At 46.3% G+C, this 115,343-nt stretch carries 113 protein-coding genes, 2 tRNA genes and 1 pseudogene (1 of these 116 running past the window's edge); 35 read left to right on the forward strand and 81 right to left on the reverse strand.

The window, feature by feature from the left end:
* Window positions 1–163 precede the first annotated feature (163 nt).
* Window positions 164–763: a peptidylprolyl isomerase gene (locus ICN34_RS09410; RefSeq protein WP_216122245.1), complete on the reverse strand. Its 600-nt coding sequence runs from the start codon at window positions 761–763 to the stop codon at window positions 164–166.
* A 54-nt stretch (window positions 764–817) separates the two neighbouring features.
* Between ICN34_RS09410 and ICN34_RS09415 the strand changes: the two genes are divergently transcribed.
* Together ICN34_RS09415 and ICN34_RS09420 are read left to right on the forward strand one after the other, a co-directional pair.
* Window positions 818–2,050: a cupin domain-containing protein gene (locus ICN34_RS09415; RefSeq protein WP_216122247.1), complete on the forward strand. Its 1,233-nt coding sequence runs from the start codon at window positions 818–820 to the stop codon at window positions 2,048–2,050.
* Between the two features lie 110 nt (window positions 2,051–2,160).
* Window positions 2,161–2,331, forward strand: a complete 171-nt coding sequence (locus ICN34_RS09420) for a hypothetical protein (RefSeq protein WP_216122249.1) — start codon at window positions 2,161–2,163, stop codon at window positions 2,329–2,331.
* Between the two features lie 61 nt (window positions 2,332–2,392).
* Here ICN34_RS09420 and bamC read toward each other — a convergent pair whose 3' ends face one another.
* From bamC to ICN34_RS09465, 9 genes are all read right to left on the reverse strand, one after another.
* A complete protein-coding gene (bamC, locus tag ICN34_RS09425; RefSeq protein ID WP_216122411.1) occupies window positions 2,393–3,538 on the reverse strand; it encodes an outer membrane protein assembly factor BamC in 1,146 nt (381 codons plus the stop codon).
* Window positions 3,538–4,410, reverse strand: coding sequence for a 4-hydroxy-tetrahydrodipicolinate synthase (gene dapA, locus ICN34_RS09430; protein WP_215363856.1), 873 nt, complete (start codon window positions 4,408–4,410; stop codon window positions 3,538–3,540). Before dapA ends, bamC begins: the two co-directional genes overlap by 1 nt.
* A gap of 77 nt (window positions 4,411–4,487) precedes the next feature.
* Entirely contained in the window at window positions 4,488–5,051 is a 564-nt protein-coding gene (locus ICN34_RS09435; RefSeq protein WP_216862567.1) for a bifunctional 2-polyprenyl-6-hydroxyphenol methylase/3-demethylubiquinol 3-O-methyltransferase UbiG, read from the reverse strand.
* A 9-nt stretch (window positions 5,052–5,060) separates the two neighbouring features.
* Window positions 5,061–6,263 carry a tryptophan--tRNA ligase gene (locus ICN34_RS09440; RefSeq protein WP_072582293.1) on the reverse strand — a complete coding sequence of 401 codons (1,203 nt, stop codon included), beginning with the start codon at window positions 6,261–6,263 and terminating at the stop codon, window positions 5,061–5,063.
* Between the two features lie 53 nt (window positions 6,264–6,316).
* Entirely contained in the window at window positions 6,317–7,168 is an 852-nt protein-coding gene (locus ICN34_RS09445; protein WP_072582292.1) for a 3',5'-nucleoside bisphosphate phosphatase, read from the reverse strand.
* 9 nt (window positions 7,169–7,177) lie between these two features.
* Window positions 7,178–8,281 (reverse strand): cell division protein ZapE, encoded by a 1,104-nt coding sequence (gene zapE / locus ICN34_RS09450; RefSeq protein ID WP_216122252.1) that lies wholly within the window; start codon window positions 8,279–8,281, stop codon window positions 7,178–7,180.
* Window positions 8,282–9,718: a dihydrolipoyl dehydrogenase gene (lpdA, locus tag ICN34_RS09455; RefSeq protein WP_216122253.1), complete on the reverse strand. Its 1,437-nt coding sequence runs from the start codon at window positions 9,716–9,718 to the stop codon at window positions 8,282–8,284.
* Window positions 9,719–9,730: 12 nt separating this feature from the next.
* On the reverse strand, window positions 9,731–10,927 hold the full coding sequence (gene odhB, locus ICN34_RS09460) for a 2-oxoglutarate dehydrogenase complex dihydrolipoyllysine-residue succinyltransferase (RefSeq protein ID WP_216122255.1): 1,197 nt from the start codon (window positions 10,925–10,927) through the stop codon (window positions 9,731–9,733).
* A gap of 48 nt (window positions 10,928–10,975) precedes the next feature.
* The gene (locus tag ICN34_RS09465) at window positions 10,976–13,831 is read right to left on the reverse strand and encodes a 2-oxoglutarate dehydrogenase E1 component (RefSeq protein WP_216122257.1); all 2,856 of its coding nucleotides are present in this window, start codon (window positions 13,829–13,831) and stop codon (window positions 10,976–10,978) included.
* A 299-nt stretch (window positions 13,832–14,130) separates the two neighbouring features.
* On the opposite strand from ICN34_RS09465, the gene ICN34_RS09470 reads away from it, so the two are divergent.
* Window positions 14,131–14,829 (forward strand): excisionase family DNA-binding protein, encoded by a 699-nt coding sequence (locus ICN34_RS09470; protein WP_072582287.1) that lies wholly within the window; start codon window positions 14,131–14,133, stop codon window positions 14,827–14,829.
* Window positions 14,830–14,912: 83 nt separating this feature from the next.
* On the opposite strand, the gene ICN34_RS09475 is transcribed toward ICN34_RS09470, so the two are convergent.
* From ICN34_RS09475 to ICN34_RS09550, 16 genes are all read right to left on the reverse strand, one after another.
* Window positions 14,913–15,197 carry an H-NS family nucleoid-associated regulatory protein gene (locus ICN34_RS09475; RefSeq protein ID WP_072582286.1) on the reverse strand — a complete coding sequence of 95 codons (285 nt, stop codon included), beginning with the start codon at window positions 15,195–15,197 and terminating at the stop codon, window positions 14,913–14,915.
* 183 nt (window positions 15,198–15,380) lie between these two features.
* Window positions 15,381–15,794, reverse strand: a complete 414-nt coding sequence (locus ICN34_RS09480) for a PaaI family thioesterase (RefSeq protein ID WP_215360061.1) — start codon at window positions 15,792–15,794, stop codon at window positions 15,381–15,383.
* Window positions 15,795–15,830: 36 nt separating this feature from the next.
* Window positions 15,831–15,907, reverse strand: a tRNA-Pro gene (locus tag ICN34_RS09485).
* 24 nt (window positions 15,908–15,931) lie between these two features.
* A complete protein-coding gene (locus tag ICN34_RS09490; protein WP_072582284.1) occupies window positions 15,932–16,282 on the reverse strand; it encodes a MerR family transcriptional regulator in 351 nt (116 codons plus the stop codon).
* Complete coding sequence (locus tag ICN34_RS09495) at window positions 16,260–16,583, reverse strand: integration host factor subunit alpha (RefSeq protein ID WP_216122258.1); 324 nt, start codon at window positions 16,581–16,583, stop codon at window positions 16,260–16,262. Before ICN34_RS09495 ends, ICN34_RS09490 begins: the two co-directional genes overlap by 23 nt.
* A 53-nt stretch (window positions 16,584–16,636) precedes the next feature.
* Entirely contained in the window at window positions 16,637–19,093 is a 2,457-nt protein-coding gene (pheT, locus tag ICN34_RS09500; protein ID WP_216122261.1) for a phenylalanine--tRNA ligase subunit beta, read from the reverse strand.
* A gap of 33 nt (window positions 19,094–19,126) precedes the next feature.
* Window positions 19,127–20,173 (reverse strand): phenylalanine--tRNA ligase subunit alpha, encoded by a 1,047-nt coding sequence (gene pheS / locus ICN34_RS09505; protein WP_215321975.1) that lies wholly within the window; start codon window positions 20,171–20,173, stop codon window positions 19,127–19,129.
* A 25-nt stretch (window positions 20,174–20,198) separates the two neighbouring features.
* Window positions 20,199–20,564: a 50S ribosomal protein L20 gene (gene rplT / locus ICN34_RS09510; RefSeq protein ID WP_011902675.1), complete on the reverse strand. Its 366-nt coding sequence runs from the start codon at window positions 20,562–20,564 to the stop codon at window positions 20,199–20,201.
* 25 nt (window positions 20,565–20,589) lie between these two features.
* Window positions 20,590–20,787, reverse strand: coding sequence for a 50S ribosomal protein L35 (rpmI, locus tag ICN34_RS09515; protein ID WP_046330084.1), 198 nt, complete (start codon window positions 20,785–20,787; stop codon window positions 20,590–20,592).
* 140 nt (window positions 20,788–20,927) lie between these two features.
* Window positions 20,928–21,452, reverse strand: coding sequence for a translation initiation factor IF-3 (infC, locus tag ICN34_RS09520; protein WP_174249837.1), 525 nt, complete (start codon window positions 21,450–21,452; stop codon window positions 20,928–20,930).
* 42 nt (window positions 21,453–21,494) lie between these two features.
* Complete coding sequence (gene thrS, locus ICN34_RS09525) at window positions 21,495–23,417, reverse strand: threonine--tRNA ligase (protein WP_216122263.1); 1,923 nt, start codon at window positions 23,415–23,417, stop codon at window positions 21,495–21,497.
* 124 nt (window positions 23,418–23,541) lie between these two features.
* A tRNA-Val gene (locus ICN34_RS09530) sits at window positions 23,542–23,618 on the reverse strand.
* Between the two features lie 18 nt (window positions 23,619–23,636).
* Window positions 23,637–25,670, reverse strand: coding sequence for a bifunctional (p)ppGpp synthetase/guanosine-3',5'-bis(diphosphate) 3'-pyrophosphohydrolase (locus ICN34_RS09535; RefSeq protein WP_216122265.1), 2,034 nt, complete (start codon window positions 25,668–25,670; stop codon window positions 23,637–23,639).
* Between the two features lie 27 nt (window positions 25,671–25,697).
* Window positions 25,698–27,572: an alpha/beta fold hydrolase gene (locus ICN34_RS11610; RefSeq protein WP_216122267.1), complete on the reverse strand. Its 1,875-nt coding sequence runs from the start codon at window positions 27,570–27,572 to the stop codon at window positions 25,698–25,700.
* 35 nt (window positions 27,573–27,607) lie between these two features.
* Window positions 27,608–28,258, reverse strand: a complete 651-nt coding sequence (locus ICN34_RS09545; RefSeq protein ID WP_216122269.1) for a CoA transferase subunit B — start codon at window positions 28,256–28,258, stop codon at window positions 27,608–27,610.
* Between the two features lie 42 nt (window positions 28,259–28,300).
* Complete coding sequence (locus ICN34_RS09550; RefSeq protein ID WP_216122271.1) at window positions 28,301–29,002, reverse strand: CoA transferase subunit A; 702 nt, start codon at window positions 29,000–29,002, stop codon at window positions 28,301–28,303.
* Window positions 29,003–29,159: 157 nt separating this feature from the next.
* On the opposite strand from ICN34_RS09550, the gene ICN34_RS09555 reads away from it, so the two are divergent.
* The 4 genes from ICN34_RS09555 (at window position 29,160) to ICN34_RS09570 (ending at window position 32,735) form a co-directional block, all read left to right on the forward strand.
* Window positions 29,160–30,830: an electron transfer flavoprotein-ubiquinone oxidoreductase gene (locus ICN34_RS09555; protein WP_216122273.1), complete on the forward strand. Its 1,671-nt coding sequence runs from the start codon at window positions 29,160–29,162 to the stop codon at window positions 30,828–30,830.
* Window positions 30,831–30,913: 83 nt separating this feature from the next.
* Window positions 30,914–31,300, forward strand: coding sequence for a lactoylglutathione lyase (gene gloA, locus ICN34_RS09560; RefSeq protein ID WP_216122275.1), 387 nt, complete (start codon window positions 30,914–30,916; stop codon window positions 31,298–31,300).
* A gap of 2 nt (window positions 31,301–31,302) precedes the next feature.
* Window positions 31,303–32,475 (forward strand): GNAT family N-acetyltransferase, encoded by a 1,173-nt coding sequence (locus tag ICN34_RS09565; RefSeq protein WP_216122277.1) that lies wholly within the window; start codon window positions 31,303–31,305, stop codon window positions 32,473–32,475.
* Window positions 32,472–32,735 (forward strand): DUF1289 domain-containing protein, encoded by a 264-nt coding sequence (locus tag ICN34_RS09570; RefSeq protein WP_216122279.1) that lies wholly within the window; start codon window positions 32,472–32,474, stop codon window positions 32,733–32,735. The genes ICN34_RS09565 and ICN34_RS09570 overlap by 4 nt, the downstream gene beginning before the upstream one ends.
* A gap of 40 nt (window positions 32,736–32,775) precedes the next feature.
* Here the strand turns inward: ICN34_RS09570 and ICN34_RS09575 are convergent, their stop codons facing one another.
* Together ICN34_RS09575 and ICN34_RS09580 are read right to left on the reverse strand one after the other, a co-directional pair.
* Window positions 32,776–34,383 carry an ABC-F family ATPase gene (locus ICN34_RS09575; RefSeq protein WP_216122281.1) on the reverse strand — a complete coding sequence of 536 codons (1,608 nt, stop codon included), beginning with the start codon at window positions 34,381–34,383 and terminating at the stop codon, window positions 32,776–32,778.
* Between the two features lie 114 nt (window positions 34,384–34,497).
* On the reverse strand, window positions 34,498–35,208 hold the full coding sequence (locus ICN34_RS09580) for a queuosine precursor transporter (protein WP_216122283.1): 711 nt from the start codon (window positions 35,206–35,208) through the stop codon (window positions 34,498–34,500).
* A 103-nt stretch (window positions 35,209–35,311) separates the two neighbouring features.
* Between ICN34_RS09580 and ICN34_RS09585 the strand changes: the two genes are divergently transcribed.
* Window positions 35,312–36,496: an acyl-CoA dehydrogenase gene (locus ICN34_RS09585; protein WP_216122285.1), complete on the forward strand. Its 1,185-nt coding sequence runs from the start codon at window positions 35,312–35,314 to the stop codon at window positions 36,494–36,496.
* Window positions 36,497–36,512: 16 nt separating this feature from the next.
* Here the strand turns inward: ICN34_RS09585 and mnmH are convergent, their stop codons facing one another.
* From mnmH to ICN34_RS09670, 17 genes are all read right to left on the reverse strand, one after another.
* Window positions 36,513–37,586, reverse strand: a complete 1,074-nt coding sequence (gene mnmH, locus ICN34_RS09590) for a tRNA 2-selenouridine(34) synthase MnmH (RefSeq protein WP_216122287.1) — start codon at window positions 37,584–37,586, stop codon at window positions 36,513–36,515.
* 6 nt (window positions 37,587–37,592) lie between these two features.
* A complete protein-coding gene (locus tag ICN34_RS09595; protein WP_216122290.1) occupies window positions 37,593–38,012 on the reverse strand; it encodes a thioesterase family protein in 420 nt (139 codons plus the stop codon).
* 23 nt (window positions 38,013–38,035) lie between these two features.
* A complete protein-coding gene (locus ICN34_RS09600) occupies window positions 38,036–38,380 on the reverse strand; it encodes a TIGR01244 family sulfur transferase (RefSeq protein WP_216122291.1) in 345 nt (114 codons plus the stop codon).
* 51 nt (window positions 38,381–38,431) lie between these two features.
* Window positions 38,432–38,878: a YeeE/YedE family protein gene (locus tag ICN34_RS09605; RefSeq protein WP_216122293.1), complete on the reverse strand. Its 447-nt coding sequence runs from the start codon at window positions 38,876–38,878 to the stop codon at window positions 38,432–38,434.
* 1 nt (window position 38,879) lies between these two features.
* On the reverse strand, window positions 38,880–39,317 hold the full coding sequence (locus ICN34_RS09610) for a YeeE/YedE family protein (protein WP_216122295.1): 438 nt from the start codon (window positions 39,315–39,317) through the stop codon (window positions 38,880–38,882).
* 18 nt (window positions 39,318–39,335) lie between these two features.
* Entirely contained in the window at window positions 39,336–40,457 is a 1,122-nt protein-coding gene (locus ICN34_RS09615) for a YeeE/YedE family protein (RefSeq protein WP_216122298.1), read from the reverse strand.
* A 20-nt stretch (window positions 40,458–40,477) separates the two neighbouring features.
* On the reverse strand, window positions 40,478–40,792 hold the full coding sequence (locus ICN34_RS09620; RefSeq protein WP_255538634.1) for a hypothetical protein: 315 nt from the start codon (window positions 40,790–40,792) through the stop codon (window positions 40,478–40,480).
* A 58-nt stretch (window positions 40,793–40,850) separates the two neighbouring features.
* Entirely contained in the window at window positions 40,851–41,774 is a 924-nt protein-coding gene (locus ICN34_RS09625; RefSeq protein ID WP_255538635.1) for an MBL fold metallo-hydrolase, read from the reverse strand.
* Between the two features lie 48 nt (window positions 41,775–41,822).
* The gene (locus tag ICN34_RS09630) at window positions 41,823–42,260 is read right to left on the reverse strand and encodes a DsrE family protein (protein WP_216122302.1); all 438 of its coding nucleotides are present in this window, start codon (window positions 42,258–42,260) and stop codon (window positions 41,823–41,825) included.
* A gap of 21 nt (window positions 42,261–42,281) precedes the next feature.
* Window positions 42,282–44,012, reverse strand: a complete 1,731-nt coding sequence (soxB, locus tag ICN34_RS09635; RefSeq protein ID WP_255538636.1) for a thiosulfohydrolase SoxB — start codon at window positions 44,010–44,012, stop codon at window positions 42,282–42,284.
* A 47-nt stretch (window positions 44,013–44,059) separates the two neighbouring features.
* Window positions 44,060–44,704 carry a sulfur oxidation c-type cytochrome SoxX gene (gene soxX / locus ICN34_RS09640; RefSeq protein WP_255538637.1) on the reverse strand — a complete coding sequence of 215 codons (645 nt, stop codon included), beginning with the start codon at window positions 44,702–44,704 and terminating at the stop codon, window positions 44,060–44,062.
* A 4-nt stretch (window positions 44,705–44,708) separates the two neighbouring features.
* The gene (gene soxA, locus ICN34_RS09645) at window positions 44,709–45,521 is read right to left on the reverse strand and encodes a sulfur oxidation c-type cytochrome SoxA (RefSeq protein ID WP_215294590.1); all 813 of its coding nucleotides are present in this window, start codon (window positions 45,519–45,521) and stop codon (window positions 44,709–44,711) included.
* Window positions 45,522–45,545: 24 nt separating this feature from the next.
* Entirely contained in the window at window positions 45,546–45,854 is a 309-nt protein-coding gene (gene soxZ, locus ICN34_RS09650; RefSeq protein ID WP_215294589.1) for a thiosulfate oxidation carrier complex protein SoxZ, read from the reverse strand.
* Between the two features lie 44 nt (window positions 45,855–45,898).
* Window positions 45,899–46,351: a thiosulfate oxidation carrier protein SoxY gene (gene soxY / locus ICN34_RS09655; protein WP_215294588.1), complete on the reverse strand. Its 453-nt coding sequence runs from the start codon at window positions 46,349–46,351 to the stop codon at window positions 45,899–45,901.
* Between the two features lie 80 nt (window positions 46,352–46,431).
* Entirely contained in the window at window positions 46,432–47,514 is a 1,083-nt protein-coding gene (locus tag ICN34_RS09660; protein ID WP_216122303.1) for a c-type cytochrome, read from the reverse strand.
* Window positions 47,498–48,856, reverse strand: coding sequence for a sulfite dehydrogenase (soxC, locus tag ICN34_RS09665; RefSeq protein WP_216122306.1), 1,359 nt, complete (start codon window positions 48,854–48,856; stop codon window positions 47,498–47,500). Before soxC ends, ICN34_RS09660 begins: the two co-directional genes overlap by 17 nt.
* Before the next feature lie 50 nt (window positions 48,857–48,906).
* Window positions 48,907–49,767 carry an MBL fold metallo-hydrolase gene (locus ICN34_RS09670; protein WP_216122308.1) on the reverse strand — a complete coding sequence of 287 codons (861 nt, stop codon included), beginning with the start codon at window positions 49,765–49,767 and terminating at the stop codon, window positions 48,907–48,909.
* A 146-nt stretch (window positions 49,768–49,913) separates the two neighbouring features.
* Here ICN34_RS09670 and ICN34_RS09675 point away from each other — a divergent pair, with 146 nt between their 5' ends.
* Genes ICN34_RS09675 through ICN34_RS09685 form a run of 3 tightly spaced genes read left to right on the forward strand, consistent with a single transcriptional unit; the run spans window position 49,914 to window position 52,290 of the window.
* Window positions 49,914–51,155: an FAD/NAD(P)-binding oxidoreductase gene (locus ICN34_RS09675; RefSeq protein ID WP_215370978.1), complete on the forward strand. Its 1,242-nt coding sequence runs from the start codon at window positions 49,914–49,916 to the stop codon at window positions 51,153–51,155.
* A gap of 3 nt (window positions 51,156–51,158) precedes the next feature.
* Window positions 51,159–51,968 carry a sulfite exporter TauE/SafE family protein gene (locus ICN34_RS09680; protein WP_216122310.1) on the forward strand — a complete coding sequence of 270 codons (810 nt, stop codon included), beginning with the start codon at window positions 51,159–51,161 and terminating at the stop codon, window positions 51,966–51,968.
* 13 nt (window positions 51,969–51,981) lie between these two features.
* On the forward strand, window positions 51,982–52,290 hold the full coding sequence (locus tag ICN34_RS09685; RefSeq protein WP_216122312.1) for a high-potential iron-sulfur protein: 309 nt from the start codon (window positions 51,982–51,984) through the stop codon (window positions 52,288–52,290).
* Between the two features lie 72 nt (window positions 52,291–52,362).
* Here ICN34_RS09685 and ICN34_RS09690 read toward each other — a convergent pair.
* Both ICN34_RS09690 and ICN34_RS09695 read right to left on the reverse strand, forming a co-directional pair.
* A pseudogene (locus ICN34_RS09690) lies at window positions 52,363–53,723 on the reverse strand (IS3 family transposase).
* A 76-nt stretch (window positions 53,724–53,799) separates the two neighbouring features.
* The gene (locus ICN34_RS09695; protein ID WP_255538638.1) at window positions 53,800–54,546 is read right to left on the reverse strand and encodes a Crp/Fnr family transcriptional regulator; all 747 of its coding nucleotides are present in this window, start codon (window positions 54,544–54,546) and stop codon (window positions 53,800–53,802) included.
* 86 nt (window positions 54,547–54,632) lie between these two features.
* Between ICN34_RS09695 and modB the strand changes: the two genes are divergently transcribed.
* Both modB and ICN34_RS09705 read left to right on the forward strand, forming a co-directional pair.
* Window positions 54,633–55,289: a molybdate ABC transporter permease subunit gene (modB, locus tag ICN34_RS09700; RefSeq protein WP_370624007.1), complete on the forward strand. Its 657-nt coding sequence runs from the start codon at window positions 54,633–54,635 to the stop codon at window positions 55,287–55,289.
* A complete protein-coding gene (locus ICN34_RS09705) occupies window positions 55,289–56,395 on the forward strand; it encodes an ABC transporter ATP-binding protein (protein ID WP_216122314.1) in 1,107 nt (368 codons plus the stop codon). Before modB ends, ICN34_RS09705 begins: the two co-directional genes overlap by 1 nt.
* A 17-nt stretch (window positions 56,396–56,412) precedes the next feature.
* Here the strand turns inward: ICN34_RS09705 and ICN34_RS09710 are convergent, their stop codons facing one another.
* The 24 genes from ICN34_RS09710 to ICN34_RS09825 form a co-directional block, all read right to left on the reverse strand.
* Window positions 56,413–57,030 (reverse strand): bifunctional 2-polyprenyl-6-hydroxyphenol methylase/3-demethylubiquinol 3-O-methyltransferase UbiG, encoded by a 618-nt coding sequence (locus ICN34_RS09710; RefSeq protein ID WP_216122316.1) that lies wholly within the window; start codon window positions 57,028–57,030, stop codon window positions 56,413–56,415.
* Window positions 57,031–57,052: 22 nt separating this feature from the next.
* Window positions 57,053–58,261 (reverse strand): O-succinylhomoserine sulfhydrylase, encoded by a 1,209-nt coding sequence (locus ICN34_RS09715; RefSeq protein WP_216122319.1) that lies wholly within the window; start codon window positions 58,259–58,261, stop codon window positions 57,053–57,055.
* Between the two features lie 60 nt (window positions 58,262–58,321).
* Window positions 58,322–59,860 carry an amidophosphoribosyltransferase gene (gene purF / locus ICN34_RS09720; RefSeq protein ID WP_216122321.1) on the reverse strand — a complete coding sequence of 513 codons (1,539 nt, stop codon included), beginning with the start codon at window positions 59,858–59,860 and terminating at the stop codon, window positions 58,322–58,324.
* A gap of 4 nt (window positions 59,861–59,864) precedes the next feature.
* The gene (locus ICN34_RS09725) at window positions 59,865–60,431 is read right to left on the reverse strand and encodes a CvpA family protein (protein WP_216122322.1); all 567 of its coding nucleotides are present in this window, start codon (window positions 60,429–60,431) and stop codon (window positions 59,865–59,867) included.
* A complete protein-coding gene (locus tag ICN34_RS09730; RefSeq protein WP_216122324.1) occupies window positions 60,431–61,240 on the reverse strand; it encodes an SPOR domain-containing protein in 810 nt (269 codons plus the stop codon). Before ICN34_RS09730 ends, ICN34_RS09725 begins: the two co-directional genes overlap by 1 nt.
* A gap of 3 nt (window positions 61,241–61,243) precedes the next feature.
* The gene (gene folC / locus ICN34_RS09735; RefSeq protein WP_216122326.1) at window positions 61,244–62,569 is read right to left on the reverse strand and encodes a bifunctional tetrahydrofolate synthase/dihydrofolate synthase; all 1,326 of its coding nucleotides are present in this window, start codon (window positions 62,567–62,569) and stop codon (window positions 61,244–61,246) included.
* 4 nt (window positions 62,570–62,573) lie between these two features.
* Window positions 62,574–63,461 (reverse strand): acetyl-CoA carboxylase, carboxyltransferase subunit beta, encoded by an 888-nt coding sequence (gene accD / locus ICN34_RS09740; RefSeq protein WP_215359963.1) that lies wholly within the window; start codon window positions 63,459–63,461, stop codon window positions 62,574–62,576.
* Window positions 63,462–63,467: 6 nt separating this feature from the next.
* A complete protein-coding gene (gene trpA / locus ICN34_RS09745; RefSeq protein WP_216122328.1) occupies window positions 63,468–64,265 on the reverse strand; it encodes a tryptophan synthase subunit alpha in 798 nt (265 codons plus the stop codon).
* A 22-nt stretch (window positions 64,266–64,287) separates the two neighbouring features.
* Entirely contained in the window at window positions 64,288–65,481 is a 1,194-nt protein-coding gene (trpB, locus tag ICN34_RS09750; RefSeq protein ID WP_216122330.1) for a tryptophan synthase subunit beta, read from the reverse strand.
* Window positions 65,482–65,511: 30 nt separating this feature from the next.
* Window positions 65,512–66,189, reverse strand: coding sequence for a phosphoribosylanthranilate isomerase (locus ICN34_RS09755; protein ID WP_216122332.1), 678 nt, complete (start codon window positions 66,187–66,189; stop codon window positions 65,512–65,514).
* A gap of 25 nt (window positions 66,190–66,214) precedes the next feature.
* Window positions 66,215–67,066, reverse strand: coding sequence for a tRNA pseudouridine(38-40) synthase TruA (truA, locus tag ICN34_RS09760; RefSeq protein WP_216122334.1), 852 nt, complete (start codon window positions 67,064–67,066; stop codon window positions 66,215–66,217).
* A gap of 3 nt (window positions 67,067–67,069) precedes the next feature.
* Entirely contained in the window at window positions 67,070–68,461 is a 1,392-nt protein-coding gene (locus ICN34_RS09765) for a FimV/HubP family polar landmark protein (protein ID WP_216122337.1), read from the reverse strand.
* 10 nt (window positions 68,462–68,471) lie between these two features.
* On the reverse strand, window positions 68,472–69,629 hold the full coding sequence (asd, locus tag ICN34_RS09770) for an aspartate-semialdehyde dehydrogenase (RefSeq protein ID WP_216122338.1): 1,158 nt from the start codon (window positions 69,627–69,629) through the stop codon (window positions 68,472–68,474).
* Window positions 69,630–69,675: 46 nt separating this feature from the next.
* Window positions 69,676–70,746: a 3-isopropylmalate dehydrogenase gene (leuB, locus tag ICN34_RS09775; protein WP_216122341.1), complete on the reverse strand. Its 1,071-nt coding sequence runs from the start codon at window positions 70,744–70,746 to the stop codon at window positions 69,676–69,678.
* 23 nt (window positions 70,747–70,769) lie between these two features.
* A complete protein-coding gene (gene leuD / locus ICN34_RS09780) occupies window positions 70,770–71,417 on the reverse strand; it encodes a 3-isopropylmalate dehydratase small subunit (protein WP_216122343.1) in 648 nt (215 codons plus the stop codon).
* Window positions 71,418–71,440: 23 nt separating this feature from the next.
* Window positions 71,441–71,647 (reverse strand): hypothetical protein, encoded by a 207-nt coding sequence (locus ICN34_RS09785; protein WP_216122345.1) that lies wholly within the window; start codon window positions 71,645–71,647, stop codon window positions 71,441–71,443.
* Window positions 71,648–71,659: 12 nt separating this feature from the next.
* Window positions 71,660–73,069 carry a 3-isopropylmalate dehydratase large subunit gene (gene leuC, locus ICN34_RS09790; protein WP_216122347.1) on the reverse strand — a complete coding sequence of 470 codons (1,410 nt, stop codon included), beginning with the start codon at window positions 73,067–73,069 and terminating at the stop codon, window positions 71,660–71,662.
* 17 nt (window positions 73,070–73,086) lie between these two features.
* On the reverse strand, window positions 73,087–74,400 hold the full coding sequence (gene gltA / locus ICN34_RS09795) for a citrate synthase (protein WP_216122349.1): 1,314 nt from the start codon (window positions 74,398–74,400) through the stop codon (window positions 73,087–73,089).
* Between the two features lie 82 nt (window positions 74,401–74,482).
* A complete protein-coding gene (locus ICN34_RS09800) occupies window positions 74,483–74,752 on the reverse strand; it encodes a succinate dehydrogenase assembly factor 2 (RefSeq protein ID WP_072582240.1) in 270 nt (89 codons plus the stop codon).
* Entirely contained in the window at window positions 74,749–75,453 is a 705-nt protein-coding gene (locus ICN34_RS09805) for a succinate dehydrogenase iron-sulfur subunit (RefSeq protein ID WP_072582239.1), read from the reverse strand. Before ICN34_RS09805 ends, ICN34_RS09800 begins: the two co-directional genes overlap by 4 nt.
* Before the next feature lie 16 nt (window positions 75,454–75,469).
* The gene (gene sdhA / locus ICN34_RS09810) at window positions 75,470–77,248 is read right to left on the reverse strand and encodes a succinate dehydrogenase flavoprotein subunit (RefSeq protein ID WP_072582238.1); all 1,779 of its coding nucleotides are present in this window, start codon (window positions 77,246–77,248) and stop codon (window positions 75,470–75,472) included.
* 4 nt (window positions 77,249–77,252) lie between these two features.
* Complete coding sequence (gene sdhD / locus ICN34_RS09815) at window positions 77,253–77,618, reverse strand: succinate dehydrogenase, hydrophobic membrane anchor protein (RefSeq protein WP_215363264.1); 366 nt, start codon at window positions 77,616–77,618, stop codon at window positions 77,253–77,255.
* A 24-nt stretch (window positions 77,619–77,642) separates the two neighbouring features.
* Entirely contained in the window at window positions 77,643–78,062 is a 420-nt protein-coding gene (gene sdhC, locus ICN34_RS09820; RefSeq protein ID WP_072582236.1) for a succinate dehydrogenase, cytochrome b556 subunit, read from the reverse strand.
* Window positions 78,063–78,206: 144 nt separating this feature from the next.
* Window positions 78,207–78,944 carry a GntR family transcriptional regulator gene (locus ICN34_RS09825; RefSeq protein WP_216122351.1) on the reverse strand — a complete coding sequence of 246 codons (738 nt, stop codon included), beginning with the start codon at window positions 78,942–78,944 and terminating at the stop codon, window positions 78,207–78,209.
* Window positions 78,945–79,102: 158 nt separating this feature from the next.
* Here ICN34_RS09825 and ICN34_RS09830 point away from each other — a divergent pair, with 158 nt between their 5' ends.
* Window positions 79,103–80,092: a malate dehydrogenase gene (locus ICN34_RS09830; protein WP_072582234.1), complete on the forward strand. Its 990-nt coding sequence runs from the start codon at window positions 79,103–79,105 to the stop codon at window positions 80,090–80,092.
* Between the two features lie 10 nt (window positions 80,093–80,102).
* Window positions 80,103–80,477: a hypothetical protein gene (locus ICN34_RS09835; RefSeq protein WP_072582233.1), complete on the forward strand. Its 375-nt coding sequence runs from the start codon at window positions 80,103–80,105 to the stop codon at window positions 80,475–80,477.
* 111 nt (window positions 80,478–80,588) lie between these two features.
* Here the strand turns inward: ICN34_RS09835 and ICN34_RS09840 are convergent, their stop codons facing one another.
* Both ICN34_RS09840 and yaaA read right to left on the reverse strand, forming a co-directional pair.
* The gene (locus tag ICN34_RS09840; RefSeq protein WP_216122353.1) at window positions 80,589–81,800 is read right to left on the reverse strand and encodes a DUF2863 family protein; all 1,212 of its coding nucleotides are present in this window, start codon (window positions 81,798–81,800) and stop codon (window positions 80,589–80,591) included.
* A complete protein-coding gene (yaaA, locus tag ICN34_RS09845; protein WP_215359936.1) occupies window positions 81,800–82,576 on the reverse strand; it encodes a peroxide stress protein YaaA in 777 nt (258 codons plus the stop codon). The genes ICN34_RS09840 and yaaA overlap by 1 nt, the downstream gene beginning before the upstream one ends.
* Before the next feature lie 84 nt (window positions 82,577–82,660).
* Here yaaA and ICN34_RS09850 point away from each other — a divergent pair, with 84 nt between their 5' ends.
* From ICN34_RS09850 to ICN34_RS09875, 6 genes are read left to right on the forward strand one after another with little or no spacing between them, the layout of a single operon-like run.
* Window positions 82,661–83,857, forward strand: a complete 1,197-nt coding sequence (locus ICN34_RS09850; protein WP_216122355.1) for a pyridoxal phosphate-dependent aminotransferase — start codon at window positions 82,661–82,663, stop codon at window positions 83,855–83,857.
* A gap of 32 nt (window positions 83,858–83,889) precedes the next feature.
* Complete coding sequence (locus ICN34_RS09855; protein ID WP_216122419.1) at window positions 83,890–84,597, forward strand: glutathione binding-like protein; 708 nt, start codon at window positions 83,890–83,892, stop codon at window positions 84,595–84,597.
* Window position 84,598: 1 nt separating this feature from the next.
* Window positions 84,599–85,453 carry a 3-hydroxybutyryl-CoA dehydrogenase gene (locus ICN34_RS09860; RefSeq protein ID WP_216122357.1) on the forward strand — a complete coding sequence of 285 codons (855 nt, stop codon included), beginning with the start codon at window positions 84,599–84,601 and terminating at the stop codon, window positions 85,451–85,453.
* Window positions 85,454–85,489: 36 nt separating this feature from the next.
* On the forward strand, window positions 85,490–85,969 hold the full coding sequence (locus tag ICN34_RS09865) for a DUF3429 domain-containing protein (RefSeq protein WP_251367797.1): 480 nt from the start codon (window positions 85,490–85,492) through the stop codon (window positions 85,967–85,969).
* 4 nt (window positions 85,970–85,973) lie between these two features.
* Window positions 85,974–87,287 carry a replication-associated recombination protein A gene (locus tag ICN34_RS09870; RefSeq protein WP_216122359.1) on the forward strand — a complete coding sequence of 438 codons (1,314 nt, stop codon included), beginning with the start codon at window positions 85,974–85,976 and terminating at the stop codon, window positions 87,285–87,287.
* 6 nt (window positions 87,288–87,293) lie between these two features.
* Window positions 87,294–87,920, forward strand: a complete 627-nt coding sequence (locus tag ICN34_RS09875; RefSeq protein WP_216122361.1) for a 2-hydroxychromene-2-carboxylate isomerase — start codon at window positions 87,294–87,296, stop codon at window positions 87,918–87,920.
* Window positions 87,921–88,306: 386 nt separating this feature from the next.
* Here ICN34_RS09875 and ICN34_RS09880 read toward each other — a convergent pair whose 3' ends face one another.
* Window positions 88,307–88,657, reverse strand: coding sequence for a hypothetical protein (locus ICN34_RS09880; RefSeq protein ID WP_216122364.1), 351 nt, complete (start codon window positions 88,655–88,657; stop codon window positions 88,307–88,309).
* 4 nt (window positions 88,658–88,661) lie between these two features.
* Here ICN34_RS09880 and ICN34_RS09885 point away from each other — a divergent pair, with 4 nt between their 5' ends.
* The 8 genes from ICN34_RS09885 (at window position 88,662) to ICN34_RS09920 (ending at window position 95,722) form a co-directional block, all read left to right on the forward strand.
* Window positions 88,662–89,228, forward strand: coding sequence for a DUF1566 domain-containing protein (locus ICN34_RS09885; protein ID WP_216122366.1), 567 nt, complete (start codon window positions 88,662–88,664; stop codon window positions 89,226–89,228).
* Between the two features lie 30 nt (window positions 89,229–89,258).
* Complete coding sequence (locus ICN34_RS09890) at window positions 89,259–89,834, forward strand: peptidylprolyl isomerase (RefSeq protein WP_216122368.1); 576 nt, start codon at window positions 89,259–89,261, stop codon at window positions 89,832–89,834.
* Between the two features lie 24 nt (window positions 89,835–89,858).
* Window positions 89,859–91,685 carry a bifunctional chorismate-binding protein/class IV aminotransferase gene (locus ICN34_RS09895; protein WP_216122370.1) on the forward strand — a complete coding sequence of 609 codons (1,827 nt, stop codon included), beginning with the start codon at window positions 89,859–89,861 and terminating at the stop codon, window positions 91,683–91,685.
* A gap of 9 nt (window positions 91,686–91,694) precedes the next feature.
* Window positions 91,695–92,255, forward strand: coding sequence for an NUDIX hydrolase (locus tag ICN34_RS09900; protein WP_216122372.1), 561 nt, complete (start codon window positions 91,695–91,697; stop codon window positions 92,253–92,255).
* A gap of 6 nt (window positions 92,256–92,261) precedes the next feature.
* Window positions 92,262–92,999 (forward strand): leucyl/phenylalanyl-tRNA--protein transferase, encoded by a 738-nt coding sequence (gene aat / locus ICN34_RS09905; protein WP_216122374.1) that lies wholly within the window; start codon window positions 92,262–92,264, stop codon window positions 92,997–92,999.
* Window positions 92,996–93,742: an arginyltransferase gene (locus ICN34_RS09910; protein WP_216122376.1), complete on the forward strand. Its 747-nt coding sequence runs from the start codon at window positions 92,996–92,998 to the stop codon at window positions 93,740–93,742. Before aat ends, ICN34_RS09910 begins: the two co-directional genes overlap by 4 nt.
* A gap of 9 nt (window positions 93,743–93,751) precedes the next feature.
* Window positions 93,752–94,786, forward strand: coding sequence for a quinone-dependent dihydroorotate dehydrogenase (locus ICN34_RS09915; protein WP_216122377.1), 1,035 nt, complete (start codon window positions 93,752–93,754; stop codon window positions 94,784–94,786).
* Between the two features lie 102 nt (window positions 94,787–94,888).
* A complete protein-coding gene (locus ICN34_RS09920) occupies window positions 94,889–95,722 on the forward strand; it encodes an IclR family transcriptional regulator (RefSeq protein ID WP_083564200.1) in 834 nt (277 codons plus the stop codon).
* Window positions 95,723–95,730: 8 nt separating this feature from the next.
* Here ICN34_RS09920 and ICN34_RS09925 read toward each other — a convergent pair whose 3' ends face one another.
* Together ICN34_RS09925 and ICN34_RS09930 are read right to left on the reverse strand one after the other, a co-directional pair.
* Window positions 95,731–96,735, reverse strand: a complete 1,005-nt coding sequence (locus ICN34_RS09925; RefSeq protein WP_216122379.1) for a serine hydrolase — start codon at window positions 96,733–96,735, stop codon at window positions 95,731–95,733.
* Between the two features lie 109 nt (window positions 96,736–96,844).
* Window positions 96,845–97,732, reverse strand: a complete 888-nt coding sequence (locus tag ICN34_RS09930) for a DMT family transporter (protein WP_072582545.1) — start codon at window positions 97,730–97,732, stop codon at window positions 96,845–96,847.
* A 198-nt stretch (window positions 97,733–97,930) separates the two neighbouring features.
* Here ICN34_RS09930 and ICN34_RS09935 point away from each other — a divergent pair, with 198 nt between their 5' ends.
* Window positions 97,931–98,485, forward strand: a complete 555-nt coding sequence (locus tag ICN34_RS09935) for a phasin family protein (protein ID WP_072582216.1) — start codon at window positions 97,931–97,933, stop codon at window positions 98,483–98,485.
* A 248-nt stretch (window positions 98,486–98,733) separates the two neighbouring features.
* A complete protein-coding gene (locus ICN34_RS09940; RefSeq protein ID WP_143143854.1) occupies window positions 98,734–98,985 on the forward strand; it encodes a hypothetical protein in 252 nt (83 codons plus the stop codon).
* Window positions 98,986–99,060: 75 nt separating this feature from the next.
* On the opposite strand, the gene lpdA (ICN34_RS09945) is transcribed toward ICN34_RS09940, so the two are convergent.
* From lpdA (ICN34_RS09945) to aceE, 3 genes are read right to left on the reverse strand one after another with little or no spacing between them, the layout of a single operon-like run.
* The gene (gene lpdA / locus ICN34_RS09945) at window positions 99,061–100,842 is read right to left on the reverse strand and encodes a dihydrolipoyl dehydrogenase (RefSeq protein ID WP_216122381.1); all 1,782 of its coding nucleotides are present in this window, start codon (window positions 100,840–100,842) and stop codon (window positions 99,061–99,063) included.
* Between the two features lie 9 nt (window positions 100,843–100,851).
* The gene (gene aceF / locus ICN34_RS09950) at window positions 100,852–102,456 is read right to left on the reverse strand and encodes a dihydrolipoyllysine-residue acetyltransferase (RefSeq protein WP_216122383.1); all 1,605 of its coding nucleotides are present in this window, start codon (window positions 102,454–102,456) and stop codon (window positions 100,852–100,854) included.
* 15 nt (window positions 102,457–102,471) lie between these two features.
* On the reverse strand, window positions 102,472–105,168 hold the full coding sequence (gene aceE / locus ICN34_RS09955; RefSeq protein WP_216122385.1) for a pyruvate dehydrogenase (acetyl-transferring), homodimeric type: 2,697 nt from the start codon (window positions 105,166–105,168) through the stop codon (window positions 102,472–102,474).
* 205 nt (window positions 105,169–105,373) lie between these two features.
* Here aceE and ICN34_RS09960 point away from each other — a divergent pair, with 205 nt between their 5' ends.
* From ICN34_RS09960 to ICN34_RS09975, 4 genes are read left to right on the forward strand one after another with little or no spacing between them, the layout of a single operon-like run.
* On the forward strand, window positions 105,374–107,896 hold the full coding sequence (locus ICN34_RS09960; protein ID WP_216122386.1) for a PAS domain-containing sensor histidine kinase: 2,523 nt from the start codon (window positions 105,374–105,376) through the stop codon (window positions 107,894–107,896).
* A 35-nt stretch (window positions 107,897–107,931) separates the two neighbouring features.
* Window positions 107,932–108,579 (forward strand): response regulator transcription factor, encoded by a 648-nt coding sequence (locus tag ICN34_RS09965; RefSeq protein WP_216122388.1) that lies wholly within the window; start codon window positions 107,932–107,934, stop codon window positions 108,577–108,579.
* A gap of 15 nt (window positions 108,580–108,594) precedes the next feature.
* Window positions 108,595–109,449 carry a bifunctional methylenetetrahydrofolate dehydrogenase/methenyltetrahydrofolate cyclohydrolase FolD gene (gene folD / locus ICN34_RS09970; RefSeq protein ID WP_072582209.1) on the forward strand — a complete coding sequence of 285 codons (855 nt, stop codon included), beginning with the start codon at window positions 108,595–108,597 and terminating at the stop codon, window positions 109,447–109,449.
* A 52-nt stretch (window positions 109,450–109,501) separates the two neighbouring features.
* Window positions 109,502–111,640, forward strand: coding sequence for a M3 family metallopeptidase (locus ICN34_RS09975; protein WP_216122391.1), 2,139 nt, complete (start codon window positions 109,502–109,504; stop codon window positions 111,638–111,640).
* Window positions 111,641–111,710: 70 nt separating this feature from the next.
* On the opposite strand, the gene ICN34_RS09980 is transcribed toward ICN34_RS09975, so the two are convergent.
* Both ICN34_RS09980 and ICN34_RS09985 read right to left on the reverse strand, forming a co-directional pair.
* Window positions 111,711–113,027: a lipase family protein gene (locus ICN34_RS09980; RefSeq protein ID WP_255538639.1), complete on the reverse strand. Its 1,317-nt coding sequence runs from the start codon at window positions 113,025–113,027 to the stop codon at window positions 111,711–111,713.
* 96 nt (window positions 113,028–113,123) lie between these two features.
* Window positions 113,124–115,343 carry the 3' portion of an efflux RND transporter permease subunit gene (locus ICN34_RS09985; protein WP_216122395.1) on the reverse strand. It continues 909 nt past the right edge of the window, so the window shows 2,220 of its 3,129 coding nt (coding positions 910–3,129); the start codon falls outside the window, past its right edge; its stop codon occupies window positions 113,124–113,126.

Here is a 115,343-nt window from a genome sequence, read left to right on the forward strand (position 1 = left end):
GCGGTAAATCCTTCTTTACCTGACAGATAGTGATGAATGACTTCTAGCTTAAAGTCTTTGCTGTATTTGGACATGAGACTGACCCTTTTGAGTTGGATTTGATGTCCAACTTTTGTGGGTCAGTTCACATGCTATTCCTTTTTTATTCGAGTTTGGTTTTGAATTAATGCAGAGTACGTGGGCCAGCGCTATCACCACCTAATGCGCCACCTGGAAATTCTTCATCTTCATCATCGCCCTCATCATTAGGCATCCCAAAAGAAAAACTTTCGCCACCTTCTGGATGACGATTTTCAATTTCATCATCAGTAGCTGCGCGAACATCTTCCACTTGAACCCAAAAACGTAACGCCATGCCTGCTAACGGATGATTACCATCTAACACCACTTGACTGTCTGCAACATCCGTAACGGTATAGATTAAAGGTTCATCATCTTCAGAATCATGCACAGTCGCATCTTCATCCGCATCAGGCACGCCTTCAAACTGCATCCCCACTTCTAAAGGCTCCGGGAAACGGGTACGTGGCTCGATCTTTAACAACTCAGGATCATATTCACCAAAGGCTTCACTAGGCTCTAGCTGAATCGTTGCCTCATAACCAATATCTTGGCCATCAAGCAGAGTCTCGATTTTAGGAAAAGTACCTTCATAACCACCGTGCAGGTATACCATCGGAGCATCGGGCTCCTCGATGACATTATTTTGCGCATCGGTTAACTTATAGCGAAGGGATACGATGGTATTTTTTTCAATCTTCATGTGGAATTTGTCGAACATTCGTTTTTAATCAGTTTCTAAACAGCTTTTTACTTTATGACCTCATTTTACTTGAGCAAACCCTATGAGCCACCTCGGGCTCCCTCAAAGCTCCCTTTAGGCGAGCCCTGGGCCTTATTTGGGGGTATTAGCCCAGACCAGTTCATGGCGCGGTATTGGCATAAAAAGCCCCTTCTCATACGCAGGGCGATTCCGGCATTTGCCCTTTCGGCCAACAAAGGTGGGTCCTTGGATAGCCCTATTCCCACCAAAGAGTTACTCAAATTTGCTCTACAAGATGAGGTAGAGGCACGCTTGGTTAAAGCCAATCCATGGAGCTTTGATAGCGGACCGTTTTCTAAAAGGGCAATTCCATCGATCAACAAGCCCGACTGGACTTTATTGCTTCAAGGAATGGAGGCACATCATCCAGCAGCTGCAAACATTCTGTCCTGGTTCCGCTTTATTCCTGATACGCGCTTAGATGACTTAATGATTAGCATTGCTGGTATTGGAGGCGGTGTTGGCCCCCACTTTGATTCTTACGACGTCTTCCTGATTCAAATGTCTGGTAGAAGGCAGTGGAAAATTTCAGAACAAAAAGATCTGAGCCTCAACCCTAATCTACCGCTAAAAATTCTGCGTAACTTTAAGCCTGAGCGGGAGTGGACGCTAGAGCCTGGCGATATGTTGTATCTACCGCCACATGTTGCTCATGATGGTATTGCGCTAGATGCGGGTTGCCAAACATGGTCTGTTGGATTTCGCTCCCCCAGCTTTAAAGAATTACTGCAAGAAGGTTTGTGGCGCCTAGCAGAATCTTTGGAGAATATTCCCGCCCTAGAGAGCAAGTTTGCAGATCCTAAACAAGGTGCAACCCATAGTGCAGAGCAATTGCCGGAAGAGCTCATCAAACAGCTAGACTCAAAACTCAAAGAGCTGAAACTAGACAAAATTGATGGATTTCTACCCGGGATTACTGCCTATCTATCAGAACCCAAACAACAAGCCCTTTTTGACGCCCCCGATACACCCCTAAAACCGAATGCATTCCTTAGAAAACTTGGGGCTAGCAGACTTCTCCCCCATCCACAAACCCGTATTTTAAGCCTTGGAAAACAGGTGTATTGCAACGGAGAATCCATGACCCAGGGACAAGCTCCAGCTATTCTTTCGGCCTGGCAGACCCTCTCGGCACATAAAGAACTCAGGGTGGGCAGGCTCAAACAGCCTGATCAATCCAGCCTTTATGAGGCTTATTTAGCCGGATGGTTGGTTTTTGAACACTGAATACGGAGATGGATATAATATTTATTGGAAACTACTTAGGGGCATTCCCTCGGTATATCCAAAGAACAATTACCGGTAATTGTTATTAATTTTTTTAAAGGAATTTACAAATGAAGAAGTCACTCGTATTCGCTGCTATGTTAGCAATGGCCTTGGCCGCTTGCGGTAAAAAAGAAGAAGCAAAACCTGCTGAAGCTGCTGCTACTCCAGCTGCACCTGCTGCTGAAGCTCCTGCTGCTGCTCCAGCTCCAGCTGCTCCTGCTGCCGACGCTAAGAAGTAATCTTCTTCATGAAGAAAAAAAGCCGCTGAAAAGCGGCTTTTTTATTTGCCTTCAAAAACCACTACTTTGTTAGTTGCTCTGTTAACAAAGTCAGCAATTGATAACCAGCAGGCGTATTTTCTGGTTTGCCATCCGCGTTCTGTACATAAACATTTGCAGAATTCTCACCAGTATTCTTCACAAGCACCTGATATTTTTTGGCCTTCATACCAGATTCATCTTTACTGCTAAAGAGATTGGAGAAGAAGCCTTTGGTATCGCCCAAATCTTTAGGATTCACGTATCGAACATAGTAAACACCAGTTGAACGATTTCGATCCTCAACCGTGAAGTTAGAGCGATCCAGAGCCAATCCTACATCACGCCAAGAGCGATCAAAGCCAGCGCTGAGCTCGATATAGGCTTGGTTAGTACCCTCTTGAACAAACTTCGCTTTAGGCGTTTTAGGACCAAGAGGCACTGCAACCATTGCTTTAGCCTGCTCTTGCGTCATGCCTAAGCGCTCCATCAAACGAGCCAAAAATACAGCTTCCAATTCTGGGTCGTTAGGGCGAGGAGTCCAAATAGTAGATAAACAAGCGCCTGTAGCGTCGGTTGTACATTTCTCAATCGCGCCGCGCTGAGTAATATAAATTTCTGTCTCGCCTGGCTTAGATACCTCAAGACGAGTTTTGTATTTATCGCGTTCACCAGTGTCATAAATAGAGTCGATTGCACCGCCAATAGTTGAGCGAATCCAATCTTGTGCAATCTTTGCGCGATTTTCTGCCCAGTCGGTTTCCATAATGCCGGTTGATGGCGAATCGATTACCAACAAGAAGCCATTCTCTTGCCAGAAATCTTTTACTTGTGGGTAGAGCTCAGGAGCTGGTTTTTCCACTACCAACCAACGACGTTCACCATCACGCGCTATTCGCATGCCAGGAATACCCGTCATGACGTTGCTACGCATCTGCGTCGATTTCTTAACGGCAGAATTGTATTCAGACATCGTCGCTGTACCGTCCTGAACGATGTAGCGGCGATCCGCCTGCGCCGTGATTAAGTCTGGCGGGTATGACAAATTGGGACCGCGCACTGCACCTGCACTCTTGTAGTCAACGGTATCGCTACTCGTAACTGACTTACAAGCAGTCAATGCAGTAGAAGCAATAACAATTAAAGAGAGAATCGATAAATATCGACGGGATAGTTTGAGCAAATTCATCATAATAGGTTGGCCTGTTTTAACGCTGCCTTCAAAGGCTCGCGCAAGGAATTGCTTAAAGGTGTTAATGGCAAACGAATGCCAGCAGTAATCTTGCCCATCTCATGCAATGCCCACTTCACGGGGATTGGGTTAGCCTCTGTGAACATAGCTTTATGGACTGCAATCAGTTGATATTGAATTTCACGGGTTCTTTTCACATCATCTGACATGGCGGCTACGCAGAGCTCATGCATCAAACGCGGAGCAATATTAGCCGTGACAGAAATATTGCCCTTGCCACCCATCAACATCAACATGGCCGCAGTCAGATCGTCGCCCGAAAATACAGAGAAGTCTTGATGGCCAGCACGCTTGAGATCATTAATCAATAAGGTGCCACGCTCTAGGCTACCTGTTGCTTCTTTAATACCAATAATGCCTGGCACACCCGCTAAACGGACCACCGTGTCGCCAGCCAAATCAGCAACCGTTCTGCCGGGGACGTTATACAAAATCACTGGCAAATCCACCGACTCTGCAATCTTTTTAAAGTGAGCAAACATGCCATCTTGCGTTGGCTTGTTGTAATACGGTACCACCTGCAAGCTGGCATCTGCGCCAACCTGCTTAGCAAATTTAGTTAATTCAATCGCTTCAATCGTAGAGTTACCGCCGGTACCAGCAATCACTGGAATGCGTCCAGCAATCTGCTCCACTGTCACACGAATGAGCTCACAGTGCTCTTCAACAGAAACTGTTGGAGACTCACCGCTAGTGCCAACAATCACAATGCCGTCAGTGCCTTCAGACACATGCCAATCCAACAAGGAACGCAAGCTAGCATAATCCAAGCTGCCATCTTCGAACATGGGAGTCACGATAGCCGGCATACTGCCAGCGATGGGCTTTTTGCTACCTTTGGAATGAGCTGTATTTGTCACCGAATATGCACCGATTTTTAGCTGTCTTAACCCTGAAATTGTAACGGAATGCGCTGTTTTAGCTCACCTTTTACTGCGCATAGGCGCTGAACCATGGCTGGTTTGGGTTGATCTACGTAAATATCCTCATAAGCCACTACCTTAAGACCATGACGAGAGGCAAAAGCGAGCAATTCCCCTGGATTTAGCAGGAAATTGGGGTTGGATGGCTTACCAAATTCCCCATTTCCCAGGGCGAAGGTTTCGTAGATCAAAACACCACCCTTTTGCAGCATTTTGGGTAATTGGTCTAAGTGCGGTCGATAGAGGTAGTTTGTCACTACGATCGCACTGAACTCTGAACCTATCAGAGGCCAATCAGCCTGTTCAAGATTGAGATGCTTTGGGGTGATTAAAGGGTTACCAACAGAACCTATTGCTGTGACATCTTGATCAACCGCCAAGACATCATGACCCATGCTTGCCAATAACTCAGAATGTCGACCTGATCCGCAAGCTAAATCTAGCACCACTCCATCCACTTGAATGAGGGGCGCAAATCTCCTTACCCAAGGAGAGGCATTCAAAATGGCATCATGCGGGTTAGGCAAGATCAAGACTCAATCGTAAGCAAGGCCCATTGCTTCGCGAACCTCGCGCATGGTTTCCTGGGCAACCTTGCGTGCTTTGTCGCAACCATCGGCAATGATGGAACGCAGCAAACTAGGATCATCCAAATACTTCTGCGCACGTTCAAACATCGGTTGTTGCTCAGCCAAAATTGAATCAATTACCGGTTGCTTGCACTCGAGGCACCCAATACCAGCGGATTTACAACCCTTATCAACCCATTGTTTTGTTTCCTCATTGGAGTAAACAGTATGCAGTTGCCATACCGGGCAACGTGCTGGATCTCCGGCGTCGGTTCTTCGGACGCGGGCTGGATCAGTTGGCATCGTACGAATCTTCTTAATAACATCTTCGGGATTTTCACGAATGCTGATGGTATTGCCGTAAGACTTAGACATCTTCTGACCATCGATACCAGGCATACGTGATGCCGTTGTGAGAAGTGCTTGTGGCTCAGGCAGAATAATTTTGCGGGCACCTTCTAAAAAGCCAAAGAGTCTTTCGCGATCAGCCATCGATAAACTCTGCGCTTCTTGCAGCAATGCTTTAGCTTGCTCCAACGCCTCATCATCACCACGCTCTTGAAATGCCACTCGTAATTCCGCATACATCTTGGCGCGTTTGCTGCCTAATTTTTTAACTGCCTCTAAGGCTTTTTCTTCAAAGCCGGGCTCGCGTCCGTATAAATAATTAAAGCGGCGCGCTACTTCACGAGTCATCTCTACGTGTGGCACCTGATCTTCACCAACCGGAACCAACTGTGCGCGATACATCAATATATCGGCCGCCTGTAGCAATGGATAACCCAAGAAACCATAAGTTTGGAGATCCTTTTCCTTGAGTTTCTCAATTTGATCTTTATAGGTGGGTACCCGCTCAAGCCAGCCCAGCGGGGTTCCCATGGAGAGTAATAGAAAAAGTTCGGCGTGCTCAGGTACTTTACTTTGAATGAACAAGGTCGCCTGATTTGGATCAACGCCCGTTGCCAACCAATCAATCACCATCTCCCATACTGACTGCTCAATGACATCCGGAGTCTCGTAGTGCGTAGTTAATGCATGCCAATCTGCCACAAAAAAGAAGCATGGATACTCGGACTGCAAGCGCACCCAGTTCTTTAATACACCATGGTAGTGACCCAAGTGCAAGCTACCGGTTGGTCGCATGCCAGAGAGAACGCGTTCAGCAAACATCTGTATTCTTTTTCTAAGTGGTTAAGTAATGATGGAGTTAATGAATTAATCGTTTAATGAAATGCAGACCATACTGGCGTGAGGTGATCCGGTAAGTGCGGCAAATTGCCTAAATCTATATGACTCTCGCTTGGGTCATGAAAATCGGAGCCACGAGAGGCTAAAAAGCCATATTGCTGCGCAATCTTTGCAAAGGTTTTGTATTGGTCAGGGCTATGGCTACCCGTAATCACCTCAATTGCTAGGCCACCAATATCCTTGAAGTGTTTATAGAGCTCGTCCATTTGCATGGCATTGAGTCTACTGTAGCGGCCAGGATGGGCAATCACCGCTACACCACCTGCTGATTTAATCCAGCTAACAGCGTCATCTAGGGTAGCCCACTGATGAGGTACATATCCTGGTTTACCTTCAATTAAATAATTTTTAAATACGTGCTCGGTATTGCGACATACGCCCTGCTCTACTAAGAAACGCGCAAAGTGTGTTCTTGAAATCAAATCATGATTGCCTGCAAAATGAAGTGCGCCCTCATAAGCGCCAGGTATACCTGCTTTGAGTAACTGTTCTGCCATCAGTTTGGCGCGATTACCTCGGCCATCACGAGTGCAACGAAGTCCTTCGATGATGCCAGCATGCTCAGCATCAATTCCAAGGCCAACAATATGAATCGTCTCACCCATCCAAGTGACAGAAATTTCTACACCAGCAAGGTAATCGATGTTTAATGCGCTTGCTGCTTCTCGAGCACGTTTCTGACCGCCCAACTCATCATGATCGGTCAGGGCCCACAAATGCACTCCATTGGCTTTAGCACGCTCCGCTAATTGTTCGGGCGTCAAAGTGCCATCAGAAATCACTGAATGGCAATGCAAGTCGGCGTTTAGGGGTGAAAAGCTGCTCATAACCCTATTTTAGGTCAAGCTGGTGTCAATTACCCGGCGCGGTGCATCTAGGTAGTCACGAGACTGCATCTCAATCAAACGGGAAACGGTTCGAGAGAATTCAGCCGTAATTTGGCCCTCAGTGTACAAATCTGGGGCTGGGACCTCAGCAGACATGATTAACTTAATCTTGTGGTCATACAAGACGTCGATTAGCCAAATAAAGCGGCGAGCTTCATTTGTCATTCTTGGGGGCATATAGGGCACCCCAGACAAAATCACCGTATGAAACTGGTTCGCAATCTCTAAGTAATCATTTTGTGAGCGTGGACCGCAACACAAAGTTTTGAAGTCGAACCAAACTACACCGTCAGCCATGTGAAGCGGTCGTAACTCACGGTTCTCAATATTGAGAACTGGATTACGCGCTTCTTTTTGATTGCCAATTAAGGTTTGAAACATTTGACCGAGCGTTGCTTGCGTCTCCGCATTGGCCGGAGTGAGATAGGCCTCGACTTGCGCCATTTGAACCCGGCGGTAATCATTGCCTGCATCTACATTCAAAACATCAAGCTTTTCTTCCAACAACTTAATTGCAGGAATCAATCGATCTCGATGTAAGCCATTCGGATAGAGCTGATCTGGACGATAGTTCGATGTCATCACAAACTGCACACGGTCCGCAAAAAGTGCACTAAGCAATCGATAGAGAATCATCGCATCAGCGATGTCGTTGATGTGAAACTCATCAAAACAAATGAGGCGATAACGATTTGAAATGCGTTTTGCTAGCTCATCCAGCGGATCCGACAAACCCGATAGCTCATGTAATTCACGATGGACTTCACGCATGAACTCATGAAAATGAATGCGAATTTTCTTTTCTAATGGTGAGGCCGCATAAAAGCAGTCCATCAAGAAGGATTTACCGCGACCTACCCCACCCCATAGGTAAATACCGCGGGGAAGCGTTGGTTTAAATATTTTTTTCTTGAAAGTATTGCTGCGGATTTCTTTATAAGCAATCCATTGATCTTCACATTCCTGAAGACGCTCTACGGCACGAAGCTGCGCGGGATCACTTTGATACCCGCGCGCCTTTAACTCTTGTTGGTAAAACTCAATGGTTTTCAATTACATATTTAATGCACGTGAGTCTGTCGCCAATGCTGCTTCGCGCATCACTTCAGACAAACTTGGATGTGCATGACAGATACGAGCAATATCTTCTGCTGCTGCTTTGAATTCCATTGCAACCGCTGCTTCAGCAATTAAGTCGGAAGCATTGGCACCAATAATATGTACGCCAAGAATCTCATCAGTCTTAGCATCCGCTAACACTTTGATAAAACCATCAGCACGGCCCATACCCAGTGCACGGCCGTTAGCAGCAAATGGGAACTGACCTGCCTTATAAGCAATACCAGCCTCTTTAAGCGCTTGTTCAGTCTTACCAACCCAGGCAATTTCAGGATCGGTATAGATAACCCAAGGAATGCAGTTGTAATCGATATGAGGCTTTTGACCGGCAATCACTTCGGCAACCAAGACGCCTTCGTCCTCTGCTTTGTGTGCCAACATAGGGCCGCGTACTACGTCACCAACAGCATAGACGCCAGGCGCAGCAGTAGCACAAGTGTGATCATCAATTGGAACGAAGCCGCGCTCATCCACTTTAAGGCCAATCTTGTCTAATCCCAATTTGTCGGTGTTAGGTACACGACCAACGGAAACAATTAAGCGCTCACATTCCAACTTAGCAGCCTTACCAGCGCTATCGGTGTAATTAACCACTACACCCTTCTTGTCGGCTTTAACATCACCAATCTTCACGCCAGTATGAATATCTAAGCCTTGCTTAGCAAAAAGCTTTTGAGCTTCTTTAGCAATACCGATATCACAAGCGCCTAAGAATGAAGGCATAGCTTCGAGCACAGTCACTTCAGCACCGAGACGGCGCCATACGGAGCCCAACTCTAAGCCGATCACACCTGCACCAATAACGCCTAATTTCTTAGGGGCGGAGTCAAACTTGAGCGCACCTTCGTTATCGCAAATCAAGACGTTATCTACAGCGATACTAGGGAGGTGACGCGCTTTAGAGCCGGTAGCAATGATTACATTCTTTGCAGTAACCGTTTCTTTGTCTTTGCCGTCAATCTTTACTTGATAACCATCGGCATTCTTACCTTCGAATGAAGCATGGCCTTTTAACAAAGTGATTTTGTTTTTCCGGAACAGGTACTGAATGCCACCAGTCATTTTCGTAACGATGTCATCCTTACGAGCGATCATCTTTTTAGAGTCGATGCTTACAGCACCCACTTTAATGCCATGATCTGCAGCATGATGGCTGATCTTTTCGAATTCTTCGGAAGATGCCAATAATGCCTTAGACGGAATACAACCCACGTTTAAGCAGGTACCGCCCAAACGTGTCTCACCTTTTGGATCATCATAGGAACTCGATTCAGCACAGGCAACCTTAAAACCCAGTTGCGCTGCACGAATTGCGGCGATGTAGCCACCAGGGCCAGCACCAATTACTACTACGTCAAAAGCTTGGCTCATGATCTTCCCTTCTTACAAATCAAGGAGAAGACGTGAAGGATCTTCTAAAGCATCCTTCATGGCAACTAAACCAAGCACAGCCTCACGACCGTCAATAATGCGGTGGTCGTATGACAAAGCAAGATAGTTGATTGGACGAACAACTACTTGGCCGTTTTCAACAACAGCACGATCTTTAGTTGCATGAATACCCAAAATAGCGGATTGCGGTGGGTTGATAATCGGAGTAGACAACATCGATCCGAATACGCCGCCGTTAGAAATGGAGAAAGTACCGCCAGTCAACTCTTCAATCGACAATTTGCCATCGCGAGCCTTGGCACCGAATTCAGCAATTTTCTTCTCAATGTCAGCCAAATTCATTTGGTCAACGTCACGCAAAATCGGAACCACCAAGCCACGTGGTGAGCTTACTGCAATACCGATATCAAAGTAACCGTGGTAAACGATGTCATTGCCATCAACCGAAGCATTCAAGAGTGGGAATTTCTTCAAAGCATGTGTAGCTGCTTTAACGAAGAAAGACATGAAGCCCAACTTCACGCCATGGACTTTTTCAAATTGATCTTTGTACTTATTACGCATAGCGATTACTGGAGCCATGTTGACTTCATTGAATGTAGTCAAGATGGCGTTGTTAGCTTGGGACTCAAGTAAACGCTCAGCAATACGAGCACGCAAACGGCTCATTGGTACACGCTCTTCTGGGCGATCACCCATTGGAACTGGCGCGCTTGGCAATGCAGCAGATTTAGTACCGACTGCAGAAGCATTCAATGCATCACCCTTGGTAATACGGCCATCACGTCCTGAACCAGCAACTTGACCAGCGTCGACACCCTTCTCTGCAAGAATTTTCGCGGCTGAAGGAGCTGCTGCTGCGCCAGCTTTAGCGGCAGGAGCGGCGGCTGCTTTTGCTGGGGCTGCTGCAGGAGCAGCAGCTGGTGCGGGCGCGGCAGCGGCAACAGCAGTGCTATCAATCTTTGCAATCAATTGCTCAGCAATAACGGTACCACCGTCAGCAACAACGATTTCTGTCAAAACACCAGCGGAAGGCGCTGGAACTTCGAGAACAACTTTGTCTGTTTCGATTTCGATCAAGATCTCGTCTTGACCAACAGCGTCACCAACCTTCTTTTTCCATTGCAACAAAGTTGCTTCAGCAACTGACTCTGAGAGTTGTGGAACTTTAACTTCGAAAATAGCCATGATTAATCCTGTTTATATGTATGTGTGTATATTGAATTATGAAGACGATTATTTCGTGATCACGTAACCTTTGAGTTTGGCAAATGCCGCATTCAGTAGAGACTTCTGCTGTTCTTGGTGGAGATGGGCATAACCACAAGCTGGTGATGCTGATGCAGGACGGCCTGCATATCCCAACTTCATACCATCAGACATATTTTCCAAGATGTTGTGCTGGACAAAGAACCAAGCGCCTTGATTTTGTGGCTCGTCCTGACACCATACAACCTCTTCCAGCTTTGGATACTTCTTCAACTCAGCAGTCAATGCTTTGTGCGGGAATGGATATAACTGCTCTAAGCGAATGATCGCTACATCAGCAATCTTCTTCTCAGCGCGCTGCTTAACCAAGTCGTAATAGACCTTGCCAGAACACATGACTAATCGAGTAACCTGCTTCGCATCAATAGAATCATCACGTTCACCAATGATGGTCTGGAAGCCGCCTTTAGTAAATTCAGATAAAGGGGATGCGGCTTCTTTGTTACGCAACAATGATTTAGGAGTCATCAAGATCAGCGGCTTGCGGAACTGACGAATCATTTGACGACGCAACACGTGGAAGATCTGCGCCGCAGTAGTCGGCTGAATCACTTGCATATTAGTATCTGCACATAACTGCATAAAACGTTCAAGACGTGCAGAAGAATGCTCTGGACCTTGACCTTCGTAACCATGCGGCAACATCATGACCAAACCGTTCGCACGACCCCACTTCACCTCACCAGAGGCGATGAACTGGTCAATCACCACTTGAGCGCCGTTAGCGAAGTCGCCGAACTGGGCCTCCCAAATCGTTAAGGTGTTTGGTTCTGCAGCGGCATAGCCGTATTCAAAACCCAGCACAGCCTCTTCAGAAAGAATCGAGTCAATTACCACAAACGGTGCTTGATCTTTAGTGACATGCTGAAGAGCGACATAAGTACCGGTATCCCATTTCTCACGGTTTTGCTCATGCAACACCGCATGACGGTGGGTAAAGGTTCCACGTCCGCTATCTTCGCCAGATAAACGCACTGGGTAGCCGCTAGCAACTAGGGATGCGAAAGCCATATGCTCGCCCATACCCCAATCCACATTCACCTCACCACGACCCATGGCAGCACGGTCGTTATAGACCTTAGCAACCAATGGATGAGCCTTGAAACCTTCGGGAATAGTAGAAATCTTCTCAGCCAAGCGCTTCCACTCTGTTAATGGAATCGCTGTATCGGCTTCATCGGTCCACTTCTTATTCAAGAACGGAGACCAATCAACTGCAAACTTGCCTTTGAAGTTGCTTAACACTGGATCGGAGGTTTGCTTACCTTCGTCCATTGCGGCGCGGTACTCTTTGACCATGAGGTCACCAGTACCGGCAGGCAATGCGCCTTGAGTTTCTAATTTATCAGCATACAGCTTGCGTGTGCCAGGATGTGCGGCAATGATTTTGTACATCAAGGGCTGTGTCATTGCAGGCGTATCTTGCTCGTTGTGACCTAATTTACGGAAGCAGATGATGTCAACCGCAACGTCCTTATGGAACTTCATGCGGAACTCAACAGCTAACTTAGTCGCCAACACTACAGCTTCAGGATCGTCGCCATTCACGTGCAATACCGGAGCATCCACAATCTTCATGATGTCCGTGCAATACAAGCTTGAACGCAAGTCACGTGGATCTGAGGTCGTGAAACCAATTTGGTTATTAATCACAATGTGCATTGTGCCGCCCGTGGAATAACCGCGAACTTCTGACATTGCTAATGTTTCTTGCATCACGCCCTGACCTGCAATCGCAGCATCACCGTGAACCAACACTGGCATCACTTGCATACCCAACATATCGCCGCGACGCTCCATACGAGCACGTGCAGAACCCTCAACTACTGGGTTAACGATCTCTAAATGGGATGGGTTAAATGCCAATGACAAGTGAACCGGACCGCCAGGAGTAGAAATATCGCTTGAGAAACCTTGGTGATATTTAACGTCACCCGCAGGCAATGTTTCCGGTCCCTTGTGCTCAAACTCAGCAAACAAGTCCTTAGGCATTTTGCCCAAAGTGTTGACCAATACATTGAGACGACCACGGTGAGCCATACCAATCACGATTTCCTGAATACCTTTATTACCTGAGTCACGGACCAACTCATCCATACAGGCAATAAAGCTTTCGCCACCCTCAAGGGAGAAGCGCTTTTGACCAACATATTTAGCTTGGAGGTAACGCTCTAAGCCTTCAGCAGCAGTTACGCGATCCAAGATTTGACGCTTCTCATCCACATTAAATTGTGGGGTTGAGCGAATAGACTCTAATTTTTCTTGCCACCACTTCTTAATCTTCTGGTCGGCAATAAACATAAACTCGACACCGATCGTGCCGCAATATGTCTCGCGCAATGCTTGGAGCAAATCGCGCAAGGACATTTCGTTTCTACCGAAGAATGTATTACTTGTATTGAAGACGATATCCATATCGCCATCAGTAAAGCCATAGAAAGCGGGATCTAACTCAGGAATATCCTGGCGCTCTGTCCGCTTTAATGGATCTAAGTTTGCCCAGCGATTGCCGACGTTACGATACGCGGCAATTAACTGCTGAACAGCAACGCGTTTGCGGCCCATCTCTGAGTCAGCCGAATCAGAAATCGTTCTGATTGGACCTTGCTTAGCGCGCTCAGCAAATGAAGCAACAATAGGTGCATGGGCAATGTCAGTTCGAGATGAACCGTCAACCGCAGGAACCTGTTTCACGTTATCAAAATAATCTCGCCAATGATCAGCTACCGAAGCTGGATCGTGCAAGTAGGATTCGTAGAGTTCCTCTACGTAGGGTGCGTTTCCGCCGAAGAGATAGGAGTTATCTCTTTGATCCTGCATCATGATGCTCACCTTTCATCGGGTTTCCCGAATAAAAACTGTGGTTAAAACCATTCGTTACACGGCTCTACCGTTTAGCGAATTGATCTGTGCGAATACTGGTGCTACAGGTGTAATTTAACACGAATGACCATTGATACATAAAGGGCTTTCCCTGATTTCAAGGAATTTTGGGGTATCTCCCTATAAATGAGAATTAATAAGAACTTTCCTACCCCGCTTTAAAGGTTTACCGACAGATTCAAATGAATTTGATTTTTATTCTCTAAATCTTCAAACAATTAAATGAAATTAAGGGAAATATGAAATTAATTACCCCAGAAACGGAATATCTCAGTACTCGCCAAAGCGCCAAGGTTTTACAGGTTTCCCTAGGCACCGTTCAGAAAATGGTGGAATTAGGCGAACTCATTGCTTGGAAAACTCGTGGCGGCCATAGACGAATATTGGCCAGCTCTTTAGAACAGCAATTACAACGGAGAAAAAGGGCTATGCGTCAAAAGACCACGCAAAACTGCGTAGCCATGGGGATATTTAGAAGGTCTGAGAATGGCCAAGAATTATTAGAGTCCATTGCTGACTGGCAGCTAAAAGTAGACATGGAAATGGCAGTAGACAGCCTAGAGGGTTTAATGAAGGCTGTTTCCATTGCCCCCGATTTGATCTTTTTAGATGCTCTTATTCCACCTGTAGAGCAAGTCCATTTAATCCATTATTTGAGCAAAAACAAGGACACACAGCGTATACCTATTCTAGTAGATGAAGGTTTTATCAAACTGCACCCTGGTGTGGTTGCACTGGCAGACGAGAACTCTGGCGGTAAGCATCCTTTGAGCGAAAGCATCAAACAGGAGCTTGAAAACGGCTTAATTGACCTCAATCCACTCATTATTGGCTACCCCGCAACCAATCCAGAGGCTGAGGCAAACTGGCCTCATGGTAGTCGGCATGAGTTACTAGAACCCCTATTTGTAGAAGCTTTGGCTAGGAAGTGCGCTTAGAGGGCAATTCAGATTAAGAAAGGAGCACAAGAAAAGGCCGCTATCAGCGGCCTTTAGTGATAAAAATTAATAAAAACAAGCACTTAGATCAAATAGCTACTACGATCTCTGCCTTCAATCCACTTTGGCGCCTTACCTCTACCAGTCCAGGTTTCGCCTGTTGAAGGATTACGGTATTTAGGAGCCACTTTACCGCCAGCGCTCTTTACGCCGGCTTTACGGCTAAATAGATCGGATGCAGTTAAGCCATATTGCTCAATAATGACTTTGGCCTTGGCAATGCCATCAGCCTTTTCAAGGGCAATTGCTTCTTTAATCTGTTTATCCAACTGCTCGCGTTGGGCTAAAAGCTCTTTATAAGAAGACATATTCTTTTCACTCTCCGAATAATAGGTTGTTTTATAGGGCTTATATAAGCCATATTAGATGATGATTATATATACATTAATCAATCAGGCAATATATATTATTCGGAATAATTAACTATACTTATTAGGGCTATATCAGCTCAGGTTAATAAAAGACATAATCTTTATAAATATTATATTTAACTAAACTGTTTTTGATTCTCTGAGCATAAATGTACCGCTGGATTTGGCGGTTATCTCCCCCGCTTCATTCAAAACCACGGCTTCGCAGTAGTTAATTGTCTTTCCTGGCTTGAGGATAGTGCCCTCCACTACTATCTTGCCGGTGCTGGGACGCAGGAAGCTGACAGACATATCAATTGTCATAGCCCCCAAGGGAACCTCGGAAATGCTCCTAGCTGCTGCCCCCATTGCAAAATCCAGGAGTGTCATGATGACGCCGCCATGGGCAATACCAAAGCTGTTCTCATACTCAGGCTTAAGGTCAAGACTAATACGGGACTTACCCTCTTTCGCATACTCAGGAACTACGCCCAAATGCGCCAAAAAAGGAATTTTGAGGCCAAAGTATTCAACGGGTTTTGTATCGCTTGTCATGGAGATGGTACTTTGAGATAGTGGGATTAGTTTGAATGGTCGGGGCGAGAGGATTTGAACCTCCGACCACATGCACCCCATGCATGTACGCTACCAGGCTGCGCTACGCCCCGACGAAAGCAAAATTGTAGCAGTAACTATTTAGAGAGAATCTGCAGAACCGCTTGCAATTCTTCACGCAGACGGAGATCGCCACGAGCCTCTTCAAGGCGATTACGAGCACCGCTAATCGTGAAGCCCTCTTCATAGAGGAGAGAGCGAATCTTTCTGATCAAGACCACTTCATGATGCTGGTAGTAGCGACGGTTACCGCGGCGCTTTTGTGGGCTGAGTTGAGCAAACTCCTGCTCCCAATAACGCAGTACGTGTGAGCGCACACCACAAAGATCAGCAACTTCACCAATGGTGAAATAGCGCTTTGCTGGTATCGGGGGAAGTTGAGAGCTCAGCAGCGCTGAGCTTGCATCAAACTCGGTTTTCTCGAGCATGTGACTCCACTACATCTTTAAGCTTTTGACTGGCGTGAAATGTAACTACGCGTCTAGCTGCAATCGGAATCATTTGACCTGTCTTTGGATTTCGGCCAGGACGAGCCGATTTATTGCGCAACTGAAAATTACCAAAACCGGAAATCTTAACTTCTACGCCCGCTTCAAGGGATTTGCCAACACGATCAAAAAAGGCATCGATCATATCTTTTGCTTCGCGCTTATTTAGTCCAACTTGATCAAAAAGGGCTTCGGATAGCTCATTCTTGGTAACGGTGTCGTTAGAAATCAATTCAGTCATTGCTTGTCTCTTTGGTAACTAATTAATTATTTGATTTATGCCTAATATTAAACCTAGCGCAAACGGGCCGCGCACTTTTTCTCTACTGCGCCCAATAAAGTAGCCATTACTGCATCAATTTGGGGATCCTGCAATGTCTCATTAGGGTTTAAGAGGGTTACTCGAAAAGCCAAGCTCTTCTCATCATCTGCCATGCTGCTTGATCCAGCCTTAGGCTTGAATTCATCAAAGAGTTCAATATTGCGCACAAAATTTTGCTTGCTCGCAGCCATAACATCTAACAGGGACTGCGCAGAAACGCTTTGCTTCACAACCAAGGCCAAATCACGTTGCACTGCAGGGAATTTACTCAACTCTTCAGGCACCGGCAAGCCAAGCTCACGAATAGGGTCTAAGTCTAATTCAAATAACACCGGCGCTTGTGGCAACTCATACGCTTGTTGCAAACCAGGATGAAGCTCTCCGATGAATCCTACTTCAATGCGATTCTTGGCTGTAGTCAAGAATATCTTCGCACTGCGGCCCGGATGTAATGCTGGGTGCTGTGCAGCTTCAGTGACAAAATGCAGGGGATCTAAAACACGTTCCAGGTCACCCTTCACATCAAAGAAATCAACCGCACGGGTTGCATTAGCCCATTGCTCTGGAACAAAAGATCCATAAGCTAGGCCACCAATTTTCTGGGGCTGATGAAACCCGGCCACTTTGCCAGCTTCTTCTTGAGCATTCGCGTCACGCTTAAATACACGGCCAGTCTCAAACAGGCGTACACGCCCTGCTCCACGGTTCAAATTCGCCTTGAGGTTATTTAACAAACCACCCCAAAGCGTGCTGCGCATCACACCGTATTGACTAGCAATAGGATTTAGCACTTCAATGATGTCCTTTTCAGTGGCGCCAGTTAAACGCTTTTCACTTTCGAGATCTGTGAAACCAAAATTTACCGCCTCTTGATAACCTTGGAGAGCCAAACGCTGGCGCAATAAATGCACACCGCGTTTTGCTTCTGCTTTAGCACTCATCTTCAATGAGGCTACTGGCGGTTGATCGGGAATGTTTTCAAAGCCGTACATACGTGCGACTTCTTCAATTAAATCTTCTTCGATCTCAATATCGAAACGATAGCTTGGGGGTGTGACGACAAAAGTATCACCCTCTTGCTTAAACTGAAAACCAAGGCGCTGAAATACATCAGCAACCACCTCATTTGTTAGTGGAATACCAATTACTTTTTCTGCTCTAGCCAAACGCATTTTGACTGGATTACGTTCAGGCACATTTAAAACTTGATCATCCACTGGACCAGCTTGGCCACCGCAGACCTCAATAATTAAGGCGCTGAGATACTCTAGACAATTAACCGTATTTTGTGGATCTACACCGCGCTCAAAGCGATGAGCTGCATCGGTACTGAAATTAAAGCGACGCGCACGCCCCTGAATAGCTGATGGCACCCAATAAGCAGCCTCAACATAGATATTCTTGGTGTCATCAGATACGGCGCAATGATTGCCGCCCATAATTCCCGCAAGAGCTACCGGACCATTCTGATCAGCAACCACGCCAGCTTCCTGCATCTTGCCTGCAGAGTCGGGGCCCTGCAAAGTCACGGTCTGACCATTTAATAATTCAAGAGTTTCGCCTGCTTTAGCCCAACGAACAGTGATATCGCCAGTTAACTTATCAATATCAAATACGTGTGTTGGCTGACCCATTTCTAACATCACATAGTTAGAGAGATCTACTAATGCAGAAATACTTCTTTGACCTGCGCGGGATAAACGCTGCACAATCCACTCGGGTGTTTTAGCCTGAGGATTAACGCCACGAATCACACGACCAGCAAAACGTCCACAGAGCTGTTTATCTTCTACAGTAACTTTGCGCTTGTCTTCTATTGATACCGCTGGTGGAGTCCATTTAGGCGCGCAGAGCACAGCGCCAGTGATTGCAGAGACTTCTCTTGCCATACCCATTAATGAGAGGCAATCTGCTTTATTCGGGGTTAACTTAATAACAAAGATTTGATCATCAAGATCCAGATATTCACGAATATCTTTTCCAACTGGCGCATCGGCTGGCAACTCTAAGATGCCTTCGTGATCATCGCCGAGACCAATCTCACGGCCAGAGCACAACATGCCTTGGCTTTCAACACCGCGTAGCTTACCTACTTTGATCATGAATGGCTTGCCGCCGGCTTCAGCAGGAGGCAATTCAGCGCCAACCATAGCGCACGGAATTTTGATCCCGGCACGCGCATTAGGCGCACCACAAACAATTTGTAACTCTTGGCCAGTACCGGCGTCTACTTTACAAACACGTAAACGGTCTGCATCAGGATGTTGCTCAGCAGACAATATCTGCGCAATCACGATCTTAGTAAATGCAGGCGCTACTGAATGTTGCTCTTCAACTTCTAAACCAGCCATTGTCATTGCATGACCAAGCGCATCACTATCAAGCGATGGGTTTACATACTGACGAAGCCAAGATTCAGAAAATTGCATAGCGCGATCTAAGGTTAAGTAGTAATAATATTTTTATGCAGGGAACTGCGCTAAGAAACGCAGATCGTTTTCAAAGAAGAGGCGCAAGTCATCTACGCCGTAACGCAGCATTGTTAAGCGTTCTAGACCAGATCCAAATGCGAAGCCGGTATAGCGCTCTGGGTCGATACCCATATTACGTAAGACGTTTGGATGAACCTGCCCTGCTCCAGAGATCTCTAACCAACGGCCGGCAAGTTTGCCGCTACCGAAGGCCATATCAATCTCAGCCGATGGCTCAGTGAATGGGAAATATGAAGGTCGGAAACGAACCTTAAGCTCGTTTGTTTCAAAGAAGGTTCTTAAGAAATCTGTATATACGCCTTTGAGGTCTGCAAACGAAACACTCTCAGCAATCCACAAGCCTTCAACTTGATGGAACATTGGTGAATGGGTTGCGTCGCTATCAACACGATAGGTTCTGCCTGGCGCAATCACTTTGATTGGCGGCATTACATCTGCATTAGCGTACTTCTTAACATGCTCGCTCGCATAACGAACCTGAATGGGGCTGGTATGCGTACGCAATAGCAAGGGCTTCTCGTTAGAATCCTTGCCATCGATATAAAAGGTATCCTGCATTGAACGTGCAGGATGATTCTCAGGACTATTTAAGGCTGTGAAATTAAACCAATCGGTTTCAATCTCAGGGCCATCTGCAACATCAAAACCAATGGAGCGGAAGATCTCCTCAACACGTTCCCAGGTGCGCATCACGGGATGCAAGCTACCTACTGCTTGGCCACGGCCAGGCAAGGAAACATCGATAGACTCCGCTGCAAGACGTTGCAACAAGACGGCATCAGCTAAAGCTTGGCGACGCTCCTGTAATGCAGCTTCTACTTGGGTTTTGATTTGATTAATTTGGGCACCAGCACTCTTACGTTCATCAGGCGACATTCCACCAAGCGCTTTTAAACGCTCAGTGAGAACACCTGACTTACCGAGATACTTGGCTTTCGCGTCCTCTAGAGCTGCCGCATCGGCAGCCCCGAGGAAATCACGTTTAGCATCCTCGACAATGTGGTCGAGAGAAACCATTGCAGCTTAGTTTAGAAAACTAAGATTAAGCTGCAGCGTTTACTACGGATTTGATCCGAGTAACCAAAGCAGCAAAAGCCGCTTTGTCAGCAATGGCCATATCAGAAAGTACTTTGCGGTCGAGTTCGATCGCAGCTTTCTTCATACCATTCATGAATACGCTATAGGTCATGTCATGTTGACGTACTGCCGCATTGATACGAGCAATCCACAATGCGCGGAATACACGTTTCTTATTGCGACGGTCACGATATGCATATTGACCAGCACGCATAACCGCTTGCTTAGCAATACGGAATACGTTCTTACGACGGCCACGGTAACCTGTAGCGGCATCGGTAATTTTCTTATGACGGGCTCTTGCTGTAACCCCACGTTTGACTCTTGGCATTTATTTCTCCTAATCTAGTCTGAGGTTAAGCGTATGGAAGCATGGAGCGAATTGACTTAACGTCAGCTTTCGCAACTTCGGTAGTACCACGTAGGTGACGCTTATTCTTTGTGGTCTTCTTGGTGAGGATGTGGCGTTTGAAAGCCTGTCCTCGTTTAATCGTTCCGCCTGCGCGAACCGTGAAGCGCTTTTTAGCGCTACTCTTGCTCTTCATCTTGGGCATAAAGCACCCCTTCAATTACTTGTGCAACATAGGTGGTAACCGACGGTTACTCTTCCTGTACCCAGAAGCACTTCAAACTACCGGCATCCTCAGTTATTCACCTCAGATACCTCCCTACATAAGAACCAGGTTTAGCCTGATTACTTAGCCTTACGAATGGGGGCCAATACCATCACCATCTGGCGGCCTTCCATCTTTGGAAACTGTTCGACTTGGCCGTATTCAACGAGATCCAACTTCAAACGTTCCAACATTCTGACTCCGATTTCTTGGTGGGCCATTTCACGACCCCGAAACCGCAGCGTAATCTTTGTCTTATCGCCATCTTCCAAAAAGCGGATTAGATTGCGTAGCTTCACACCGTAGTCACCATCATCAGTACCAGGGCGGAACTTCACTTCCTTCACCTGAATGACTTTTTGCTTCAGCTTAGCTTCATGCATCCGCTTGGCTTCTTGGTATTTGAATTTGCCGAAGTCCATGATGCGGACTACAGGTGGCACAGCCGTCGGAGCAATTTCAACCAAATCGGTCTCTTTCTCTTCCGCCAAAGCCAAGGCTTCACTCAACTTAACTACACCGATGGGCTCTCCATCAATTCCAATCAAACGCACTTCAGGAGCAGTAATTTCCCGGTTAATGCGCTGCAATTTTTCAGTAGCGATCTTCTTAATTCCTTTAAAAAAACAATAAAAACCGTTCTAACCCTAGCTAAGCTCGGGTCCGACTTTCTGGGATATATCCTGCTGGAGTCGGGCAACGAAGGCATCAAGAGGCATTACACCTAAATCCACTCCGCCACGGGCACGAACGGCCACCGTATTGCTTTCAGACTCTTTATCACCTACAACTAGCAAAAATGGAGTCTTCTGTAATGCGTGCTCGCGTATTTTATACGTAATTTTCTCGTTCCGCAAATCGGATTCCACTCTAAACCCTTGTTTTTTCAGCAATTGCTGCACTTGTTGTGCATATGCAGCAGAATTTCCGGAGATATTAAGGACTACAGCCTGGGTTGGAGCCAGCCAAACAGGCATGTTTCCAGCGTGGTTTTCGATCAAAATACCGATAAAACGCTCTAAAGAGCCCACAATTGCCCTATGGAGCATGACTGGGGTCTTGCGTGCATTGTCTTCAGCAACATATTCAGCACCTAAACGGGCCGGCATTGAGAAATCCACCTGAATCGTGCCGCACTGCCAAGTACGACCAATCGAGTCCTTCAGGTGATATTCAATCTTAGGGCCATAAAAAGCGCCCTCGCCTGGCAGTTCTTCCCATTCCTGGCCCGAAGCCTTGAGTGCACCACGCAGAGCCTCCTCTGCTTTATCCCAAATAGCATCATCACCTACACGCTTAGTAGGACGTAAGGCCAGCTTTACTGCCACTTCGGTAAAGCCAAAATCCTGATACACGGCACGAACTGCTTTATCAAATGCCGCTACTTCAGATTGAATTTGATCTTCAGTACAGAAAATATGACCATCGTCTTGAGTAAAGCCGCGCACACGCATCAAACCATGCAATGCACCTGATGGTTCATTACGGTGGCATTGACCAAACTCACCAAAACGTAATGGCAACTCACGATAGCTATGCAAGCCAGAGTTATAAATTTGTACGTGACCAGGACAGTTCATCGGCTTTAATGCATAAGCACGATTCTCCGACTCCGTCGTGAACATATTTTCTTTATAGTTTTCCCAGTGGCCTGATTTTTCCCAAAGGCCGCGATCCAAAATCTGTGGCGCCTTAACTTCTTGATAGCCTTCTTGTTGATACACGCGACGCATGTATTGCTCAACCTCTTGCCAAATGGACCAACCTTTTGGATGCCAGAAAATTAAACCGGGAGCTTCTTCTTGAAAATGAAATAAATCAAGTTGCTTACCGAGACGGCGGTGATCACGCTTCTCAGACTCTTCAAGCATATGTAAGTAAGCATCTTGATCTTCTTTACGTAACCATGCGGTGCCGTAAATACGCTGCAGCATCTCATTCTTGCTATCGCCACGCCAGTAAGCACCCGCCAGCTTCATGAGCTTAAATACCTTGAGCTTGCCGGTAGATGGCACGTGTGGGCCGCGACAAAGGTCAGTGAACTTACCTTCGGCATATAAAGAAACATCCTCACCCTGTGGAATGCTGGCAATCAATTCTGCTTTGTAGTTTTCGCCTTGCTTCTTAAAAAACTCGACAGCGTCATCGCGCGGCATTACGGTACGAGTCACTGGCTCATCTTTTTTAGCGAGCTCAGTCATTTTCTTTTCTAAAGCGACTAAGTCATCTGGAGTAAATGGGCGGTGATAAGAGAAGTCATAGTAAAAACCATTCTCGATTACTGGACCAATAGTGACTTGTGCTTCTGGAAATAATTCTTTTACAGCGTAAGCCAATAAGTGCGCTGTGGAGTGACGCACAATCTCAAGCGCCTCAGGACTTTTATCAGTGATGATGGCTAATTGACTGTCTTTATCAATCACAAAACTGGTATCAACCATCTTGCCATCTACGATGCCACCTAAAGCAGCTTTTGCAAGACCACTACCGATGCTTTGAGCAACATCAGCAACGCGAACTGGTGCCTCAAACTCACGTTTTGATCCATCGGGCAGAGTAACTACAAGCATGATGACCCCATCTTATTTACTGAACTTCATTACTGACATCTTTCCCAAAAAGAAAGCGCGGTAGCTTTGGGGCATCCGCGCCTCTTTGAAGCCATGATTAGCACTTCTTTCGGGTCTTATTCGTTGGTAGGCTCGATTGGACTCGAACCAACGACCCCCACCATGTCAAGGTGGTGCTCTAACCAGCTGAGCTACGAGCCTATACAGCCATAGAGTTTATCACCGGCGGCGCACTTGGGTGACCCCTTTGACCTCTTCTAGGCTGTTTTGCACGACTCGCAGCACTTCAGAATCCTTCACCTCAATCGTTAAAAGGATCTGGGCAAGACCTTTTTTGGCTGATTTTCGCAAATCGATCACATGCACCCCCTGCCTAGTCAGAATTTCAAAGAGCTCCCGCATTAACTCAGGGCGATCTAAGCCAGTCACCACCAAATCAGCTGGAAAGACGCGTTTTTGCTCTTGATTGACCACTGGGTCTGCAGCAGAAGCAGTCCAAGCCGTTTGAATGACCCGCTCAGGCGCTCTCTCCAGCAAACCTCTAAAGGTTTTGCAGGAGCGACGATGAATCGAAATGCCTCTACCTTGTGTCACAAATCCCGCAATCGAGTCCGGTGGAACGGGCCGGCAGCAACGCGCCAACTGCGTCAATAATGAATCCACGCCAACGACCAAAACATCGCCACCTCGCCCTGCTTTATGAGTGCTGTTGCGTAAAACGATTTCAGGTGTTGTGGATGGGGTCTTTAATTCAGGGATTGCTTCAGCTTTACCCTCTACAGCTTTTCCAGATTGCCCAGCCTCTTCATCATCAAGTGCATTAAACCAAGCACGTACTCGTTGGCGCGCTCTTTGTGAGCGCACATAGTGCTTATCAGGGCTAATCCAATCGCGTGATGGGCCCCCGTGTTTGACAGCAATAATCTCGATCGTTTGGCCATTCTTCAATGCAGTCTCGAGCGGAACCATTGCACCATCGACTCGTGCACCTCTGCAGCGATGCCCAAGATTGGTGTGAACCGCATAAGCAAAATCAATTGGCGTTGAGCCCTTCTCCAAAGAAATCACTTTCCCTAAAGGCGTAAGAACATAAATATGGTCGTCAATCTCATGGTGCTTAAGCTGCTCCCAAGCATCCTCTTTCCAAGAGATAAGCTGGCGAGCCCAAGCGATTTGCCTTTCATAAGCAACCTCTGCGCTATGCGTGCCTTGCTGGTGAGTAACACTTGGCTTGTTTGTTTTGGCGGGATTAGGGGGTGTGGCCATACCCGCATAAGCACCCTCTTTGTAGCGCCAATGCGCAGCTAAACCATACTCCGCCTGCTGATGCATTTCTTGTGTACGCACCTGAATCTCAAATGCGGTACCGTCTTCGTTCATCACTACTGTATGCAGTGATTGATAACCGTTAGGCTTCGGGCGCGCGATGTAATCATCAAACTCTCTTGGTACCGGCTGCCAGACGTTGTGCACGATGCCTAATACAGCGTAGCAAGATTTGACATCGGCGACCAATACCCGAAATGCTCTGACATCATAAAGATTGGCAAAGTCTAATGATTTACCTTCCATCTTTTTCCAGATGCTGTAAATATGTTTTGGTCTTCCAAGTACCTCGCCCTCAATCTGAGCAGCCTTTAATTCTTGCTGTAGTTGCAAGACGATTAGGTCGATGAATGATTGGCGCTCAATGCGTTTAGCATCCAGCATCTTGGCAATATCACGATAAGTCTGTGGTGAGAGCGCTCGAAATGCTAAGTCCTCCATCTCCCACTTCATTTGCCAAATACCTAATCGATTAGCCAATGAGGCATCAATACTCAGGATCTCTTGAGCCCAAGCTGCAGGCATCTCGATCTTCTCTTGTGTAATCCAGCGCAATGTCTGCAGACGGGAGGCGAGATAAATCAGAACCACACGCAAATCATCACCAAATGCCAAAAGCATTTTGCGCAACATTTCTTCTTGGCCAGTAACACTTAAGCCACCATCATCACGGACTAACTTTGCTTGGGCTTGTCGTAAGCCGCGATATCCAATGAGCAGTTTCGCGGACTCTTCACCAATGAGTTTGATGAGGGCTTCTTTGCCATGGGTGCGGGCAATATTGCTGGCAGCAGTTAATGTCGCCTCATCCAGATTAAGAGACTGCAATACTTGCAATACCCCACCTGCGTGCAATTCTGCCGGCTCACCATACCAGGCATCTACGAATACTGACTCTTTTAATGAATTGCTAGGGACATTTGCCATTGGCAATAAGGGGTGATTAAGAACTAATTAACTGAAGAATTCTTTTGCTAAAGCAATCTGCTCGGGTTTCACAAACGCGGGTGCATGTCCCACATTGGGAATCTCAATACTGCGCGCATAAGGATTGACTTTACACATCTGGGCAACCGTAGCAGCGGAAAGCAAGTCAGAGTTACCGCCTCGCACGATCAACATCGGAATATGAATTTGCTTAAAGGCATGCCACATCGCCATCTCACCTGCTTTAGCCATGATGGGGTTTACTGATGCAAACGGCACTGAGATATCTGGGTCGTAATGCATGATCCATTTACCATCTTTCTGAACCAACATAGGGCCGTTATAAATCTCCCACTCTTCAGGAGTGTGCTCACCAAAAGTGGCGCAGATTTCATTCAAACGTTGCAGTGCTTCCGTGCGATCCGCAAAAGTAAATGGCTGGCCTACGTATGAGCCCAGGCGTTTAATTGCCTCTGGCTCAATCTTGGGGCCCACATCATTGATAATCATTCTCCGTATGGGTGAGTTTGGCATTGCGGCATACACCATGCCAATCAAGCCGCCCATAGAAGTTCCCAGCCAATCCACTTGCGCAACGCCTAACTTCTTAACCAGCGTAGCAATATCCGCAACGTACTGAGGCACGGCATAGAGCATTGGATTTGCTAAGCGATCAGAATCACCTCTACCCACCACGTCTGGGCAAACCACGTAATAGTCTTTGCTCATCGCCTGTGCAAGCGTCTTAAAGTCACTACCCCGTCTTGTAAGGCCGTGAACACACAGTAATACTTTATTGCCAGGATTTCCCCAAGCGTGATAAGCCATGAGGTGTGTTGAATCACCGCTAGCGCACTCTACATAAAAAGTGTCACCATCATGAAACACATTTGCTGCCTGAGCCTCATTATGAATTTCATGCTTTAGATGATCATGCTCATGATCGTGATCGCCCCCCACCTCTTCAGGTTGCAAGGTCACATGATCAATGCCATGTTTATCTAAAAGCATCGCGTTGATACGGGCCATGATTTGTGGCCATTCTTGCATATTGGCTATTTCAATATGGCCAATCAAAGCTGGAAAGCTAGGGGTCATCTCCCACACATGCAAATCATGAACCGCGAGTACGCCCGGAATATTTTTTAAATCAGTGCCGACTTGTAAGTAGTCAATATGAAGAGGCACACCCTCCATCAGGAAGTGATAAGACTCATGCAGAATCGAGATGGTGGACTTCAGAATGAGCAGTGATACCAGAATAGAGAGAATGGCATCGATAGGCATCCAGCCGGTAAGCTGAATCACGACACCGGCAATTAATGCCGCAACCGAACCCAATAGATCACCCATGACATGGACTAGTGCTGCACGGGTATTGACGCTTTGCTTATCGCGAGACAAAACCCATGCCACAACGATATTCATCAGCAGTCCAATTGCAGCTACAACCGTAACAGTCAAGCCATCTACTTTATGGGGATTAGCAAAACGACTGACCGCCTCAATGACAATCCATAAAACCAAAGCCAGCATCGCAATACTATTGACAAAGGCTGCTAGCGCTTCAGCACGCCCAAAACCAAACGAATGCTTTGGGGATGGTGGGCGACGAGAAATAATCTGCGCAAGTAGCGCTAAACCCAAAGCAGCAGCATCAGTCACCATGTGACCCGCATCTGAAATCAGGGCTAATGAATTAGCGAAATAGGCAGCAGCACCCTCAACCCCTGAAAAACCCAAGGTCAGTACTAAGGCGATTAATAGTAAGTTTTGATTAGAGGCTTGCTTGCTATGGGTATGCCGTGCATCACCCTTCTTATGGGCATGTAGAGAAGGATCTGCCCCAGATTGATTCTGGGGTTTAGATGGCCTCGAATGGAAATGATGGGAGCCCGACATGGTGAACCCATTATTCCATCAATTGATGACGCTGATTAGAAACCTGTTGTATCAACAGGGGCTCCTGTTTTAGCAATAACTTCTTCCTTAGTCACGCCTGGAGCCAACTCAGTTAACTTCAAACCCTTAGGGGTGATTTCAAGAACACATAGATCGGTAATGATCTGGCTAATGACGCCCACACCTGTCAAAGGCAATGTGCACTTCGGCAAAATTTTGAGCTCTTCAGTGCCATCTTTTTTCTTGGCAACGTGCTCCATCAATACAACCACATGCTTAACGCCGGCAACCAAATCCATTGCGCCGCCCATGCCTTTAACCATTTTTCCTGGAATCATCCAGTTAGCTAAGTCACCATGTTCGCTCACTTGCATTGCACCCAGGATCGCGATATTAATTTTTCCACCACGAATCATTCCGAATGAATCGGCGGAAGAAAAAATCGATGAGCCAGGCAATGTCGTAATGGTTTGCTTACCAGCATTGATTAAGTCTGCATCAATTGTTTCTTCTGTTGGAAACGGTCCGATACCCAATAAACCATTTTCAGACTGAAGCCATACTTCCATATCTTTAGGCACATGGTTCGCTACCAAAGTAGGCATACCAATACCCAAGTTCACGTAGTAACCGTCTTTTAATTCTTTAGCAGCACGTGCTGCCATTTCATCTCTAGTCCAAGGCATTTCGATCTTCCTAAGTATTCTGTTCTTTTGCTGTTCTGGGAATTACGCTGTTGCAGTCATAGTGCGCTGTTCAATGCGCTTTTCTGGTGTTTTATGCAGCACCAAACGGTGGACATAAATACCAGGTGTATGAATCTCATCAGGATGGAGTTTGCCGTTCTCAACAATCTCTTCAACTTCTGCAACGGTGATCTTGCCAGCCATAGCCACCACTGGATTGAAGTTTCGCGCCGTGTAGCGATAGACTAAGTTACCGGACTTATCTGCCTTCCAAGCTTTTACTAAAGAGATATCCGAAACGATTGAACGCTCCATGATGTATTTCTCGCCATCGAATTCTTTTTCTTCTTTGCCTTCGGCAACCAAAGTGCCAACACCAGTTTTGGTATAAAAAGCAGGGATACCGCAACCACCGGCACGCAATTTTTCAGCCAACGTTCCTTGCGGTGTAAATTCCAACTCCAATTCGCCTGCTAAATATTGACGTTCGAATTCTTTGTTCTCACCCACATATGAGGCAACCATTTTTTTCACTTGCCGTGAATTGAGCAATAAACCCAAACCAAAGCCGTCAACCCCAGCGTTATTAGCAATTGCGGTGAGATTCTGAACACCCAGGTCCTTAACCGCCTGAATCAAGGCCTCAGGAATACCACACAGACCAAAACCGCCAACGGCTAATTTTTGTCCGTCTTTTAAGATATCCCGCAAGGCATCTACTGCCGATGGGTAAGTTTTATTCATAACTTTTGTCCTAATATTGCTAAAAAGGGTAAAAAAGCAATCATAACGCTTAAGACCCCTGAGCTAGGCGGTCTTGGCACTAAATCGGTTTTTGTCACTTAGAACTAAACTAACAGGGCTTAAATGCGCCATTTTTAAGAAATTTCGGAGAAATTGAATGAATTCTGCAGAGTTGGTAGAGCAATTTGGTCCCAGAGACTCGATGGACTATGACCTTGTCATTGTCGGGGGTGGTCCAGCAGGATTATCGGCCGCTATTAAGGCCAAACAATTAGCCAGCTCCTCAGGAAAAGAAATCAGCGTTTGCGTTCTGGAAAAGGGTTCTGAAATCGGCGCTCACATACTTTCTGGTGCCGTGATGGACCCCAAAGCACTTACTGAATTATTCCCAGACTGGAAAGAATTGGGTGCCCCACTTGATACCCCAGTCACACAAGATCAATTTCTATTCTTAACCAGCGATAACTCATACCAGGTTCCAAACTGGATGTTGCCGCACTGCTTTAAAAATGAGGGCAACTATATCGTCAGCCTTGCTAACGTAACCCGTTGGTTAGGGCAACAAGCCGAGAATCTCGGCGTTGAGATTTTCCCCGGTTTTCCCGCTGCAGAAATTCTCTACAACGAGCAAGGCGCAGTCCATGGTGTCATCACCGGCTCAATGGGTTTAGACAAAGAAGGCAATCCAACGGATCAGTTTCAGCTTGGCATGGAATTACGCGGCAAGTACACCCTCTTTGCTGAAGGTGCGCGCGGTCATCTTGGCAAACAACTGATTGCTAAGTTTGCTTTGGATAAAGATGCAGACCCACAGAGCTATGGCATTGGTATTAAAGAGCTTTGGGAGGTTAAACCCTCCAAGAGTAAGCCTGGACTTGTAGTGCACACCGCCGGCTGGCCTTTAGATAGCGATACCTATGGTGGCTCATTCCTCTATCACTTAGGTGACAATAAGGTTGCTGTTGGATTAGTGGTTGGCTTGTCTTATAAGAATCCCTACCTCTCTCCTTTTGAAGAATTCCAACGCTACAAATTACATCCAAAGATTCGTGAAACTTTTGAAGGCGGTAAACGCATTTCTTATGGCGCACGCGCACTGACTGCTGGTGGTTTAAATAGCCTTCCTAAGACTGTATTTCCTGGTGGTGCGCTCATTGGTTGTGATGCTGGCTTCCTCAATGCATCTCGCATCAAGGGAAGTCATGCAGCAATTAAGACTGGAATGTTTGCTGCTGAAGCAGCAGTTGCTGCTATCAATGAGAATCGCTCTGAGGATGTTTTGTCTGCGTACCCAACTGCATTTCAAAATAGTTGGCTGCATACAGAACTCAATCAAGCGCGCAATTTCAAGCCCTGGATGTCAAAAGGACTTTATGTTGGTACGCTGATGGTTGGATTGGAACAAAAGCTTTTGGGTGGCAACATGCCATGGACAGTGCATTTAAAATATGCAGACCATGAATGTTTGGAGCCTGCAGCACAACACAAGCCGATTGACTACCCTAAGCCAGATGGCAAGCTTACGTTTGACCGCCTCTCTTCAGTATTTATCTCCAATACCAATCATGCTGAAAATCAACCAGTTCATTTAACGCTGAAGAATGAATCTATTCCTGTAGGCGTGAACCTGGAAACCTATGCAGGACCCGAGCAACGCTACTGCCCTGCTGGCGTATATGAGTTTGTAGAAACCGATGGTAAAGCGCGCTTGCAAATCAATTCGCAAAACTGCGTACATTGCAAAACCTGTGATATCAAAGACCCAACGCAAAATATCGTCTGGGTTACACCAGAAGGCGGTGGCGGTCCAAACTATGCATCCATGTAAGTAAATGCAATACAACAAACCCCGGTTTCATGCCGGGGTTTTTCATCTCAACACGATTAAATAAATAGCGTTATATTTAACCCATGATGATCCTGCACACTATGCTTCGCGTCGGCGACCTAAATCGCTCGATTGATTTCTACACCAAAGTTTTGGGCATGAATTTACTGCGCACGACTGAACGTCCTGAACAAAAATATTCACTGGCTTTTGTGGGTTTCGGTAAAGGGAATGGTGATGGCCAGTCGGAGATTGAACTGACTTACAACCATGGCGTTCAATCCTATGACCTAGGCACGGCCTATGGACATATTGCTATTGAGGTTCCGGATGCCTATGCTGCTTGTGCCGCCATCAAGGCGGTCGGTGGCAATGTGACCCGTGAGGCTGGTCCTGTAGCTGGAGGTGACACCATCATTGCATTCGTTACCGATCCCGATGGTTACAAAATAGAGCTCATTCAGCGTTAATCGTGGCAGAGCCCGATTCATTTCAATTAGAGATAGTAGATAGCCTCAGTGATATCCCCCCTGGGGAGTGGAATGCTCTAGTTCCCGCTGATGCAGGGCCCTTTCTTTGCCATGAGTTTCTCAGCGCGCTAGAGGAAACTGGCTGCGTTGGAGCTAATACTGGGTGGCAAGTGTCTCACCTACTCCTAAAGGGTGGCAACCAGCTCATTGGCGCAATGCCCCTATATTTGAAGCAACACTCCTATGGAGAATTTGTCTTCGATTGGTCTTGGGCTCAGGCCTATGAGCAACAAGGTATGCAGTATTTTCCGAAAGCGCTTTGCGCCATTCCGTTTACACCAGTTCAAGGCTCAAGGATTTTGAGTGCGGGCAATGTAGCCGCTGATTTAGTAAAGCAACAATTAATCAAAGGCTTGAAGACTTTAGTTCTGCAAAATAATCTATCTTCAGCACATGTCTTATTTCCCCATGCCTCAGAAGCAAAGGGACTCAAGGACCAAGGCTTCATGTTGCGAGACTCGGTGCAATTTCATTGGCATAACCAGGGCTTTGAGAATTTCGAACAATTTTTAGCAGCCCTCACTATGAAGCGTCGCAAGAATATTCGACGCGAACGAGAACAGGTATCGAGAGAGCTAATTACTTTTAGACATGTCCCGGGAATATACTCAACCAATGCAGATTGGGAATTCTTTTATCGCTGTTACGCAAACACTTACTTAGAGCATGGATCCAGCCCCTATCTTAATGAGACATTCTTGAAATTATGGGCGCATCGCCTGCCTGAAAACTTACACCTCATCATTGCTGAGCGCAATGGCAACCCAATCGCTGCGTCGCTACTAGTTGTTGACCCCACAAGCTCTAAGGCTTATGGAAGGTATTGGGGTGCCATCGAACATATACCCTGCTTGCACTTTGAAACCGCCTACTATCAAGCAATTGAATATTGCATCTCTAATCAGATTCAAACCTTTGAAGGTGGCGCTCAAGGCGAACACAAGATGGCGCGCGGCTTCTTGCCAACAACCATTCAATCTGCCCATTTCATTGCGGATCCTCAGTTTGCCAAAGCTGTGCAACACTTCCTAGATCGTGAACATCAAGGCATAGGGGCTTATGTGGATGAGCTCGCCGAGCACAGTCCTTTGAAATCGTCTAAAGTACAGCCATGAATTCTGAAGATACCAAATCTATTGTGCAAGATGGCTCCCATTCCCTATCCACTGGGGATGCAGACTCTGACTCGCCTTGCATTGGTGTTTGCACCACGCTATACGATGAGATCTGCCAAGGTTGTGGTCGCACTTTAGGTGAGGTGAGCAATTGGGTATTCTTTTCTCAAGAAGAAAAAGATTCAGTATGGCAACGTATTCGCGCAGAAGGTACTGCGACGCGATTCCAGAGACAAGCCAAAGAAAATAAGCCCACTTAAGGGCTTATTTTTTATTACCAGTCTTATAGCCGGGCTTTAATTAACCAGCCAACTCTTGGCTACGTAGGTACTCTTCGTAAGTTCCAGAGTAATCCACCACCGTACCATCCATCTTCACTTCTAAGATGCGGTTGGCTAATGCAGAAACAAACTCGCGGTCATGGGATACGAAAATCAAAGTACCGTCGAATTTCTCAAGAGCGATTTGCAAGCTCTCAATTGATTCCATATCCATGTGGTTGGTTGGCTCATCCATTGCCAGGACGTTGTATTTTTGGAGCATAAGCTTGCCCCAAATCATTCTGCCCTTTTCACCACCAGAAAGGACTTTGACAGACTTGCCAATATCGTCACCAGAGAATAAAAGGCGACCCAATGTGCCACGAATGACTTGGTCATCGTCACCAGTATTGCGCCACCAATTCATCCAGTCCATGAGCAACTCATCTTTAGCAAACATTTCGGTGTTGTCTTGAGGCATTACACCGACGTTAGCATTCTCAGCCCACTTCACATCACCACTATCCGCAGCAATGCCGTCAAAGCGCTTGCTAAGAATGGTTTTTAGTAATGTTGTCTTACCAGCACCGTTTTGACCGATGATCGCGATCTTTTCACCGGCACGAACACCTAATTTGAAGTTCTTGAAGATAACTCGGTCATAAGCTTTAGTAAGTGCGTTGCACTCTACTGCCATATTGTGTAATTTTTTCTCAGCATCAAAACGAATAAATGGGTTCTGACGTGATGAAGGTTTTACTTCAACAATTTCAATCTTCTCCAGCTGCCTCTGACGTGAAGTCGCTTGACGAGCTTTAGAAGCATTTGCAGAGAAGCGAGCCACGAAAGCTGCTAATTCAGCAATTTTTTCTTTGGCTTTCACGTTATTACTGAGCTGCTGTGTTCTTGCCTGAACAGAAGCCAGCATGTAAGAGTCGTAATTACCTGGATAGACTTTTAAAGTGCCATAGTCCATATCGGCCATATGCGTACAGACTTCATTCAGGAAGTGACGATCATGCGAAATGATGACGATGGTGCTCTTAATTTGATTGAGAATGTCTTCAAGCCAATGAATGGAGTGAATATCCAAGTTATTCGTTGGCTCATCGAGCAGTAATACATCTGGATCGGAGAACAATGCTTGCGCTAGCAATACACGCAGCTTCCAACCTGGTGCAACGTTGCTCATCGGACCATTGTGTTGGTCAATAGGAATGCCAATACCTAACAACAACTCACCCGCTTTTGCTTCTGCGGTGTAGCCACCGTATTCGGCGTACTTACCCTCAAGCTCAGCAGCCTTCATGTAATCTTCATCAGTAGCATCTGGATTGGCGTAGATAGCATCGCGCTCAGCTGCAGCCTTCCACATCTCTTCGTGACCCATCATCACGACGTCGAGTACGCGCACATCCTCGTAAGCAAATTGATCTTGACGCAACTTACCTAGACGAATACCAGGATCTAAACTCACATTGCCGCTGGTTGGCTCGAGCTCGCCGCCCAAAATTTTCATGAAGGTAGATTTACCGCAACCGTTAGCGCCAATCAGGCCGTAGCGATTACCGCCACCAAACTTCACGGAAATGTTTTCAAACAGAGGCTTTGCCCCAAACTGCATGGTGATATTAGATGCTGACAGCACGGATGTTTTCTAGCTTTCTGAAATTCAATTCAATAGTCACCCCCGACTTTGGGGGCAAAGACCATTATTTTAACGGCTTAGAGGGCTTTAATGACAGGAAGCTAATCCACCCACCTAGACTTTGACCCTAAATGGGGTGAAATTTGTATGGATATCGTAAAAATCCTCATTTTCCTTACGCTTAAGGAAGTTCACGACCCAATAAGTCATTGGGGTTGCCAGAACCTCCCAGGAGGTCTTGAGCACATATTGAGCAAGCGCCACCTGGATCACTTCATGGGTGGGCCAAATGCCATAGAAAGCCAGCATATAGAAGAATGATGAATCCACCATCTCACCTATCGCCGTGGAACCAATCGTACGCGTCCATAAATAACGCCCTTTAGTCCATATTTTCATCTTAGCCAAAACATAGCTGTTAGCCAGACTACCGCACCAAAATGAAAACATGGACGCTAAGGCAATTCGCCAGGAGTTTCCAAAAACCGTCTCCAAACCTTTTTGATAGTTGGCCATATAGTCGCCAGGCGCAGCTGGCAAAGCAATCACAATTTGAGCCATGATGGCTGCAAATACAAGAGCAGCAAAACCTGCCCAAACCGCCCTACGATCATAGGCATAACCGTAGACCTCAGTGAGAATATCGCCAAAAAAATAGGAGATTGGGAAAAATAGAATTCCACCCCCAAATGGCAAGCTTCCGAAGTACGGCAAATCAATTACAGCCGCTTTGCCGGCGCCAATAAAGTTGGAGCACAGCAAAACAACCACGAAGGCGGTCAGAATGAGGTCGTAATAACGGTGGTGACGTCTAGGAGAGTCCATAAGCATAGAAAAATGGATAATAGAAGTAAGAATATCTGTATTCCTGAAAATTCGCAGGAAACAGGCAAAAATGAAGACAAAATCAAAATAGGATGGCAAGGCAATGAGCAAAAGTAAAGCGAGCTTTAACTGGGCTGACCCCCTTCTTCTCGATACGCAACTTTCCGAAGAGGAGCGCATGGTGCGCGATGCGGCTGCTGAATATGCTCAAGGACGCCTGATGCCACGGATTCATGATGCCTATCGCAATGAAACGACCGATCCTGCCATCTTCCGCGAAATGGGTGAACTTGGTCTTTTAGGAATTACTATTCCCGAGCAATACGGTGGCGCCAATTTGAACTATGTGTCTTACGGTTTAATTGCTCGTGAAATTGAGCGCGTTGATTCTGGCTACCGCTCCATGATGAGTGTGCAGTCATCTTTAGTCATGGTCCCCATCAATGAATTTGGTAGCGAAGCACAAAAACAAAAATACCTGCCTAAATTAGCCAGTGGTGAATGGATTGGATGCTTTGGTTTAACTGAGCCAAACTACGGATCTGATGCAGGCGGCATGATTACCCGCGCCAAGAAAGTACCCGGCGGATTTTCATTAACTGGCGCGAAGATGTGGATCTCTAACTCACCGATTGCCGATGTATTTGTAGTGTGGGCGAAAAATGATGAAGGCATCATCCGTGGCTATATCCTTGAAAAAGGCATGAAGGGCTTAAGTGCGCCAAAGATCAGCGGCAAGATGGGCCTGCGCGCTTCCATTACCGGTGAAATCGTGATGGACGAAGTATTCGTACCAGCAGAAAATGAGTTTCCTGAAATCGAAGGCCTCAAAGGCCCCTTCACTTGCTTAAACTCAGCTCGCTATGGCATTGCCTGGGGTGCGCTAGGTGCTGCAGAATGGTGCTGGTATGCCGCTCGTCAGTACACCATGGATCGCAAACAATTTGGCAAGCCGCTAGCAGCTAATCAGTTGATTCAAAAGAAACTAGCTGATATGCAAACAGAAATTACTCTCGGTCTACAGGGCTGCCTACGTTTGGGCCGTATGAAAGATGAAGGTATTGCAGCTCCAGAAATAACTTCCATCATGAAACGCAATTCTTGCGGCAAGTCATTGGATATTGCGCGCATGGCACGTGATATGCACGGCGGTAACGGTATCTCCGATGAATACGGCGTTGTGCGTCACATGCTGAACTTAGAGGTTGTAAACACCTATGAAGGCACTCACGATATTCACGCTCTGATTCTAGGTCGTGCGCAGACGGGTATTCAAGCTTTTAGTTAACTAACCAGCTTAGCAATTAAGCGCCAAGCTTAGTTACGATGGCCTTTGCTGCTTTGGCAAAGGCCTCATCACTATCATTTTCTAGCTGCACAAAATTCTCAATCTTGTATTGGGGAAAATTACGCACAATCGACGATTGATATGAGGGATCGTAATGTTTTACGAGCAACTCTTCAACTAACTCCGGAAAGTTACCAGCATCAATCGCATCATTCCATTTGGCAATCTGCACTTTTCCATAATGGGCAGTGAGTAAAGATAACTTCTGCTTGAAGTTATCAGTATCAATCAAGAAATGATGGTATTCACGGATCAACCAAGAGACCCTAGTCTGAGCACTCGAGCGCAACTCAATACAAGCGCCATTGCGGATTTTTTCCATGAGGGCATCAGGCACATGCAGGCCGCCAACCTTCTTACTCTCTGATTCTACTAACACTGGCTTATTAGGATCGAGAGAACGTAAGGCATTCCAGAGCGCTGTTTCAAAGCCCTTTTGAGAGGGCTGATCTTCATTGGGTTCATTACCTAAGACTGAACCACGATGCACGGCCAAGCCCTCTAGATCCAAAATCTGTGCACCTAAAGTGCCAATCTCTTGCAGCACTCTTGTCTTGCCGCTACCAGTCATCCCGCAGATAACCTGAAATGAAAATTGGCCTGCGAATTTTTCTAAACTATCAATGACGGTACGACGAAAGCCTTGGTATCCACCCTCGAGCTGCTTAGCTTTCCAACCAATACGATTAAGGATGTGCGTGAATGCCCCGCTACGCTCACCACCACGCCAGCAATATATCAATGGACGCCATTCACGTGGCATTTCCAATAAATGATTTTCTAGATGATTGGCAATGTTACGTGAGACCAAAGCAGCACCAAGCTTCTTGGCAGCAAATGGTGATTCCTGTTTGTATAGCGTGCCAATAGTTACCCGCTCATCATTACTTAACACTGGGTAATTAACGGCTCCAGGAATATGATCCAGGGCAAACTCTGCCGGGGATCTAACATCAATGATTTCATCAAAGCTATCTAGCTCTGATAGAAATTGTTCGGATCTTAAAATATGGGGATTGCTTGGTTGCACGATGAACTAGCGCAACTTTTCTAAGACATGCTCGGGCCATGGGGCTGATTTATTGGTAGTAAGATCAACCCACACCATCGTGGCACCACCTATAGCCGCTTCGACCTCAGGCGTAGTGCTTAGCGCCATACTGGTATAAACATCTAAACTTGTTCTTCCAATAGCGCCAATCGAAGTCTTTAGAATTAGATCGCCTGGAAAAGTGAGTTGTTGATAGAAGTTACAAAAGCCATTAAGCATCAACATCGATTCACGACCGGGGGCGACTTCATACCCCATATCCGTAATCCACTCGCAGCGTGCCTGCTCCATATAGCGAAAGTACACAGTATTGTTTACATGACCATAGGCATCCATATCACCCCAACGAATGGGCATGATCATTTCATGAACCAACTTTCTTTCTTCTGGGATGGCGATGCGCATGCTTTAGTAAATACCCTCTTTACTTAACCAAGCTGCAAAGCAAGTTGATACAAATTAGTAGAGCGAGCACCTGAACGACAAAACGCTAGCACTGGACCTGGCAGTGTTTTTAAGAGACGAGCCATCTCCTGAACCTGGGCCTGAGTAAATGCACCTGAGATCACGGGCAAGTAAACATAATTTAGACCAAGCTTTTCTGCTTCTGCTTCAATACTTGCGCTAGTAGGTTGATCTGGACCGCCCTCACCATCGGGACGATTGTTAATCACACTCTTATAGCCCTGTGCTGCAATTTCAGCTAAGTGACTTGGGTCGATCTGACCCAGTGTGCCAAACTGTGCGTTGTGACAAGAAATAGGAAGACTCATAAAACCCTCTACGTTCAATCGTTGTAATAGAGTGATTCTAAATCAGGCGCATCAGACTTGGTCGGATACCTTTTTGTGGGCCGAGAAGAAACGTTCGCAGATCTCCATGCCAACTAGCATAGCAATAACAAAAACCAGGGCTTTCAGGTGACCGGCGCCAAGAGCAACTAAAGCTGGGCCAGGGCAAAAGCCAGCAATTCCCCAGCCCGCCCCAAAGATCAAACTACCAATAATCAGGGGCTTTGTAATGTCTTTACGGGTAGGTATATGCAAGGCACCGCCAAAAAATGCCGCTGTTCTCTTGCTAACTACATAGAAACCGGCAAGACCAACTAGTACTGCGCCGAACATGACGAAGATTAGAGATGGGTCCCAAAGACCGGTTAAATCTAAGAATCCCAATACCTTTTGTGGATCACTCATGCCCGAGATAATTAAACCCCAACCAAAAAGAACGCCAATAGCGTACTGACTAACGAGGCCGAAATGTTTTTTCATCTTAGAGCCCAATCAAATGGCGGAGCACAAAAACAGTTAAGAAGCCTGCACCCATAAAAGATAACGTGGCAACCAATGAACGTGGCGATAAACGTGACAGACCACAGATGCCGTGACCACTAGTACAACCTGAGCCATATTGCGCTCCAAAACCAACAAGAAGGCCTGCAACCACCACAGCAATCCAGTCAGATTCAATTTCTACAACGGGGACTATCCCGAAAAATAAAGCCGCCATAAATGGAGCTGAAACCAAACCCAAAACTAAAGCCAAACGCCATGCAGTATCAGTTAATTTTGGATGCAATAAACCTGAAATAATTCCACTAATACCCAAGATGCGGCCATGCAATAAAACGTACAAGGCTGCTGCAAGCCCAAGAATCATCCCACCTAGTAAAGAAGGAATAGGCGTAAAGGAGAACCAGTCAATTTGCATGTGTAATGTCCATTCTTATCAAGCGCACGGATTTGGGGCTAGTCGTATTTGCAAATAACGCAATCCTAAATAAGCTCCAAAAATAAATCCTGGCAAAGCCAGAATTGAACCCAGGGCCAGCGTAGATATACCGCTTAAGCCCTGCCCTACTGTACAGCCCAAAGCAGTGACTCCACCAAACCCCATTAATGCTGCACCAATCAAATGATTCGCAGTATCTTCAGCATTACGAAAAGACTCCCAACGGAAAGATTTAGTTAATAGCGCAATTGCAGCTGATCCTAAGACCATACCCACTACCGCAACAATCCCAACAGTTAATACCTTGGAGGTATCGCTGTACATCATCAACCAATCCAAAGAGTAAGCATATGGCGCCACAAAAGAAAGGCTTTCCATACGCGCAGAGTTTGTCACCAAAAATACTTCCTCTAAAGTATTTGGATCTTCAGCCACATGCCCAAGATGGCCTGATATCCACCATATTGCGCAAATTGCCAATCCTACCGCTGTGCCTGCAAACAAATTCTCCGGGGTCCAAAAAGATTTTTTAGCTAATGCTGAAGCAATAAAAGCAAAGCCAATAATTAAACCTAGCGCAAGGTGAAGGTTAGCCCGAGGTATCCCAAGTGGGCCACTCAATAAGCTAGGCAAGTCCTGAGGAGTATTAAAAGCAATAAAAAAAGTATCCAGGGTATTAATGCGAATAACCCCCAAAAATCCGCGCAATGTCATATAGGCGCTTAAGCCAAGAACCATAAAGACAATTAGGGACTTTAGATTGCCGCCCCCAATACGGACAAGGGTCTTACTACCACATCCAGAAGAAAGAACCATACCAAAACCGAACAAAATACTGCCCACCATGGTTGAAAGCCATAAAAACTTATTGCTTGTATAAATGCTTTTAAGGGGATCAATCATTCCAAAGTAAGACATTAAAGCGAAACCAATAATGGCAACTCCAATAGCCAAAAACCATTGCTTGAGACGATCCCAGCTAGACATGATGTAAGCATCAGATACGGCACCCATGTTGCAAAAACCCGTCTTTTGCATTACCGCTCCAAGCAAAAATGTAATCGCAAAAGTGGCCCATAGGACTGACTTACTTAAAGAGCTGATATCTACTACATCCATAGCGACTGTATCTTGAAAAATTAAGGTTTAAATTTGTAAAACTGTTTATTAAGAAAAGTGGCAACATCCACCTCATCCTCTGGGAATAAATCAAGGCGAAGCTCTGTATTACAGAGTGAGATCATCTTTTTTAAATCGGCCAAGGACTTTACCTTGCCATCTGAACGGGTGTAAATCATGTCACCATTTCCAAAACCCGTTTTCTTGGCATGGCAGGAGTAACATTTTTGCTGATCAATGGCTTTACCGTTTGCCAAATCCGGAGTAGCAAGCACCGGTGCAGTCATTAGCGCACTCATTACAGCTACAGCAACAGATCGAGGGATCATTTTCATTACAAATCGAGGATTTAGCATTAATCCGCTATTTTAAGGCCCAATAGCTGTATTTGCCCTACTCTGCCTGGATAGAAAGATAGACGTTATAGGCATTCATACGATTTGCAGCCCTAAATAGCGGGATTCCCTCGTATTCAGACCAATCGGCACTTTTATACGCTTCATCAAAAGGGTCCATATTGAGAGCTGCAGACGACATAGATTCCCGTAAATATTTAAGATAAGTTCTAGTGAATGCTATGTCTTCAGCAGGCTTAAATGAATAAGCACCATGACCTGGAATCACTACATTCGGATTGAGCCTCTCAATTTCATCCAATGCCAGCAACCAACCCCTACTATCGGCATTGCCAACAAAGGGTATGCGACCTCGAAAGACCAGATCTCCTACAAAGAGTACTTTCTCCGAGGGTACGAACACCATGAGATCTTCTGGTGAGTGTGCAGGGCCAACTCGACTTATTAAAAAATCCACGCCACCAATAGTGAGGGTCCTGTGTTGATCAATCCATACATCAGCTGCGATCAACTTAGTATTAGCATTGACCCACGGTGCAAAATCCACTCGCGAGGCAATTAGCCGTTGCTTGGCAGTTTCAGAGGACAGGTAATTCCTCCCCTCACCCTGTGCATATATGGTTGCACCAATTTTTTTAAATTCTTGCAATCCATATACATGATCAGCGTGGTAGTGACTCACAATAACAGCTACGATTTTTTGCTTTGTGATCTTTTTGATTTCAATAATCAACTTTTGAGCAAGTATGGGTGAACCTAGGGCATCAACTACCACCACCCCAGCTGGGGTGACCACAAACCCGGTATTGGATATGAAATTCTGATTAGTACTGCTCCCCATTTCAGGGTGACCCTGAATAAAGTAAGTATGAGGCGCAACCTGAATAGGATTTAGCAATACATTGTCAGGTAACGACGCTGCCTGACAATAGCCGCCACCTAAAAAGATCAGAGATCCCATAAGGATCCCTAGAAAATTTCTTACAAAACGAATCATTTCGATCGATTGCTATGGCTTGATATAGGCAAAGGCATCTTTATATTGCAAATCAGCAACGCGCACCACTCCTGAGGGCGTGAAATCCGCATCAAGAATAAACTGATCTTTTTTAAGATTGCGATTCTTAAGGGTAATTTCACAGACTTCAAATTTCACACCACGAGACTTTAATGCCCCGATTAATGGCGCATACTCAACATTATTTTTTTTGTCTCTAGCACCCTCCATCAGCATATCGACACCATTGGCATGAGTGACGACAATGATGATAGTGTCAGGAGCCGTGTCTAAATGATTGCGTATATTTCGCAGACCCTTTAAGCCTTGAGTTTCAGCGTCATCAATGTGATATACGACTTTTGTTGCGCCTGTATGCTGCGCAAATGCACTCGAACCAAAACCGATTAACAATATAGCTGCAAACAAGGAGCTAATGAGTTTTTTCATCGCTTCGACTTTCAAATAAATTTAGATAGGGGCCATGCCAGGATTATTTGCAACGCCCTTGATAATGGGCTCATTCAATTTCACTGCTTTGATAACTTTTACATCCTTTAGGTGACGCTCAATCACGTCCCAAATTGGCTCGCCGCCAGCATTTTTAGCATCCTCACTAACAGGCGCCCATCCTGCAACCTTGTAGATCTTTTCGGCATCGATAGACTTACCATTCAAACGCATATCAGAGATTCGGTTGCCGGCACTTTGAGCAGGATCAATCGTGTATTGCATTCCACCCACGCGAACCATGTCGCCGCCCTGCTGATAATATGGATCAGGATTGAACAAATTATCGGCCACGTCTTCCAAAATGGTTTTAATAGTCGTGCCAGTCATGTTGGTGACGGTAGTGTATGGATAAGTAATGGCGGTTTGGTCCATGAGATTTTCACGGGTGATAGCCTGACCTGGCAAGAGACTCGTGCCCCAACGGAATCCTGGAGAGAATGCGATCTCAGCATTCTTCTGCGCCATTAATCCATCCAAGATGAGCTGATCAAAGCTGCCGTTGAAGTTACCCCGACGATATAAGAGACCTTCGGTAGTTGCCAACTTCTCATTCAGCTTAGATTCGTATGGCGCCCTTACCTTAGCGATTAACTTGGACATTGCTGGATCTGCTGGGATCATATTCGAGAAGATCGGTAATAGCTTGTAGCGGAAGTCAACAGGCTTGCCGCCTTTCACCTCAAAGTCCAACACACCCAAAAATTTACCATTTGAGCCAGCATTGGTTACCAATGTCATGCCGCCATGATTTTTTACCTGCACAGGGATAGGCACTCCATCATGGGTATGACCACCCAAGATAGCATGCAAACCACTTACACGTGATGCCATCTTTAAATCTACATCCATGCCATTGTGAGAGAGTAATACGACGACCTTAGCGCCCTTAGACTTAACTTCATCAATGGTCTTTTGTAGATTCTCTTCTTGAATTCCAAAAGTCCAATCCGGCGTAAAGTAACGCGGATTTGCAATTGGAGTATATGGGAATGCTTGTCCAATAATGGCCACCTGTACGCCATTCATATTTTTCATGACATAAGGATTGAAAACCATATCCCCGAAGTCAGAGGTCTTAATATTTTGTGCAATAAAGGAAACCTTGCCCTTAAAGTCACCATTCACAATTTCCATAACGCGCTTTTCACCAAGAGTCATCTCCCAGTGAGGCGTCATGACATCTACCCCTAAAGCCAAGGCCGCATCAACCATATCTTGACCATTGGTCCATAGTGCGGTACCAGAACCCTGCCAAGTGTCCCCCCCATCTAACAATTGCGCACCTGGACGCCCTGCCTTTAATTGCTTAATCAAGGTTGCCATATGGGCAAAACCACCCATCTTCCCGTAGTTCTGTGCCGCAGCTACGTAATCTAAATAGGTAAATGCATGCGCATCCCGTGTGCCAGGCGCAATACCATTCGCTTTGAGGAAATATTCACCAACTAAATGAGGGGTCTTTCCCTCCTGAGCACCGATTCCCAGGTTTACATTTGGTTCACGGAAATACATTGGCAATAACTGTGCATGACAGTCAGTAAAGTGCAACAAGTGGACATTACCAAACTTAGGAAGATCGTAAAACTTTTGCGCTGAGACCTGTGCACCAGCAAAATTGGATTGCAAACTCATTCCGCCAGCCGAGGCAAAAGCCAAAGCCTGCAAAAAATCGCGACGACTCAAAGACATAACATTCCCCTTATGAAAACAGGCCTCCCGGCCCGCCTTCTTGATATTTATTGGTTTACTGGCGAAGCTGGATCTAGCAACAACGCCATCAAATCTTGAATTTGCTTCTCATTTAAGAGCTTAAAGTGAGCAAATCGCGGCATATTACTGCACGCGTTATACGCCTTAGAGTTGTTGATACGATTCCAGGTGTAGACAATTAATTCTTGAGAATTACCACGCGTCTTACCGTAATTCCACAAGCTGGGCCCGATATTTCCATAAGAAATTTCTTTTTTATCGATCTCGTGACAGTTGTAGCAGCCTCCGCCAATAGGCGTAGAAGCTGTATCCGTCCAAGTAGCGCCGCGCCCACTTTGCGCAATCGCTTCACCACTTTTCCAATCGCCAATATATTTACCATCCGAAGGTGGCTGAATAGAAGCCATATTTTGCTTCTGAATTTCTAGCGCTTTAGCTGCCCCGGCTTTACTGGATGCAAATTGAGGATCAGAGCAAAATTTCTGAGTAGGGTCCTGGTCAATTCGATCAATATTAGCAATACCCTCGGTGCGGAAGCTGCTATTCATCATTTTTTGGAACTGCGGATCAGGCTTCTGCTGAGCAGAGACATTGGTCGCCATAGCAATAGCGCCACAAACAAGAAATAGAAGGTGATAAAACTTGGTTAATGTCATCGTAGATGTCTTCATAGTCTTAGCGCTTTAGTCCAGGGGTTTGAATAATCCCACCGTTGGCGTTCTTAGCCATATACATTGATAATGCGATGGTTACATCTGAGCCATAAATTGGATACGGGAAACGCTGCTGCCTAAAACAATCATTCAATCTTTGTTGCATTGTCCAAAATTGCCCGCTCGAAACTCGATACGCGGGCCAATAACCCCAACCTGCAACCGCACCATCATGAGTTGTTAGATTTGGCAAGTCTTGCAAACGGATACGTTTGCCAGATGACCCATGACAAGAGGCGCATGAAAAATCAAATGGACCGCCCTCGTAGAAGAAGGCTCGCTTACCCATTTCATACATCTCTTTTTCTTTTGGATGAGTCATGCTTACGCTTATTTTTTTGCCTTTAGAGTGCGTTACTACATAAGCAACAATAGCATCCATATCTTTCTTAGGGCCAACACCAAACTTGGCATCAATAATGCTTTCCGAGGGAATTCCCTGGAGCTTCTCCATACAAGTCATCAAACGAGACTCTAGATCCTGAACTCGATTGGTATCTTTAAAGTATTTTGGTAAGACAGCAGCTGCCCCATCAACAACACCAGGCCCAAGACCTAAATCGCATTTTTCTAACGTAGCATTTTTAGGGCCAGCCGGTTTTTTCCATAACTCCTCTCCGGACATTTCATAGAGCTCTGATGGATTTCCATCTGCAATCATCTCTCGATATTTTGCAATCTCATCGGCCGCACTTTGAGCATGAATGCTTTGTACACCCATCATTAAAAGTGATGCCACTAAAGATCTCTTTAAAACTTCTGATATTGGAGCCATGGATATGCCTATGTTCTTTAGAAATTAAGAAACCGTTGCTTCATCAGTTCGCTTATCACCTTTGGTATCAATCCAGTTCACTACCAGCTTATCGCCTTTAGCGCCCCTGTATTTGAAATTCAAAAAAGGGTCTTTAGAAACGGCCGAGCCAAACTGAGCATTAAATACATCCTTGCCATTTGCTTTTACATTCAGCATATTGATAAACCATGCTGGAATCACTTTTCCAGAGGCATCTTTACGTTGACCGGATTCCATGTCGTGCTTCATCAAAATTTTGACATCAACGATACCGTCTTTTTCGGTTGCTCTAACGCGCATTGGATCTGACATTTTTCTTCCTCAATAATTTATAAATAGATATTTGCTATGGTTAATTAACCGCCACAACCACCGAGAGTCACTTTGATCTCTTTAACTGCCATTGACCATTTACCATCTGCCTTCACCAAAGCATAAACATTTGATGTTTGACCCATCTTGATGCGAGTCGTGACAAATGCCTCAGTGCCAGCAGGTAAGAAAAATTGTGCAGCTAATGTACTTGGATTTTTCTCAACCAAAATTGCCATCTGCTCAGCCTTCAGGGTTGATGAAATGCCAACAGGAACTACTGCACCATTTTCAGCAATATCAGGAGCATTTAAAGTCACAGCAGCCGACTTATCTGGCGAAGATGCGCCCAATGACTTGAACACATCATCCAAGCTCTTACCTTCGAATGCTGCCTTATTCCACTCTTCTGCTTGGGCCACACTAATGAGACCGGCAGAAGCCATTAAGCCAAAAACGGCCGAGTATTTCAATAAACTGCGTCGCTGCTGATTCATAAAAACTCCTTTGTTAGCTCTTAACGTGAATATATTATCTACCACCCAATAAACCATGCAATTCATTTATTGAGTACATCTTATTTGCCATCGGATAGCACCCATGTCACCAGCGCTTTGCGATCTTCTTCAGATAATTGAGACTGGGCAGGCATTGGTATGGAACCCCAAACTCCTGAGCCACCATTCTTTACCTTCGCCATCAACTTATCTAATACCCCAGTCTGCCCCTGATACTTCGCAGCAATATCAGTAACAGAGGGGCCTACTAGCTTGCCGCTCATCGCATGACAAGCGGCACAGTTCTCACTCTTAAATAGCGCTGCGGGCCCTTTGCCGGCAGCATGCATTTCAGATGCATGAGCCAATCCTTCTGCTGAAGCACCTGGCAACTTAGTCAGCGGGGGCTTTGTAGAGTCAGATCCGCGGAATGGGCCATATTGACGATTTTGCTCAGCAATATTGCCGTGGGCATTTCTGGCATATTCCGGCAACTCGGAACCAATCTGTACGAATTGCACACAGTTGGTCATACATGCGGTTGCATGAACATCAGGACTACCTTTTGAGCTCCACAAACCATGCTTCAAAGTCATGCCATTACGATTTGGCATACGCTTTTGCACTTCTGCAATGTTGGCATCACTAAGCACAAAGTCATCGGGCACAACTTCAGCCAAACTTAAAAGGTATGCTACCAAAGCAAAGGTATCATCAGGCGTAAGGGAGCGAGGCGCATTCCATGGCATTGCGCGATAGATATAGTCCCACAAAGAAGATACTGTAGCGACTTTCATAATAGTTGTTCGCTGCGGCTGTTTTCTATCTGAGAGTGATGCTACACGTCCCGTTTTAATATCGTCAGCAGTGGTGCCACCAATAATAGGGGTAAAAATTTCATTAGACTCACCGAACGTACCATGACAAACGGAGCACTTAGCCTCCCATAGTTGCTGACCCTTTTCTACCGAACCAGACCCCTTGGGCAACCCCTTAAAGTCGGGGCGCACATCAATATCCCATGCAGCTACTTCGGCGGGAGTTGCATCTCTACCAATCCCTGGAAAACGGGTGCTTGAATTTTGGGCTGAAGCCGAACTAAGCACCAAGAATGATGTCGCCACAAACAAGGTGACGTTTGCGAGTTTAGCCAACTTGTACATTGCTAACCCCCCCGTTTGAACCAACTTTCCAAGATTGAATAGCGTTATTGTGATAAATGGATCTTGTGCCACGAACATCTCTTAGTTGTTTTATTGAGGGTTGAACATAGCCAGTATCGTCAATTGCTCGTGACTGCAAAATGGCAGGAGAACCATCCCATACCCAATCAATATTAAAGCGAGTAAGCGCTTTACTCAAGATTGGAGTTTCAAGACGTGCTGTTTTCCAATTATTACCACCATCGAAAGAAACGTCGACACGCTTCACCTTACCCCTTCCGGACCAAGCTAAACCACTGACGTTATAAAAGCCTTTTTCTAATAACTGCTGGCCACCTGACGGAGTGGTAATGACCGACTTGCATTCTTGAATGGAAGTGTATTGACGGGCCAATCCATCAGGCATTAAATCGTTATAGTGCACCGCTTCATCTTTGGTTGCATATGGCATATCCCCAACTTCTAAGCGGCGCAACCATTTCACCCAGCTAACACCCTGAACACCAGGTACCACAAGTCTTAATGGGAATCCGTTTTCTGGTCGCAGCATCTCCCCATTCATACCCCAAGCAACGATCGCTTCATTTAAGACATCTTCTAAATTAATCGTCCGAGTCATGCCTGAACCGTCACCACCTTCTGCCAAGAGATATTTACCTTTTTTGAGGTCAGCACCACACTCCTCCAAGAGGACTGCTAAAGGTACGCCGGTAAATTCACAGCAAGATAGCATGCCATGGGTGTATTGCACGGTTGGGACTGCAACGTTACCCCACTCCAAGCCTGTGTTAGCGCCGCACTCAATAAAGTGAATACGGGAAACCGATGGCAAGCGCATCAAGTCGTTCATCGTGAACACACGATTATGCTTAACCAAACCATTCACCATCAAACGATGCTTCTCAGGATCAATGTTGTACCAACCTTGGTGCTGTCTTTCGAAATGCAAACCATTTGGCGTAATAATTCCAAACAATCCCTGCAAAGGCGTGAAAGCGACCGAGGCAGCCGAAACTCGTGTTAAACCGGGCGATTCGCGACGAATTAAATTAGCCTCATAAATTGATGGGGTGCCATAAGGCATAGTGGCAACGTTTTTACCCAAGGTGGTTTGCCATACTTGCTTTTCCAAAATTACTGGATCGCCCTCTGGTGAGGCTAGCACGTTCATAGAAGCGCCTACTAAACCAACAGCACTACCCAGGGCTGCCATGAACCCATTGCGCATAAAGCCACGACGAGTGTCATCCATTCCATTTTTATTTATATCGGAAATAATGTCTTGTGAAATAAAGCTTTCGGGGGCCTGCTGAATTTGGCCTCTACGTTTTTGGTCTGACATCAAGAAAAAGCTCCTGTAAATATAAGCACTAAATGAGGTTCTTCAATACGTTAAACAGCGTTCAACGGAATCTTAAGGTATGCAACTCCATTGGACTCCTTAGCAGGGAACTCTCCCGCTCTGATATTGACTTGAATTGCAGGAAGAATGAGGACCGGCATCTCTAATGTTGCATCACGCTTTTTGCGCATTTCAATAAACTGTTCTTCGGTAATGCCATCATGCATATGGATGTTGAACTTTTTTTCATCTGCAACGGTGGTTTCAAACTGGACTGGCCGACCATTAGGCGGATAGTCATGACACATAAATAAACGGGTTTGTGGTGGAAAACTCAAAATCTTTTTCATCGACTGGTATAGGACATGAGCATCGCCGCCTGGAAAATCGCAGCGGGCAGTTCCCACATCAGGCATAAACATGGTGTCGCCCACGAAAATAGCATCACCCACTTGATAAGCCATACAGGCCGGAGTGTGCCCAGGAACGAACAAAGCTTTGAAGCTTAGCTTGCCGAAATGAATTTCTTCCCCATCTTTTAGGAGGCGGTCAAATTGAGAGCCATCGACAGGAAATGAATTTTCTAAATTGAATATGTCCTTGAATACACTCTGGACCACAGAAATATGATCGCCTATGGCTACTTTGCCGCCTAGCTCAGACCTTAAATAAGGAGCGGCAGTTACATGATCAGCATGTGTATGCGTTTCCAAGATCCACTCTGTCTTAAGCTCATTTTTCTTAATAAACTCAATGACCTCATCAGCCATCTTGGTGTGGGTGCGCCCGGATTTAGGGTCATAACTCAGAACTGAATCAATGATGATGCAACTAGAGGTCGGCTTCTCGTACACAACATACGTTACCGTCCAGGTGTCTCGATCAAAAAAGCCTTTAACTGCTGGATTCATTACTTATTCGCCTAAGTGAAATTTCTTAGTGCAATTATTGAATATTGCTGGTAAAAATGCACTAATAACTAACCATTATATACATATTACTTTTAGTTATATAAGTAGCAAACCTTTATAACCATAAGCTAAGAAAGCATGCAAAGATGATTGAACACCTCAAACTTACAGAATATGACGTTCTTATTGCAGGTGGAGGCGCAGCAGGTATTGGTTTGGCAGCCAGCCTTAAAAGCCGAGATCAAAAATTAAAAATTGGAATCATTGAACCCTCGGAGCACCACTACTATCAACCCTCTTGGACTTTAGTGGGTGGCGGAGCTTTTAATGTCAAGGACAGCAAAAGGAATACGAAAGATCTCATTCCAAAGGGGGTGACTTGGATAAAAGACCGCATTACCAGTTTCAATCCTGATGCAAATGAAGTCCATATTGCGAATGGTGAGTCCATTAAATACAAATACCTTGCAGTGGCTACTGGCCTTAAATCCAACTGGGATGCTATTCCAGGATTGATCGATTCACTCGGAAAAAATGGTGTGACATCGAATTACAGCTATGACTATTCGCCATACACATGGGAACTAGTCAAGCATATGAAATCAGGGAAGGCGATATTTACACAACCTCCTATGCCCATCAAATGTCCGGGCGCACCACAGAAAGCAATGTATTTATCTTGCTATGAATGGGAGAAGCAAGGCAATCTAAAAAACATTGACGTGGAACTCAATAATGCTGGGGCTGCATTATTTGGCGTAGCAGACTTTGTTCCTCCATTAATGGAGTATGTAAAAAAATATAAGGCGCAATTAAATTTCAATTGCAATCTAATCTCGATAGATGGTCCTAATAAAAAAGCGACCTTTGCAATCAAAGATGCCGAAGGAAATACAACACGGATTGAAAAATCTTTTGACATGCTGCATGTGGTTCCACCCCAAGGGCCACAGGACTGCGTGAAGGGAAGCCCTATTGCGGATGCTGCTGGCTGGGTTGAGGTTGATCAGTTCAGCTTACAGCACACTCGCTACCCAAATATTTTTGGTCTAGGTGACTGCTGCTCTTCGCCAAATTCAAAAACAGCTGCCGCAGCCAGAAAACAAATTGTTGTCGTTGCTGAAAATTTATTGGCCCATAAAAACCATCAAGCTATGCCTTTGAAATATGATGGCTATGGTTCATGCCCTCTTACCGTTGAAAGAGGAAAAATTGTTTTGGCAGAGTTTGGCTTTGGTGGAAAACTACTTCCGACTTTCCCGTGGTTAATCAATCCATTAAAGGCCACCAAGTTAGCGTGGATACTAAAAAAAGATGTGCTTCCATGGCTCTATTGGAATGCAATGCTTAAAGGTAGAGAGTGGTTAGCTCGACCTTTTGAAAACTAGATCATGGACAGCTTATTAATTGCTCCGGCACTTGGAGTGTTTGTAGGGATCTTAATGGGACTGACTGGTGCGGGCGGCGGAATTCTTTCCGTTCCCCTTCTCGTTTTTGCCTTTCATATGCCCATTTCTGAAGCGGGTCCCATAGCGCTGACTGCTATTGCGTTATCAGCAGGAATTGGCGCAATCATTGGCTTAAATGAGAAGGTTCTCCGATATAAGACGGCGATGTTTATGGCGCTCTTTGGTCTCATTCTTTCACCACTTGGGCTTTGGGTTGCCCAACGCGCCCCAAATACTCCTCTGCTATTGATATTTAGTGGGATATTAATTTATGTTGCCAGCAAAATGTTTATTCAAGCTACGCAGACTATTGCCGGCAAAGCCCCTAAGTTAATAAAGCCGCCTCCATGTCAGTTAGACATGTCAATTGGCAAGTTAATTTGGACTGTACCTTGCGCAAGATCCTTGATGCTGGTAGGTGCATGTGCAGGCTTCCTATCCGGTCTATTGGGTGTCGGCGGTGGATTCATCATTGTTCCATCACTGAAAAAATTTACCGACCTACCCATGAAAGCAATTGTTGCTACCTCCCTTGGAGTTTTAGCCATAGTCTCGGCAGGTGGCGCAGCAATCTCATTGTTGTCTGGCACCTTAGATTTTACAATTGCCGCCCCATTTGCAATTGGCTCTCTTGCAGGCCTATTAATAGGCAAAGTATTAGAAAAAAATATTAGCGGGCCAAGAGTTCAACAAATCTTTTCTATTTTTACTTTTTTAGTAGCCCTTAGTCTTATTTATAAATGCATTATTTAACCTGGAGAAATCTATGAAACCCACCCGTCGCCAATTTATGATTTTGTCTGCTGCTGGTGCCTGCACTTTGGCACTCAATAGCAAAGCCCAAGCTCAAGCCATGGTTGCAGAAACTGATCCACAAGCTGTTGCATTGGGATACAAAGCTGATGCCTCCAAAGTAGATAAAGCAAAGTTTGCTAAGTATGCTGCTGGTCAACAGTGCGGCAACTGTGCCTTATTCCAAGGAAAACCTGATGCCGCTGCTGGTGGCTGTGCATTGTTTGCGGGCAAGCAAGTATCCAGCAAGGGTTGGTGCTCAGCTTACGCCAAGAAAGCTTAATTCCAGGTATTTGGCATTCCCGTTATTAAAAAGGCTGCCCATGAACTGACCCACAAAAGTTGGACAGTTTAATTAGGTTACCAGAAGGGATTGAGTACGGTAATGAACCGGGCTCAATCCCTTTAGTTTTTGTTTGATTCGATCATGGTTGTAGTAGTGGATATATTCATGCAATCCTTGCTTAAACGCTTCTACATCCTCAAATTTCTCTTGGTAGAAGAACTCGGTTTTTATCACCCCAAACCAGTTCTCCATCACCGCGTTATCTAGGCAATTGCCTTTTCTAGACATGCTTTGGGTAATGCCTTGGTCTTTTAAGGCGGCTTAATATACCCCCATTTGATACTGCCAGCCTTGATCGGAGTGCAGTACCGGCCTATCCTCATGCTTGAGTCGCTTGATGGCGCTGCCCAGCATCTGCATCACCGTCTTGATCTGTGGTCGATCAGCAATCTCATACGAGATGATCTCCTGGTTATAAAGATCTAAGATGGGTGAGAGATATACCTTCTCACCTTTGATGTTGATCTCAGTGACATCGGTGACCCACTTTTGATTGGGTTTATTGGCGGCAAAGTTACGCTCCAATAAATTAGGCGCCGCCTTACCTACTGCGCCCTTGTATGACTGGTAGCGCTTAGGACGAACGGTGAATTTGAGCCCTAGTTGCCCCATCAGCTTTTGGATGGTCTTGGGGTTGAAGTAACGCCGTTGATTGCTCAGCTCTAAATGCACTCGGCGATATCCATAGCGACCCTGATGCTGGTGGTAGATCTCTTGGATCTGCATCTTCGCTACAAGATAGGGGTCAGCCTGGTGACTTTGCTGCACATGGTAGTAATAAACACTTCTGGCCATCTTGGCGACCGCCAAGATGAGTTGCAAAGGGTATCGCTGCCTTAACTCAGCAATCACTTGGACTTGTTCTTGCTTACCAAGTGCTTTTGCTGAGCTAAGGCTTCTAACTTTTTTAGGTAATCCATCTCCACCCGACGGTACTCGAGCTCTTGCATGAGCTCTTCTTGGGTCATTTGAGTGACTGGCTTGTTGGTGGGAACAAATGGTTTTGAGGGTTTAGACATCGGTGGTCGTCCCTTGGGTTTGGGTTCTAGAGCGGTAATACCACCTTCATTGTAGAGGCGTTGCCAAACAGCAATGGTGCTAGGGGCAGCAATATTAAAGTGGGTTGCTGCTTGATTAATCGAGAGCTGATCTTGCGCCATCGCCTTGAGCACAAACAGCTTAAAGGCACCGGAGTAGTGGGTATAGGTTTTGATGAGGCTCTTGTGACCATGCGCTTTATAAGCATGAACCCATTTGCGGACATGGGTAAATTTAACCTCATACCGCTTTGCCGTTGCTGTAAAACCTTCTTTGCCAGACAGGTAGTGATTAATGACCTCTAACTTGAAGTCTATGCTGTATTTGGACATGAGACTGACTCTTTTAAAGTTGGATTAGGTATCCAACTTTTGTGGGTCAGTTCACTACTGCGGCCTTTTTAATGATCTATGTTCCTTGTTTTGAAAATTGCTTTAAGCGTTCAAGATCTGGTACTTGAACCGATAACCTAGTGATATTTGAGATGAGCCCCTGATCCGCCATTGATGCTAAAGCTCTACTAATAGTTTCAAACTTTACATCCATCATCAACCCCATATCTTCACGCTTGAATAATGGTGCAATCGCAAAGTGGCCAGACTTCTTAGCAAGCTTTAGGAAAAACCGCGCTAAGCGCGCCTCAATCCTTCCGGTATTAATTTCAGAAAACCAAGATTCAGACTGAAGAAGTGCTTCCCCCCACTTTTTTACGATTTGTCGATGCAGTCTTGGCGACTCTTCCCCCAGGCTGGTAATGATATTTTTTGGAATCCTGCAAAGGTGAACATTAGTTAATGCAATAGCAGAATGTTCATATGCGTCACCCAGAAGCGCTTCCATACCAAATAGATTGCCTGGAAGAACTACCCTCACAATTCTTTCAGAACCATCAGAATTAACATGCAAAATCTTTATATATCCATTTCGAAGAGTGAATAGGGATCCTGCGTGATCACCTTGGGAGTAAATGTCAGCATTTGCATCAAAACTCAGATCATCAATAGGACTGTGTATCTTAGAAAAATCCTCCTCATTAAGCTCTGCAAATAGTGCTGAACTTCTAATGGAGCATTTCTCGCATTCACTTACGCCTTGCCAGGCACTCTTTATTTCTATTGTTTTCAATGGGAAGATAGTAACGAATTTTTGCTGCATCTCATGCGGATGATTCTATACTCAATTTTGAGATTTTGTAGCGACAATATTGCAATTCACCCTCTACAAAGGCAATACAATTACTGATGATGGATTCCGATGCTATTTATCTCTCCCTAAAACTTGCTGCATGGACTCTAATGCTGCTGCTACCCATTGGCGTTTGGGCGGCGCGACAATTGCTCAATGCAGGTTATTTAAAGCCTTTCCTTGAGGCCGCCTTAGCCCTCCCCTTAGTACTGCCTCCTACTGTTTTGGGCTACTACCTTCTTGTAGGTTTGGGTGGAAAAACAATTTTTGGTATTCCACTGGTATTTTCTTTTACGGGAATTTTGATTGCTTCCCTCATCGTCAACTTACCCTTTGCTATACAGCCCATACAACGCGCCTTTGAGGCCATCAATCCTGAGATTATTGAAGCTGCTCAAGTGAGCGGTTTGTCAAAGTGGCAAACATTTCGCCTTATAGAGTTACCACTAGCATGGCGCGGCATTACCAGTGCAGCCGTACTGACCTTTGCGCATACTTTAGGCGAGTTTGGCGTCATCCTGATGGTTGGTGGTGCAATCCCCGGAGAAACCAAGACTGTATCGATTTCTATTTACGACAAAGTACAGAGCTTTGACGCTTCGGGCGCAGGAGCACTCTCCTTAATACTGCTAAGCACCTCACTCATTGCAATAGCACTTTCTTATGGTGTGCTTGGCAGCCATGCTTCTCACGCTAAAAATTGGAGGGGCTAATGCTAAAAGCAAAACTCTTCCAGACCAATCCCAATCCCTTGCAGCTCAATATTGAATGCATTCCAGGGGAATTGCATGCATTAGTTGGCCCATCTGGCAGCGGCAAGACTACTGCTCTGAGAACTATTGCAGGATTGAATAATCCTGAGGCTGGGAAAATTGAATGTGATGGTAAGTTGTGGTTTGAAGCAAATGAACTAAATGGCGTTACAACCTTGCTTAGCCCAGCAGAACGCTCTTGTGGATTTTTATTTCAGCAGTACGCCCTCTTTCCGCACCTGACAGCCCTTGAGAATGTTTGCATTCCTTTGCACAACAGCATGCATGATCTTGCGCAGCGCAAAGTATTGGCTGAGCAATGGCTAGACCACATGGGAATTGCTGAATTAGCAAATCGTATGCCTAGTCAGCTCTCTGGAGGTCAACAACAAAGGGTGGCACTTGCCAGAGCATTAGCACGTTCACCAAAAATATTATTGCTCGATGAGCCCTTCTCGGCGATTGATGCACCTACAAGACAGGGGCTCTACAAAACACTGGCTGAACTACGCAAAGATTTGAATATCCCCATCTTATTAGTAACGCATGACTTACGAGAGGCAGACCTTTTGGCCGATCGCATTACCGTCATTGATAAAGGCGTGGGCTTACAGACTGCCCCACCACAGGTCTTATTTGAAAGACCTAGAAACTCACGTGTTGCAGAGTTAGTGGGTATTAGCAATAAGTTTGAAGGCATATTTACTGCCGGCAAACTTAGCTGGAGCGGCTGTCAGCATTTTTTTGATGTTGTCGATAAAGGCAAAATACCGCCAAATACTCCTGTTGCCTGGGTTATTCCAGCCGATGGGTTGAGTTTGCATAATGAAGCCAATAAGAGCACCATCAATGCCAGTGTTGAACAAATCAGCACGCTAGGACAAATTGCAGTGATTCAACTGAGAACGGTTGAAGGCAGTCATGTCATTACTTGGGAGGCCTCTGCCGCAGAGGTGAAGCGCCTCTGTTTAGAGGCCGGCAAAAATACACATCTTGAAATTGATGGCGGCAAGATACACATCATGCCTCTGCGCCCGATTAACGACCCGCGTCGCTTTACGAACTAAATTCCACTAAGCTCGAATTATTTTTGGGCAACTAATCCTAGCAATGCAGACATCCCAGTATGTCTCGGACCTTCAGAAAGTTCTTTCTCGTAACTCACAAGCTCGAGTATTTGAAAGTCTTTAGTGAGATCTCGAATCATTTCTTCTGTATAGAGATGCTCTATTAATGATGGGCCGCCGGTTTTGTAATCTAGTTGCTTAGGGGTGTAGCCCTGCAAAATAAAGAGTCCACCAGGTTTTGTCGCTTTGTAAGCTTGCTCAAAGATTCTAGCGCGCATTGCTGGATCGGCAAACTGAATAAAGATCCCAATCACTGCGTCATAAGTATTTTCTTGCCACGCATAGCTATCGGTATCAGAGAAGGAATACTCAACTTGCACTTGATTATCTTTGGCAAACTGCTTTGCTTTAGCAAGTGCGATATCAGACGCATCAAATCCAATAACCTGCATACCTTGCTTGGCAAGCCAGACACCATTGCGCCCTTCACCATCAGCGATGCAGAGAACCTTGTCTTTGGACTTTAGGTATTGCTTTGTTTTCTCAACAAGATACTCGTTAGGCTCTTTGCCAAAAATGAACTCTTCTTTATCGAAGCGTTCGTTCCAGAACTGGGTGGCATCCGCGAAACTCATAGACCTATCCTGATGAACTTGATTATTTTTTGAGTCCGCCAACGAGGTCGCTCTTTAAGTCGTTAATATTTTCAAGGCCAACTGCAATGCGTACCAAGCCATCAGAAATACCAGCTGCTTTACGAGCCTCAGGCGTTACACGGCAATGCGTTGTTGTGGCTGGGTGAGTAATAGTCGTGCGGGTATCACCCAAGTTTGCAGTAATCGAGCAAAGCTTAGTTTGGTTGATAAGTTTGAACGCTGCCTTCTTGCCACCCTTCAAGGTGAAAGACACAATCGCCCCACCCTCTTTTTGCTGGCGCATTGCCAATGCATGTTGGGGATGTGATTTCAGGCCGGGATGGTAAACCCGCTCTACTCCAGATTGCTTTTCAAGCCATTGGGCCAAGGCGAGTGCATTCTGACTCTGCTGCTTCATGCGAAGCTCTAAAGTCTCGAGGCCTTTGAGGAATACCCAGGCATTGAATGCGGATAGCGTTGGGCCTGCAGTTCGTACATAAGGGAAGACTTTACCCATGATGAAATCTTTGCTGCCTACAATTGCTCCACCCACTACTCGGCCTTGTCCATCTAAGTACTTAGTGGCCGAATGAATCACAACATCAGCACCAAGCGCCAATGGTTTTTGCAAAGCAGGCGTACAGAAGCAGTTATCCACCGCGAATAAAGCGCCTGCTTTTTTAGCAATCTTTGAAATCGCTCTGATATCAGCAATCTCAGTTAAAGGATTGGAAGGCGTCTCTAGATAAAAGAGTTTGGTATTGGGTTGCACAGCAGCCTGCCATGACTTGGTATCAGCCAAATCAGCATAAGTGGTTGTGATGCCAAAGCGACCTAAGATATTGGTGAACAACTGAATGGTTGCACCAAATACTGAGCGCGAGCAAACCACGTGATCACCTGCTTGTAAATGCGCCATTGCCATTGTCAGAATGGCAGACATTCCGGAAGCGGTAGCAATACAAGCCTCACCACCCTCTAAAGCAGCCAAGCGATCCTGGAACATGCTTACGGTTGGATTAGTAAAGCGAGAATAGATAAAGCCTTGGTCAGCATGTGCAAAACCATCAGCCGCTAGCTCTGCGCTATCAAAACAGAAGCTGGATGTCAGAAACATTGCCTCTGAATGCTCTTGGTATTCAGCAGTGCGACGAGTACCGGCGCGAACCGCTAAGGTCTCGAGCGCTAGCTTAGAAAAATCGGGTTTTTTACGGATAGTTTTGCTCTTCATACTGCTATTTTGACACCGAATTACGAATTTGCCTCGAGTAAGGCAAATTCCTGTCGCTTTTTAGTCTTCGGTAGCCAAATGCAGGTGGAGCTGTGAACGGGCGAAGTCACTCGAATCCTTCTGACGATCAGCCTTCGCATCAGAGGTATTTCTAGCGGCTTCTAAGGCATCAAGATAGGACTCGGTAATGTCACCCGTAATATAGAAGCCATCAAAGCAAGATGCTTCAAAGTTCTTGATATCTGGATTAACGTCCCTCACTGCCTGCTTCATATCTTCAATGCTTTGATAGATCAACTGATCTGCACCAATCATCTTATTGATCTCTTCATCAGTCCGGCCATAGGCAACCAATTCGCTGCGAGTTGGCATATCAATACCGTAAACGTTCGGGAAACGCACTGGTGGTGCAGCAGATGCAAAAATCACCTTCTTCGCACCAGATTCACGTGCCATCTGCACAATCTCAAATGAGGTTGTGCCACGAACGATGGAGTCATCCACAATCAATACCGTCTTGTCTTTAAATTCAATACGCATGGCATTGAGTTTTTGACGAACAGACTTCTTACGAACAGCTTGGCCAGGCATGATAAATGTACGGCCGATGTAACGGTTCTTAAAGAAGCCTTCACGGTAATCCACGCCCAATTTCTTTGCTACCTGCATAGCTGCTGGACGGCTGGAATCCGGAATCGGCATCACCACATCGATTTCATCGACATTGGTTTCTTTACGGATCTTCTCAGCTAAGTAATCGCCCATACGCATACGCACGTTGTAGACAGTCACACCATCAATGGTTGAGTCCGGACGGGCCATATAGACGTACTCAAAAATGCAAGGCGTTAACACTGCATTTGGTACACATTGACGTGAATAGAAATTACCATCCAAGTCGATATAAATTGCTTCACCTGGATGAACGTCGCGAACAAAGGTAAATCCTAAGCCTTCTAGAGCAACAGACTCAGATGCAATCATCCACTCAGGACCTTGAGGAGTATCGATGCGGCCGATACATAAAGGACGGATACCGTACTGATCGCGAAAGGCCAATAAGCCATAACCCGCTATTAAAGAAACTACTGCATACGAACCTTTAACGCGATTAGTTACACCAGTCACGGCGTTAAACATCGCGCCCTCATCTAGGGCTGCACTATTGGTTTCTTTTTGCAGTTCATCAGCCAATACGTTAAGCAATACTTCAGTATCAGAACTGGTATTAATGTGACGACGGTCACGATAAGCCATCTCCACACGCAGACTTGGTGCGTTAGTCAGGTTGCCGTTATGCGCCAAGATAATGCCGTAAGGAGCGCTTACATAAAAAGGCTGCGCTTCTTCTTCGCTACTTGCAGAACCTGCAGTTGGGTAACGCACTTGGCCAATGCCAGCGTTACCAACCAAGCTACGCATATTGCGAGTTCTAAACACATCTCGTACCAAGCCATTGGCTTTATGCATCGTGAATGAATTACCGTTCATCGTTGCAATACCTGCAGCATCCTGTCCGCGATGCTGCAAAAGCAGCAGCGCATCATAGAGAAGTTGATTTACTGGTGAGTGGGAAACAGTTCCGACGACGCCGCACATATCTCTAGATTCCTATTGTTAATTTAGGAGTAATGGTAGGGCTAACTTTAGGCATTGCATCACCTAATTGTTTAGCCCAGTCGGCAGGAAGCCAACTTTTAATTAAACCGGCTGCCATATCAATTGCTGGTCTGGTAATGGCATTCTTCCAAGCCATACTTTGCGGGATGGGCGTGAGTGCAGCGAGAGTCGCAAGTACCACCACGATCAAGCCTCCACGAATCACGCCAAATATCAAACCCAAGAAACGGTCAGTCAAACTAAGGCCGACCGACAAAATAATTTTTTGCACTACCCCGCCAAACATACCGCAAACAATCAGGGTCAGGATAAAGAGGATGAGGAAGCTGATGCCCAGGCTAAGTAGCTCATCTAGATGAAATGTAGACAGCCATTCCGTGGAGAGGTAGTTGCTATAGTGATAAGCAACCCAAGCAGCTGCGAACCAAGAGGCTAAAGCAAGCACCTCTTTAAACAAACCGCGCGAGATGCCTACCAAGGCAGAAACCAAGAGTACGACTAGGGTGAAGTAATCCACCGATGTTAGCTTGAGGGTGGACAAGTATTCCATTACTGTTTACCGGACTCGACAAGTCTTGGCGAAAGACCCATCGCCTTAATTTTCTTTTCCGCTACTTCTGCGACATCTTTATCAGTAAAGGGTCCTGCTCGAACAAGGAAAATCTTGCCACCATCAGCACCCACCTTACTCAAGGTATAACTCGGAATGTTTTGATTTTTGAGTCTTGCGGACAAGGCCTTTACATTAGCCTCGGATGCAAAAGCACCAATCTGAATAACGTACTTACCTGAACCGGAAGTGCTTGACTTGGGTGCGTCAGCTGTTTTAGGTTTTGCGTCGGCCTTAGGACTTGCCGCAGCCACAACCTCTTCACCCGCCGCTAAACCTAACGTGCCAGATTTATTTACTGCAGGCGCTGCTGGTTTAGTGTCTGCCTTAGTTTCTACTTTTGCTTCTGGCTTTACTTCTGTCGCAGGTGCAGCGGCGACCTTAGGAGCTTCTTTAGCGGGCTCAACAGGAACTTCGGCCTTAGGTTTTTCTTCAGCCCTAGGCTCCGTACCAGGAATAGGTAAGCTGGTAACAATGTTTACTGCGATGTCGTTAGATGATGCCTTTGGTTTGTTATCCAAAATACGAGGCAAGCCAATTACAGCAATCAATACAAGGACAGCAGCACCAATCAGGCGATGGCGCGCTCTTTGTTGTTCTGGATCTTCTGTGAGGGCAAGTTCTTCAGCTTCTGCTGCGCGCTGAAAACTGCGTGGGGCCGCTCGTTTGGTGGTGCGACTACCCCTTGAACCTATTTCAAGGTCATCAGACTGGGTTTTTCGCTTAAAAAAGCTTGGTAAACGAATCATGGATCAGTGGGCCTGGTTGTTTCGGTAAGTCATTACGCCTGCAACGGTAAAGAAGGATCCGAAGATAACAATTCTATCACCCTCACCCGCTAAAGATAGCGCTTTTTGATACGCTAAAGCGGGTTCTGAGAAGCATTCAATACCCCCATCCGTTCCATTTTTAGGCTTTACGCCCATAGCTTCAAGCTTCTCGGCCAAGACCTTAGCGCTGGCAGCTCTGGGAGTCGGTAAATCTGTGCAAAACCAGAAATCTACGATGTTTAAGAGGGGTTTAATCACCCCCTCAATATCCTTGTCAGCCATAGCCCCAAAAATGGCATAGGTGTAGGGGTGGTAACCCATCTTATCGAGCCCCTGAGCCAAGGTAGCAGCAGCATGGGGATTGTGAGCAACATCCAATACCACGGTAGGCTGACCCGGGAGAACCTGGAATCGGCCTGGTAGCTCAACCAATGCAAAACCATTGCGAATGTCCTGGGCGCTCACTGGTAAGCGCTGATGTAAGGCCATCAAGGCAGCTATTACTGCCGAGGCATTCAGAATCTGATTGGCGCCACGTAGCGCTGGGTAGCCAAGCCCACTAAAGCGCTTCTTGCGCCCAGCCCAACCCCATTGCTGTTTATCGCCTTGGAAGTTGTAGTCACGCCCCTGCAACCAGAGATCGCAGCCCAGTTTTTCAGCATGATCAATCAGCGATTGTGGTGGTACAGGATCACCGCACACCGCGATATGTCCTGGACGGAAAATACCCGCCTTTTCTAGGCCAATGGCTTCGCGTGTGCCACCCAAAAAATCCGCATGATCGATATCGATACTAGTCACAATTGCGCAATCAGCATCAACGATGTTGACAGCATCTAAGCGACCACCCATACCCACTTCCAAGACAACTGCATCCAAATTGGACTTAGCAAACAGATGCATGATGGCTAAAGTAGTGAACTCAAAATACGTTAAGGTCGGCGCATCGACTAGGCTCACCCGAGCTTCTTCGACAGCAGCAAAATGTTCAAGCAAGAGATTGTCTTTGACATCTTCACCATTGATGCGCGCACGCTCATTGAATTTGAGTAAATGTGGGGACGTATGGCAACCGACTCTATAGCCAGAAGCCAACAAAATGCTCTCCAGAAATGCACAGGTCGAGCCTTTGCCATTTGTACCGGCAACCGTAATCACTGGGCAATCAAAATGGAGATCTAATGCAGCCTTCACGCGATTGATGCGCTCAAGCCCCATGTCTATGCCAACGGGGTGAGCAGTTTCAAGATGGCTAAGCCAAGCCTCTAGGCTAGGAAATAATATGGGGGCTTGGTGTGCTGAGCTCAAGCGCTTAAACGACTGCGCTACCCGCGATAGCAGGCTCAGGAAGCTTTTGTAACAAAGCAAGTAAACGCGCAATTTCACCGCGCATCTGACGACGATCAACAATCATGTCAATCCCGCCCTTTTGCATCAGGAACTCAGATCTCTGAAATCCCTCTGGTAATTTCTCGCGAACAGTTTGCTCAATCACGCGAGGACCTGCAAAACCAATTAAGGCTTTTGGCTCAGCCATCACTACATCACCCATAAATGCAAAGCTAGCAGAAATACCGCCCATCGTTGGGTCAGTGAGCACGCTGATATAAGGCAAGCCTTTTTTAGCCAACAAGGTCAACATCGAGTTAGTCTTCGCCATTTGGAAAAGGGATAACAAGCTTTCTTGCATACGCGCACCGCCAGTAGCAGTGACACAAATGAAGGCGCACTTCTTATTAATTGCCTCTTGTACTCCGCGGGCAAAACGCTCACCCACTACAGAGCCCATAGAGCCACCCATATATTGGAATTCGAAACAAGCAGCTACTACAGGAATGGCTTCAATCTTGCCGCCCATCACAATCAAGGCTTCAGATTCACCAGAAGCATCATTCGCTTCTTTAATGCGATCTGGATATTTTTTAGAGTCTTTAAATTTCAGCGGGTCAGTTGGATAGATATCAGCACCGATTTCGTAGCGGCCTTTTTCATCTAGCAAGCTGTCTAAGCGCAGACGTGCTCCGATACGCATGTGATGACTACATTTTGGGCATACCGATAAATTGGCTTCAATGTCAGTGCTGTACAGAACAGTTTCACAACTGGGGCACTTGACCCACAATCCCTCAGGTACTGACTTGCGATTTGCAGGATCAGTATGTTGAATTTGGGGTGGGAGTAATTTATCTATCCAGCTCATTAGTTTTTAGCTATCCAATGCGTCGCGTATCTCACGAATGAAGGTTTCCAGTGATTGTACCGCCTGCCCAGGGGGCGCATCCTCTAAAAGGCGAATAATGCGGCTACCAATTACCACTGCATCAGCGCTAGCGGATACCGCCTTAGCGCTGGCAGCATCGCTAATTCCAAAGCCTACAGCAATCGGAATATCTGTCTCTTCACGAATTTTCGGGATGATGCTGGCCACATCCTGTGTATTGAGGTTAGATGCACCAGTAACCCCTCTCATAGAAACGTAATAGATATAACCAGAAGCTATTTTGGCCGCCTCTTTAATGCGCTCATGTGATGAAGTAGGCGCTAATAAGAAGATCGGGTCAATACCGGCAACACGCATACGAGCGGCAAAATCCACGCACTCTTCTGGTGGGTAATCCACTACGAGAACACCGTCGACACCAGCAGCCTTCGCTTCGGTTGCAAAACGCTCTGCTCCCATTTGCTCAACTGGGTTTGCATAACCCATCAAAACAACTGGTGTATTGGCATCCAGCTTGCGGAATTCTTTCACCATCTCTAAGCAGCTATACAAAGTGACGCCTTGAGTCAGCGCGCGTTCCGATGATCTCTGAATGACAGGACCATCAGCCATTGGATCTGAAAATGGCACACCTAATTCAATCACACTTGAACCGCCACGAACTAATGCATGCATGAGTTCAACGGTTTGTTTAGGATCTGGATCACCAGCAGTAATAAAAGGAATCAATCCTTTTTTGCCTGTTGCTTTTAGCTCCTTGAAGAGCGCAGTAATTTTTGACATAAGTATTTCTTAAAAGTAATTCTTAACCTTCTGATCCAGTTGCCTGGGCAACGGTATGCATATCCTTGTCACCGCGGCCAGAGAGGTTGACCAAAATAGTCTTGTCTTTAGGCAGGGTCTTAGCAAGTTTGCAGGCATAAGCAATAGCGTGTGAAGACTCAAGCGCAGGAATAATGCCTTCAATCTGGCAGCAATCATGGAATGCTTGGAGCGCCTCTTCATCTGTAATTGCCACATATTCTGCTCGACCAGAATCTTTTAACCATGCATGCTCAGGACCAACGCCTGGGTAATCCATGCCAGCAGAAACAGAGTGCGTTTCAGAGATCTGGCCATTCTTATCTTGCAATAAATAAGTACGGTTGCCGTGCAACACACCAGGCGTGCCAACGCACAAGGCCGCTGAATGCAAACCACTTCCCAGACCATGTCCTGCTGCCTCAACACCAATGAGTTTCACTTCCGGGAAATCGATGTAAGGATAAAAAATGCCCATCGCATTAGAGCCGCCGCCAACACAAGCTAAAACATAGTCAGGTTGACGACCAGTCATCTCTGGCATCTGTACTTTGCACTCTTCACCAATCACACTCTGAAAATCTCTCACCATCATTGGATAAGGATGTGGTCCTGCGACGGTTCCGATGATGTAGAAAGTATTGTCCACGTTGGTAACCCAATCGCGCATCGCTTCATTGAGCGCATCTTTCAAAGTCTTGGTACCAGATTCCACTGGAACCACCTTAGCGCCAAGTAACTTCATACGAAATACGTTTTGCGCCTGACGGGCTACGTCCACAGAGCCTTGATAGACTGTGCAGTCCAAACCAAAGCGAGCGCAGATCGTTGCTGTAGCAACGCCGTGCTGCCCTGCCCCTGTCTCAGCAATAATACGAGGCTTACCCATACGTTTGGCCAACATTGCTTGGCCAATCACGTTATTAATCTTGTGTGCGCCTGTGTGATTTAAATCTTCACGCTTCAGGTAGATTTGTGCGCCACCCAGCATTTCGCTCCAACGCTTAGCGTGATAAACCGGTGAAGGTCTACCAACAAAGTGTTTGAGCTCATAATGAAACTCTTCAATGAATTCTGGATCGTGTTGATACTTTGCATAAGCTTCTTTAAGCTCATCCAAAGCAAACATCAATGTCTCAGACACAAACACGCCGCCATAGGGACCGAAGTGTCCTCGTGCATCTGGCTTGTCGTACATAGCTACCTCTTTTGATTTATCTACAGCAAATTATTGGGACGATGCTTTGGCATCCGCTGCGCGCACTGCTTGAACAAATTGGGCCATGAGCGCAGGATCCTTAACACCCCTGCTGCTTTCTACGCCACTACTGACGTCAACCGCGCAAGGATGCAGGCGTGCAATGGCCTCGCCCACGTTGTGCGTGTTCAATCCACCACTCAAAACGACCCGAGGCGCGTTTTCGCTTACCCATGTCTGTGGAATCCCTTGCCAATCAAAAGGAACGCCTCCGCCACCATATCCCTCAACCAGGGCATCCAGCAGAAAAGCGTTTGCATCCCCATATTGTAGGGAAAAATCATCAAAAGCGAAGCTAGTTCCTACACGAGCAGCCTTCATCCAAGGCTCGCCTGCAGCAAGCTGGGCACAGCGCTCTGGGGTCTCATCCCCATGAAACTGCCATAAGGTGATCGAGGCAGCAGCCCGAATAGCGGCAAATTCTTCATCTGTAGCATTTACAACCAATCCAACGGCATCTACCCCCGCAGGAAGTCTAGAAATGAGCTGAGCGGCGATATTAGGGCTCACAGCCCGAACGCTAGGGGGATAAAAGACGAAGCCAACAGCATCCACCCCCGCAGAAACAGCGGAATCGATGTCAGCAGCCGTCTTTAAGCCGCAGATTTTGACCCTAGTTCGGCCCGGAGAATATGTCAGTAAGCCCATAAATGAATGATAAGGCCAAGGGCCTTTATTTCCCTTGCGCTTTCTTTTGCTTCCCGATGACCTGAGCTGGCAGCCAAGAGTTTTCCAACCAAGGCTGGGGGATGGCAAATTCGTCCGGATAAGTGATTTTGGCCAAATATAGGCCATCGGCCATAAAAGTAGGAGCGGCGATTTGCCTATTCTTAGCAGCCAAGACTTCGGCCATCCACTCCGGCTTTTGTCTGCCCTGACCAATTTGCAAAAAACAGCCGACCACATTGCGGATCATGTGATGCAAAAAAGCATTTCCCCGGATCCGGAAATACAGCCATGGTTGATCAGAAATAATCTCAATGGAGTAAATCGTTTTTACCGGTGTTTTACTTTGGCACTCAGATGAGCGAAAAGAACTAAAGTCGTGTTCGCCAATCAAGCACTCAGCTGATTTTTTCATAGCCTCGACATAAAGCCATTGATTTGGGGGCACCAGTAAGTAACCTGCGCGTGAGTGCGACATCGGCGCACGACAAGGCCCCGCTTGCAAGGCATAAATATATTCACGCTCATAAGCAGAGAAGCGCGCACTGAACTCATCAGAAACTGGCTTTGCCCAGTTAATAACAATCGATGGCGGCAAGAATGAGTTCACACCCCTTACCCATGAAAAGTCTTCACGCTCAACATTGGTATCAAAGTGCACAACCTGTCCTAAGGCATGTACACCAGCATCGGTTCTGCCTGCGGTGATTGTATGAATGGGCCGTTCTGCACAAGCCTGCTCACCAACAAAGGCTGTAATGGCCTTTTCTAATTCATCTTGTACTGTGTTGTGATTGACTTGGGTTTGCCAGCCTGAATAGGGGCTGCCGTCATACTGAAGGCCAAGGGCTATGCGCATGGTTTAGGTATTGCGATGCGAGATTTCTGCCAACAAGCCCTGCGCCTCAATGGTGATGGCTGGATCGACAGAATTACTGATACGAAGCACTTCATCCAAAGACTTTTTAGCTGCAGAGAAATCTTCGATCGTGATGTAAGCACGCGCCAGATTCAATTTGACGCGCAAAGTATCTGCAAGTGGATTTGACACTGGAGCAGTTATTGTTGCAGGAACCTCTTTAGCGGGCTTTGAAAGATCAAGATCTATACCATCAAACAATGTCTTTGCACGAGCCGGCATTTCAAAATGAGAGCTGGCTGCAGGCTTCTCATTTTTAGCAACATGATGTGTGTCGGCATGAAAGCTTGGCGCTTCTGAGCGACGCGCATTGCGGGCTAAGCCCCAGAGCAATAAACCGGTTAAACCTATCAAACCAATAGCCAGAATAGCTGGGCCTAATCCACCTAAGCCACCTAAGCCAAAATTGCTGTCGACTGCTTTCTTCTCCTTAGATTTATCTAGAAGTCTCTGTAAGTCAGCGATATTCTTTTCTAACTCAGCAACCCGAGCTTTAGTCTGCTCCAACATCTTCTCTTGAGCGACTAACTCTTCAGTGTAGCGACGCTCTTGATCGTTGCCATCAGCGCTTGAACCAATCTTCAGTCGATCCTTAGGAATAACTTCCTCTGTTTTAGCATTACCTGATTTTCCATTAGCAGTGCCTGCTTCTTTTTCGCCATGTTCCGCGCGCCACTGTTCGTTAGCATCTGCTACAAACTGATTTGCCTCTACCGGACTAATGGAGCGCAGCAGCGCCTGACCGGGTTTGGACAACTCAGCTCCGGCGGCCAAGCGATTGATGCTACCGCTAGCAAACGCATCGGGATTGGCCTTATATAGGGCCATCATGGTTTGATCTAAGGTAGCACCATCTAATTGGGGTGCCATGATGGCAGCTATTTCAGATAAGGACTGCCCCGACTTTACAGTGATCTTCTGTACATCACCAAGTAACAATGTGAATGTCTTAGTAAGACTGCCGCTAGACCAATTGAGATTAACCAATACATCTAAGAATGGATCATCGGTCATCGGTACAGAATTGACTGTCTCTACCAAAACCATCAGCTGCTCTTGACGATTGCGATACACGATTGCCTGCGGATTGAGCTCAAGAATCTTTTGTGAAATACCTAAGCGCTCATAAGATGCCTTATTAGGCATTGTCACGTTCAGGGTTGATAAAGCACCTTGCTCATCTGCACCAACTCGAATTGGGATCTCTACGCGGAGTGGCTCACCACGGCGTGACTGGAGTTGAGGGGCGCCTAAGCTAATCGCACCAGCAATAGATGACCAACTAAGCAGAACAATACAAAGTAGCTTTAAGCCCAGCCGGCTAATACGAAACATAAAGGCTAAATTACTTCTCAAGCAGAATGCGAAGCATGCGGCGCAATGGCTCAGCAGCACCCCATAAGAGCTGGTCGCCAACAGTAAAGGCGCCCAAATACTCTGGGCCCATTGCCATCTTATGTAAACGGCCAATAGGTACAGTCAAGGTACCACTGACAGCAGCAGGCGATAAATCACGCTCAGTAGTTTCGCGATCATTCGGCACTACTTTGACCCACTGATTATCTGCAGCCAGAATCGCCTCGATCTCTTTGAGTGGAATATCTTTTTTGAGCTTCACAGTCAAACCTTGTGAATGGCAACGCATCGCACCTACACGAACGCACAAACCATCGATTGGAATACTGCCAGGTGTGCGGAATGCAGGACGACCTAAGATCTTATTGAACTCAGCTCCACCCTTCCACTCTTCTTTAGTTTGTCCATTCTCAACAGGTACGTCGATCCAAGGAATTAGGCTCCCCGCTAAGGCGGTGTTACGGAAATTCTTTTTCGGGAAATCAGAAGAGCGCAACGTTTCAGTAACCTTGCGATCAATGTCCAAAATCCAAGAAGATGGGTCAGCCAATTCCGTAGCAACGCTGTCGCGTAATGCGCCCATTTGCAGCAAAAGCTCGCGCATATTCTGCGCACCAGCACCAGAAGCTGCTTGATAAGTCATCGCGCTAATCCACTCAACCATGTCAGCCTTAACCAAGCCACCCATAGCCATCATCATCAAACTCACAGTGCAATTAGCGCCGATCCAATTCTTCCCACCAGCGGCTAAAGCTTTATCAATCACCGGGCGATTAACCGGATCTAAAACCAATACTGCGTCATCCTTCATACGCAATGCACTAGCAGCATCAATCCAGTGACCATTCCACCCTGCTGCACGCAGCTTAGGGAATATGTCATTGGTGTAATCGCCGCCTTGGCAAGTCAAGATGATGTCGCAACGTGACAATGCTTTGATGTCATTCGCATCTTGCAAAGTGCTTTCGCTCTTAGTCACTTTTTGACCATTGAGCAAAGGCACCTCTCCACCTGCTTGGCTGGTGCTAAAAAATACAGGCTCGATTAGATCGAAATCCTTTTCAGCCAACATTCTCTCCATGAGAACGCTACCAACCATACCGCGCCAGCCAACTAAACCAACTAAAGGTGTTTTTGAATTTGCCATGATGAACTATCTAGTGAATGTATTTGATTTGCTTCTAGTTAATTTCTTACGCAAGCGCTGCAACTACAGCATCGCCCATTTCAACCGTTGATACTTTTTTCGTGCCTTCGGTATAAATGTCTGCCGTTCTTAAACCTTGCGCTAAGACTTTCTGCACTGCTTTTTCAATGCGATCTGCTTCTGCAGGCATACCTAATGAATAACGCAACATCATTGCCGCAGACAAAATGGTTGCCAATGGATTGGCGATACCCTTACCAGCGATATCCGGCGCAGAACCATGGCTAGGCTCATATAAACCCTTGTTGTTCTTATCCAGGGATGCAGATGGCAACATACCGATTGAACCGGTCAACATTGCGGCTTCATCAGACAAGATGTCACCAAATAGATTGCCGGTTACCACCACGTCAAATGCTTTAGGCGCTTTAACCAACTGCATCGCAGCGTTATCTACATACATATGAGATAACTCAACATCTGGGTAGTCTTTAGAAACCCGAATCATGACTTCACGCCAAAGCTGAGAAGTCTCTAATACGTTTGCCTTGTCTACGCTGCACACTTTTTTACCGCGCTTGCGTGCTGCCTCAAAAGCAACACGTCCAATACGCTCTACTTCAGGCTCGCTGTAATGCATAGTGTCAAACCCTTCACGAGCGCCCTTAAACAAAGGCAACTCCGAAGTGCGAATACCGCGTGGCTGACCAAAATAAATATCACCATTGAGCTCACGCACAATCAAGATATCCAAGCCACCAATGATTTCTGGCTTAAGGCTGGATGCAGCTGTAAGTTCTGGATAGCAAATTGCTGGTCTGAAATTAGCAAACAACTCGAGGTGTTTACGCAAACCCAAGATGGCTTGTTCGGGACGCAGTTCGCGTGCAAGCGTGTCGTATTTCCAGTCACCTACTGCACCAAACAAAATAGCATCCGCTTTTTTAGCGAGCTCTAGGGTGGCTGGTGGCAAAGGATGTCCAGCGACGTCATAAGCTGCTCCGCCTACGGGAGCTTCTTCTAAATCAAACTTTGGGCCAAGGGCTTGGAGCACTCGAACAGCTTGAGCAACGATTTCCGGGCCGATACCATCGCCCGGTAGAACTGCAATTTTCATGAAAGGCCTTTAAATCAACGAAATTACGGCAATTGTGTCGCAAGCCAAGGCATTTTTAGAATGCGCTCGGCTTCATAAGCCTTGATTTTATCTGCATGTTGCAGGGTTAGGCCAATATCGTCTAAGCCGTTAAGAAGGCAATACTTTCTAAATGGGGCCACTTCAAAGCTATAAGCAGTGCCATCGGGGGCAATAACCTGCTGTGCTGCTAGATCGATCGCTAATTGATAGCCGTTAAACGCTTGGGTTTCGTTAAAAAGATGGTCAACCTGCATTTCAGTCAAAACAATCGGCAAAACACCGTTTTTGAAGCAGTTGTTGTAGAAAATATCTGCAAAACTAGGTGCAATCACCGCTCTAAAGCCAAATTGATCCAAGGCCCAGGGTGCATGCTCACGGGAACTGCCGCAGCCAAAGTTCTTACGAGCCAGCAGAATGCCAGCACCTTTGTAGCGTGGTTGATTGAGCACAAAGTCAGGGTTGATGGGACGCGTACTGCAATCTTGACCAGGTTCACCATGATCGAGGTAGCGCCATTCATCAAACAGATTTTGACCAAAGCCAGTCTTCTTGATTGATTTTAGAAACTGCTTCGGAATAATGGCATCGGTATCCACGTTCTCGCGATTAAGCGGAGCAACTAAACCTTTGTATACCGTAAATTTTTCCATGATTCGATTTTTACTCTAAATGTTTACTTCACAGGGGTAACAACAACATCCTTACCCTTGGTTTGAGATTGATTGTTTTGCTGTGTATTACTTGATCCGCCCATGGATGTTCCCATGTTCTGCAAGTCCTTACCAACACCTTCCATGGTGCTGCTACATGCAGAAATAATGATTCCAGCGATGCCAATAATTGCGAGCCTAGAAATTAAAGAGAGTGAAGAAAATTTCATTAATCAGCTTCCTTATGAAATCTTACGCACGTCAACAAAGTGACCTTCGATCGCTGCAGCAGCTGCCATTGCAGGGCTAACCAAATGTGTGCGACCACCATTGCCTTGACGACCTTCGAAGTTGCGATTCGATGTTGAGGCGCAACGCTCTCCCGGCTCCAAGCGATCAGCATTCATGGCCAAGCACATAGAACATCCAGGTTCACGCCACTCGAAGCCGGCAGCCTTGAATATGCGATCCAAACCTTCGCGCTCTGCTTGGGCTTTTACCAAACCAGAACCAGGAACGACCAATGCTAACTTCACATTGGCAGCCACTTTTTTACCTAGACGATCGACCACCTTAGCAGCTGCACGCATATCTTCAATGCGACTGTTAGTGCATGAGCCGATAAATACTTTATCTATAGAGATGCTACTCAATGGTGTATTTGGTACGAGGTTCATGTACTCCAAAGCACGCTCCATTGCTGAACGCTTGTTTGGATCACGCTCTTTTTCTGGATCAGGAACACGCTCACTAATCGCCAGCACCATTTCTGGTGAAGTTCCCCAGGTAACCTGTGGAGCGATTTCTTCTGCACGCAATTCGACTACGGCATCAAACTTTGCATCAGGATCTGAATGCAAGGTTCTCCAATATTGCAATGCCTGCAACATCGCTGGGCCCTCAGGCGCATATGGACGACCCTGAATATATTCAATCGTAGTTTCATCTACAGCAACTAAACCAGCGCGCGCGCCAGCTTCAATCGCCATATTGCAGATAGTCATACGACCTTCCATTGAAAGGTTGCGAATGGCTTCGCCAGCAAACTCTATGGTGTAACCCGTACCACCTGCAGTACCAATCTTGCCAATCACTGCAAGAACGATATCCTTAGCAGTGGAGCCTGGCTGCAGACGACCATCAACACGCACCAGCATGTTTTTGCTCTTCTTCATGAGCAACGTTTGGGTTGCCAATACATGCTCGACTTCCGAAGTGCCAATACCGAACGCCAGAGCACCAAAAGCACCATGCGTACTAGTGTGAGAATCACCACAAACCACGGTCATGCCAGGTAAGGTTGCACCCTGCTCTGGCCCGATGACGTGAACAATCCCTTGTCGGGTGTCATTCATCTTGTATTGGGTAATCCCAAAGGCATCGCAGTTTTGATCCAAAGTATCTACTTGCAACTTAGATATCGGATCAGTAATTCCTTCGGAGCGATCCGTCGTTGGTACGTTGTGATCAGAAACTGCCAAATTAGCGGAGATACGCCAAACTGGACGGCCAGCCAAATTCAAACCCTCAAATGCCTGGGGACTGGTTACCTCATGAAGCAACTGACGATCGATATAAATCGTGGCTGTGCCATCTTCTTCAGAGTAAACAACGTGGTCGTCCCACAATTTGTCATAAAGCGTACGAGACATGAGAGACCTTAAATACCTTATTTACGAACCGAGATGTTCGGAACCTTACGCGCTGTTTCGCCCACGTAAAGCTGACGTGGACGACCAATTTTGTACTCAGGATCAGTGATCATTTCTTCCCACTGAGCAATCCAACCTACTGTTCTTGCCAGTGCAAAAATACAGGTGAACATTTCTGTTGGGATACCTAAAGCACGTTGCACGATACCAGAGTAGAAGTCTACGTTTGGATAGAGCTTACGGCTTACAAAATAGTCGTCCTCTAAAGCAATCTTCTCAAGAGTCATGGCCAACTTGAACAATGGATCATCTTGGAGACCCAGTTCATTCAATACTTCGTAGCAGGTTTCACGCATCAACTTTGCACGCGGGTCAAAGTTTTTATAAACGCGGTGTCCAAAGCCCATCAAGCGAACGCTTGAGTTCTTATCTTTTACTTGAGCGATAAATTCATGAATCTTATCTACGCCGCCATTCGCTTGAATCTCATTCAACATCTGCAAGCAGGCTTCATTTGCACCACCGTGAGCTGGGCCCCAGAGGCAAGCAATGCCAGCAGAGATCGCTGCAAAAGGATTGGTGCCTGATGAACCACACAGACGCACAGTTGAAGTGGAAGCATTTTGCTCATGATCTGCATGCAATGTAAAGATGCGATCCAAAGCACGAACCAATACTGGATTTACTTTGTACTCTTCACATGGTGTTGCAAACATCATGCGCATAAAGTTAGCGGTGTATGACAAAGAGTTATCAGGATAGATAAATGGTTGACCTACAGAATATTTATAAGCCATCGCAACCAAAGTTGGCATCTTCGCAATCAAACGAATTTGCGCTACTTCGCGGGCTTTAGGTTGGCTGTAGTCAATCGCATCATGGTAGAAGGCAGCCATTGCACCAACCAAGCCGGTCAATACTGACATTGGATGCGCATCGCGACGGAAACCACGCAGGAAGAATTGCATTTGCTCATGAACCATCGTGTGGTGCATGACCATTTCTTCAAAGTCTTTTTTCTCTGTGGCATTTGGCAAGTCGCCATTGATCAAGAGGTAGCAAACTTCCAAGAAGTCACAGTTATTAGCTAAATCTTCAATTGGGTAGCCGCGATAGAGCAACTCACCCTTATCGCCATCGATGTAGGTAATTTTGCTATTGCATGATGCTGTAGATAAGAAGCCTGAGTCGTAAGTGAACTTACCAGTCTGACCATAGAGCTTACGAATGTCGATTACATCAGGACCCACTGTCCCTTTATAAATTGGCAGATCAATATCTGGTGTTCCATCCGAAAACGAGAGTTTTGCTTTGATGTCCGATTCAATCATTTCTAATCCTTAGTCATTCAAAAATATGATTAATACACTATTCGCTCATGCACCTATACAACTGCTGCACCAAAATACTGAATTACTTCTCTCTCAGCCTTTGTAAAACCATCTTGAAAGAGTCTGTTTGCATCTCTTTCTCCAGGCTGGCTACAGAATCTTTACGACCAATCAATAAATCCATCAAGTCGTTGTCATCTAAAGCTAATAACTGGCTTAAAACCTTTCCATCTTCTACGCTTAATTGAGTGCCGTAACGCTCAAAGAAACGCTGCAGAATTAAATCGTTCTCTAGCAAGCCCCTACGAGCATCACTCTTTAAACGATATAACTCTGCATTGCCGAGGGTCATACTGCCCTACGAACCATCAACTCCTTGATCTTGCCAATTGCCTTCGTTGGGTTCAAGTGCTTAGGACATACGTCCACGCAATTCATGATGGTGTGGCAACGGAACAAGCGGTATGGGTCTTCCAAATTATCCAAGCGCTGATTGGTATCTTCATCACGGCTATCCGCAATAAAGCGATAAGCCTGCAATAAACCAGCTGGGCCAACGAACTTGTCTGGATTCCACCAGAAAGATGGGCATGAAGTTGAGCATGATGCGCACAAGATGCATTCATACAAGCCATTCAACTCTTCACGCTCTTCAGGACTCTGGAGACGCTCTTTTTCAGGAGGAGGATTGTCATTTACCAAGTAAGGCTTGATTGACAAATACTGCTTGAAGAACAAAGTCATGTCGACGATCAAATCACGCACTACTGGCAAGCCAGGCAATGGGCGCAATGTGATGACCTTAGGCAAAGTCAACATATTGGTCAAACAAGCCAAACCATTTTTACCGTTGATGTTCATTGCATCTGAACCGCACACGCCTTCACGGCATGAGCGACGATAAGAAATCGACTCATCTTGCTTCTTCAAAGAAATCAAAGCGTCCAACAACATACGTTCACCAGTGAGTTCTAACTCATAACGTTGCATGCGTGGAGCAGCATCGACATCTGGATCGTAGCGGTAAATTTCGAATATACGGATATCACTCATCTTCTATCTCTTTTGCTTAGAAAGTACGTTCTTTAGGAGGGAAGGACTCAACAGTGAGAGGCTTCAAGACAACTGGCTTGTAAGAAAGCTTATTTCCCTCGCTGTACCAAAGGGTGTGCTTCATCCAATTCTCATCATCGCGCTCTTGGTGGTCATCATGCGAATGTGCACCACGACTCTCTTTACGAGCTGCAGCAGAAATCATGGTTGCGTTTGCAGTCTCGACTAAGTTAGCCACTTCCAAAGCCTCAATACGTGCTGTATTGAAAATCTCGGATTTGTCTTTAACCCATAAATGCTTAGCGCGCTCTGTCAATTTAGCCATTTGACGAACACCTTCATCCATCAACTCTTGATTGCGGAACACACCAGCATATTTCTGCATGCACTTACGAATATCGTTTGCAACGTCTTGCGCGTACTCGCCTGAAGTTGAGTTATCCAACTTCGCAATACGCTCCAATGTTTGCTCACCAGCATTCGCAGGCAACGGCTTGAACTCGCGATTTTTCAGATCTAGGCCAACAATGTGATTACCGGCTGCACGACCGAATACCAAGAGGTCGAGCAATGAGTTAGTGCCTAAGCGGTTTGCACCGTGTACGGATACACATGAACACTCGCCAATCGCATACAAACCATTGACGATTTCATTGTGAATGCCATTTGCTGGAACAACCACTTGACCATTGATGTTCGTTGGAATACCGCCCATCTGATAGTGAATCGTAGGCACTACTGGAATTGGTTCTTTAGTGACATCAACGTTCGCAAAGTTAATACCAATCTCATATACAGAAGGCAAACGCTTCATGATGGTCTCAGCACCAATGTGTGTCAGATCGAGCACAACATAGTCACCGTTAGGACCGCAACCGCGCCCTTCTTTGATTTCTTGGTCCATACAGCGGGATACGAAATCGCGTGGGGCCAAATCTTTATAGGTTGGCGCATAACGTTCCATGAAACGCTCGCCATCTTTATTACGCAAGATACCACCTTCACCGCGGCAACCTTCTGTCAACAACACGCCTGCACCAGCTACGCCAGTTGGGTGGAATTGCCAGAACTCCATATCTTCCAATGGAATACCTGCGCGAGCTGCTAGGCCCATACCGTCGCCGGTATTAATAAACGCGTTTGTTGATGCATCCCAAATACGGCCTGCACCACCAGTTGCCAACATCACAATCTTGGCTTCCAAAATATAGACTTGGCCTGTTTCCATTTCGAGCGCAGTAACACCAACAACATCGCCCGCATCATCACGAATCAAATCGAGCGCCAACCACTCAACAAAGAAGTTTGTTTTAGCGCGCACGTTACGTTGATACAAGGTATGCAACATGGCATGGCCAGTACGGTCAGCAGCAGCACAAGCACGTTGTACAGGCTTCTCGCCATAGTTTGCTGTGTGGCCACCGAATGGACGCTGATAAATTGTGCCATCTGGATTGCGGTCAAATGGCATGCCGAAGTGCTCTAGCTCATAAACGACTTTTGGAGCTTCGCGACACATGAACTCGATCACGTCTTGGTCACCTAACCAGTCAGATCCCTTGATGGTGTCATAGAAGTGATAGTGCCAATTGTCTTCACTCATATTGCCTAATGAAGCACCGATACCACCTTGGGCGGCAACTGTATGTGAACGTGTTGGGAATACCTTAGTTAGCACAGCAACATTCAAGCCGGCTTCAGCCAACTGTAAAGATGCGCGCATACCGGAACCACCTGCCCCAATAATCACCGCATCAAAACGGCGGCGTGGCAATGATTTTTTAATTGCAGTCATCGAATTACACTTTCCACAAAATTTGCACGGCATAGGCCGCACAGGCTACGAGATACAGAACAGTTAACACTTGGAGTGTTAAACGAATGCTGACGGGCTTGATGTAATCCATCCAGATATCACGGATACCAATCCAGGCGTGATAGAACAGACTGATGAACGCCAAGAGCGTCAACAACTTCATGAGTTGGTTGCTAAACAAAGCAGACCAACCTTCATAAGTAGCGCTGCCAGTAATGCAATAGTCCACTAACAAAACAATTGTAAAAACCACCATCACTATCGCAGTAACGCGCTGGATGATCCATTCTTTAAGGCCGTAGTGCGCGCCTACAACTAAGCGCTTTGGTCCAATTTGATAAATAGGCATGAAATTTCCTTAAATGATGTGCGCTTAGTACACGCCGAATAATTTGAGACCCACTACAGCAGTCAAAGCCAAGCCGAGGAACAAAACAAAAATGGCTGAACGATTTGCTTCAGACTTCTCAACGCCGATTTCTAAATCGAGCAAGAGGTAACGGATACCAGCACAGAAGTGGTGCAAGAAACACCAAATCAAACCGAGACAAATAATCTTGACCAAAATATTGCCAGTGAAAGCTTGGAATTTTTGGTAGCTCAGCTCAGATGCAAGACTCTGATCGAAGAGATACAAAATAAATGGCAGCAAGAGGAACATCGCTGCCCCGCTAATGCGGTGAAGAATTGACACTTTACCGGCCCAAGGAAGGCGGTATTTAATCAACTGGGCAAGACCAATATTTCGGTAAACCGGTCTATCTTTTTTTACATTTTGCTGTGAATCAACCATGGGCAATCTCTATCTTTAGGTGGAGGTTCATTGTGGTTTTGTTGTATCGCAATATATTCTATTGGAAACCTTAGGGCTGGTGGGGATTTTTACGGGTTTATAGGGGTTTAATAGGGGTTTTAACGGATATGTTCATCAACGCACTTAGTTCAATTTGTTTTCGTAATGCTGCTTTGAAGTGTCGTATCTAGCGTGACGAATTTCTACTGGTTTATTCCCGTAGGTGAAAGCCACCCGTTCTACAGAAAGGAGTGGCGCACCCTCTTCCAGATGAAGGTGTTTTGCCAGCATTTCATCGGCAGCTATAGCCTTAATTTTTTCTTCTGCGCGCACCATGTGAGTGGCATATTGCCCCTCATAAAAGGCATACATGGGACCATGCCAAGCATTGAGAACCTCGAGGTCTAAACCCTTAAAACGGGAGCCAGGCAAAAATATCTCTTCAAAAACAATAGGTTTGCCCGCAAAACTCTGAACCCTGTCAATATGAATAACCGAGTCGCCTGCCTTTAATTTGAGCAATTCGGCCACGTAAGCGCTTGCTTTAGTCTTTTCACAGGTCAAAAATTGATTGGTCAGGTGAAATTTCTCACCAGAATCCGGGGCTAATCGTAAAAAACGATATTGCCAGTCGTCTTCTTGATGGGTGGCGACAAAGGTGCCCTTCCCTTGGCGGCGAACCAGTAAATTTTGGGCGGCCAGCTCATCAATGGCTTTGCGGACAGTGCCTTGACTCACGGCATAACGGGCTGCGAGCTCCATTTCACTCGGAATAGCCATCCCCGGAAGCCATTCCGAGGCTTGCAAACTAGCCAAAATCATCGCCTTGATCTGTTCGTACAGAGGGCTAAATGAGGCAACAGGCAAATTCACATCAGACAAATTAACTCCAGGCCGTGTCAATTGGATAAAATTTAGGGTAATTCTAGTCTTATATAAGACATCATTGACAGTGTAAAGCTAAAGTCCCTACACTTGAATGGATAATAGAAAAGTTTTCTTTATTTAACCCAATTAACCTTCCTTTGGAGTTCTCAGTAATGGCAAAAGCCCCAATGCGTGTCGCTGTAACCGGTGCAGCCGGTCAAATCGGATATTCCCTTCTATTCCGCATCGCCAATGGCGACCTGCTGGGCAAAGATCAGCCCGTCATCCTGCAATTGCTTGAGATTCCTGATGAAAAAGCTCAAAAAGCCTTAACTGGCGTCATGATGGAGTTGGAAGACTGCGCATTCCCGCTATTGGCAGGTATGTCAGCACACTCTGACCCAATGACCGCTTTTAAAGATATCGACGTTGCCCTTTTAGTTGGCGCACGTCCACGCGGTCCTGGCATGGAGCGTAAAGACTTGCTCTCCGCTAACGCACAAATTTTCACAGCTCAAGGCAAGGCATTAAATGCAGTTGCTAAGAAGACTGTAAAAGTATTGGTTGTTGGTAACCCAGCAAATACCAATGCTTACATCGCCATGAAATCTGCTCCAGATATTCCTGCGAAGAATTTCACAGCAATGCTGCGCCTGGATCACAACCGCGCACTCTCACAATTGGCTAGCAAGTTGAACAAGCCGGTAGCTGATATTGAGAAATTGGTTGTATGGGGTAACCATAGCCCAACAATGTACCCAGACTATCGCTTTGCAACGATCGATGGCAAGTCTGTCAAAGACTCTATCAACGATGCAGCCTGGAACAAAGATGTATTTATTCCAACTGTTGGTAAGCGTGGCGCAGCCATCATTGAAGCCCGTGGGCTGTCTTCTGCAGCTTCTGCAGCGAATGCGGCAATTGACCACATTCATGATTGGGTTCTCGGCACTAACGGTAAGTGGGTAACGATGGGTATTCCTTCTAAAGGCGAATACGACATTCCTGCTGAAGTGATTTATGGCTTCCCAGTTGTTTGCGAAAACGGTGAATACAAAATGATCGAAGGTTTAGAGATCGATGCATTCTCCCGCGAGCGCATGACCCACACCCTGAATGAGTTACTCGAAGAGCAAGCTGGCGTTAAGCACTTGCTCTCATAAGGAAAACTAGATGAAGAAAAACCTTCTCGCCATTAGCCTTGTGCTTGCTAGCGCTTTAGGCGCTGCAAATGCATTTGCTGATGAGGAAGCATTTACTTGGACCTGTCAAGAAAGCAAGCAGTTCAAAACTACTGGCTCAACTGAAAAGATCCGCCTAACTTGGGAATCCAAAACGTATGATTTGGATCGCCAAACTTCATTGCCGGGCAGTCTCCGTTACAAAAATACCAACTCTGGTTTCGACCTAGTGGTGTTGGGTAACAAAGCAATGTTATTTAACATTAAAGCGGGTGTACGTCTTGCCGATTTTTGCCAAACAGCAGATATGAAATCTGGTAAGTTGCCACACCTGTTTGCTGGCACGGAACCATTCGTGCAGAATTAATTTCTCACACTGCATCAAATAAAAAAGCCGAGACTTCTCGGCTTTTTTATTGCTTAGTGTTTCTTTTATTTCTTTATTTCTTGATTTCTTGATTTTGCTTCTTTGTTTTATTTAGTGAAACAAAGGTTGCTGTGATGGTGCATCGTCTGGCATTTCAGCATGCACTGCCTCGCCTGAGCGATCTGGGAATAAAGGTGCACCACAGTCATCACAAAGCTCTGGATCAAACAGCATTGCATGTCGGAATACATCCTCTACTCCTGCGTCATGCAAGGCATCACAAATCTTCTTAATGGGACTCTCATCATCTGACAGGTCGTTTAAAGCGTCGTTTGCCACGCTTTCTCTGTCATACAGTGGCCAGATCACCCCATACATTACATCGGATGAACCTTTTACACTGAACGATATTCGATACTCATCTGCCTGCTCTTCTCCAAAGGCGCCGACCACACAAGATAGGCCGGCTGGCAGTATCCCGAGAGTGCTCTCTAAAAAATTGACTGCTGCGCGAATACTTAAAGGTCGGACATGCTTATCAGCCAAACGGCAGTTTGTGAAATACGCCTCTGGTAAGAGCAGCTCAAACTCACAACCAGGGAGTAGAGATGCAATTGGCTCCTGCATTGCAGTTTGCCAACCAATCAAACTCACGCCCCGCTCTTGGCGAGCCGGTGGCTCAGCCTGCCAACGGAAAATGGGGGAATCGCTCGGCGCACTTAAGGCAGCAATAATAAAACGCGGATCCGCTAATACGGCAATCGTTTCCGACATATTGCGCAATTCAAGCTTGACATCTTTTCCGGAAATTGCCGCGGTTGCTAATGCTTCAGTCAGCACGCGCGTTTGACAATGGGAATGCGGCATTTGATCAATGCTGTAAAGCCAAGGAACAATGGCTATGCGAGTATCAGTTGAAGCAATAGCGCTATGTAGAGCCTGAGCAGTTGACTCAATAATATTGACAGGCAATGGCCCAGATGGAATCTGATAACGAGTATGCGCAACGATAGGCATTGCTAGTAACAATACATCCCAGCCCTGCCCTTCATGTTCAACCCTCAATGACTCAGCCAAGGTTTCGGCAATATCGGCAAGCACTTCAAAGGCTACCGTATTAATACGGAAGGTTTGATCTAGAGCGGCATCAATCACGTTTTGATTTTGACTTTTGAGCAAGCGCATTAAGCGCACTTTTAGGCGTTCCTCCCAAAAGCGATCCTCGATCTGACTGCCAGATGCGGCCAAAGAAATAGCGTCAGCTACCATCTTCTCCACTTCTGGAGAATTCCGTTGCGATGCTTTAGTGCGATGCACGGCCATTATTTTCTTTCTGCCCTTCTAAATACAGGCTTATCTACTTTTGATTCAGCGGCATAGTACTTGTAACCATCTAAATTAAAGCCCTTTAAATCAGCGGGATCAGTAATGCGATTCTCAACCACATAGCGAGCCATCAAGCCGCGGGCTCGTTTGGCATAAAAAGAAATAATCTTGTACTTACCATCCTTAGCGTCCTGAAACACCGGGGAAATGACCTGGCAATCCAATTCTTTAGGTTGGAGTACCTTGAAATACTCTTCTGAAGCCAGGTTCAGTAGGACTGGCTTTTTTTGCTTTTCTAGAACCTTCTTGATGGAATCGGTTACGCGACTCCCCCAAAATGCATAAAGATCCTTACCTCTGGCGTTTTTGAATGAGGTGCCCATCTCTAAGCGATAAGGCTGCATCAAATCCAGAGGCTTCAGCGCGCCATAAAGGCCGGACAAAATTCGGATGTGATCTTGGGCAAACTCTACTGCTTTGGCATTCAGGGTTTTAACGTCAAAACCATCATAGACATCCCCATCAAAGGCATAGATCGCCGGCTTACTGTTTTCTTCTGTGAATTTCTTGGACCAATCCCGGTAGCGACCGACATTCAGAATGGCCAACTGATCGGATAAACCCATCAATTTGGCAATGTCTTGCGGTGCTAGCTTCTTGAGATCAGCAATGAGCTTGGCTGATTCCGAGACAAACTCGGGCAAAGTCGGTGCCTTGACCTTGGCGGGGGTCTTGTAATCCAGGGATTTAGCAGGTGAAAGAACGATCAGCATGGCACAATTTGTTTATGTATTTTTACCATTCTAGCGACTACCGGATATATCCGCTGTAAAAGACCGATCATTACCCCTGCACTCATGAACCCGCTAGAGACACCCTCTTTTCCAAGTCGCCTACCAAAAGTTGGAACCACCATTTTTACGGTGATGTCCTCCCTGGCCGCAGAGCATCAGGCGATTAATCTTGGGCAAGGTTTTCCGGACTTTCCATGCGACAGAAAACTCATTGCTGATGTGAATGCCGCCATGTTGGCAGATCACAATCAATACCCACCTATGGCTGGAGTTGCAGAGCTTCGTCATAGCATTAGTCAGAAGATCAGCCGTTTATATAGTCACCACTACGATGCTGATACTGAAATCACAATTACTGCGGGTGGCACACAGGCCATATTTACAGCCATACTGTCTTGCGTTGGTCCTGGCGATGAAGTCATCATCATCGAACCCGCCTTTGACTGCTACCGACCTGCAATAGATTTGGCCGGAGGAAAAACGATTGCCATTTCATTGCAGGTCATACGTGATGAGTCAGGACAAGTGGCTTCGTATCAAATTCCGTGGGATGTATTAGCAAATGCTGTCAACCCTAAAACGCGACTTATATTGATTAACACTCCACATAATCCGACTGGTATGGTGTGGGATAAATCAGATCTTGATCACCTAGCAGCCTTAGTTCGCGATACTTCCGCCTTGATACTGAGTGACGAAGTCTATGAGCATATGGTCTATGACGGCGCCAAGCACCATAGCATCTCCTCTCATCCAGAGTTAGCAGCTAGGAGCTTTCTAGTTTCCAGTTTTGGCAAGACCTATCACGTCACTGGTTGGAAAGTGGGTTATGTAGCTGCGCCATCTGCGCTAACAAAAGAGTTCCGCAAGGTACATCAGTTCAATGTATTTGCCGTCAATACCCCTATGCAATATGGCTTAGCTACTTATCTTGCAGATGAAAATCATTACTTAAATCTTCCCGCCTTTTATCAAGCTAAGCGAGATTTTTTTAGGGCTGGCTTAAGTAAAACCAAATTTAGATTGCTTCCTAGTCCCGGAAGTTATTTTCAATGCGCTGATTACTCCGCGCTGGGAATCCCTCAGGCTAAATTGAATGAGGCTGATTTTTGCAAATGGCTTACTAGTGAAGTTGGGGTAGCCGCTATTCCAGTTTCTGCTTTTTATGATCAACCTACCGAGTCTGGCGTCATTCGTTTTTGTTTTGCAAAGCAAGAGCAAACTCTCGCCAATGCTTTACAGCGCTTACAAAATTTATAGAGGAAAAAATGGCAACGCCAAAATCAAAAGAAGTGATTGATGTTTACAGTTGGCCAACCCCAAATGGCCATAAGGTGCACATCATGCTCGAAGAATGCGGCTACCGCCTAGGTCGCGACTGGATTGCTCATCCGATTGATATTGGTGCCGGCGATCAATTTGCGCCTGAATTCCTCAAGATTAGCCCTAACAATAAGATTCCAGCAATCGTTGATCCTAATGGGCCGGACGGAAAACCAATCAATATATTTGAGTCTGGCGCCATCCTTCTCTATTTAGCCGGCAAGACTGGCAAATTCTTGCCCCAAAGCACCCGCGGTAAGTACGAGGTGCTGCAATGGCTGATGTTCCAAATGGGTGGCCTTGGCCCCATGCTTGGGCAAAACCACCACTTCAGACTCTACGCACCTGAGAAAATTGAATACGCCATTAATCGTTACACCAATGAAGCCAAACGCATCTATGGAGTATTGGATGGTCAACTGAAAGATAATCCTTATATTGCAGGCAAAACTTATTCCATTGCTGATATTGCGATTTATCCATGGACTCGTAATTGGAAAAATCAAGGCATTGAAATCAATGATTACCCACATTTCAAAAAATGGTTTGAAAAGATTGGGGCACGGCCAGCAGTAATACGTGGCTGTGAAGCGTTAACCGCATTACGTAAACCCTTGCACGATGACAAGGCTAGAGAGCAATTATTTGGTTCCACCCAGTATCAAAAGAGGAAATAAGATGAGTATTCAATCAGTAGGCGTCATTGGTGCGGGCACTATGGGCAATGGGATTGCACAAGTGTGTGCGGTTGCAGGCCTTGATGTCGTGATGGTTGATATTAATGAGGCAGCAGTACAACGTGGTCTTGAACAAATCAGCAAGGGCTTGGATCGTCTTGTCAAAAAAGAAAAGTTAACTATTGAAGCAAAGGAAGCTGTACTCAAACGTATTAAAGGAAGCACTTCTTATACTGACTTCAAAGGCTTGGGATTGGTGATTGAAGCTGCAACCGAGAACCAAGCAATTAAAGAAAAGATTCTCAAGCAAGTAGACGAGGTCGTGAGCAAAGACACCATCATTGCCACCAACACCTCATCCCTATCGATTACCAAACTAGCGGCACTTGACTCAAACCCTGCCCGCTTTATTGGAATGCACTTCTTTAACCCGCCACCCCTGATGGCATTGGTGGAAGTGATTCGCGGCCTGCAAACTAGTGATGCAACTCATGCCGCCATTATTGAAATGGCAAAGCGCGTTGGCAAAGAGCCGATCACCGTTAAAAACTCACCAGGCTTTGTGGTGAACCGCATTTTGCTACCAATGATCAATGAGGCTTTCTTTGTTTTATCGGAAGGTCTTGCTAGCCCAGAAGATATTGATGCTGGCATGAAGTTGGGCTGCAATCAACCGATTGGCCCACTAGCCTTAGCAGATCTCATTGGATTAGATACGTGCTTAGCGGTAATGGAAGTGTATTTTGAAAACTTCAGCGACTCTAAATACCGCCCTTGCCCGTTGCTTCGTGAAATGGTTGCCGCTGGATATCTCGGTCGCAAAACAGGTCGCGGCGTATACACCTACGATAAATAATTTCATTCTCAAATCATTAACTTAGACATCCCCATCGTGAACCCCATCCCACCTTTAGTTCGCAAACTTGGCTATGCCGGTCTTATTCCATTTATTGGGCTAGCCCTCATGGTGCAATTAGCGCCAACCCCCGTAAATTATTTAAGCGCTGAATCTTTGGCGGGTTATGGTGCCGTGATTACTTCCTTTATGGGGGCTTTGCATTGGGGTGCTAATTTACATCTTCTAGGTAAGGCGCCCGCTGGTGATCGCTGGGAAGACCGTAATGCATGGATCTGGGGTGTCATCCCCGCTTTAGTGGCTTGGTTAGCGCTTCATATTTATATTCCAGTAGGCTTACTTATTTTGGCTTCCACTCTGATCATTCAGCGCAATATTGATCAGAACACCTATCAATATTATTTTGCCGACGAAGCTGCCCGCTCTGCTTTTATGACCATGCGCAATCGCTTGACCTATGTTGCAGCAGCCTGCCTCACTTGGGCATCCTTAGTTATTCTCTTTATTCAAGCCTGATGCAATGAGCAGTCTTTTTGATAGCGCACCGCCTCCACCCTTAGCAGAGGCGCTGCGCCCAAAAACGATTGAAGAGGTGATTGGACAAGCGCATTTATTGGCAAGTGGTAAACCACTCAATCTAGCATTTGCCTCCGGCAAGCCTCACTCAATGATTTTGTGGGGGCCTCCAGGTGTTGGCAAGACTACGCTAGCGCGTCTCTCCGCCAAAGCATTTGATCGTGAGTTCATTGCGATCTCTGCAGTCCTAGCGGGCGTTAAAGAAATCCGGGAATCCATTGAGCAAGCCCAACAAAATATGGCTCAGTACGGCAAGCAAACGATTTTATTTGTTGACGAGATCCATCGCTTCAATAAAAGCCAGCAAGATGCCCTGCTGCCCCATGTGGAGTCTGGTTTATTCACCTTTATTGGTGCCACTACCGAAAACCCATCATTTGAAGTGAACTCTGCGCTCTTGTCGCGTGCTCAAGTCTATGTCTTGAAATCACTCACTCCCGAGGATCTGAAATTACTCTTTGATCGAGCCCATCAGCACGCGATGCCCGATGTGCAATTTGAATCAACAGCAATCGATACCCTGATTTCTAACGCTGATGGTGATGCGCGACGCCTTCTCAATTTAGTTGAACAAGTGCGCAATGCGGTCCTCACACCAAATGCGGAAGTAAAAATCGTTGATCAGAAATTTATAGAGAATGCACTGAGTGCTCAAGCGCGGCGTTTTGATAAAGGTGGTGATCACTTTTACGATCAAATCTCCGCTCTACACAAATCCGTTCGCGGATCCAACCCCGATGCAGCCTTATATTGGTTTTGCCGCATACTAGATGGCGGCGCCGATCCCCGTTACTTAGCCAGACGCATTATTCGGATGGCTTGGGAGGATATTGGCCTAGCTGATCCAAGAGCCATGCAATTGGCTAACGATGCGGCCCAAACCTATGAAAGACTAGGATCCCCTGAGGGTGAGTTGGCTCTTGGGCAAGCAGTGGTTTATCTAGCTATAGCCTCAAAGAGCAATGCAAGCTACAACGCTTTTAATGCTGCTCGCGCTTATGTAGCAAACGATCAATCCAAACCCGTTCCGAATCATCTGCGCAACGCACCAACAAAACTGATGAAAGAGCTTGGACATGGAAAAGAATATCGCTATGCCCATGATGAGCCGCATGGCTATGCCGCTGGTGAAACTTATCTTCCAGAAGGTATGAAGGAGCCACATTGGTACGAGCCAGTGGAGCGTGGCCTAGAGTCGCAGATCAAAGAAAAGCTAGCGTTCTTAAAAAAGCTTGATGAAGAGCACAAGAAGAAATAAGGCGATATGAGTACAAAGATTGAAGCTACTTTTTATTACGATATTGTTTCGCCGTTTGCTTATCTGTATATCAAGCAAAGACAGCGCCTTGACAGCAAGCTAGAAATTACACCTGTCCCGATTTTGCTGGGCGGCCTCCTGCGGGCAGCTGAGAACAAAGGTCCAGGAGAAGTTGCAGCAAAACGCCCACACACCTATCAGTTTTGCGTGTGGCAGGCGGAGAAGTTAGGCATTCCTTTTCGCTTTCCAGAACACCACCCTTTTATGACGATTGCTGCACAACGTCTTCTCGTTGAACGGAATGCCGAGTGGGTGATGGTTGAGCGTGCTTTTGATTATGTTTGGGTGGAAGGGAAAGACCCCAACCTATCTTGGCCAGACTTTTGTAGCTATTTAGGGCTCTCCGCAGACACACCTAAACCTGAAAATCCAGAAGTGAAGGCAAAGCTGATCGCTAATACCAATCAAGCAAAAGCCGATGGCGCCTTTGGAGTGCCCGCCCTGATAGTGAATCAACATTGCTTTTGGGGTGTTGACACCATAGACTGGACCTTGGATTACCTCGCAAGGCCTGGGATGTTTGCAGAGGCTTCTTATAGCTACGCTAGCAATATTCCGAATGGGCTCGTATAGCTAAAAAGTCGCATACTGCAATTAAGGTATTCTTTAGTCATTAAAAAGCATTGGGCGGAGACCGCATAAGTGAGAAAGATATTTTTAGTAGCCCTAATTTACTGCCTTGGGGTACTAGTTACGGCCTGTGGTGGAGGAAGCTCAAATACCGAAAACGTACCAGCTGCCGCTCCCACCTCTGCCACAACCCCCAGCAACACCTCCTTTACCGTCGGCGGAACTGTATCTGGGTTAAACGGATCTCTGAGTATTAAAAATAATGGAACAGATCAATTGACTGTGAATACATCAGGACAATTCATATTTGCAACACCCACAGCTCAGGGTGGACAATACAACGTCACTATTACTTCACAGCCAAGCACTCAAATCTGCACCCTCACAAATTATTTTGGAACTAACGTTACCGCAAATATCACAACCATCGTCATTAGTTGCGTCGACAATCCTCCCGCAACCACAACATTATCAATAAGCACAACTTCACTTGCTCTTGCAGCTAGTGGAAATCCACGCATATTAATTCTTACCAATACGGGTACAGAGACTGCTTCATCCATAAACATGACATCCACCCCAGCCCTTCCCACAGGAACAAGCAAAAGCACCACATGTAGCGCATCACTTGCGCCAGGCTCGTCTTGCGCCATTACCATTACACCCGGCTTCACACCGAATTCAGCCGTTGGTTCAACATCAGTAGCAAGTGCAATGGCTATTAGCGGCTCAAATACCAATAATGTGAGTGCCGATATTTATGTTCTTACTTATGGAAATATCTATCAGTCTGGGTATATTTTTTCAATTGATGACTTAACCGCCACTACAAGCAGCATAGGCGGAAAAGTTTTTTCCTTAAGCAATCAATCCCCGGCCGCACACTGGAGTCCCGATAATTTCGGCATTGGAGTAACTGAGCTCTCTACTGCCCCACCTTGCAATGGAGCCAGTGACGGACAATGCAATACTTCTCTCATTGTTGGTTATTACTCCTCCACTCCATCAAATAGCTACGCCGCTGGTTTATGCAAATCTACAATTAATGGCTATGCTGATTGGTACTTACCTGCTATCTGCGAAATGAACTCCTCATCAACAGTAACTTGCAGCGCACAAAACGATATTCAGTCAAAACTTATTACAACCAATATCATCCCGTTAAATGCAAATTATTGGAGCTCTACAGAATATGCCGCTAGTGGTATTGCATGGTTTAGTAATCTTTCAACCTCGGGCGGAGGATCTGATTTCTTTTCAAATAAGAACGCTCAACTGGTAACCCGTTGCGCAAGAAAACTAACTAATTAACTAACTTTATTTATTCTTTAAGGAGCTCTTATGCGTAAGCTATTCGCCACCCTCGTTGTTGCTGTTTCTTGCTTTACCGCTCAAGCTGCATTTGCAGGACCCAAAGTAGAATTTAAAACGACCATGGGTAATTTTGTGGTGGAATTGGATGATGTGAAGGCACCCAAGAGCACCGCTAACTTTTTGAACTACGTCAAGAGCGGTTTCTATAACGGCACTATTTTTCATCGCGTGATTGATGGCTTCATGATTCAAGGTGGCGGCTTTACGCCGGATTTGGTTCAAAAGCCAACTGATTCCCCAGTGGTTTCTGAAGCGCAAAATGGCTTGAAGAATAATGTTTACACGATTGCGATGGCTCGCACATCTGATCCAGATTCTGCAACTTCGCAGTTCTTTATTAACGTGAAAGACAATGCGGCGCTCGACTACCCTAATGCGATGGGTAATGGCTATACCGTGTTTGGAAAAGTGATCTCTGGCACACAAACCATAGATGCCATTCGCAAAGTACCAACCATGGTTGCGCCAGCCCCACGCATGGGCAGAATGTCTGATGTTCCTACTAAGACTGTCATCATCGAATCTGCAACGATTCTGAAGTAAGTAGAAATTGCCAGGTAAGCCGCGATGATTTTGCTCGATGATGCGCAAAGCACCGCGGCCTTACCCACCAGTCGCCAATATGAAAATGCACTGCAATACTGGCGTGTTCTTCCAAGCGGCAATCATGCGGTAGATTTAACCGCCACCCAGCAGTGTCTTACTGAAATTTCTGCCGCGCTTGCTAAGGGCGAATTTATTGTTGCTGCCTTTGCTTACGAGTTAGGTAGGCAAATTCATCATCTACCTGAGCGAATCAATCACTCAGATCATCACCACCCCCTCATTGAAGCCTGGTCTTTTGCAGAATTCAAAAAACTGTCTAAACAGGATGTCGATAATTTCATTACTCAGAGGCTGGCTTCGCTAGATCTAGCTCAAGCAAGCGCCGGAGTAATGGATGTTCGGCAATCCTTGAACGAGGAGCAATTTACTGCCGATATTGCAGCGATACAGGAATACATCCGCAGCGGTGATAGTTACCAGATTAATCATACCTATCGAATCACAGGCAAGACTTATGGCGCTCCACTCGCCTTATATAGCCGCTTAAGGGATCGCCAGCCTGGGCGCTTTGGTGCTTTTATTGAGCATGAGGGCAACTTTTTACTGTCCCAATCGCCTGAACTATTTATTGCGCGAGATGGCGACACGATAAAAGCTATGCCAATGAAGGGTACTGCAAGTGCCCTATCCACTATTGCGAGCGCCTTATCGGATGACCCAAAGAATCAAGCTGAGAATGTCATGATTGTTGACTTGCTACGCAATGATCTCAGTCGCATCTCTCTTCCAGGTACGGTACTAGTACCCAATCTATTTGAAGTGGCAAGACATGGTGATGTGTTGCAAATGACTTCCACAGTGCAGGGTCAGATCAAACCTGAGATTTCTTTATTCGATATTTTCAAAGCGGTATTTCCATGTGGCTCTGTTACAGGGGCCCCTAAAAAGCGTAGTATGGAAATTATTCAAGAACTAGAACCCGAAGATCGCGGCTACTATTGCGGCGCCTTAGGCTGGCTTGACCCCAATGGGAACCTTGCCTTTAGTGTTCCCATCCGTACCGTGGAAATTACGCAAGATCACGACTCTCATGCCTCAAGCTTCACCCTAGGGGTTGGCGCTGGAATCACCAATGACTCAGATGCAGGCCAAGAATGGCAAGAGTGCCGCATTAAATCTGCGTTCCTAATGGATCTTCCAAGCGCTACAGGCTTATTTGAAACCATTGCGGTTGTGAATAGTGAGCCCCAGAGATTGCATGCTCACTTACACCGTCTGTCTGCATCTGCTGCAGCTTTAAGAATCCCTTTTCAACTTGAGACTGCCAAGAAATTGATTTCAAGCGCTTGTGCATCGCTTGATAAGAGCTTGTCATATCGATTAAGAATAGACCTCACGCCTACTGGTGAACTATTGGTTACAACTGCTGCAATGGATTTAATCAATGAACCAGTCAAAATATTCTGGGCTAAAGATATCCTTCAAGGTGATGTGACGATGTTCTCTGGGGATGCTTTACTGCGTCACAAAATTAGCAATCGATCCCTTTATGACCAAGCTTGGCAAGAAGCCGTGAACTTAGGTGGATTTGATGCCTTATTTATTAATGAACAAGGTTTTGTCACTGAGGGCGGAAGGACTAGCATTTTTGTTAAACCTCAGGGTAGCTCTAAATGGCTTACGCCACCAGTATCGGCCGGTCTCTTGCCTGGGGTAATGCGTACCGGCCTACTTGCAGACCCCGCCCTAAATGCCCGTGAAGCCAACCTGACTATTAATGATGTTTCAATGGCAGATGAGATTATGCTTAGTAATGCATTACGCGGCGCTATCAAAGCCCATTTTTAGAAAGTCGGTATGAAGTATTGCTCTAATTGCGCCTCTATATTAACTATCAAAATTCCAGCAGATGATTCCCGTGAACGCCATGTCTGTGAAGCGTGCGGCAGCATTCATTATCAAAATCCTCGCAACGTAGTCGGAAGTATTCCGGTATACGGCAAGCAAGTTCTCTTATGTCGTCGTGCGATTGAACCTCGTCATGGCTTTTGGACTTTGCCTGCAGGCTTTATGGAGTTAGGTGAAAGCACTAGCCACGGCGCAGCTCGCGAGACTCTGGAAGAGGCTGGTGCCGCCGTGGAAATTGGACCACTCTATTCTTTACTGAATGTGCCCCATGCAGAACAGGTTCACCTATTTTATTTAGCTACGATGGCAAATCCAGAATTTTCTGCAGGCGAAGAAAGTCTTGAAGTAGCCCTTTTTCATGAGCATGAGATTCCATGGGAAGAATTGGCCTTTCCCACTGTTAAGCAGACCCTTGAATGGTTTTTTGCAGACCGCGCTGCTGGCAACTTAGATGCTGGTAAGGAATTTCATGTGCGCAGTCGTGACGTTTTGCCATCCGAACGAATTTGAGTCGACATGGGTCAGATAGCTTGGCTAGGGCCCAACGACCCTTTCCCAAATCCACTGCTTGAGGCGGATCCTGATCCTAGCGTTCCTGGGCTCATTGCCGTCAGTGAGCAGATATATTCTGGTCAACTAGCTCGCGCCTATCAACAAGGTATTTTTCCCTGGTACTCGGATAACCAACCTATTCTTTGGTGGTCGCCGGACCCTAGAATGGTATTAAAGCCCAGCGCCTTTAAATGTAGTGAGTCTTTGCAAAAGAATATTCGACTCTTTTGTCAAAGCACGCAATCACAGATATTGGTTGATGCCGATTTTGGCGCAGTCATACGCTCCTGCGCCACGAGTACTCGCAAAGATCAGGATGGTACTTGGATTACCCATGAAATCATTGATGCCTACACCGCACTTCACGAAGCAGGCAATGCCCATAGTATTGCCGTAATTGAAGATGGCCAGCTTACTGGCGGACTCTATTGCGTTGCCTTTGGAGGAATGGTATTTGGTGAATCTATGTTCAGCCGTAAGACCAATGCATCAAAAATCGCCTTAGCAGCCCTGAGTGCATGGTGCCTGATGAATGAAGTCCAGATGATCGACTGCCAGCAAGAAACGGCTCACCTATTGTCCTTAGGTGCTACCCCAATACCCAGGCAGGTCTTTTTAGAGCAACTGCAAATATCCTTAAATCAAACTAAGATTGAGAGATCCTGGACTTTTGACAAAGCAATCTTGCATCACTGGTTATGACTCAGCTTAAAGAACTTCCCCTAACCACCCTGCAGTTCTATGCAACTGCTCCCTATGCTTGTAGCTACCTGCCCAATAAAACAGCTCGCTCACAAGTAGCTACACCATCGCATCTGATTCATGCGGATGTGTATAACGATTTACTCAACGCAGGCTTTCGACGTAGTGGTTTGTATACCTATCGACCATATTGCGACGAATGCAAAGCCTGTATTTCTACACGTATTTTGGTGGATCAATTTACGCCTTCTCGCAGCCAGCGCCGCGCTCAGAAAAAACACTCTGATCTTCAGGCCTCCGTCCTCAATCTAGGTTACCAAGAGGAACATTACCAACTCTATCAACGTTATCAAACTGAGCGACACGCAGGTGGTGATATGGATAGCGATGATCAAGATCAATACATGCAGTTCTTATTACAAAGCCGAGTGAACTCCCGTATTGTGGAGTTTCGGGATGGTCCGCTTGACACGCACCCCGGTCGATTGCGCATGGTGAGCATGATTGATATTCTGGAACAGGGAATCTCCTCTGTTTATACCTTTTACGACACCACAAGCTCTGCGGCTAGTTATGGTAGCTATAGCATTCTGTGGCAAATTGAACAAGCTCGCATATTGGGTTTGCCTTACCTTTACCTTGGCTACTACATCAAGGAAAGCGACAAGATGTCGTATAAGGTGAAATATCAACCTATGGAAGGTTTGATTGACGATCACTGGCAAGAGCTCCCTGAGTCATAATATCTATCCATGATCGATCGTTACTCCCTCCTCCGCCCCTGGCTGTTTTCTATAGACCCAGAAAAGGCGCACAACCTCACCTTAAGCAATATGGACCGTGCGCAGCGCTGGGGTTTATTGGAGCGTTTAGTAAGCAAGCCCATTAACGATCCACAAACGCTCTGTGACATTGATTTTCCTAATCCAGTTGGATTAGCAGCAGGCTTAGATAAAGATGGCAAGCATATCGATGCGCTCGCTGCATTGGGATTTGGATTTTTAGAAATCGGCACAGTCACGCCACGGCCACAACCGGGCAATCCTAAGCCGCGCATGTTTCGTTTACCGCAAGCTCAGGGCATCATTAATCGCATGGGCTTTAATAACGATGGCGTTGATGCCTGCGTTGCCAGAGTGCGTCGCTCTCAGTTTTGGCAAAGTGGTGGTGTGCTTGGTTTAAATATTGGCAAGAATGCCAGCACCCCGATTGAAGAGGCTTCTCGAGATTACATCCTGGCGATGGAAGCCGTTTATGAAATCTCTACCTATATCACCGTCAACATTTCTTCTCCGAATACCAAAAATCTACGCGCCTTACAAGGCGAAGAAATGCTCCGCGAATTATTGGGAAGTCTTGATGAAGCCAGAAAGCGCTTAAGCGATCGTTACGGTGTACGCAAACCACTCTTTTTGAAAATTGCACCCGATCTAGACCATAGCGACATTAATCTCATCGCCGATCTCCTGCTCGAGTTTGGCATTGATGCTGTGATCGCTACCAATACAACCATCTCTCGCGATGCAGTCAAGGGAATGGAGTTTGGTGAAGAGGCTGGCGGCTTATCTGGCGCGCCCGTGCGAAATGCCTCTAATATTGTCATCAAAGCTTTAAAAGCCAGATTGGGTAATCAACTACCCATCATCGGCGTGGGCGGCATCATGAGTGGCGCAGATGCCCGTGAAAAGATCATGGCAGGTGCAAGCTTAGTACAACTCTATAGCGGCTTGATTTATCGAGGCCCTGACTTAGTAAAAGAGTGCGCCACCGCTTTAAGGCAAGCCTAAAAGAGCCTTAATCCCCTGTTTCCCCATAAAACGGGATATTTTCAGCAGATGCCTTTGTAAAATAGGATTTCATAATATGCAATTTCGTCTGAAATCGCTACAATGGGGCCTATGAACATCAGCAAGACCATCAAAACCCCCAAATCTACCGGCGAGGTTGGCAAGACAGCCATCCAGGTAGTGGAGCGCATGATGAATTTGCTAGACGCTCTTGCTGAGCAAGAAGAATCCAGCAGCCTGAAGAATCTCGCAGAGACAACTGGTCTGCACCCTTCCACTGCCCACCGAATTTTGAATGACCTCGTTGCTTGCCGATTGGTTGAGCGTGGCGATGGTGGCACCTATCGCCTTGGCTTAAAACTTTTAGAACTGGGTAATTTAGTGAAGGCACGCTTATCCGTGCGTGAGGCCGCTCAGCTACCGATGCGTACTCTGCATAAGCTCACTGGTGAAACCGTTAACCTATCCGTACGTCAAGGCGATGAAATCGTCTATGTTGATCGCGCATATAGCGAACGCTCAGGCATGCAGGTAGTTCGTGCCATTGGTGGTCGCGCCCCTTTGCATCTCACCTCAGTTGGCAAACTCTTCCTCGCAAGCGACGATCCCGGACAAGTACGCGCCTATGTCACTCGCACAGGTTTATCTGGACACACTCGTAACAGCATTACCGAATTGGGCAAACTCGAAACCGAACTCAATCACGTGCGTAAGGTGGGTAATGCTCGCGATGACGAAGAACTAGAGTTAGGCGTGAGCTGTTTAGCTGCAGCCATTCTTGATGACACTGGGAAATTGGTTGCTGGCCTCTCTTTGAGCGCCCCAACGGATCGCATTCAGGCCGATTGGCTCCGCGCCCTTCAAGAGACTGCCCTACAGATATCCAAAGGCATGGGTTTTAAACCCAAATCTGCCGAGCCAGGCTCAGCAGCTTAATTAAGCAGTTACATCAAGCGACGAATGGGTTGCGCGCCAGATGGCATGCGCTCGTACCAATCGCGCACCCGCACTGCATCGGCAAAACGGGATTGCGTTCCTACAGAATCCAAAAAAACCAATAGCAATGGTGTGTTGTTTACTCTTGCCTGCATGACTAAACATCGACCTGCAGCGTTAATGAAGCCCGTCTTCTGCAATCCAATATCCATATCCCCGGAACGCACCAAACGGTTTGTGTTCAAAAACTTTTGTGGGCGATTAGCGATGACCATAGTTAAATCTGGCCAGGTTGAGAACTCACGAATGGTTTTGTACTGATAGGCGGCATTGAGCATGCGTGTGAGATCTTCTGCCGAAGCAACATTCTCACTAGTCAGTCCAGTGGGATCCTCAAAGTGAGAGTGCTCCATGCCGAGATCTTTTGCCTTACGGTTCATAGCAGCAATAAATGCGGGTAGGCCGCCGGGATAGTTTCTGGCTAAGGTATATGCAGCGCGGTTCTCAGAGGACATCAAAGCCAAATGCAGCGCATCTTCTCGGGTAAGTGAGGTGCCTTCAGCCAAACGAGAATGCCGATAAATATGCGCGTCTTCAGCATTAATGACAATGACATCATCCATTGGCAATTTTGCATCGAGTGTCACCATGGCAGTCATGAGCTTGGTGATAGAGGCAATGGGCAAACTGACGGAAGGATTCTTCTCGTAATAGACTTCCTTAGTGTCTTGATTGACCACCATCACTACAGCGGATTTAAGATTGAGCTCATCGCGCTGACCACGCAAACCTAATGCAGTAGCTAATGATGGAGGTCCTGCAACTACGGGTGCAGATGATCTAGTAACAGTGACGCGGACAGTCTTGGCTCTTTTGGGTGACTTAGTCACCACTTTTGTTGGCTTTGCTTGCTTCTGCTTATCTTTTGTTGCGGCCTGAACAGGTGCGTTACCCAGCACTCCCATTGAAAAGAGCAATGCAATAACTAGGGGCCAAAATCGATTCAAACGCATCCCAAAATACCTTCCAAAACTTTCAACATACGGAATGATAATTAATTTCCGAAGACAAAGCGGTTTTATTCGCCCCAATCCAGATAATTTATCCCACCAAATGACTACCCTACTCGGCAATCGTCGCTACTGTATTAGTCTGACGGGCATTCACCAGCACCACGCCAGTCATCGTCAAACACAAACCTACCGCCATCAGCAATGTAAATGGCTCATCAAATAAGAGCCAAGCCATCGCAGCAGTAGTCGGCGGCACTAAATAAAGAAAGCTGGTGACTTTAGTGGCAGCACCCTTGCGAATCATCATAAATAGCAAACTAATTGATCCAATTGACAGGGGGAAGATGGCCCATAGCAAGGCGCCAATAACAGATGGATTCCAAACCATTACGCCAGACTCAAAGAAATACATACAAAAGAAACACAACACTGCCGATACCCCAAACTGAATAGAGGATCCAGCACGCAGATCAAATACGGGGCAGAATTTCTTCTGATATAGGGTGCCAAAGGTAATAGATAGAAGTGCAATAAATGCCAAAACATAACTAACAAATGGAATGTGGTTAAAGCCAATCTTCTCGGCAACCACCAACGCAACACCCGCAAACCCGAAGCCTAGACCTATCCATTGACCTGAGCTGACCTTCTCAGAAATCCAAGCAGCAAACCAGGCCGTAACGATGGGTTGCAGACCAACAATAATGGCCACTAATCCTGCTGTCATTCCCAGACGCACAGCAAACCAAACGCCGAGCAAATAGCCAAACTGCAGCAAGATCCCTGCAATGGCGATGTGCTTGATTTGAGACCAACTAGGCCAGGTGATTCTCCACACAAGGCTGAGCGCTGCCATAGCCGCTAACACCCCTACAAAACGCCAAAATAGGAAGGTGGCTGGCTCTACATATGGCATTGCCATACGCGCAATCACAAAGCCAGTACTCCAAATGAGGACAAAGATCGGTGCAATGGCGTTATCAAGCGAAAGCTTCATGGGTAACTTACTGAAAATATTGAGATTTCTTACTGAGCTCCTAATTTTAGGCTCTTTTCTCATTTGAACCCCTGATCTACATGGCAAGCCATTTATGCTGCAACGCAACATCTATGCCATACAATGGTGCAAAGAGAGTACATTAGGTAAAAGCCGAAGATCAAAATATTCAAAACAGTTAAACGGAAAGAGATGCAGATGAACTTAACTCCAGAACAAATTGCAGCCGCACAAAAAGCAAACTTAGAGACTTTGAGTGGCTTAACCAATCAAGCTTTGCAAAGCATTGAAAGGTTGGTTGAGCTCAATATGCATATTGCCAAACAAAGCTTGAGCGATAGCATGAATAGCGCCAAGAAAGCACTGGAAGTGAAAGATATTCAACAGCTGCTAGCCCATCAAGCCGAAGCAGTGCAACCAATGGCAGAAAAAATTATGGCCTATAGCCGTCATTTATATGAGTTGGCCCATGAGACACAAAACAGCTTTACACAATCCGCTGAAAAAGAATTCCAAGCTGGCCAAAAGAAAATGAACTCTTTAGTAGAAGAGTGGACAAAAAATGCACCGGCCGGATCAGATGCAGCTATGCAAGCAATGAAGCAAGCAATTGCTTCTGCAAACAATGTATTTGAAACTAGTCAAAAAGCAGTTAAGCACGCAGTTGAAGTTGCACAAACCAATCTTAGTGGCGCAACAGAAACTGCATTGAAGACTGCAGAGAAAGCTAGCAAGGCAACGAAGAAGAAATAATTCTGAGCGAGTGTCTTGACTGCGAAAGCCCCGGTTGCTCGGGGCTTTTTTACATACATTCGTTAGCGCAATTTATCCTTTAAAAACATGCCCTACCCAGCGTACTTTTATACTAATTTCTTCAAATGATGAAAAACCTCAATAGAGACGAGTTACTTTCCCTCGCCAAGTCTTTTGACCCCAAAGATAAATGTCCAGACTGCCTATCGCTGAGCTGTGAAGGCTGGGAAAGTATCCCGGGCGGTTTCATGACAAATTCCCTGGAGTGCGTTGGAACTCTGAGAGTCGAAGATGCTCCGGAATGCTGGGAGGAAGATCTTCTTAAGGGAATGACTATCTGGTCTACGGATGCCCCTATTTCTACCGCCTTCCATCCATACAATAAATCTGATGTATTTGAATGCAAGCATTGTGGTGCTAAATACCTTCGATATACGGAATGCGGGGGCTACTATGTGGATGAACGTATTCGTGAGCTCAATGCCAAACTGATTTCATAGAATCCATCTTCATAGATGCTGAGATGCAAAAGCCCCGATTACTCGGAGCTTTTGCATTTACACTTTAAGCGCTACTTAAGATTTCTTTTTCACTGGCGGCAAATCAGTGCAATGGCCGTGAGCTGCTTCAGCCGCAAGCCCGACTGATTCACCTAGCGTTGGATGTGGATGAATCGTTTTACCGATATCCACCGCATCAGCACCCATCTCAATAGCTAAACACACTTCACCGATTAAATCGCCAGCGTGTGTTCCCACAATGCCGCCACCAATAATGCGATGGGTGGTAGCATCAAAAATCAGTTTTGTGAAACCTTCATCACGTCCATTAGCGATCGCACGTCCACTAGCTGCCCATGGGAACAAACCCTTCTCATAAGCAATGCCTTGAGCTTTACATTGCTCTTCTGTCAAACCAGCCCACGCTACTTCAGGGTCAGTGTAGGCAACCGATGGAATTTGCTTAGCATCAAAGTAGGATTTTTCGCCAGCAGCAGCTTCCGCAGCAACGTGACCTTCATGCACCGCCTTATGTGCCAACATCGGTTGACCAACTAAGTCACCAATTGCAAAAATATTAGAGACGTTGGTCCGCATTTGTTTATCTACAGGAATAAAGCCGCGCTCATCCACCTGCACACCCGCTTTACCGGCATCAATCTTTTTGCCGTTTGGAGTGCGTCCTACTGCAACCAATACCAAGTCATAGGTTTGCGGTTCAGCCGGTGCGTTCTCGCCTTCGAAATAAACTTGAATTCCGTCAGACTTAACTTCTGCCTTAGAAGCACGAGTCTTAAGCATGATCTTTTCAAAACGTCCGGCATTGAACTTCTCCCAGACCTTTTCTAAATCACGATCAGCACCTGCCATCAAACCATCCATCATCTCGGCGATATCAATGCGTGAACCTAGTGTGCTGTAAACCGTAGCCATCTCTAGGCCAATAATGCCACCGCCAATAACGAGCATCCGCTTTGGAATACTCTTGAGTAATAAAGCACCAGTGCTATCTACAATGCGTGGATCTTCAGGCAGGAAAGGTAACTTCACTGGCTGACTACCCGCAGCGATGATTGCCTTCTGAAAGCGCACCACTTCTTTTTGACCAGTGAGATCCTGACCAGCACCATCAGTTAACTCTACCTCGACATGGTTTGCATCTAAAAATTTACCTAGACCACGCACCACTTTTACTTTACGAGCCTTTGCCATACCAGCAAGACCACCGGTCAATTTGGCAATGACGGATTCTTTGTAACCGCGGAGTTGATCGATCTCAATCTTCGGTGCGCCAAAAGTAATGCCGTGCTTAGCCATGGCCTTGACTTCGTCCATGACTGAGGTGGTGTGCAGCAATGCTTTAGATGGAATACATCCAACATTCAAGCAAACTCCGCCTAAAGTTGGGTAGCGCTCTACCAAAACAGTACTCATACCTAAGTCGGCACTACGAAACGCTGCGCTGTAACCACCAGGGCCAGCACCGAGCACTAACACTTCACACTCATGATCTACTTTGCCGCTGTACTGCCCCGCTACTAGAGCGGGGGCAATAGCAGCAGGTGCAGCTGGAGCAGCAGGTTTTGCTGCTGGAGCCGCCTGAGGTGCAGGCGCCGCACCACTCGCTTCAATTTCAGCAATTACAGAACCTTTACTGACTTTCTCTCCAAGCTTGACTGCAATACTAGTAACAATTCCTGCAGCATCGGCTGGGATTTCCATGGTTGCTTTATCGGACTCAAGAACTAATAGCGGCTGCTCTTTTTCAATCACGTCGCCTACTTTAACCAGCACTTCAATGACCGGTACATCTGCATAGTCACCAATATCCGGCACAAGGATCATTTGCTTAGCCATAGATCCCCCTTACAGACTAGCGCGACGGAAGTCGGCCAAGAGCTGTGCAATGTACACATTGAAGCGGGTAGCTAAAGCACCATCAATCACGCGGTGATCTGCAGAGAGGGACAGTGGGCAAATGAGGCGTGGCACAAACTGCTTACCATCCCACACTGGCTTCATAGCTGCCTTGCTCACGCCCATAATCGCCACTTCAGGAGCATTCACGATTGGGGAGAAATACGTTCCTCCGATACCACCTAGTGATGAGATCGTGAAGCTAGCGCCTTGCATTTGATCTGGCTTTAACTTGCCATCGCGAGCGAGTGCCGCCAAGTCAGAAGTTTCTTTCGCCAACTCAAAGATGCCTTTCTTATCGGCATCTTTAATGACCGGTACAACTAGTCCAGTTGGAGTATCTGCTGCAAATCCAATATTGAAGTATTTCTTCAAAATCAGGTCATCGCCATCCAAAGAGCTATTGAACTCTGGATATTTTTTCAGGGCAGCTACTGCAGCCTTCATTAAGAAAGCGAGCATCGTAATCTTGACGCCCTTCTTCTCATTCTCTTTGTTGGTAAGAACGCGGAATGCTTCTAAATCAGTAATGTCAGCATCTTCGTGATAAGTTACAGCTGGAATCATTACCCAGTTACGACCTAAATTGGCTGCAGTGAGTTTTTTAATGCGATTGAGTGGTTGGCGCTCGATCTCACCAAACTTTGTGAAATCAACCTTCGGCCAAGGAATCAGATTCAAGCCACCTAAGCTACTACCACTAGAAGCAGCCGCAGGACTACCTGCACCACCACTCATAGCTGCCTTCACAAAGGCTTGGACGTCTTCCTGAGTAATGCGACCTTTAGGGCCAGATCCTTTAACTTGCGTAATAGTGACACCAAGCTCACGCGCAAACTTACGCACAGATGGACTTGCATGACTTACTGAGTCGTCGACTGGCGGAGGAGTATTGCTGATAGGAGGTGGTGCGGGTGCGCGCGCAATCGGAGGCTCTACCGCTTTAATTGCTGGCGCGGCTGGTGCAGCTGCAGGAGTAGACACAGAAGTCGATACGCCAGATGCCCCACCTTCCAAGATCACAACTACCGATCCTTCCGATAAGTTATCGCCTACCTTTACCTTAACTTCTTTGACGATGCCTGAGTGCGAAGAAGGAACATCCATGGTGGCTTTATCAGACTCCAGCACAACGATGGATTGCTCTTTCTCAATCTTGTCACCGGCTTTAACCAAGACTTCGATCACTGGTACATCTTTATAGTCGCCGATATCAGGGACTTTGATTTCGATGGGGGATCCGCCGCTGGAAGCTGCTACTGGCGCAGGAGCGCTTGCTGCTGCTGTCGCTGGTGCAGAAGTTGTTGCTGCCGCGCCCTCTTCTAAGGTAATTACAAGGGATCCCTCAGAAAGGTTATCGCCCACTTTGACTTTTACTTCTTTGACGATGCCTGAATGTGAAGAAGGAACATCCATGGTGGCTTTATCAGACTCCAGCACAACGATGGATTGTTCTTTCTCAATCTTGTCACCGGCTTTAACCAAGACTTCGATCACTGGTACATCTTTATAGTCGCCGATATCAGGGACTTTGATTTCAATTATTTGACTCATAGTATTTGTCTCTTATCAAACCGTCATTGGGTTTGGTTTAGTAGTATCGATGTTGTACTTCTTGATCGCCTCAGCCAACTTAGAGCGATCAAGCTGACCAGCGTCAACCAAAGATCTCAAGGCAGTGAGAACAACCCAACGACGATCTACTTCAAAGAAGTCACGGAGTTTTTCACGAGTATCAGAACGACCAAAGCCATCAGTACCCAATACTTCATAACGGCGACCCATATGCTGAATTGCTGGACGAATCTGTTCAGCAAATAAACGAACATAGTCGGTAGCTGCAACGATTGGGCCTGTAGTATCTTTCAGGCATTTCTCTACATGAGATAAGGCGGGTGCAGCAGTTGGGTTTAATAAATTGCTACGGTGAACTGCAGTCCAATCGCGGCCTAGCTCAGTAAAGCTTGGGCAACCCCACAAGTCAGAGGCAACACCCCAGTCTTTATGCAGAATCTCCGCAGCTTCAATCACTTCACGGAAGATCGTTCCCGAACCTAAGAGTTGTACACGCAATTTTGCCTTGTCATCACCAACAGACTTGAGCTTATACATACCCTTGATGATGTCTTTCTCCGCACCCTTAGGCATTGCTGGGTGTGAATAGTTTTCATTCATCAAAGTAACGTAGTAGTAAACATCTTCCTGAACTTCCAACATTCGACGCATGCCATCCTGAATCACTACAGCCAATTCAAATGAGAAGGTTGGGTCATAGCTGATGCAGTTGGGAACCGCACCACTCCACAAATGACTATGGCCATCTTCGTGCTGTAAGCCTTCGCCGTTCAAGGTAGTTCTACCAGCTGTACCACCTAGCAAGAAACCACGGCTACGCATATCTCCTGCGGCCCAAGCTAAGTCACCGATACGCTGGAAACCAAACATGGAATAGAAGATATAGAAAGGCAACATGGGTACACCATGGGTGGAATAAGAAGTCGCAGCAGCGATCCAGTCGCACATACCGCCGGCTTCATTAATACCTTCTTGCAGAATTTGACCTGTCTTGTCCTCTTTGTAGAACATCAATTGATCATGATCTTCTGGTGTGTAAAGTTGGCCTAATTGATTCCAGATTCCTAATTGGCGGAACATGCCTTCCATACCAAAGGTGCGGGACTCGTCAGGAACAATCGGTACCACCCGTTTACCCAACACCTTATCGCGCACTACTGTATTGAGTATGCGCACAAATGCCATAGTTGTAGAAATCTCACGGCCTTCAGTAGTTGCCTCAAGCAATGGAGCAAATACTTCTAAAGCGGGAACTGGCAAGCTCTCCGCTTTAGTGCGACGTTGCGGCAAGTAACCACCCAACTCTTGACGACGCGCCTTCATGTACTCTAATTCCGGGCTACCTTCGGTAAACTTGACCAAAGGCATTTCGTCCAACTCTTCATCTTTAACGGGAATCTCAAAGCGATCACGGAAGCGACGCACATCGTCATCGTTCATCTTCTTCGCTTGGTGGGCAATATTCATCGCCTCACCTGAGCCGCCCATGCCATAACCTTTAATGGTGTGGGCTAGGATCACTGTAGGTTGATTCTTGTGATTTACTGCCGCATGGAATGCTGCATAAACTTTATGGGGATCATGGCCACCGCGATTCAGTTGCCAAATTTCATCATCACTCCAGTCACTTACTAAAGCCTTTAATTCTGGAGTATTGAAAACGATCTCGCGAACGTAGCTGCCGTTCTTAGACTTCATAGTCTGATACTGGCCGTCAACGATCTCGCCTAAGCGTTGCATCAAAATACCTTTTTTGTCGCGCGCAAAGAGAGCGTCCCACTGACCGCCCCACACTACTTTGATCACATTCCAGCCGGCACCGCGGAACTCGCTCTCAAGCTCTTGAATGATGCTGCCGTTGCCGCGCACTGGTCCGTCTAGACGCTGCAAGTTACAGTTAATTACGAAAATCAGGTTATCGAGTTTTTCACGACCGGCCATACCAATCGCACCTAAGGATTCTGGTTCGTCGGTTTCGCCATCGCCCAAGAATGCCCAAACTTTACGGCCTTGCTCTTGAATGAAGCCGCGGTCTGTTAGGTACTTCATAAAGCGCGCTTGGTAAATCGCCATGATCGGGCCCAAGCCCATCGATACGGTTGGGAACTGCCAGAAGTCTGGCATCAACCAAGGATGTGGATAACTAGAGATGCCTTTACCGCCAACTTCTTGGCGGAAGTTGTTGAGCTGACCTTCTTCGAGACGGCCCAACATATAAGCACGTGCATAGACGCCGGGAGCAGAGTGCCCTTGAACAAATATCAAATCGCCACCATTCTCAGGCGACGGTGCGTGCCAGAAATGATTAAAGCCAACGTCATACAAAGTAGCTGCAGACTGGAACGATGAAATGTGTCCACCAACGTTCGTGTCTTTGTTGGCACGAAGCACCATCGCCATGGCATTCCAGCGAGTGTATGAACGAATACGATGCTCCACATTTTGATCGCCAGGCAAACGCGCTTGATTTTCAACAGGAATAGTATTGATATAAGGAGTCTCAGCATGGAATGGCTGCACCACTCCGTTTACACGAGCATGAGAAATTTGTTGATCGATGAGATAGGCAGCTCTCTCAGGACCTTCGTTACGAATCACGCCATCGAGCGCTTGTAACCATTCCTGTGTCTCACCAGGATCCGCATCCTGAGTGTTCTGTTTACCTAATACTTGGTCTGGAACTGCTGCCATCTTTTGTCTCCATTAAATAGTGCTTAATTTGTCATCAACTTTATAGGCAATATTCTAGGAAGGTATATGGGTGTAAACAAGCAATTTTCCACATAATGATAATATTTCTCATAATGTGGTATTTTATTGCGGTGCAAATAAGAAGCTATAAAACGGTCAGAATTGGCTTTTTGGAAGGGCAAATAAGGCAAAATGCTCTGTATTCATGAGAAAAACAGCATTTTCCAGCCTAGTCCTTAGCCCCCTTAGGTGGCTCCGCAAAATACGTGGATTTAGGATTGTTTACACCCCGCTTTTAGCCATTGTTCTGTTTACAGCAGTCATGGGCATTATTTTGGGAACGCTGCATTTACAAGAAAAGAATCAGCAAGAGGCTGCCCTATTTAGAGAGCTGTCATTTGCCAAACAGCGTATTCAATCTCGTTTCGCCAGCAACCTTGATGCATTAACAACGATTAATCGAGAAATGGCTGCAAGCGAAGATCAATTGAAGCTCAGACAAATTGCGCGCGAGCAAGCAGAAGATCTTGTTTTAAATAACCATGAGATCGTCAAAATCATTTGGCTAAATAATCAAAATCAGCGGCTATGGGCAGCTCCTGCTGAAAGTAACAAATCGGATTGGATTAGCAAAACTCAAAATGATCAGCTCATTAATTCTAGTCTTGCATCAACTATCGAGCTTAGCCGAGTAACTAGTCGAGCAGCTTTTAGCCAGTTTGTTTCCTTAAATTTACCGGGTGATGCACCGATCTCCACGGATAGAAAAATCGTTCTTTGGCAAGTGGTGCCCAATATCGTTGGCGGAGAAGTTGTTGGATTCTTGGCGGCACTCTATACGACTCAAGGAATATTGGATGCTCTACCAAGCGACCTCAAATCCCATTACCGCTTTACCTTGCTCACTGACAATGAAAGAGTTTTAGGCATCTCTTCCGATAGAGATACCCCTAAAAGAGCATTTAGCAATCAGACAAGCTTAGATATTGGGGTCTTAAGCCCCAACATTAATTTACGCATAGATACCTATCCTCCGCCAACCAACCTCACCTTCAGGATGTTAATTGGCGTCGTGATTGGATTAAGCGCATTCGTAGTTTGGAGTTTGTGGTCTGTACTAAAGCAAATGCAAGTACGCCAAGAGGCTGAAGCAAGCCTGCGCAAAGAAACCAGCTTTCGTAATGCAATGGAAGACTCCACCCCTGTGGGTATTCGTGCGCATGATATGCAAAAGCGGATTACATATGTGAATCGAGCATTTTGCGAAATGACAGGCTGGACATCAGATGAGTTAATAGGTCTCACTCCGCCCTTTCCATTCTGGCCAGATAGCAGAAGAGATGAGCTTGTTGAGAAAATGAATCGGGCAATGAAGTCCGACATCAGCGTTGTCATGAGGGTCGGCATCGAAGGAGTGATCTTAAAGAAAGACGGCTCCTTGATACAGACCCGCACCTTTATTGCCCCGCTGATTAATGAAAAAGGCAAGCAGACTGGTTGGGTTACTTCATTAATTGATATTTCCGAACCTAAAAAGATTCGCGAAGAATTAGCTGCCTCTCAAGATCGCTTCACTACCGTTCTAGAAAGTCTAGATGCCGCTGTGTCGGTGGTCTCGCTAGAGACTAACGCCCTGCTATTTGCCAATCGTTTTTATCGGGAGCGCTTTGGTGACAACTCTAAAGGTCACTTCCAATTAGCGGGCAGCGATACCAGCAACACGACGATGCGAGATATTGCAGAAGATCTTGAGGATTCTCCCCCTGGAATTCCAACGCCATTTTTATATCAAGAGTCAGAGTCAGAAGAAGTTCAGCTAGGCGATGACAATAATCAATGGTTTGAAGTTAGACGTCGTTATATCCCGTGGGTAGATGGACATCTTGCGCAGCTATTGATTGCCACTGACATTACCGCTCGTAAAGAAGCAGATGATTTGGCACTACAACAACAAGAGCGTATGCAGTTCACCAGCCGTCTCACCACAATGGGTGAAATGGCATCCTCTTTAGCTCATGAACTAAACCAACCTCTTTCAGCTATATCAAACTACTGCATGGGTGTTGCTAAGCGTTTAGATGGGCACCTAGATCCTATCCTGACCAAAGAAATTTTGCCAGCTCTAGAAAAAGCTTCTGAGCAAGCCCATCGAGCCGGCACCATCATTCAGCGCATTCGAGGTTTTGTAAAACGCAGTGAGCCTCAACGTAAAGCGGCAAACATCACTGAAATTATTAATGATGCAGTTGGCTTGGTTGAAATTGAAGCCCACCGCCATCGCTTAGTCATTAGCTCGGAAATTGCCGAAAATCTGCCCGTAGTTAACCTGGATCCAGTCCTGATCCTGCAGGTAGTAGTCAATCTTCTTAAAAACGCCTTAGATAGCGTCCGCGAGGCTTACCCCCTTTCCTCCCGTTGGTCAGCCCCGCCAGTTCGGATTAGTGCAGATTTAGACACCAGCATCTTCCCGGCCATGCTCAGAATCCAGGTTACCGATGCTGGGGGCGGAATCTCGGAAAACGTCCTGGAACGCATATTTGAGCCGTTTTTCAGCACAAAGTCCGATGGAATGGGTATGGGGCTCAATATTTGCCGCTCCATTATTGAATCTCACCATGGCAGGCTTTGGGCTACCAATGTCCAAGACTCAGAACAGACCAAGCTGGCTGGCTGCACCTTTACAATACTTCTACCACTGGAATCCCCTGGATCCGAGGCTACTGTTTAACTTCGAATTTATAGATTCACCTCACGAGAACTGACATGAACTTAAGCGCTACTACAAAACCAAACCAAGCTGAAGTTGTCTATGTAGTGGATGATGACGAAGCGGTAAGAGATTCGCTTACGTGGCTCTTAGAAAGCAATGGTTATGTTGTACGGTGCCATGCCAGCGCCGAACGTTTCTTACAGTCTTTGCAAAGCACCGATAAGTCAACCATCTCTTGCGCCATTTTGGATGTGCGCATGCCTGGGATGTCAGGCCTTGAATTGCAAGAGCGCTTAACCAGCGAAAACCTACCAATGCCAGTTGCATTCATTACTGGTCACGGCGATGTATCGATGGCCGTCTCCACGATGAAGCGTGGCGCAGTGGATTTCATTGAAAAGCCTTTTAAAGAAAATGATCTGTGTGGTTTAGTGGATCGCATGCTTGCTAAAGCGCGCATCGATTATTCACAAGCCAGTCAACGCAAAATTACCCAGAGCTTACTCAGCAAGTTAACTGGTCGTGAGCGTCAAGTTCTTGAGCGCATTGTTGCAGGCCGCTTGAATAAACAAATTGCTGATGACCTCGGCATCTCAATTAAGACTGTTGAAGCACACCGCGCCAACATCATGGAAAAGCTCAACGTCAACACAGTTGCCGACCTACTCCGCCTGGCTTTGTCTGATCCCCAGCCTAATTAATTACCGGGGTTTTCTATGCCAGCTCAATTATTAGACGGAAACGCCCTTTCTAAAAAACTACGTACGGAAATTGCTGCACGTGGTGCAATCGTCACCGCCAAAGGCACCAGACCTGGTTTAGCAGTCATCGTGGTTGGCGACAACCCTGCCAGTGCGGTATATGTTCGCAACAAAGTAAAAGCCTGTGAAGACGTTGGCTTTCATTCTGTTTTAGAGCGCTATTCTGTAGAACTTGGCGAAGAAGAATTACTCGCGCGTATTGCCACTCTCAATGCGGATCCTGCAATACACGGGATCTTGGTGCAACTCCCGCTACCAGAGCACATTGCCTCTGAGCGCGTACTAGAAGCGATTGCTCCAGAAAAAGATGTGGATGGCTTTCATGTGGCTAATGCTGGCGCCTTGATGGTTGGTCAACCAGAATTCAAGCCTTGCACCCCTTATGGCTGCATGAAGATTCTTGAAAGCATTGATTACCCTATTCGTGGTGCTCGCGCTGTGATTGTTGGTGCCTCCAATATCGTGGGTAAGCCAATGGCGATGCTGCTATTACAAGCCGGAGCAACGGTCACCATTTGCAATAGCAAGACTCGTGACTTGGCACATCACACCAAGGATGCTGACATTTTGGTGGTTGCCACCGGTAAACCCAAAATGATTACCGGCGACATGGTGAAGAATGGTGCAGTTGTCATTGATGTGGGCATTAATCGCCTGCCTGATGGCAAACTCTGTGGCGACGTGGATTTTGATACGGCTAAATACATCGCCGGTTGGATTACCCCGGTTCCAGGTGGTGTTGGCCCGATGACCATCACCATGCTTCTCATGAATACCTTGGAAGCTGCTGAAAAGGCCGCCAAGCTCTGAGGAATTACTGGGACTTTTGGCAAAATTGCTCCCAGTCCATTAAGCTAGAGGGATGACTACATCCACATCTAGCTTCCTGAGCAGCACCCTCCCCGCAGAATTGCAAAATAATCCACTGACTACTTTTGGGCGCGGCATTGCTGCCTACGCCGAAGTCAAGCCTGAGCACATTGCACCAGCGATTGAATATTTACTCAAGCAAGCGCAAGATGCTGTGGATGTAGCAGTCAATCCAAGCACTCCATCTACTTGGGATGCCCTCGCTGAACCACTAGAAGATGCTACTGAATTTTTTGGTAGGTCTTGGGGCGTGATATCCCATCTCAATGGCGTTGCCGATACCCCGGAGTTGCGCGCTGCCTATGGCGAGATGCTACCTAAGGTCACCGCTTTCTTCTCAAGCCTTGGTCAAAATTTAGAGCTCTACAAAAAGTTTAAAGAACTCAGCAAAGCGCCTGACTTTTCAAAACTCAGCGCAGCTCAAAAGAAAGTCATTGAAAACTCCTTGCGAGATTTTCGTCTGGGTGGCGCAGAACTCAGTGATGCAGATAAGCCCCGCTTTTCACAAATTCAGGATGAGCAGGCAACCTTAGGTAAAGCATTTTCAGACCATGTCTTAGATGCTACCGATGGTTTTGTTCATCTAATCACTGATAAAGCTGATTTGGTAGGTTTGCCTGAGGACGCTATTGCAGCTGCTGCAGATACTGCCCAGCAGAAGAGTCTCCAGGGCTGGGCCTTTACTCTGCACTTCCCCTCTTACTACCCAGTCATGCAGTACTCAGAGAATCGGGCGCTGCGTCGCTTGATGTATGAAGCTTATGTCACCCGCGCTTCTGAACTGGCACCCCAATATGCCAAAGGTAAACTGGATTGGGACAATACTCAGAACATGCTCGATCAGTTAAGACTGCGCGATGAGGAAGCTCACATGCTAGGCTTCAACAACTATGCCGCACTGAGTTTGGCACCGAAGATGGCCAGCAGCGTTGATGAAGTTGACTCCTTTCTGACCAACTTCGCCCAGAAAGCAAAACCATTTGCATTAAAAGATTGGCAAGAGCTTTCTCAGTTTGCCAAGACCGAGCTATCTATTGCTGATGGATTGGAGCCATGGGATGTTGCTTTTGCATCCGAAAGATTGAAGCAAGAACGCTATTCCTTTTCGGAGAATGAGCTCAAGCAATACTTTCCTCTCCCTAAGGTGTTAGATGGTCTCTTCCAAGTTATTCAGACTCTGTTTGGCGTCAAGATTGAAGCGGCAGATTTGCCAACTTGGCATGCCGATGTGCAATCCTTTTCAGTGAAAAATGCCAAGGGTAATATCGTGGCCCACTTCTACCTGGATCCCTATGCTCGCCCTGGCAAGCGTGGCGGGGCTTGGATGGATGATGCCCGTGGTCGTAGAGTTTTACCTAATGGCGAAATCCAAGTGCCTGTTGCTTATTTGGTTTGCAACTTTGCGCCACCAGTCAAGGTCGATGGTGTGTTGCGTCAACCTACCATTACTCATGATGATGTCATCACCCTCTTCCATGAGAGTGGCCATGGTTTGCACCACCTTCTTACTCAAGTGAGCGCTTTAGGGGTTTCAGGTATCAATGGTGTTGAATGGGATGCGGTAGAGTTACCAAGTCAGTTCATGGAAAACTTCTGCTGGGAGTGGGAAGTGCTAGAAAAGATGACTGCGCACGCTGAAACTGGTAAGCCTCTTCCACGTGAATTATTTAACAAGATCCTCGCTGCCAAGAATTTTCAGAACGGTTATATGACGCTGCGTCAGATCGTCATGTCTCTCACCGACTGGCGCTTACATGCGAGCTTTGATGCGAAGAATGCTCAAGGTCACGCAGTATTAGACCTTTCCAGAGCGATTGCTGATCAATTCAACGTTATTCCACAACCAGCCATCTCTCGTTGGATCAATACCTTTAGTCATATCTTTGCTGGTGGTTATGCAGCTGGCTATTACAGCTATAAGTGGGCGGAAGTGTTATCTGCTGATGTCTACTCAGCTTTTGAGGAAGCAGCAAAACTCACTGGCAGCGTCTTAGATGAGAAAACAGGTGCTCGTTATCGTGAAGAGATTTTAGAGGTTGGTGGCAGTCGCCCCGCTGCTGAATCTTTTAAAGCCTTTAGAGGGAGAGAGCCAAGCATTGATGCCTTATTGCGTCATGGCGGATTAGCATAAGAGTGAAACCTAAAGCTCCAAATAAAAAACCCATCGCTATAGATGGGTTTTTTATTAGTAAGCTCCTGAATTAACTTGGGAGCTGGGCTGCTAGCTGACAATTATTTGGTGCCGGCTTACCTGCTAGTCGATCTTTAATCCAGGCCTGATATAGGGGTGCAGAGGCTCCAGGAGTTGTGAAATGAGACTGATCTCCTGGCAACTGAATCCGATTCACATTGCCTCCTAATTTACACATCTGCTCCTGATAGAGCTTACCCATAATTGGGGGATTTGTGGTGTCTTTATTTCCCCAATAGATTACTACGGGCGCAATGGGTTTCACAGGATTCACGCTGCCCTTGACCATCGCTTTTGTCCATTCCAGAGAATTGGTGAATTGATCTTTTAATAATATTTTGTATTGGCTGCTGTAATTGAAATTTAGTGTATCCGCCACAGTATGCATACATTTGTTTCGGATAACCTCATCAAGCACCTTAGCGCCGTCACTCGTAAAGATATCGGTGAGTTTTAGATTTGGATTACCAGCCCTCACACCCCACATACTCATTGCCATATGTGAAAAATCAAAAACATTGTCAGTGAACATCTTAACGATTCCACTTAATGATTTTTGTGCGTTCACTTCATCTGCTGTTGAATTGGGCATCATGATGGCAATATCATCTGGAGCCAAGGCAACCACGCCAACAAGCTCAATGCTATCGGCAATTGTTCCCTTTTTGGAGATGTATTCTGGCATGCTTGCTGCAGCAACTACAGCGCCACCACCCTGCGACCAACCATAGATAATCGTCTTCTTACCGGCGCCAGCCTCCTTTAAGGCACTAGCAGCTCTAGCCGAATCAATCATATCCATGGCATTGGTTGCCGCTAAAGCATATTGATGCTCGCCTCCACCACCCAGGCCTTGGTAATCCGTTGCAACTACTACATATCCATCTTTGATAAATTCTTCAATACTAGGGATGCCGTAATCCGTCCAAGAATTTCCGCCAACTAAAAAGTATTCATTGAGGGGTGCTGTTGGATTAAGAACTTGTGAAGGGCCGCAATTTTGTGCAGCGCCAGTAGTCCCATGCCCCCAAGCCATGATAGGCCTACCCTCTTTCGGTGGAGTGCCAATCGGGGCTACTACCAAGCCAGTAGCAAGATGCTTACGCCCGCCAACATCAGATGTGACGTAGGCAATCTTCCAAGCTTGAGCACCCTTAACAGACGTCTTAATTTTTTCCTTTTTCAGAATTTGTCCGAGCTTACCATCGGGACTCATTTTGATAACCTCATCATAAAAAGGAGGAACAGGCGGATCAGCATATACGGCAGTAGAAAGAATACTTAAAGCAGTGCCGAGCATTAAAATCAAAGTGGAAATAGGAGTCATTTTTTTCATAGCTTAAATGGGTAAGTTAGGATCCAAAAATATCATTAAAAAGTAAGATCGAGTGGGCAGCAATACATCCTATTTGCTTCGTTTATATTACTGAGCCTTGGTCGCTTTCTTGTTCGCGCGGCGCTCAAAGAAGGTTTCGATTTCAACGTAGAAGACCGGTACTAATGCCACCGCAAGGCAGGTAGAGGCAATCATGCCGCTAAATACGGTAATACCTAAGGAGATACGCGCTGCTGCACCTGCACCAGTAGATAGAAGCAAAGGCATGACACCCAAAATAAAGGCAATCGATGTCATGACAATTGGTCTAAAACGTTCTCTGGAAGCCTCTAGAGCAGCATCAACAAAACTCATGCCCTTGTGCCTACACTCAATAGCAACTTCAACAATCAAAATGGAGTTCTTACAAGACAGAGCAATCATTAACACGAGGCCAATCTGCACATAAATGTTATTTGACAGGCCCGTAAGCAATAAGGCCAATACCGTACCCGATAAAGACAACGGCACTGCAGTGAGAACTGCTAGAGGAGCAACCCATGTTTCATATTGCGCTGCGAGCACTAAGTACACCAACAAGATCGATAGCGCAAAGATTAAGATCACGGTATTACCTACCAAATTTTCTTGGTAGGACATGCCGGCCCACTGGTAAGTGACGCCATCTGGCAAAGATTTAGCAACATCTTCCAGGGCTTTCATGGCTTGTCCAGAACTATAACCATCATTGGCTGCCCCCAAGACAGCGGCTGACGGATAAAGCTGGAACTGGGATGCAAATGCAGGCCCAGTGGTATCTTTAACATCAATAAAAGATCCCAACGGAACCATATTGCCACTTCTATTTTTTACATAGAGACGGCTCACCTGATCTATCGCATTGCGATATTTGCCATCGGCCTGAACATACACTTGATAAGTTTGGCCGTATTTAAAGAATTGATTGACGTAAGAAGACCCCAAGTAGGATTGCAATACGTCATAAGCATCCCCAATATCGACCCCAAAAGTTTCGGCCCTGCCCACATTGAAGCTCAGTTGCAGCTGTGGCACATTGTTTTGAAATGGCGTAAAAATCGCCATTATCTCTGGATGTTTTTGCGCCTCACTAATGAAGGTCTTAGTAGCGGCATCGAGCTTAGCAAAATTATTACTGCCATCCGTCAGCATTAACCTCATCTCAAAACCGCCCGATAGACCCAATCCTGGAATAGCTGGCGGTAATAGCACGAAGGATTTTAGCTCTTGCACCTGCTTAAGCCCTTCGTTCATATTCATATAGATTTCTTTGAGGCTCTGGCCCTTACCTCGCTCTTCCCACTTCTTCATAATGACGTATAAGCCGCCCGCATTGGATTGGGAGCTGCTGTTGTTCAGCAAGTTAATGCCGCCGATTACCACAACCGTATCAACGCCAGGAACCCTCTTAATGACATCAACTGCTTTTTTCATACCCTCTTCAGTCCGCTGCAAAGAGGCTGCATCAGGCAAGGTAGTTGAAACCACCAAGTAGCCTTGGTCTTCGTTTGGAATAAAGCCAGATGGCACAAACATCAAGCCGATGAGAGAGGCGGCAATAATCGCAATGCCCACCGTCGATGCTTTAGCTCGATTCTTCATCAAGCCTTCAATCTTGTGTCCATACCAAGTTGCTAGGCGGTTGAAATACAAATCAAATTTTTGATAGAGCTTATTTTTAACCTTGTTAGGGTCAATCGGCTTGAGATACTGCGCTGACTGGGTTGGCTTCAGAGTAATCGCATTAATGCCGCTAATCAAAGCAGTTGCTGCAATCACCAAAGCAAACTGCCGATACATTTGTCCAGTAATACCAGCAATAAACGAGGCTGGAATAAACACGGCCATTAATACTAAGGTAATACCAATAATTGGACCCATCAAAGCAGTCATAGCATCAATTGCACCCTGCTTGGGGTCTTCACCCTCTTCTACCTTCTTAGAAACCGCTTCAACCACCACAATCGCATCATCTACAACAATACCGATACATAAAACGATCGCGAACAAGGTCAGCAAGTTGATAGAGAAGCCCAGTGCGGCCATACAAGCAAACGCACCAATAATCGTGACAGGCACCGTTGTTGCAGGCACCAATGTGGCGCGCCAGTTCTGCAAGAAAATCATGATTACGAGAAGAACTAAGATGCCCGCCTCGTAAAGCGTTTTATAAACCTCATGAATTGAAGCTTTAACAAACATCGTGGTGTCAAATGGAATGGACCAAGTAACACCTTTTGGCAACGTCTTAGCAATACTACTCATCTCATCTTGAACTGCTTGAGCCGT

Source organism: Polynucleobacter sp. Tro8-14-1, from assembly GCF_018881655.1.
Classification (GTDB): Bacteria; Pseudomonadota; Gammaproteobacteria; order Burkholderiales; family Burkholderiaceae; genus Polynucleobacter.

Coding starts and splice junctions, on each gene's coding strand:
- ICN34_RS09710 (WP_216122316.1), bottom strand. CDS start 57,030: ATGAGTTTCGCGGATGCCACCCAGTTCTGGAACGAACGCTTCGATAAA.
- trpB (WP_216122330.1), bottom strand. CDS start 65,481: ATGTACGACAAGCCAGATGCACGAGGACACTTCGGTCCCTATGGCGGC.
- ICN34_RS09595 (WP_216122290.1), bottom strand. CDS start 38,012: ATGCGCATCGCCATCCCAGAAGAAAGAAAGTTGGTTCATGAAATGATC.
- ICN34_RS09555 (WP_216122273.1), top strand. CDS start 29,160: ATGAATTCTGCAGAGTTGGTAGAGCAATTTGGTCCCAGAGACTCGATG.
- ICN34_RS09585 (WP_216122285.1), top strand. CDS start 35,312: ATGAGCAAAAGTAAAGCGAGCTTTAACTGGGCTGACCCCCTTCTTCTC.
- sdhA (WP_072582238.1), bottom strand. CDS start 77,248: ATGACTGCAATTAAAAAATCATTGCCACGCCGCCGTTTTGATGCGGTG.
- ICN34_RS09580 (WP_216122283.1), bottom strand. CDS start 35,208: ATGGACTCTCCTAGACGTCACCACCGTTATTACGACCTCATTCTGACC.
- lpdA (WP_216122253.1), bottom strand. CDS start 9,718: ATGAGCCAAGCTTTTGACGTAGTAGTAATTGGTGCTGGCCCTGGTGGC.
- ICN34_RS09605 (WP_216122293.1), bottom strand. CDS start 38,878: ATGAAAAAACATTTCGGCCTCGTTAGTCAGTACGCTATTGGCGTTCTT.
- gloA (WP_216122275.1), top strand. CDS start 30,914: ATGATGATCCTGCACACTATGCTTCGCGTCGGCGACCTAAATCGCTCG.
- ICN34_RS09930 (WP_072582545.1), bottom strand. CDS start 97,732: ATGAAGCTTTCGCTTGATAACGCCATTGCACCGATCTTTGTCCTCATT.
- soxC (WP_216122306.1), bottom strand. CDS start 48,856: ATGTCAGACCAAAAACGTAGAGGCCAAATTCAGCAGGCCCCCGAAAGC.
- ICN34_RS09620 (WP_255538634.1), bottom strand. CDS start 40,792: ATGAAAATGATCCCTCGATCTGTTGCTGTAGCTGTAATGAGTGCGCTA.
- soxB (WP_255538636.1), bottom strand. CDS start 44,012: ATGTCTTTGAGTCGTCGCGATTTTTTGCAGGCTTTGGCTTTTGCCTCG.
- ICN34_RS09975 (WP_216122391.1), top strand. CDS start 109,502: ATGACTACATCCACATCTAGCTTCCTGAGCAGCACCCTCCCCGCAGAA.
- ICN34_RS09445 (WP_072582292.1), bottom strand. CDS start 7,168: ATGAGCAGCTTTTCACCCCTAAACGCCGACTTGCATTGCCATTCAGTG.
- ICN34_RS09860 (WP_216122357.1), top strand. CDS start 84,599: ATGAGTATTCAATCAGTAGGCGTCATTGGTGCGGGCACTATGGGCAAT.
- gltA (WP_216122349.1), bottom strand. CDS start 74,400: ATGATTGAATCGGACATCAAAGCAAAACTCTCGTTTTCGGATGGAACA.
- ICN34_RS09420 (WP_216122249.1), top strand. CDS start 2,161: ATGAAGAAGTCACTCGTATTCGCTGCTATGTTAGCAATGGCCTTGGCC.
- sdhD (WP_215363264.1), bottom strand. CDS start 77,618: ATGCCTATTTATCAAATTGGACCAAAGCGCTTAGTTGTAGGCGCGCAC.
- ICN34_RS09850 (WP_216122355.1), top strand. CDS start 82,661: ATGAACCCGCTAGAGACACCCTCTTTTCCAAGTCGCCTACCAAAAGTT.
- yaaA (WP_215359936.1), bottom strand. CDS start 82,576: ATGCTGATCGTTCTTTCACCTGCTAAATCCCTGGATTACAAGACCCCC.
- trpA (WP_216122328.1), bottom strand. CDS start 64,265: ATGTCAAAAATTACTGCGCTCTTCAAGGAGCTAAAAGCAACAGGCAAA.
- soxZ (WP_215294589.1), bottom strand. CDS start 45,854: ATGTCAGATCCAATGCGCGTTAGAGCAACCGAAAAAGACGGTATCGTT.
- ICN34_RS09625 (WP_255538635.1), bottom strand. CDS start 41,774: ATGGGATCTCTGATCTTTTTAGGTGGCGGCTATTGTCAGGCAGCGTCG.
- ICN34_RS09730 (WP_216122324.1), bottom strand. CDS start 61,240: ATGATTCGTTTACCAAGCTTTTTTAAGCGAAAAACCCAGTCTGATGAC.
- leuB (WP_216122341.1), bottom strand. CDS start 70,746: ATGAAAATTGCAGTTCTACCGGGCGATGGTATCGGCCCGGAAATCGTT.
- ICN34_RS09900 (WP_216122372.1), top strand. CDS start 91,695: ATGAAGTATTGCTCTAATTGCGCCTCTATATTAACTATCAAAATTCCA.
- soxX (WP_255538637.1), bottom strand. CDS start 44,704: ATGAAGACATCTACGATGACATTAACCAAGTTTTATCACCTTCTATTT.
- ICN34_RS09615 (WP_216122298.1), bottom strand. CDS start 40,457: ATGGATGTAGTAGATATCAGCTCTTTAAGTAAGTCAGTCCTATGGGCC.
- soxY (WP_215294588.1), bottom strand. CDS start 46,351: ATGAATCAGCAGCGACGCAGTTTATTGAAATACTCGGCCGTTTTTGGC.
- ICN34_RS09960 (WP_216122386.1), top strand. CDS start 105,374: ATGAGAAAAACAGCATTTTCCAGCCTAGTCCTTAGCCCCCTTAGGTGG.
- ICN34_RS11610 (WP_216122267.1), bottom strand. CDS start 27,572: ATGTCGGGCTCCCATCATTTCCATTCGAGGCCATCTAAACCCCAGAAT.
- ICN34_RS09840 (WP_216122353.1), bottom strand. CDS start 81,800: ATGGCCGTGCATCGCACTAAAGCATCGCAACGGAATTCTCCAGAAGTG.
- thrS (WP_216122263.1), bottom strand. CDS start 23,417: ATGCTTGTAGTTACTCTGCCCGATGGATCAAAACGTGAGTTTGAGGCA.
- leuD (WP_216122343.1), bottom strand. CDS start 71,417: ATGGAAAAATTTACGGTATACAAAGGTTTAGTTGCTCCGCTTAATCGC.
- odhB (WP_216122255.1), bottom strand. CDS start 10,927: ATGGCTATTTTCGAAGTTAAAGTTCCACAACTCTCAGAGTCAGTTGCT.
- ICN34_RS09870 (WP_216122359.1), top strand. CDS start 85,974: ATGAGCAGTCTTTTTGATAGCGCACCGCCTCCACCCTTAGCAGAGGCG.
- ICN34_RS09535 (WP_216122265.1), bottom strand. CDS start 25,670: ATGGCAAATGTCCCTAGCAATTCATTAAAAGAGTCAGTATTCGTAGAT.
- rpmI (WP_046330084.1), bottom strand. CDS start 20,787: ATGCCCAAGATGAAGAGCAAGAGTAGCGCTAAAAAGCGCTTCACGGTT.
- ICN34_RS09785 (WP_216122345.1), bottom strand. CDS start 71,647: ATGAAATTTTCTTCACTCTCTTTAATTTCTAGGCTCGCAATTATTGGC.
- ICN34_RS09410 (WP_216122245.1), bottom strand. CDS start 763: ATGAAGATTGAAAAAAATACCATCGTATCCCTTCGCTATAAGTTAACC.
- aat (WP_216122374.1), top strand. CDS start 92,262: ATGGGTCAGATAGCTTGGCTAGGGCCCAACGACCCTTTCCCAAATCCA.
- ICN34_RS09550 (WP_216122271.1), bottom strand. CDS start 29,002: ATGAATAAAACTTACCCATCGGCAGTAGATGCCTTGCGGGATATCTTA.
- ICN34_RS09600 (WP_216122291.1), bottom strand. CDS start 38,380: ATGAGTCTTCCTATTTCTTGTCACAACGCACAGTTTGGCACACTGGGT.
- ICN34_RS09675 (WP_215370978.1), top strand. CDS start 49,914: ATGATTGAACACCTCAAACTTACAGAATATGACGTTCTTATTGCAGGT.
- leuC (WP_216122347.1), bottom strand. CDS start 73,069: ATGTCTCGTACGCTTTATGACAAATTGTGGGACGACCACGTTGTTTAC.
- ICN34_RS09630 (WP_216122302.1), bottom strand. CDS start 42,260: ATGAAAAAACTCATTAGCTCCTTGTTTGCAGCTATATTGTTAATCGGT.
- ICN34_RS09610 (WP_216122295.1), bottom strand. CDS start 39,317: ATGCAAATTGACTGGTTCTCCTTTACGCCTATTCCTTCTTTACTAGGT.
- truA (WP_216122334.1), bottom strand. CDS start 67,066: ATGCGCATAGCCCTTGGCCTTCAGTATGACGGCAGCCCCTATTCAGGC.
- ICN34_RS09925 (WP_216122379.1), bottom strand. CDS start 96,735: ATGCGTTTGAATCGATTTTGGCCCCTAGTTATTGCATTGCTCTTTTCA.
- folD (WP_072582209.1), top strand. CDS start 108,595: ATGCCAGCTCAATTATTAGACGGAAACGCCCTTTCTAAAAAACTACGT.
- ICN34_RS09765 (WP_216122337.1), bottom strand. CDS start 68,461: ATGTTTCGTATTAGCCGGCTGGGCTTAAAGCTACTTTGTATTGTTCTG.
- ICN34_RS09755 (WP_216122332.1), bottom strand. CDS start 66,189: ATGGGCTTACTGACATATTCTCCGGGCCGAACTAGGGTCAAAATCTGC.
- ICN34_RS09680 (WP_216122310.1), top strand. CDS start 51,159: ATGGACAGCTTATTAATTGCTCCGGCACTTGGAGTGTTTGTAGGGATC.
- ICN34_RS09915 (WP_216122377.1), top strand. CDS start 93,752: ATGATCGATCGTTACTCCCTCCTCCGCCCCTGGCTGTTTTCTATAGAC.
- ICN34_RS09910 (WP_216122376.1), top strand. CDS start 92,996: ATGACTCAGCTTAAAGAACTTCCCCTAACCACCCTGCAGTTCTATGCA.
- ICN34_RS09440 (WP_072582293.1), bottom strand. CDS start 6,263: ATGTTTGCTGAACGCGTTCTCTCTGGCATGCGACCAACCGGTAGCTTG.
- pheT (WP_216122261.1), bottom strand. CDS start 19,093: ATGCAATTTTCTGAATCTTGGCTTCGTCAGTATGTAAACCCATCGCTT.
- pheS (WP_215321975.1), bottom strand. CDS start 20,173: ATGGTTTCTCTCGACCACATTGTCGAGGATGCTAAACGTGATTTCCTC.
- ICN34_RS09940 (WP_143143854.1), top strand. CDS start 98,734: ATGACAAATTCCCTGGAGTGCGTTGGAACTCTGAGAGTCGAAGATGCT.
- ICN34_RS09800 (WP_072582240.1), bottom strand. CDS start 74,752: ATGACCCTCGGCAATGCAGAGTTATATCGTTTAAAGAGTGATGCTCGT.
- ICN34_RS09695 (WP_255538638.1), bottom strand. CDS start 54,546: ATGCAGCAAAAATTCGTTACTATCTTCCCATTGAAAACAATAGAAATA.
- ICN34_RS09875 (WP_216122361.1), top strand. CDS start 87,294: ATGAGTACAAAGATTGAAGCTACTTTTTATTACGATATTGTTTCGCCG.
- ICN34_RS09935 (WP_072582216.1), top strand. CDS start 97,931: ATGAACTTAACTCCAGAACAAATTGCAGCCGCACAAAAAGCAAACTTA.
- ICN34_RS09920 (WP_083564200.1), top strand. CDS start 94,889: ATGGGGCCTATGAACATCAGCAAGACCATCAAAACCCCCAAATCTACC.
- ICN34_RS09890 (WP_216122368.1), top strand. CDS start 89,259: ATGCGTAAGCTATTCGCCACCCTCGTTGTTGCTGTTTCTTGCTTTACC.
- ICN34_RS09830 (WP_072582234.1), top strand. CDS start 79,103: ATGGCAAAAGCCCCAATGCGTGTCGCTGTAACCGGTGCAGCCGGTCAA.
- ICN34_RS09685 (WP_216122312.1), top strand. CDS start 51,982: ATGAAACCCACCCGTCGCCAATTTATGATTTTGTCTGCTGCTGGTGCC.
- asd (WP_216122338.1), bottom strand. CDS start 69,629: ATGGCAAATTCAAAAACACCTTTAGTTGGTTTAGTTGGCTGGCGCGGT.
- ICN34_RS09725 (WP_216122322.1), bottom strand. CDS start 60,431: ATGGAATACTTGTCCACCCTCAAGCTAACATCGGTGGATTACTTCACC.
- ICN34_RS09965 (WP_216122388.1), top strand. CDS start 107,932: ATGAACTTAAGCGCTACTACAAAACCAAACCAAGCTGAAGTTGTCTAT.
- ICN34_RS09495 (WP_216122258.1), bottom strand. CDS start 16,583: ATGACTGAATTGATTTCTAACGACACCGTTACCAAGAATGAGCTATCC.
- modB (WP_370624007.1), top strand. CDS start 54,633: ATGATGGATTCCGATGCTATTTATCTCTCCCTAAAACTTGCTGCATGG.
- ICN34_RS09470 (WP_072582287.1), top strand. CDS start 14,131: ATGAAATTAATTACCCCAGAAACGGAATATCTCAGTACTCGCCAAAGC.
- aceF (WP_216122383.1), bottom strand. CDS start 102,456: ATGAGTCAAATAATTGAAATCAAAGTCCCTGATATCGGCGACTATAAA.
- ICN34_RS09490 (WP_072582284.1), bottom strand. CDS start 16,282: ATGCTCGAGAAAACCGAGTTTGATGCAAGCTCAGCGCTGCTGAGCTCT.
- ICN34_RS09415 (WP_216122247.1), top strand. CDS start 818: ATGACCTCATTTTACTTGAGCAAACCCTATGAGCCACCTCGGGCTCCC.
- ICN34_RS09670 (WP_216122308.1), bottom strand. CDS start 49,767: ATGAATCCAGCAGTTAAAGGCTTTTTTGATCGAGACACCTGGACGGTA.
- ICN34_RS09835 (WP_072582233.1), top strand. CDS start 80,103: ATGAAGAAAAACCTTCTCGCCATTAGCCTTGTGCTTGCTAGCGCTTTA.
- purF (WP_216122321.1), bottom strand. CDS start 59,860: ATGTGCGGCGTCGTCGGAACTGTTTCCCACTCACCAGTAAATCAACTT.
- soxA (WP_215294590.1), bottom strand. CDS start 45,521: ATGGCTCCAATATCAGAAGTTTTAAAGAGATCTTTAGTGGCATCACTT.
- ICN34_RS09980 (WP_255538639.1), bottom strand. CDS start 113,027: ATGACTCCTATTTCCACTTTGATTTTAATGCTCGGCACTGCTTTAAGT.
- ICN34_RS09570 (WP_216122279.1), top strand. CDS start 32,472: ATGAATTCTGAAGATACCAAATCTATTGTGCAAGATGGCTCCCATTCC.
- rplT (WP_011902675.1), bottom strand. CDS start 20,564: ATGCCAAGAGTCAAACGTGGGGTTACAGCAAGAGCCCGTCATAAGAAA.
- bamC (WP_216122411.1), bottom strand. CDS start 3,538: ATGAATTTGCTCAAACTATCCCGTCGATATTTATCGATTCTCTCTTTA.
- ICN34_RS09805 (WP_072582239.1), bottom strand. CDS start 75,453: ATGAGTGATATCCGTATATTCGAAATTTACCGCTACGATCCAGATGTC.
- aceE (WP_216122385.1), bottom strand. CDS start 105,168: ATGGCAGCAGTTCCAGACCAAGTATTAGGTAAACAGAACACTCAGGAT.
- dapA (WP_215363856.1), bottom strand. CDS start 4,410: ATGCCGGCTATCGTGACTCCCATGTTCGAAGATGGCAGCTTGGATTAT.
- ICN34_RS09545 (WP_216122269.1), bottom strand. CDS start 28,258: ATGCCTTGGACTAGAGATGAAATGGCAGCACGTGCTGCTAAAGAATTA.
- ICN34_RS09475 (WP_072582286.1), bottom strand. CDS start 15,197: ATGTCTTCTTATAAAGAGCTTTTAGCCCAACGCGAGCAGTTGGATAAA.
- ICN34_RS09480 (WP_215360061.1), bottom strand. CDS start 15,794: ATGACAAGCGATACAAAACCCGTTGAATACTTTGGCCTCAAAATTCCT.
- sdhC (WP_072582236.1), bottom strand. CDS start 78,062: ATGGTTGATTCACAGCAAAATGTAAAAAAAGATAGACCGGTTTACCGA.
- ICN34_RS09660 (WP_216122303.1), bottom strand. CDS start 47,514: ATGTACAAGTTGGCTAAACTCGCAAACGTCACCTTGTTTGTGGCGACA.
- ICN34_RS09465 (WP_216122257.1), bottom strand. CDS start 13,831: ATGATGCAGGATCAAAGAGATAACTCCTATCTCTTCGGCGGAAACGCA.
- accD (WP_215359963.1), bottom strand. CDS start 63,461: ATGAGCTGGATAGATAAATTACTCCCACCCCAAATTCAACATACTGAT.
- ICN34_RS09715 (WP_216122319.1), bottom strand. CDS start 58,261: ATGAAGAGCAAAACTATCCGTAAAAAACCCGATTTTTCTAAGCTAGCG.
- ICN34_RS09705 (WP_216122314.1), top strand. CDS start 55,289: ATGCTAAAAGCAAAACTCTTCCAGACCAATCCCAATCCCTTGCAGCTC.
- ICN34_RS09895 (WP_216122370.1), top strand. CDS start 89,859: ATGATTTTGCTCGATGATGCGCAAAGCACCGCGGCCTTACCCACCAGT.
- lpdA (WP_216122381.1), bottom strand. CDS start 100,842: ATGGCTAAGCAAATGATCCTTGTGCCGGATATTGGTGACTATGCAGAT.